Source organism: Nonomuraea sp. NPDC005692 (assembly GCF_040631115.1).
GTDB lineage: Bacteria > Actinomycetota > Actinomycetes > Streptosporangiales > Streptosporangiaceae > Nonomuraea.
The window spans coordinates 277,578-390,458 of the sequence record NZ_JBEXYU010000005.1 but is presented as its reverse complement, the minus strand read 5'-3'; the positions used below and the strand labels follow the sequence as shown (position 1 = coordinate 390,458).

Genomic DNA, 112,881 nt, shown 5'->3' with positions numbered 1-112,881 from the left:
CCGCAGCCGGCCCTGCACCGTGACCCGGCCCTGGGGCACGGCGGCGACGCCCGGATCGTCCGCCTTGGCCGTCCAGCCGCGCACGACCGGCATCAGTGTGCCGTCGTCGAGCCTGATCGGGGTGAGCACCCAGTAGCCGTGGCCGCGTGAGACGTTGCCGCCGGGGGCGTCGACGTCGGGCCGCCGGTCGGCGACCAGGAGCTGCCGGGCGGCCTCGTACGTGCCCTCGGCGGCGACCCTGCGGCCGACGGCCTCGCCCTCCATCTGCCCGCCCACCTGGGCCAGCGTGGCGACCCCCACGGGGGCCGGATCGACGGCCGCGTGCGGCCTGCCGGAGTCCTGGAACACGCCGAGCTGCCACCGGCCGAGCAGGATGAACGCGACGAGGACCCCGATCGTCAGCAGATGCAGCCCCACGACGCGGGGTGAGAGCAGGGTCCGGAGCATGCCCCAAAGCTATCCGCCGAGTGGAGTGGTCCCCTCATCAGCCCATGCCTATAGGTAGTGGCAAAGGGGTGCAAACGGACCATGTCATGGCGCTAGGCTGCTGGCCATGTCTGACCAGCATATCGATCCCGCGGGCAACACCCAGCAGTTCCGCGCCTTCGCTCAGCGCCAGGAACAGGAGGCCGCGGCGGCCCCCAAGAAGTCGCCGCTGGTGCCGATCCTCGCGGTCGCCGTGGCGATCGTGATCATCGGCGTCGCCGCCTTCCTGCTGCTCCGCTAGCACCCAACCGCATACGGTCACCCCACCCGCCCCGACGCCGTGGCGGGTCTTTGCCGTCTCCGCACAAGCCGGACATACCGGCCAGTCGGTGTGACGGGTTTCATCCGGACTGGACCGGCGGCTGACGACTGACTACATTGGACAACATGTCCAATACAGCGGACATCAAGCCGCGCCGGGTGCGTTTCTCCTGGGAGAGCACGCCGCTGCACTGGGTGCCCGGCGACCCTACGAGCACGCACGCCCTCAACGCCCTGCACCTGCTGCTACCCGCCGGGGAACGCTGGTTCGTGCACGTCTTCAAGCAGGCGCTTCCGCTCATCGCCGACGAAGGGCTCAAAGAGCGGGTCAAGGGGTTCATGGGACAGGAGGGCACCCACGCGGTCGCCCACCAGCACGTCCTCGACCATCTGAAGGAGCAGGGCCTCGACCCGGCGCCGTACGTGGACAACGTCGAGTGGCTGTTCGGGCGGCTGCTGGGCGACGGGACGGCGCCACCGGCGGCCAGGGCGTCCTGGCTGCGGGAACGGCTGGCGATGATCGCCGCGATCGAGCACTACACGGCCGTGCTGGGCCAATGGATCCTCGACGCCCGCCCGCTGGACGCGGCCGGCGCCGACCCGGTGATGATGGACCTGCTGCGCTGGCACGGCGCGGAGGAGGTCGAGCACCGCGAGGTGGCCTTCGACGTGTTCGCCCACCTCGACGGCGGCTACGCCCGCCGCGTGCGGACGATGGCGCTGGCCGGGCCGCTGCTCGTGTGGCTGCTCCACCGGGGCGCCCGCTTCCTCATGGCCAACGATCCGCTCGTCGCCGGACGCATCACCGCCAAGTGGACGCACGTCCTCCACCGGTCGAGGCAGGGCCGCGTGCCCACGCTGCGCTGCCTGGCCCTGGCCGCGCCGCGGTACCTGCGGCCCGGCTTCCATCCGAGCCAGGAGGGCGACCTGCGCCAGGCGCTGGACTACATCGCCGGCTCGCCCGCCCACGCGGAGTTCAGGAGGTTCAGTGGCTGAGCCAGGATTGGTGATCATCGGCACCGGCTTCGCCGGGATCGGCATGGCGATCAAGCTCAAGGAGGCGGGCTACCACGACTTCGTGATCCTGGAGAAGGCCGCCGACCTCGGTGGCACCTGGCGGGACAACACCTACCCCGGGTGCGCGTGCGACGTGCCGTCGCACATGTACTCCTACTCGTACGAGCTGAACCCCGGCTGGTCGCGGATGTTCGCCCCGCAGGGCGAGATCTGGGACTACGTACGCACCTGCGCGGACAAGTACGGAGTAACCCCCCACATCCGCTACAACAAGCACGTCACGTCCCTGGAGTACGACGACGACCGCCGGAACTGGACGGTCACCACGGACGACGGCGCAACCATGCGGACGAACGCCATCGTTTCCGGCATCGGCGCCCTCCATATCCCGAAATTTCCGGAAATTGTGGGGAGGGAATCCTTCGCCGGCCCCTCCTTCCACTCCGCCGAATGGGACCACTCGGTCGACCTGACCGGCAAACGCGTCGCCGTCGTCGGCACCGGCGCGTCCGCCGTCCAGTTCGTCCCCCAGCTCGCCCCCCGGGTGCGCGAGCTGACCGTCTTCCAGCGCACGCCGCCGTGGATCCATCCCAAGCCCGACTTCGCCTTCTCCCCCGCCGCCCGGCGCGTCCTGGCCCTGCCCGGCATGGCGCGGGCCCTGCGCGGGGCCGTCTACTGGGCGCTGGAGAGCCGGGCGCTCGGCTTCGCGGTGCACCCGCGCCTGATGAAGGCGCACGAGCTGCTGGCGCTCAAGCACCTGGCGGCGCAGGTGCCCGACCCCGCCCTGCGCCGCAGGCTGACGCCCGACTACACCATCGGCTGCAAGCGCGTGCTCGTCTCCAGCGACTACTACCCGGCCCTGACCAGGCCGGACGTCACCCTCGTCACCGACGGCATCGCCGAGATCCGGCCCCGCTCGATCGTGACCACGACCGGCGAGGAGCACGAGGCCGACGTGATCGTCTACGGCACCGGCTTCAAGGTCGTGGAGGCCCTCCAGGACCAGCGCATCACCGGCCGGAACGGCCTGAAGATCCAGGACGCCTGGCAGCACGGCATAGAGACCTACCACGGCATCACCACCGCGGGCTTCCCGAACCTGTTCTTCCTGCTCGGCCCGAACACCGGCCTCGGGCACAACTCGGTCGTCTTCATGATCGAGTCGCAGGTCCGCTACGTCATCGAGTGCCTGCGCCTGCTCTCCAGAAGCCAGGCCAGGGCGCTGGACGTCAGGAAGGACGCCCAGGACGCCTTCAACCGCCGGCTGCACGCGCGCCTGGACCCGCTCGTGTGGAACGCGGGCGGCTGCCGCTCCTGGTATCTGGACGAGCACGGAGTGAACCGGACGATCTGGCCGGGCTTCACCTTCGAGTACTGGGCCCGTACGCGCAAGGTGCGGCCGGAGGCGTACGAGCTCATCTACTGAGGACGGCGGGTCACCTGCGGCCCAGCGCCTTGAGCTGGACGGGGGTGAGCGCGGAGACGTTCTGGTCCACCGGCGCGTCGGCGTACTGGTGGATGGTCCAGGTCTTCCAGTCGGCGGGGGCGGTCACCTGGCCGGGGCCCTTGCCGTAGCGGGCCACCCACAGCGGGTACCGCTGGAGGCCGTGGCCGTACTCGTCGGCGAAGTTCCAGCCGCTGTAGAACAGCGGCGTGACGCCGGTCCTGGCCTGGACGTGCGCCAGCCACTTCTTGGCCCAGGCGTTGACCTCGGTCACCGACCGGCCGTCGGTCGTCTCCAGGTCGAGCGCGAGCAGGTCGCCCCTGGCGGCCGGCTGCCGGTCGACCACGGACAGGAAGTGGTCGGCCTCGGCGATCGGGTCGTTCGACGGGTGCCCGTAGTGGTAGGCGCCCCGCACCTTGCCCTTCGCGCCCAGGTCGGCCCAGTGGCGGGCGAAGGAGGCGTCCACGCGGGTGGCGCCCTCGGTGGCCTTGACGATGCCGAACGCGGCGCCGCTGGCGGCCCAGTCGTGGTCCGGCTGGTAGTGGGAGACGTCCTGGCCGTAGGTGAGGCCGTCGGCGTGGGCGGGGGCGGACGTCAGGCCGAGGCCCGACACGGCGGCGGTGGCGGCCAGCAGGGCGCTCGCGTACAGCTTCTTGGCGTTCGGCTTCACAGGGTTCCTCCTGGGGGCAGGCCGGAGCCGCCCACGGGTGTCTGTCGGGATGCCGCGACGGCGGCTGACGAGCTGCGGCCGGCGGTTCCCGCCCGGCGGCATGGCGCGTCGCGATGCCCGTTACAACCCTGTGACCTGGGCAAACATTCCCTCATGCCGGAGTCAAGCCGGCGAGTGGCGGCGGCCCACGAGGGGGCCGCCGCCGTGCGCGCTCAGCGCGGGTTCACGACCAGGGCGCTGCCGCCGCCTCGCCGTACGGGCTCGGCGACGGCCTGGACCAGGCCGTGGCCGCGCAGTTCCAGCGCCGTGGCCGCGCCGATCTCGGGGTTCAGCACGAAGCCGTGCCCCTTGGCCTCCAGCTCGGCCCGGTACTTGTCGAGGAACGCCTGCTCGGCCTGCGTCTGGGCGGTGTTGCGCTGCGTGGCCCGCGGCGCGGCGAGGGCATCGGGGAGGCTCATGCCGAATTCGTACCGGTTGACCAGGATCTGCAGCACGGTCGTGATGATCGTCGAGCCGCCCGGCGAGCCCGCGGCCAGCACCGGCCTGCCGTGGTCGAACACCAGCGTGGGCGCCATCGACGAGCGCGGCCGCTTGCCGGGGCCGGGCAGGTTGGGGTCGCCGGGGGCGGGGCCGAAGGTGAAGTCGGTCAGCTCGTTGTTGAGCAGCACGCCGCGGCCCGGCACCACGATGCCGTTGCCGCCGGTCGACTCGATGGTGAGGTTGTAGGCGACCACGTTGCCCCAGCGGTCGGCGACGACCATGTGCGTGGTCTCCGGGCCCTCGTCCGCGATCGGGGTCGCGCTGCCGGTCGGGGTGGTGCAGGCGCCGTACGTGCCGTCGGGGCTGCCCGGGGCGACCGGGCTGGTCAGGGCCCTGTCACCGATCAGGCAGGCGCGCTCCTTGGCGAACCCGTCGGACAGCAGCTCGCGCAGCGGCACGCCCGGGATGTCGCCGACGTAGGCGTTGCGGTCGGCGAAGGCCAGCCTGGACGCCTCCAGGTACTCGTGCAGGCCCACCCTGGGCAGGGCTTCCAGGATGTTGAGCGCCTCGCCGACGGTCGAACCGCCCGAGGACGGCGGGGCCATGCCGTAGACGTCCATGCCGTTGTAGGAGATCTTGGTGGGCTCGCGCAGGAGGGCGCGGTAGTCCCGCAGGTCCGACAGCTCCATCAGGCCGGGCCTGACGTTGCGGGTGCTGCCCGGGGTGACCGGCGGCTTCTTCACGGTGGCCACGATCTCCGCGCCGAGCCGGCCGCCGTACAGCCAGCCGGGGCCGCGCCGGGCCAGTTCCCGGTACGTGTTCGCCAGCTCCGGGTTCCGGAACACCGAGCCGACCGGCGGCGGGGCGCCGTTCGGGAGGTAGAGGCGGGCCGTCGAGGTGATGTCCTTGAAGCGGCCGGCGTTCGCGGCCGTCTGGTCGTGGAACGTCTGGTCCACGACGAAGCCGCGGGAGGCCACCTCGATGGCGGGCTGGAGCGCCTGGCCGAGCGAGAGCGTGCCGAACCGGCGCAGGGCCAGGTCCCAGTGCGCCAGCGTGCCGGGCACGCCCGCCGACAGGCCGCTGGTGACGCCCTCGTCGAACGGGATGCCCTCGAAGCTGGTGGCGGTCATCGCGCGCGGGGCGGTCTCGCGGCCGTCGATGGTGACGACCTTGCGCTGCCTGGCGTCGTACAACACCATGAAGCCGCCGCCGGTCAGGCCGGCCGAGTACGGCTCGGTCACCCCGAGCACGGCTCCGGCGGCCACGGCCGCGTCGACGGCGTTGCCGCCGCGTCTCAGCACGGAGATCGCGGCCTTGCTGGCGTCGAGGTCGACGGTGGCGACGGCGCCTCCGTACCCCTCGGCGACCGGGGCTTTCTGCTGGGGGCCCGCCGACGCGGGCGCGGCGGGCAGGAGTGAGATGAGGACTGCTGCTGCGGAGAAGATCACACGGCGCATGGTGTCCACGATGACCCAGCTACGCCCGTCGTGGTAGGGCCCCCTCGGACAAGGGGATGATGTCGTGCGCGCCGCCGGTGGCCTAGCGTGGTGGCGTGCGCACGAAGTCCGGTTTCGACCCTTATCTCGCCCTGATCGTGGCGGTCGCCCAGTTGGTGATCGCCCAGGGCGCGACGTGGGGCCAGCGTCTCCTCAGGGAGCAGCTCGACCCGTACGCGTACGCGTTGCTGCTGGTCGGGCCGCTGGCCATCCTCTTCCGCAGGCGGTTCCCGCTGCTGACGGTCTCCGTCGCGCTCGCCGCGATGGACCTGTTCCTCATCGGCGGCTACGCCTACGGCCCCGCCTTCCTCAGCCCCGGCGTCCTGCTGTTCCTCCTGGTCACAGGGGGCAGACGGCTGATGGCCTGGACGATGGCGACCATGACGGTGACCTCGCTGCTCAGCTACGCCTGGTGGGTGGGCAACCGCGACCTGTTCCACAGCCTGTCGATCCTCGCGTTCATCATGCTGTTCATGGTCGTGGCCGAGCTGGTCAGGATCGTCAGGGAACGCCGGGCCGAGCGCGAGCGCATCCTCGAGGAGGAGGCCAGGCGGCAGGCCAGCGAGGAGCGCCTGACCATGGCCCAGGAGCTGCACGACGTGCTCGCGCACAACATCTCGCTCATCCACGTGCAGGCCAGCACCGCGCTGCACCTCATCGACGCCAACCCCGAGCAGGCCCGCTCCGCCCTGGCCACGATCAAGACGGCGTCCAAGGAGGTGCTGGGCGAGATGCGCTCGGTGCTCAACGTGCTGCGCGAGGGCGCCCCGCGCTCCCCGACGGCCGGGCTCGACCGGCTCGACGACCTCGTCCAGCGTTCGGGGATGGAGGTCTCGCTCAGGCGGGTGGGGTCGCGGCCGCTGCCGCCGCAGGTCGAGCGGGCCGCGTACCGGATCGTGCAGGAGTCGCTCACCAACGCCGCCCGCCACGCGCCCGGCTCGCGGGTGTCGGTGCGCCTGGAGTACGGCGCCGCGGAGCTGGTCATCGTGGTCGCCGACACGGGGGCGACCAAGCCCGCCGTGCTGTCGGAGGAAGGCAGCGGCAACGGCATCCCCGGCATGCGCGAGCGCGCCTCCGCCCTGGGCGGCACGCTCGTCGCCGGCCCGTCGGACGGCGGCTTCCAGGTCGAGGCCCGTCTGCCCCTACCCGAGGAGAACCCAACGTGATCAAGGTGTTGCTCGCCGACGACCAGGCACTGGTCCGCGCGGGCTTCAAGGCCCTGCTGGACGCCCAGCCCGACATGACCGTGGTGGCCGAGGCGGCCGACGGCGCGGAGGCGGTGCGCCTGGCCGGCGAGCACGCCCCGGACGTCGTGCTGATGGACATCCGCATGCCCGGCACCGACGGCCTGACCGCCACCCGCCTGATGCCGCCCGGCCCGCACATCATCATCCTGACCACCTTCGAGCTGGACGAGTACGTCTTCGAGGCGCTGCGCGGCGGCGCGTCCGGCTTCCTGGTCAAGGACACCGAGCCGGCCGAGCTCATCCAGGCCGTGCGGGTGGTGGCGGCGGGCGAGGCGCTGCTGTCGCCGAGCGTGACCCGGCGGCTGATCGCCGAGTACGCCTCGCGCGCCAAGGAGCCGGTCGCCACCCAGGGCCTCGACCAGCTCACCGAACGCGAGCGCGAAGTGCTCTCCCTGGTCGGCACGGGCATGACCAACGACGAGATCGCCGCCAAGCTGTTCATGTCGCCGGCCACGGCCAAGACCCACGTCAGCCGGGCCATGATGAAGCTGCACGCCCGCGACCGCGCCCAGCTCGTGGTCATCGCCTACGAGTCCGGCCTGGTCAAGCCGGGGTGGCTCTGAGGGCGGACGGCCCCGCGCCGAACCACGCCCGCGCCGCCTCGGCCAGGCCGCCGGTCCCGGCCCAGGCCACGTACCCGTCGGGGCGGACGAGCAGCACGTCGGCGGGCGGCTCGGCGCACCGCGCCCGCACCACGTCGATCCAGCCGCCTTCGGGCAGCGCCGGGTCCGGCCCGTCGCCGGGGTCGCCGGGCGGCGCCGGGTCCGGCCTGTCGCGGAGGTCGAGCAGCACCGGCCTGCCGGCCCGCAGCAGCCCGGCCACCCGCTGTTCCCCCGCCGCCGTGCTCAGCTCCAGGTCGGGGAGGAACCGGCCGGCGAGCGGATGCGGGTGCTCCAGCCCCCGCGCGGGCGGGTAGCGGGTGTCGGAGCCGTGCAGGAGCGCGGCGAGCCGGCGCAGCGGCTGCTCGTGGGCGAACAGCTCGCCGAGCAGCGCGCGCAGGGCGTCGCCGTCCTCGCCTGGGGCCCGTTCCAGCGCCGCCTGGGCGCGGGTCTGGGCGAGCGCCCGCGCGGCCACCGGACGGCGCTCCTCCTCGTAGGTGTCGAGCAGCCCGGCGGGCACCCGTCCGAGCAGCACGGCGGCCAGCTTCCAGGCCAGGTTGGCCGCCTCCGTCAGGCCGACGTTGAGCGCCGACCCGCCCGCCGGGAACAGGTGGGCGGCGTCCCCGGCCAGGAACACCCGCCCGGCCCGGTAACGCTCGGCGAGCCTGGCCTGCGCGACCGTGCCGGACAGCCAGATCGGCTCGCCCAGCGGCAGGTCCCGCCCGATCACCCGGCGTACGGCCGCGTGGAAGTCGTCCGGGGTCACCGGGCCGCCGGGCAGCGTGCCGCGCTCGCGCACGCCCGCGATGAGCACGCCGGGTCGCAGCGAGGTGAGCAGCAGGCGGCCGGCCGGGGTGCGGTTCCAGCCGGGTTCCAGGCCCTCGACCCGCGGCGCCTCGAACGGGCCCTGCCCGTCCCGGGCGAAGTGGCCGAGCCGCAGCACCTCGTCGTCGGTGGTGCCGGGGAAGCCGATGCCCGCCAGGGCGCGGACGGTGCTGTGCCCGCCGTCGCAGCCGACGACGTACCGGGCGCGGGCCCGGCCGGTGGACAGCTCCAGCGTGACGCCCTCCTCGTCCTGGGCCAGCCCGAGGACCTCGTGGCCGCGCCTGATCTCGGCCCCGAGCCGTGCGGCCCGCTCGGCCAGCAGCCGTTCCAGCCGGGGCTGCTGGATCAGCAGCAGCCGCAGCGGCATGTCGTCGTGCCCGGCGAACCGCAGCGGCACCTGCCCGAACGGGAACCCCGGGGCGGGGCCGGCGAAGCCGCTGCCCTCGGCGAGGAGGCCGAGCAGGCCGCGGTGGCCGAGCAGTTCCACGATCTGCCCGGCGAGCCCGTTGGCCTTGGGCAGCTCGCTCGGTTCCGGGCGTTTGTCCAGCACGACCGGGCGTAAGCCGGCCAGCGCCAGCTCGCCCGCGAGCATGAGCCCGACCGGGCCCGCTCCCACGATCATCACGTCGTCCATGCCTGTCAGGCTAGATTGACAAAATCGTCGCTGTCAATCTAGCCTGACAACGTGGACATGGAAGAGCTGTCTCAACGCATCAGGTCGAACGACCCCGCCCTGGGCCTGCGGGCGGTGGGCGCGCTGCACCGGCTGGCCGAGCAGGTCGAGGCGGCGTCGGTGGCGGCGGCCAGGGAGCAGGGCTGGACCTGGGAACAGATCGGCGACGCGCTCGGCATGTCGCGGCAGTCCGTGCACGCCAGATACGGGAAGTGAGGATCGCCATGTTCGGCAAGGAGAAGAGCCCCTTCGCGGCCGTCGTCAGCGCGGCGCTCGACGAGGCCAGGCAGCGCGGCGACCGCCGGCTCGGCACCGAGCACCTGCTGCTCGGCCTGCTGCACGATCCCGCCGCCGAGCCGGCGCGGGCGCTCGGCGTGGACCTGGCCGGGGCGCGCGCCGCGCTCGACGAGCTCGACCGCGAGGCGCTGCGCTCGATCGGCCTCGACCTCGGCCAGGCCCCGCGCGCGACGCCCCGCCGGCACCCGCCGGTCCCCGGCACCGCGCTCACGTCGAGCGCCCGCGCGGTGGTCAACGCCGCCATCGGGGCCACCCGGCGGAAGACCAGGCCGCAGGCGCCCCGCCACCTCCTGCTCGCCCTCCTGGAGCGGGACCGCCACGACCCGGTGGCCCGGCTGATCGACCAGCTCGGGATCGACCGCGCGGCCGTCCGCGCCCGCGTCGCCTGATCGGCGACACGGGGAGAAATCCGGTTGAACCCGCGGCCGGGGCGCTGACATGGTCGAAGGATGCGGCGTACATACGATGACCTGGTCGAAGAGGCCGACACGGTGTCCGTGGCCGGCTGGGACTTCTCCTGGCTGGAGGGCCGGGCCACCGAGGAACGGCCCTCGTGGGGCTACTCCCGCCTGCTGGCCGGGCGGATGGCGGCGGCGCAGGCGGCGCTCGACGTCCAGACCGGCGGCGGCGAGATCCTGGCCGGGCTGCCCACGTTGCCGAAGGTGACGGTGGCGACCGAGTCGTGGCCGCCCAATCTGGCGCTGGCCGCCGCCCGGCTGCGCCCGCGCGGGGCGCAGGTGGTGGCCGACGACGACGAGCCGCGCCTGCCGTTCCGCGACGGCGTCTTCGACCTGGTGGTCAGCCGCCATCCGGTGGCGACCTGGTGGGCGGAGATCGCCCGGGTGCTGCGTCCCGGGGGCGCGTACTTCTCGCAGCAGGTCGGCCCGCGCAGCGTGTTCGAGCTGACCGAGTTCTTCATGGGCCCGCAGGACGGCTCGGCCCGCGACCCGCGGCAGGCCGTGGCGGAGGCGGAGGCGGCCGGGCTGGAGGTGGTCGACCTGCGGGCCGAGCGGCTGCGGATGGAGTTCCGCGACATCGGCGCGGTGATCTACTTCCTGCGCAAGGTCATCTGGATCGTGCCGGGCTTCTCGGTCGGCCGCTACGGCGACAGGCTGCGCGAGCTGCACGAGCTCATCGAGGCCGAGGGCCCGTTCGTCGCCCATTCGTCCAGGTTCCTCATCGAGGCCCGGCGGCCCGGCGCGCACCCGTCCTTCGGATGACGAGACGCGCCGGCGCGCTACCGCCTCAGGCGTACGCCGGGGCCGCCTGAGCACTCCCCCAGGCGCAGCGGCGGCGGCTCCCGGCGGGCGATTCGCCGCGCCGCCGGAAGGCGGACCCTGGAGGCAGGACGAAGGAGGAAGTCATGCATCCGCATTTCTGGCCGGTCTTCCCGGTCTTCTGGGGCCTGTTCTGGGTCGCGCTCATCGCACTCGCCGTCACGGCCCGCCGCAAGGGCTGGTGGGGGCGTCGCCCGGCGCCCGTCCCCGACCGGCCCACCGCGTCGGCGGAGCAGATCCTGGCCGAGCGGTACGCCCGCGGCGAGCTGGGCGACGACGAGTTCTTCGAGAAGATGTCCGTGCTCAAGGGCGCAACCACCTAAACATCACTTAGGGTACAAGAACTGTCACTGGCCGCATCCAGCCTGCCGCGTTACGTTTCCCCCGAAAGCATCGCGAGCGAGCGGGGAGGGCTGAGCGTGGAGTCCGTCACCCTGTTCGCCGGGGGCGTGGCAGCCGGGCTGGTGGCGGGCACCGCCTCGTGCACGGCCGCCCAGGGAGGGCTGCTCGTGGGCCTGGTCGGCCACCGTCCCGGCCGCGACCCGGCGCTGGTGGCCTGGTTCCTGGCCGGCCGGCTGGCCGCGTACACGCTGGTGGGGGCGCTGCTCGGGCTGCTCGGCTCGGCGGTCGGCCTGCCGCCGCGGGCGCGGGCCGTGCTCCTGGTCGCGGCCGGCTGCGCCGTGATCGTGTTCGCGATCCGGCTCATGCGCGGCGGGGGGCACGCGTGCGCCGAGCCCGTCCGGCCGTCCGGCTACAAGGCGCCGCTGCTGGGGGCGGCCACCGTCCTCGTGCCCTGCGGGGTGACGATCGGCATGGAGATGCTCGCCGTCTCCAGCGGCTCGCCGCTGTCGGGCGCGGCGGCCATGGCGGGGTTCGTGGTCGGCACGGCGCCGGCGTTCGCGCTGCTCGGCTACGTGCTGCGGCGGATCTCCCGCACCCGGCTGGCCAGGTTCGCGGGGGTCGTCGCCGTCGGCGCCGGGCTCTGGACCGTCGTGGCCGGTCTCAACCTGGGCGGCTGGACGAGGGAGGCCGCGCCGGCCGCCGCGGGGCCCGCCGCCCGGACCGTCACGGTCTATGCCACCCGTGAGGGCTACCGGCCCGCCGCCGTGTCCGTTCCGGCGAACGTACCGGTCGAGGTCATCTTCAAACTGGTCGATCCGGGTTGCACGGGCACCGTCACCATCGACGGGCGCGACGTGGCCCTGCCCGCCACCGTACGGCTGCCGCCCCACCGTCCCGGCTCGCTGCGTTACGTGTGCGGGATGGGGATGTATTCCGGGTTCATCAGGTTCTCCTAGGGCCGTTGTCGGCGATTACGGTTCGCGATCGTATGATCACGTGCCACTCTGTCGCCATGGCCTGGTGGCAGGGAGAGGTGGCGACGCCGGCCGTTCCGGCGCCACGGGTGGGTGACGAGCCGGAGTTGCTGGTGGCCGCGCAGCAGGGCGACGCCCAGGCGGCCCACCGGCTCGGCAAGCTCTACGCCCAGCGCGGCGACCGCGCGGCGGCCCGGCTCTGGTGGGAGCTGGCGGCCGCGGGCGGCAACGTCGACAGTGCCTACAACCTGGGCGTCTGGCACGAGAAGCACGGCAGCCTGGAGGAGGCGGTCATCTGGTACGAGACCGCCGCGTCCACCGGCGACGCGGAGGCCGCCGCCAACCTGGCCACGCTCCTGCTCGAACAGCGCGGCGACGCCGGCGCCGCGAGGGCCTGGTTCGAACGCTCGGCCCTGGCCGGGTCGCGCGCCGCGGCCCGGAGGCTGGCGCTGCTGTGCGAGGACACCGGCGAGACCGGCGTGGCCCGCGAGTGGCACCGCAGGGCGGCCGACGAGGGCGACATGGCCTCGGCCCACGACCTCGGCTTCCTGGCCTACTCCGCCGGCGAGGACGAGGAGACCGTGCGCTGGTGGGAGTACGCCGCCAGGGGCGGCCACGCCGACTCCGCCCACTGCATGGGCCTCTACCTGCACGCCAGCCGCGACCCCGAGGGCGCCGAGGCCTACTACCGGCTGGCCGCCAAGAACGAGCACCCGGGCGCCGCCTCCCGGCTCGGCGCCATCGCCCTGTCCCGCGGCGACCTGCGTACGGCCCGCGCCTGGTACGAGCGGGCGGCCGCGGCCGGACGGCTGGAGGACCAGCGCATGGCCGGGTTCGTCTGCGTGGAGCTCGGCGACACCCCGGCCGCCAGCCACTGGTTCGGCAGGGCGGCGGCGGGCGGCGACGCCGAGTCCGCCTTCAACTACGGCCTGCTGCTGATCGCCGAGTTCGGCGACCTGGCCGGCGGCCGCCACTGGTTCCGCCAGGCGGCGCAGGCGGGCCACCACGGCGCGGCGGTCGAGCTGGGCGGGCTGCTGACGGTCGCCGGCGAGCTGGGCGAGGCCGAGGAGTGGCTGGCCGACCCGCCGCCGCAGGCGTGGGCGCGCACCGCCGAGCCCGAGCTGGCCGCTCGCGCGGAGCTGGCGGCGGCGGCCACCGGCCGCAGGGGCGGCGTGCCGCTGTCGGTGCCCGACCTGACGGAGGTGCTGGGCACCTGGGACCTGGTGACCAGGCCGCTGCACGACCACTCCGACGTGATCGGCTGGCTGGTGGAGCGGAGCGGGGTGCACCGCAGCGCGGTCGAGCACCTGGCGTCGGTGCGCGGCACGCTGCTGCGCCCCGGCAGCGCGCCGTGGCCGGGCACGGGCGAGATCCAGCACGTCCTCGCCACCGCCCGCGACCTGCGGCGCCGCCTGGGAGTGTGTTAGGGGCGCGACCGCCGGCCGCGCCCCCGCGAGAGAATCAGAGAACGTCGGCGACCGGCGTGTACGCCAGCCCCAGCGCCTGGGCGACCGGCTCGTTGGTGAGCAGGCCGTCATGGGTGTTCAGACCGCCCGCGAGGCCCTGGTCGGCCTTCAGCGCGTCGCGCCAGCCCAGGTTGGCCAGCTTGACCGCGTACGGGAGCGTCGCGTTGGTCAGGGCGTAGGTGGAGGTGTTGGCCACCGAGCCGGGCATGTTGGCCACGCAGTAGAAGATCGACCCGTGCACCGTGTACGTCGGCTCGGCGTGCGTGGTCGGCCGCGAGTCCTCGAAGCAGCCGCCCTGGTCGATGGCGATGTCCACGAGCACCGAGCCCGGCTTCATCCGTGCGACCAGGTCGTTGGAGACCAGCGTCGGGGCCTTGGCCCCCGGGATCAGCACCGCGCCGATGACCAGGTCGGCCTGCAGGACCTCGCGCTCGATCGCGTACGAGGTGGACACGAGGGTCTTGAGGCGGCCCTGGTAGATGGCGTCGATCTGGCGGAGCCGGTCGATGTTGGTGTCGAGCACGGTCACGTCCGCGCCCATGCCGACGGCGATCTGGGCCGCGTTGAGGCCCGAGACGCCGCCGCCGATGACGACGACCTTGGCCGGGGCCACGCCGGGCACCCCGCCGGGCAGCACGCCCCGGCCGCCGTTGAAGCGCATGAGGTTGTAGGCGCCCACCTGCGGCGCGAGCCGGCCCGCGACCTCCGACATCGGGGCCAGCAGCGGCAGCGTGTGGCCCACCTGCACGGTCTCGTACGCGATGCCGGTCGTCCTGGCGGCGAGCAGGGCGTCGGTGCACGGACGGGAGGCGGCCAGGTGCAGGTAGGTGAACAGGATCAAACCCTCGCGCAGGCGGTGGTACTCCTCGGCGATGGGCTCCTTGACCTTCAGGACCATGTCCGCCCCGGCCCAGACGGCGTCGGCGTTGTCGAGGATCTTCGCGCCCGCGGCGAGGTACTCCTCGTCGGTGATGTGTGAGCCGAGGCCGGCACCCCGCTGGACGGTGACGTCGTGACCGTTCCGCACCAGCTCGTGAACACCGGCGGGGGTGACCGCCACACGGTATTCGTGGTTCTTGACCTCGGCAGGGACGCCGATCTTCATCGTAGGGATCCTTTCGGAGACCGGCACTTCGTCGTACCGGGTGGGGAGGGTGTTAGAGGCGCGCCCACGCTTCCGAGAGCACACCCCGCAGGATGGATCCGATCTCGTCGAACTCCCTCTGCCCCGCGATCAGCGGGGGCGCGAGCTGGATCACGGGGTCACCGCGGTCGTCCGCCCGGCAGTAGAGTCCGGCGTCGAACAGCGCCTTGGACAGGAATCCGCGCAGCAACCGCTCGGACTCCTCGGCGTTGAACGTCTCCTTGGTGGCCTTGTCCTTGACCAGCTCGATGCCCCAGAAGTAGCCCGAGCCCCGCACGTCGCCGACGATCGGCAGGTCGCGCAGGTCGTCGAGGGCGGCCTGGAAGAGGGGCTCGTTCTTGGTGACGTGGCCGAGCAGGTCCTCGCGCTCGAAGATGTCGAGGTTGGCGAGGGCCACGGCGGCCGACACGGGGTGGCCGCCGAAGGTGTAGCCGTGGGCGAACATGTTGTCGCCCTGCTTGAAGGGCTCGAACAGCCGCTCGTGCGCGATCATGGCGCCGATGGGCGAGTAGCCGCTGGTCAGGCCCTTGGCACAGGTGATGATGTCGGGCACGTAGTCGAACTTCTGGCCGCCGAACATGGTGCCGAGGCGGCCGAAGGCGCAGATGACCTCGTCGGAGACGAGCAGCACGTCGTACTCGTCGCAGATCTCGCGCAGGCGCTGGAAGTAGCCGGGGGGCGGCGGGAAGCAGCCGCCGGCGTTCTGGACGGGCTCGGCGAAGACGGCGGCCACCGTGTCGGGGCCCTCCATCTCGATGGCGCGGGCCACGCGGTCGGCCGCCCAGATGCCGTATTCCTCCGGCGACATGCCGGGGATGCCACTGATTTCGTCGGCGCGGTAGTAGTTCGTGTTCGGAACGCGCACCGAGCCGGGCACGAGAGGCTCGAACATCTGCTTGAACGCCGGGATGCCGGTGATCGACAGGGCGCCCTGCGGGGTGCCGTGGTAGGCGATCTGGCGGCTGATGACCTTGTGCTTGAGCGGCTTGCCGACGAGCTTGTAGTACTGCTTGGCCAGCTTCCACGCGGTCTCGACGGCCTCGCCGCCGCCGGTGGTGAAGAAGACCCGGTTCAGCTCGCCCGGCGCCTGCTCGGCCAGGCGGGCGGCCAGCTCGGCCGCCTTGGGGTGCGAGTAGGACCACAACGGGAAGAAGGCCAGCTCCTGCGCCTGCTTGGCGGCGGCCTCGGCCAGCTCGCCCCGCCCGTGCCCGACCTGGACCACGAACAGCCCGGCCAGGCCGTCGAGGTAACGCTTGCCGTGGATGTCGTAGATATAGGACCCCTCACCGCGCACGATGGTCGGGATCTCGTTCTCCTGGTAGGCGCTGTGCCTCGTGAAGTGCAACCACAGGTTGTCCTGCGCGGCCTTCAGGACGTCGTTTTCCGGCTGCGTCATGGTTATCTTCCCTCGTGTCGAACTCTCCACAGTGTGCATCTTCACCTGCGGTTTGCCAAGCGAATCGGTCGCAGCACTATGCAAGAAAATCGAGATCCGCAGAACCGTTGTGTAACAGCAACGAAATCCGCAGGTAGATTAACGCGCGGGTCATGCCTGTTTCCATACTGTGGAACCTTCTGTGATCCAATGAGACCAAACTGCCCAGAACGACCCCCGGGGGACCGTCCCGTGACTCCTGACCAGATCGAGAGCGCCGTCGCCGCCGCGATGCCCCGAGCCATCGAGGAGCTCAAGCGGCTCGCCGCCATCCCCTCCGTGGCCTTCCCCGGGCACCCTGAGGAGCCGGTTCTCGCCGCCGCGGCGGTGACGGAGGAGCTCGTGCGCTCGGCGGGCCTGCCGCACGTCCAGCAGGTCGCGGTCGAAGGCAGCTTCCCCGCGATCTACGGTGAGGCCCCCGCCCCTCCCGGCGCGCCCACCGTCCTGCTGTACGCGCACTACGACGTGCAGCCGGCCGGCGACCTGGCCGCCTGGCGCACGCCGCCGTTCGAGCCCACCCTGATCGACGGCAAGCTGTACGGCCGCGGCTGCGCCGACGACAAGTCGGGCATCATCTCCCACATCGCCGCGCTGCGCGCCTTCCAGGGCCGGTTCCCCGTGGGCATCAAGGTCATCATCGAGGGCCAGGAGGAGTACGCGGGCGAGCGCCTGGAGGCCTTCGTCGAGCGCAACCCCGAGCTGCTGCGGGCCGACGCCATCGTGGTCGCCGACACCGGCAACCCGCGCGTCGGCGACCCGGCGGTCACGACGTCGCTGCGCGGCATGGCGGCCTTCACCATCGAGGTGCGCACGCTGCGCGAGGCCCTGCACAGCGGCTCGTTCGGCGGCGCCGCCCCCGACGCGCTGGCCGCCCTGATGCGCATGCTGACCGCGCTGCACGACGAGAACGGCGACATCCGGGTGCCCGGCCTGCCGCGCGGCAGCTTCCTCGGCCAGGGGCCCTCGGAGGAGGAGTTCAGGAAGACCGCCGGCGTGGCGGACGGCGTCTCGCTGGTCGGCTCCGGCTCGCTGGCCGACCGGCTGTGGGCCTCGTACGCCATCACCGTCACGGGCCTCGACGTGCCGAGCGTGTCGGGCGCCGTGAACGCGGTCCAGCCGGCGGCGCGGGCCCGGGTGACCGTCCGGGTGCCTCCGTCCGGCGACCCGAAGACCACGGTCAACGCCGTGGTGGAGTTCTTGCGCCAGGTGGCGCCGTGGGGCGTGCAGGTGTCGTTCGACGACTTCACCGTCGGGTCCGGCTTCCAGGCCGACTCCGGCGGCAAGGCGCGGGCGGCGCTCAACCGGGCGATGGAGCGCGCGTTCGGCCGCCCGCCGCGCGACGTGGGCGCGGGCGGGTCGATCCCGCTGGTGAACACGCTGCTCAAGCAGTACCCGGCGGCCGAGATCCTGCTGTTCGGCGCCGAGGACGAGGACGCCGCCATCCACGCTCCCAACGAGCGGGTCGACCTCGACGAGCTGCGCCGGGTGGCCACCGCCGAGGCGCTGTTCCTCCAGGAGCTGAGCCTGCCGTCGGCACTCGGCGTCTGACCCTCACCCTGTAGGCCCCCTCGCCGCTGCGCCCCGGGCGGAAATTGCGTTGCCCTTCCTGGCCGTCGTTCGTCAGACTGCACGACGTTCCGGAATCCGTCAGGAAGGGCTGCGCATGTTGACCGACGAGCAGGTCGAGTCGTTCGTGGAGGACGGGTTCGTCCGGCTTCCCGGCGCGGTTCCCCGGGAGACGGCCGAGCAGTGCCGGGCCGAGCTGTGGGCGGCCAGCGGCTGCGATCCGGACGACCCGTCGAGCTGGACCGAGCCGGTCGTGCGGCTGGGCTGGATCGCGACCCCGTCCTTCCGCGCGGCGGCCAACACGCAGGAGCTGCACGAGGCCTACGACCAGCTCGTGGGCGCCGGGCGATGGACCGCGCCCATGGGCCTCGGCACCTTCCCGCTGCGTTTCCCCAGCGACAAGGAGCCCGGCGATGACGGCTGGCATCTGGAGGCGAGCTTCGCCGGTGACGCCGGCGAGTACCGGGTGAACCTGCGCTCGCGCGGCCGGGCCCTCCTCATGCTGTTCCTGTTCTCCGAGGTCGGCCCCGACGACGCTCCCACCCGGGTACGCGTCGGCTCACATCTGGACGTGCCCGCCCTGCTCGCCGACTCCGGGGACGAAGGGCGTGAATGGTTCCCGCTGTGCGGGGAGGCCGTGCCGCTCAGCGAGGGGCGCCGGGAGGTCACCGTCACCGGCTCCCCCGGCGACGTCTTCCTGTGCCATCCGTTCCTGATCCACTCGGCCCAGCCGCATCACGGGAGCGTGCCGCGGTTCATGGCGCAGCCGCCGCTGGTGCCGACCGGCCTGCTCGACCTCACCGGCACCGCGCCGACGCCGGTCGAACGCGCGGTCCTGAAGGGTTTGAACGGCACCGCTCCGGCTTAGGACGCCCGGCGGCGTGGCCTGATCAGAACGCCCGGCGGCGCGGGTCAGGCGTGGTGGTCCGCCAGGCGGCGGGGCCTGGTCGTGCCGCGGCAGACCAGGCGCAGGCCGGTCTCCACCAGGGCCCAGCCCAGCCGCCGTTCCCAGGCGCGGGCGACCGTCCCCGGGCGAGTCCGGTCTGTCCGGCCTGTTCGGCCTGTTCGGCTTGTCCGGCGGGGGGCCTGGGCGGCGGCGCGCAGCTCCTGCCCGCGTACTCGCTCGACAAGTAGGTATAAGTCGGGATTCATCCTGCTCTCCTCACGTCGTGAACGGGAACCCGTACAAGTGCACGGCCACGTTCTCGCGGCCCTCGGTGTCACCCGCCTCGCCGGCCGCCTTGCCGCGGGCCGTCCACTTCACGACCACGTCGTCGATCTCCTGCCTGAGGTCGCGCAACTCCCGCGCGGTCAGCGACAGCAGGAACTCCGACCCGAAGGACGAGTCCTGCCAGGCCTCGCTCCAGGCCCACTGCGCGTCGAGGTAGCCGTCGTACATCTCGGCGAGCTGGCGGGCGTGCAGGCGGGACAGGGTCTGGTGGACCACGACGCCCTCGGGGCTGTCGCGGAAGTCGGAGTTGCGGGTGGAGAAGCTCTCCGCCGACGTCCGCCACCAGCGCTCCCGCGCGTCGCCCCGGCCGCCCTCCGTCTCCTCGATGAGGCCGTGCGAGGCCAGCTTGCGCAGGTGGTAGCTGACCAGGGAGACCGCCTCGTCCACCTGCTCGGCGAGCTGCGAGGCCGTCGCGAGCTCGGCGACCTTGAGCGCGCGGTACAGCTTCATGCGCAGCGGGTGCGCCAGCGCCTTGAGCGTGCCGACGTCCTGGACGCGGGGCCGATCGTGGCTTGCCATACCTCCACGCTAGATGCGAAAGGAAAATTGCGCAATAAAAGTTGCGAGATTTTTCTGTCTCAGGCGCTCGCCATACTGCGTCCAGAAGCACCGACTTCAGGGACACCGACGATGGGAGCAAGAGCCATGAGCGAGGCACCGCGGGGCGTTTCCGGCGCGACGGCGCGGGGGTGAGGCGGATGGCGACGTTCGCGCTGATCCACGGCGGCGGCAGCTCCGCCTGGGACTGGCACCTGGTCGAGGCCGAGCTGCGCGCCCGGGGCCACCGCACGGTGGCCGTCGACCTGCCGATCGAGGACGAGTCGGCCGGCCTGGCCGACTACGCCGACACGGTGGCGCGGGCCGTCGGCGAGGCGGACGAGCTGGTCGTGGTGGCCCACTCGTGGGGCGGCTTCGTCGGCCCGCTGGTCTGCGACCGGCTGCCCGTCAAGCTGCTCGTGCTGGTCACGGCCATGATCCCGGTCCCGGGCGAGCCGCCGGGCGACTGGTGGGCCAACACCGGGTACAAGGGCGCCGACGACCTGGACACGATCGCCCAGTACATGCACGACGTCCCGGAGGAGCTGGCGGAGGAGGAGTTGTCGCGGGGGCGTCCGCAGGCGGAGAAGTCGTCCGTCGAGCCGTGGCCGGGCGCGGCATGGCCCGACGTGCCGACGAGGTTCCTGCTCTGCCGGGACGACCGGTTCTTCCCGCCCGAGTTCATGCGGCGGGTGGTGCGGGAACGGCTCGGTGTCATGCCCGACGAGATCGGGGGCAGTCACATGGTCATGCTCTCGCGCCCGAAGGAGCTGGCCGAGCGGTTCGAGGCGTATCTCACAGTGTGACGCACCGCATCACGAGGTAATCTTTTGTACTGACCAGTCAGTTCAAGAGATGGGGTTGTGGTGATCGTCGCGGAGGGCTTGTCGATCGAGGGGGTGTACCCGGCGGTCTCGCTGAAGGCGGGCCCCGGGACGCTCACGGCGGTCGCCGGGCCGGCGGGCAGCGGGCGTACGAGCCTGCTGCTCACGCTGGCCGGGCGGATGAAGCCGACGACGGGCACGCTCTCCGTCGCCGGGCACACCAGGCCGCGGGCCATCCGCAAGGCGGCGGCGCTCGCGCTGGTGGACGGCGTGACGGATCTCGACAGAGCGCTGACGGTCAAGGAGCACCTGCGGGAGCGCAGGCGCAGGCCGTACCAGGAAGTTCTGAAGCGGGCGGGGCTCGCGGCGCCGGACACGACGCCGGTGAGCGAGCTGGACCGCGAGCAGCAGGTGCGCCTCGGCGTCGCCCTGGCCCTGCTGGACGAGCCCGCGGTGATCCTCGCCGACAACGTGGACGCGGGCCTGCCCGACGACCGCGTACGGGAGCTCTGGGACCTCCTGCGCGACCTCGGCGCCGACCTCGGCACGGCCGTGGTCGCGACCTGCGTGCGCCCGCCCGCCCGCTACGACCACCTCGTGGAGCTGTGATGAAGGGCATGCTGCGGTCCCGGTTGACCCGGGCTGCGCTGGCGGCGGTGATCGTGCTGCCGCTGCTGTACGCCGGACTGTACCTGTGGTCGTTCTGGGACCCCCAGGGCAACCTCGACCGGGTCCCCGTCGCGCTGGTCATGGAGGACCGCCCGGCCACGGTCGACGGCAAGACCCTGCACGCGGGCCAGGACCTGGCCGACGAGCTGCGCGAGCGCAGGACGTTCGCCTGGCACGAGGCCACGCCCCGGCAGGCGGCCGACGGGGTCGCCGACGGCAGCTACTACCTGTCGCTCACCGTGCCCGCCGACTTCAGCGCCCGCCTGGCCTCCCCGTCCGACGACACGACGACCCCCACCCCCGCCCAGCTCGGCCTGCGCGTGGACACCGGCCGCAGCTACATCGTCGGCAGCATCTCCGACGCGGTCTTCAACGAGGTGCGCGCCGCCGCCGAGCGCACGGCCATCCACGACTACTTCGACAAGGTCTTCGTCTCGATCGGCGACATCCACGACGCCACCACCGAGGCCGCCGACGGCGCCGGCAAGCTGCACGACGGCGCGGTCAAGGCCGGCGACGGCGTCTCCCGGCTCAACTCCGGCCTCGGCACCGCCGAGAACGGCGCCCAGCAGCTCTCCGTCGGCCTGAACAGCGCCAACACCGCCACCGGCAAGCTGCGGGACGGCTCGGCCCAGGTCACCGGCGGCATCGGCAAGGCGCAGCAGGCCATCGGCGAGCTGCGCGACGGCCTGCGCAAGCTGCGCAGCGAAGGGACCTCCGAGCTGCGGAAGGGCACCAGGAAGGCGGCCGACCAGGTCCACACCCAGACGCGCGCGGTCAACCAGCTCGCCGACAAGTACGTGCCGGTGCTGAACGAGTGGGGCCCGAAGGTCGCCGACGCCGCCGAGCAGGTGGCCGACGCCGCCGACCGGCTGGCGGACGGCTCCGGCACGGGCGCCGGCGCGACCCGCGCGGCGGGCAGCGCCCGCGAGGCCGCCTCCCAGGCCCAGGCCGCGCTCGACCGCCTCGGCGCGGACGCCGACCCCGAGGTGCGCTCCCTGCTGCGCAGCGCGGCCAACGCCGCCGAACGCGCCGCCGAGCAGGCCGGCTCGGCGGGCACCGGCGGCACGGGCGGCACGGGCGGCACGGGCGGCGCCTCCGCCCTGTCCGCCCAGGCCCGCGAGCTGGCCAGGAACGCCAGGAAGATCGCGGCCGTGGCCCCGCAGATCGGCCCCAAGGTCGACCAGGTCAGGACCCAGGTGAACGCCCTGGACGACGGCCTGGCCAAGCTGGCCGCGGGCGCGGCGACCGTGGACGCGAGCCTGGCCAAGGCCGGCACCGGCGCGGGCACCCTCTACCAGGGCGCGACCAAGCTGCACGACGGCTCGGCCCAGGTCACCAGCGGCCTCGGGCAGCTCGGCGGCGGGCTGGTCAAGCTCAGCGACGGCGCGAGCACCCTGCGCACCGGGGTCGGCCGGCTGCACGACGGCGCGGGCCAGGTGGACAAGGGCATGGACCAGCTCGCCAAGGGCTCGAAGGACCTGGCGGGCGGGCTCGGCGAGGGCGCGGAGAAGATCCCCGACTACGACGCCCGGCAGCGGGCCGCGCGCGCCGACGTGATGAGCGACCCGGTGCGGCTGGCCAAGACGGTCGACAACGAGGTCCCCAACTACGGCACCGGATTCGCGCCGTTCTTCCTGCCGCTGGCGTTGTGGGTGGGCGCGATGATCACCTTCATGGTGCTCAAGCCGCTGAACCAGCGGCGGCTGGCCGGCACCCAGGGCGCGGTGCGCATCGCGCTGGCCGGCTGGCTGCCCGCGGTGGCGCTGGGCGCGGCCCAGGTCGGGGTGCTGGCGGCGGTGCTGCGCTTCGCGCTCGGCCTGGAGGCGGCGCACTGGCTCGGGGTGATCGGGCTGCTGCTGCTGGCGGGGGCCGCGTTCCTGGCGGTGGTGCAGGCGGTCAACGCGCTGCTCGGGCCGCCCGGCCGGGTGGTGGGGCTGGCGCTGCTGATGCTCCAGCTCACCTCGGCGGCGGGGACGTACCCGATCGAGACCTCGCCCGGCTTCTTCCAGACGATCTCGCCGTGGCTGCCGATGAGCTGGGTCGTCTCGGCGCTGCGCAGGCTGATCAGTGGCGGCGATCTGACCGTGGTGTGGCAGGCTTGCGGCGTGCTGTCCGCATTCCTCGTGCTCGGGCTCGCGCTGACCACCCTCGCGGTGGAGCGCGGCCGCGTCTGGTCCATGAAGCGCCTGCACCCCGAGCTGTCGCTGTGAGCAGGCAGGACACCCGGGCGAAGGTGTTCACGGCGGCGGTCGAGCTGATCGCCGAGCAGGGCTACGCGGCCACCACGGTCGACGCGATCGCCGAGCGCGCCGGGGTGGCCAAGGGCACCGTGTTCTACAACTTCGGCAGCAAGGAGGGCCTGTTCTCCGCGCTGCTGGAGCACTCGATCGAGCGGCTGGCGGGCGCGCTGGCCGCCGCCGACACCGGCGAGAGCGGTGTGGCCGCCCTCGACTCGGTCGTGCTCGGCCAGCTGCGCTTCTTCGAGGAGCACGGCCCGTTCGCCCGGGTGCTGCTGGCCGAGATGTGGCGCACCGCCTGGCAGGAGGCGGTGGCGCGGCTGCGCGAGAGCGCGCTCGGCGTGTACGCGGGCGTGCTGCGCAGGGCGGCGGCCAGCGGCGAGATCCGCGCCGACCTCGACGTGGAGACGGCGGCGACCGCCCTGTTCGGCATGGTCCTGACGGTCGCCATCGAGCGCCGCGCCCTCTACCCCGAGCGGCCGATCGAGCAGACCCACCAGACTTTGGTCGAGCTGCTCCACGGCCGCATCAGGTGAGGCGTCAGCGCACCGGCAGCTCGTAGACGCGGCGCACGCTGCTGCCCAGCTTGCCGACGTCGGCGCCGTACACGTGCAGCGACACCCCGACCTCGTCGCTGGTGTTGAGCACCATGTGGATGTCGCCGGGCGGGGCGAAGCCGCTGACCTCGCCCGGCCGGTTGTCGGCGCGCCCGATCTCCACCAGGTGGTCGCCCATGTCGCGGTAGAGCGTCTCGTGCTCGATGCCGCTGAGGATGCCGAACGTGCACCAGGACACATGGTCGTGGATCACCGTGTACTGGCCGGGACGCCACACGACGGCCACGATCGAGAACTCGTCCTGGGCGTGCAGCAGATGGGAGGAATAGCGGTCGGGCGTGCCGAGGCGTTCCTCGGGCGTGAGGATGTCCATGCCGGGCAGCCGGTCGCGCAGCACGTCGGCGACGGCGAACGCGGTCTCGCGGGCGCCGAGCTTCCTGGCCACGATCTCGGAGATGCCGGACACCAGAACGTCGAGCCCTGGCCTGGTGGTGGTCGCGACCATGTTCACGGTGTCCCCCTAGGGAAAATGTGGCAATTTGTCCTCCCTCTCTACGGTGGCCCATGGCGATCGATAGGTCCAACAGAAGTCTTCTGGCCTATTGATAGATACGATTGATGAATGCTCGATGTCGCCCGGCTCCGCGTCCTCGTCGCGGTGGCCCGCAAGGGGTCGCTCACCGCGGCCGCCAAGGAGCTCCACTATTCCCAGCCGTCCATCAGCCACCACCTGGCCCGGCTGGAGGCCGAGACCGGCGCCAAGCTCGTCCAGCGGGTGGGGCGCGGCATCCGGCTGACGGAGGCGGGCCGGCTGCTGGCCGACCGCGCGGCCGACATCATCGGCCGGATCGACGCCACGGCGGAGGAGCTGGCCGCCCACGTGGGCCTGCGCGAGGGCCGCGTGCGGCTGGCCGCCTTCCCGTCGGCGCTCGGCACGTTCATCCCGTCCGCCGTCCGCCGCCTGGCGGCCGCCCATCCCGGGCTGCGCCTGGAGCTCACCGAGACCGAGCCGCCCGAGGCCCTCAGGCTGCTGCGCGCCGGCCGGGTCGACGTCGCCGTCATGTTCCGGTACGACGACACCGCCCCCGAGGACGCCGGCCTGCACCTGATCCACCTCCTCGACGACCCCAGCTACCTGGTCTCCCCCGAGCCGGGCGGCGAGCTGGCCGACCACGCCGACTCCCCCTGGATCGCCGGCTGCGACCGCTGCCGCAGCCACCTGCTCGACATCTGCGCCAAGGCCGGGTTCGAGCCGCGCATCTCCTTCACCAGCGACGACATCGTGGCCGTGCAGGCGCTCGTGGCGGCCGGCATGGGCCTGACCGTGCTGCCCGGCCTCGCGCTCACCGCCCACCGCAACCCCGACGTCGAGGCCACCCAGGTGCCCGGCTCCACCAGGCACGTCTACGCCGCCGTCTACGGCGAGCCGCCACACCCGCCGGCCACCGGCGCCCTGCTCGAAGCGCTCGGCGCGAGCCTGCCGCCCGCCGGGGAAAGCCGTTGACGGCCTCCTTACGATGAACACATGCCGGACATCACGCATATCGCGCTGTTCTGCGTGGCCACGATGGGACTGCTGCTGGTCCCCGGCCCCGCTGTGCTCTACATCGTCACGCGCAGCGTCTCCCAGGGCCGGTCGGCCGGGTTCGTCTCGGTGCTGGGCGTGCACACCGGCTCGCTGGTCCACATCGGCGCGGCGGCCCTCGGCCTCAGCGCGCTGATCGCGGCCTCGGCGACCGCGTTCACGGTCGTCAAGTACGTGGGCGTGGCGTACCTGCTCTGGCTCGGCCTGCGCAAGCTGATGAAGCGCGGCGGGGAGTCCGAGGAGGTCGTCGAGCTACAGGTGCAGTCCAGGCGGCGGCTGTTCTGGGAGGGGTTCGTGGTCAACGTGCTCAACCCGAAGACGGCCGTGTTCTTCCTGACCTTCCTGCCGCTGTTCACCGTCCCGGCAGCGGGGCCGGTGGGACCGCAGATCCTGATGCTCGGCGGGTTGTGGCTGGTGCTGGGGATGGCCAGCGACGGCATGTACGCGCTGCTGTCGTCCACGCTGGCCGGACGGCTGCGCGGGTCCGTACGGGCGCGGCGGCGGCTCGACGTGGGCAGCGGCCTGGTGTACCTCGGGCTGGCCGCCTGGCTCACAACCGAGAAGGCATGACAAGCCGCGAAATTTCCCGCTCTTAATGCGATAGTGAGATCGATCGGGGGACGAAAAGCCGGGACGTAGCAGCTAGGCGGACCCATGGACGCGCCACCGCACCGCCTCGGCCTCGAACGAGTCGTCGAGGTCTACTCGGGGCACGACGACGTGGTCGGCGTGACCGGGACCGGCCATGTGATCGGCACGGATCTCGTGCTGACCTCGTCCCTCGTGGTGGACCCCGGGGCGCCCTGCCAGGTGCGCCCGCCCTGGTCGTCCCGGTGGGCGGCGGCCGAACAGGTCTGGCGCGGGCACGGCGCGGCGCTGCTGCGAGTGCCCGGACCGCCCTGGGCCGACGTGCCGGGCATCGGCCACGTCCGGTGGGCCGCCCTGGCCGGGGAACGCGTGCCGTGCCTGGCCATGGGGTTCCCGCAGGCGCGGCGGCGGTCGGGGTTCAGGGACGTCCGGGTGCTGTCCGGAACCGCCGCCGCCCCCACGGGCCCGGCGTCGCGGACGCTCGGCATGGACGTGCCCGGCCCGCCGCCTCCCATGGAGGTGTGGGCGGGCCTGGCCGGGGCCGCGCTGCTGGCCGATCCCGCCGGGCAGGTCGCCGCCGTCGTCACGGCCTCGGCCGCCGGGCACGCCCGTGGGCGGCTCGACTCGGTGCCCGTGGGCGTGCTGCTGGGCGACGAACGGTTCCGCGAGCTGACCGGGGCTGCGCCGGGTTCGCTGGAGGGCGTGTCCGCCGGTGACGGGCGGGTGGTCCTGTCCGGGCTGCTGTCGCCGGCGCGGGAGCCGTTGCCGTCCGACTGCCCGGACTGGCGGCTGCTGCTGCCGCGGCACGCCGTGGTGCCGTACTCCGGGCGGGACGGGCAGCTCGCCGCCCTGCGGGCCTGGGCCGGGGAGCGCGCCGAGCTGTCGGTCGCGGTGGTGACCGGGCGGAGCGGCACGGGCCGTACCCGGCTGGCCGGGGAGCTGTGCGAGGAACTGCGGGAAGCGGGCTGGGACGCCGGTTTCCTGGCCATGGACGCCGCGCTCGCCGCCCTGTCCAGGCGCGCGGCGGTGTCGCTGGAGGCGGTGCGGCCCTCACTGGTGGTCGTGGCGTCGCCGGAGCCGTCCGCTCCGCTGGTGGGCGAGCTGGTACGGCGGCTGGCCAAGCACGGGCACAACCCCCGCGTACGGGTGTTGCTGCTGGCCCGCGAGCCCGGCGAGGCGGAGTGGTGGCGGCGGCTGGACACGGCGGCGGGCGGCTGGCTGCGCCGGCTCAACACCACGACCGTGCAGCTCAACCAGCATCCGCTCACCCTGAACGAGCGCACCGAGCACGCGTTCACGGCCATGAAGGCGTTCGCGCCGAGCCGGGCCGCGCTCCCCACGCCCCCACGCCTGGACGACCCCGAGTACGGCCTGCCGCTCCGCGTCCACCTGGCGGCCCTGCTGCGGTTGCGCGGCGGCGAGTCGGAGGTGCTGCCCGCGCCCGCCGTCCCGGGGGCCCTGCCGGGCGGCGGGATCGGCGCACCGCCCTACCGGACGGCGCCCGAGCCCCGCCCGGGGACGTCCTGGAACGCCTTCCGTCCCGGCGGCCGGAGCGGGACCCGGACGCGCGCGGTGGTGACCGTCGGCGAGGAGCTGCTCAGCCGCTTCCTCGACCGCGAACGCGACCAGTGGGCCACCGTCTGGCCCGCCGGCCGCGACCAGGTGGACGAGACCACCGCCCGGCAGTCCGTCGCCCTGCTCACGCTCACCGCCCCCACCCCCGCCGAGCTGCCCGGCCTGCTGTCGGCCGTGCCCGCCCTGCACGGCGACCCGCAGGCCGCGGCGGTCGTCGCCGACTGGCTGGGACGCGTCTTCCCCGGCGTCGACCGGCTGTGCCCGCTCGGGCCGGACCTGGTGGCCGAGCAGGCGCTCGCCGAGACCGAGGACCTGGACGCGCTGGTCCTGGCCGTGCACGACCACGAGCGGCGGACGGCCGGGCACCTGGCACGCCTGCTCGACGTGCTCCGCCTGGGCGCGGAGCGGGCGGAGGTGGGGCGGGCGCTGCGTTCGCTGGTGACGTCCAGGATCGGGACGCTGGTCGCGGAGGCGGCGGCGAACCCCGCCACCCGGCTCGGCGACCTGCTCAACGCCGCGCTCACGCAGCTGCCGGCCGACCGGGCGACGATCGCGGCGGTGGCCGCGCTGCCCCGCGGACCGCAGGCGGAGCCGCGCATGGATGCGCAGGCGGATTCCCGGGCGGATTCATGGGGCGCTTCCCGGGCCGAGCCGCCGCTCGGGCTGCGGGCTCTTGAGGTGACGCTGGCCGAGCTGGCCGTACGGCACTTCCGTGCAGGTGGCAGGCGGACGGCTCTGGCGAGGGCGCTGGCCCGGTTGTCGTCCCGGTTGTCGGCCGTGGGCCGGGTGGGCGAGGCGGTGGTGGCCGCCGCCGAGGCCGTGGAGATCTTCGCGGCCGCTCCCCCGTACGAGGAGGCGGCCGGTCAGGCGGAGGCGCTGTTCGTCCTGGGGGCGTGCCTGCTGCTGGCGGGCGAGTCCGGCAGCGCGCTCAGGCCCGCCCAGGAGGCGGCGACCCGGTTCCGCATCCTGGCCGAGGACGACCCCCGGTACGCGGGACGGGCTGGGCAGGCGTACCACAACCTGGCGTGCGCGCTGCTGGACTCGGGGCGGACGGCCGAGGCGGTGGAGGCGTTCGCGGCGGCGGGCGGCACCGTCGAGATCGCCACGACCCTGACCGACATCCTCACCGCGAACACCTCTCCAGCCACCCCCACTCCCCCAGCGCCCACCACCGGACAAGCCCCGTCCCCCAGCCTCGAACAGGCCGCCACACCCGGCGCCGGACAGCCCACCATGCCCAGCGCCGGACCCTCCCCCTTGCCCCACGTCTCCAGACCGGCCACCACCCCAGACGCCGGACCGCCCGCCATTCCGGGCGTCGTCAGGCGGGCGCCCGCGCCTGTCCCGCCATTCGCTGCCCCCGACCCTGGTCCCGAGCCCGGGGCGTTGCCCGAGTTGGCCGCCTGTCTTGCCGTGGCGGCCACCGCCGCAGTGGCGGGCGCGGCGCCGACCGACAGGGATCTGGCTCAGCGGTTGTGCCTGCTGGCCAGGTGGCTCGGCGAACACGGCAGGGCGGCCGAGGCCGTCGCCCCTGCCGCAGAGGCCGTCGTACGGCTGCGCGGCCTGGCGGGCGAGGAGCCCGGCCTGCGGCTGATGCTGGCCGAGGCCGCGAGCCTGCTGGCCAGGCTCCACCGCGAGCTGGACGACCTGGACCCGGCCGAGCGGTTCGCCACCGAGGCGGTGCGGAACCTGCGCTCGTTGGTCGCGCTCGAACCCGACGAGCACCGCCCGGCCCTGACCGCCCAGCTCCTCGACCTGGGCGAACTGCTGCTGACCGACGCGCGCCCCCGCGAGGCGCTCGACCCGCTCCAGGACGCCGCGATCCTCGCCGCCGAACTGGACGAACGGCACACAGCCGCCAAGGCCCGCTCCAGGCACCTGCTCGCTCTGTGCCTGGCCGAACTCGACCGCCCCGCCGACGCCCGAGCCCACCTGGAGGCAGCGGCCGGTCTGTACGACGCCCTGAGCGCCGAAGACGCGTCCTACCGGCGACATCGGGAGGAGATCCGAGCCTGGCAGGAGTCGACGACCGGCCCCGCCGCCGCCGGAGAACCCGAACAGCCCTGGATGACAGCCCTGATCACCCCGCCACCCGACGTGGCCAGAGCCGAACGAAACCTCGCCGACCGCCGCGCCGCCCTGGAGGCCGCTGACGGGCCTGTACCCGCGAACGGGCCTGTGGGCCTGGAAGGACCGCAGGTCGCGGCAGGGCCTGGCGTCGCAGGAGAGCCGCAGGGCGCCGGTGGGCCTGCGGGCGTCAGAGAGGCACATGGCGTGAAAGGGCCACAGGTGGCAGGACGGCCTGAGGCCGCGGAAGGGCCGCAATTCCCAAACGGACCACAGACCGCGAACGGACCACAGACCGTGAACCGGCCGCAAGCCGAGCGGGTGCAAGCGTACGCCGCCGCACAGGCCGCACTGGCACGCGCCTGGGCCGAAACAGGACGCGCCCGCGACGGGCTCCTCCTCGCAACCCAGGCCGCCGACCTGCTACGACACGCGGGCGGCGCGGGCGCGGAGGGGGGTGGAGTCGGTGGGGGGATGTTGGGTGGCGCGGTCGTGGGTGGGGCGGTGGTGGGGGCGGTTGGGCGGGCGTTGGTGGGGCTGGGGCGGTATCGGGAGGCGGTGCCGTACCTTCGGGCTGCCGTCGAGGCGTGCGGGCCGCAGGCTGAGGTCAGCTTCGTGGTGCAGCAGGAGCTGGCCAAGCTGCTCACCCTGGAGGTCGTGGCGTTGGAGGCCACGGGTCGCCTGGAGGCCGCCGACGGCGAGGCGGAGCGGCTGGTCGCGGTGTGCGAGGGGCTGGTGGCCGAGCGGCTGGAGCCCCCGGTCGTGCTGGCGGGGGCGCTGCGTCTGCACGCGGGCCTCCGGCTGGCCGCCGGGAACCTGTCAGGAGCGCTCCAATCGGTCACCCGCGCGCTGGACATCCTCGTGCCCGAGCCGCCCGAGCGCACCCGTCTGCTCACCGCCACCTGCCTGGAGCTCAGCGGCCTGTGCCACGCCGACCTGGACGAACGCGACCTCGCCGCCGCCGAGCTGGCCAAGGGGATCGCCCTGATGTCCGAGGAGGGCCCGCTCACCCGGGACCTGGCCGGCGTGCACGTACGAGCGCTGGCCCGCCTGGCCCGGCTCCGCGTGACCGGTCACGGCCCGTCCGCCGGAACCGACCTGTACGCCCAGATCCTTCGGGTACGCCCGCTGCCCCACCCCGACGTGCTCACCACGGTCGTGGACGAGCTGTCCGCCCATCTGCGCGCGGCCACCCCCAGGACGGCCGCCAGGCTGCTGCCGCTGCTGACGGCGTTCGCCGAGGCGTTGGAGCGCGAGGCCCCGGTCAGCGAGAACCCGCTGCTCCACGAGCGGTTCGGCCGCTGCCTCATGCTCAGCGGCGCGACGGCGGCTCCGGCCGTACGCGTCCACAAGGGCCTGGCCGCGTTCGACGCCCGCCACCGGCACACCCTGGGCCTGGCGCTGGCCGCGCTCGGCGACGCCGACCTGACCGTCCTCGAGCAGGCCGTGGACCTGTTGTCCGAGGACGGGAGGGCGCTGGCCGAGACGCTGAACAGGTACGCGGTCAGGCTGTTGGAGGCCGGTCGGCCGGTGGAGGCGCTGGCCCACTCCGAACGCGCCGCCGACCTCTGCGACGAGCTGGACGAGCCCGCCGTCGCCGCCGTCACGTACGCCCAGCTCGGCGCGGCCCTGGCCGTTCTCGACCGTCCGCAGGCCGCGCTGGAGGCGGTGACCTGGTCGCTGGCCGAGCAGGAACGCGCCGCGGAGGCGCGGGGCGGCGAGGCCGGGCTGCTCGGCGTGCGCGCGCAGGCGATCCAGGTGCGCGGGCAGGTGCTGCGCGCGTCGGGCAGGACGCAGGAGGCGCTGGCCCACCTGGTGGAGGCCATGCGGCTGCACGTCCGGCTGGCCCGGCCCGCGGCGGCGGCCGAGGTGGCCGGGACGGTCGCCGACGACCTGCTGGCCGCCGGGCGTCCCGAGGAGGCCGCCGAGTACGCCAGGATCGCCGTCACCGGCCTTCCGCCGCGCACGCTCAGGCATGCCCTGGCCACCCAGCGCTTGGTCAGGTGCCACATGATGCTGGGCGAGGCGCGGGAGGCGGGTGCGCTGGCCGAGGAGCTGATCCGGCTGGCCAGGCGGGCGCCGGGCGAGCTGACGTACCGGGCGATCCTGGCCGATTCGCTCGCACAGAGCTCGGAGCTGCTGCCCCTGCTGCGGCCCGGCGCGGCGGCGGAGGCCGAGCAGCGGGCCCGCGAGGCCATCGCGATCTACGACGAGCTGCTGACCACGGGCATGAACGCCGAGGCGCTGCACGTCAGCCGGGCGGGCGCCGGGCTGACGCTGGCCGCCGCGCTCCGGCTGCGCGAGCAGCCGGCGGCGGCGGTGGGGCCGCTGCGCGAGGCCGTCGCCGCGCTCGAACGCCATGCCCCCGCGAACCCCCTGCTCGGCGGCGTCCTGTCCCGCGCCATGCTCATGCTGGGCGACGCGCTGATGGAGTCGGGCCGGGCGCTGGAGGCGAGCCTGGTCTTCCATCGGGGCGCCCAGGTCATTGACGACGAGCCGGCCGCCGCCGTCGCCCACGCCCGGCTCGGCTTCTGCCAGCAGGAGCTGGGCAGGGACGACGCGGCCGACACCGCCCTCCGGGTCGCGCACGGCCTGCTGCGCGGCCTCCTGACCACCGGCGGCACCGGCGCGGACGGCGCGAACCGCGGGACCGGCGAGCTCACCGAGTTGCTACGCGACGTGCTGCGCGGCCGGCTGCGGCTGCTGGAGAAGTCCGGCAGACGCGAAGAGGCGGCCCAGGTGGAAGCCGAGCTACGCACGACCTAGCCCCCGGGGCGGCGCGAGGACGCCGGGCAGGAGTGCGTTGAGGGTGGTCAGGTGGTGGCGGCCTCGGCGGTTTCCCTGGCCCAGCGGTAGTCGGCCTTGCCGGCGGGCGAGCGCACCATCTCCTTCACGAACGCGTACGAACGCGGCACCTTGTACCCCGACAACGACGCCCGGCAGTGGGCGTCCAGCTCGGCGGCGGTCACCTCGACACCGGGACGCGGCTCGACCACGGCCGCCACCCTGCTCCCCCACCGGTCGTCCGGCACGCCGGTCACCACCGCGTCGAACACCGCCGGATGGCCCTTGAGCACGGCCTCGACCTCCTCGGGGAACACCTTCTCGCCGCCGGTGTTGATGCACTGCGAGCCGCGGCCGAACACGTGCACGGTGCCGTCGGCGTCCACGGTCGCCAGGTCGCCGGTGAGCAGCCAGCGGGTGCCGTCGGGGTCGGTGACGAACGTGCGCGCCGACTTGTCCGGGTCGTTGTAGTAGCCGAACGCCACCCGCCCGGACCTGGCCACCGTCCCCATCTGCCCCGAACCTGGCGGAACGGGACGTCCCCGCTCGTCCAGGACGCTGATCCTGGCCGACGGGTTGGGCTGGTAGCGCAGCCCGGTCTCGGGCGTGGAGCCGGGCAGCGCGGAGGCGGTGTAGCCGGACTCCGTCGAGCCGAAGCTGTCCACGATCATGACGTCGGGCAGCAGGCCCTGGAGCCGGTCGCGGACCGCGCCGCTCAGGATCGCGCCGGTCGAGCTGACGACGAACAGCGACGACAGGTCGTACGTGCCCGTCTCCAGCGCCTCGGCCAGCGGCCTGGCCATGGCGTCGCCCGTGATGCTCATGGTGAGCACGCGCTCGCGCTCGACCGCCCGCCACACCTCGCCGGCCTCGAACTTGGGGACGAGCACCATCGTCCCGCCCGCCCACCAGCTGATGAAGGTGGCCATCTGCGCGGCGCCGTGCATGAGCGGCGAGGTGGCCATCATGATCATGGGGGTGGCCTTGACGGCCTCGTCTACGACCTCCTGCGGGGTGGTGCGCGGGTCGCCGTACGGGTTGCCGCCGCCGAAGGCCATGAACAGGTCCTCGACGTGCCACATCGCGCCCTTGGGCATGCCGGTGGTGCCGCCGGTGTAGATGATGTAGACGTCCTGGCCGGTGCGCGGGGCGAAGCCGCGTTCCGGCCTGCCGCGCTCCAGCGCCGCCTCGTACGGCACCGCCGAGGCGATCGACGACTCGCCGCCGACCGCGATCAGGTGCTCCAGCAGCGGCGCCTGGTGCGCGACGGCGGCCACGCGGGGGTCGAACTCGACGTCGTAGACCAGCGCGCGCAGGTCGGCGTCCTGGTAGAGGTAGAGCAGCTCGGCCTCGACGTACCGGTAGTTGACGTTGATCGGCACGGCCCGGATCTTGAGCGCGGCCAGCAGCCCGGCCAGGTACTCCACGCCGTTGTACAGGTGCAGCCCGACGTGCTGGCCCGGCCGTACGCCCAGGTCGGCGAGGTAGTGGGCGAGCCGGTTGGCCTCGGCGTCCAGCTCGGCGTAGGTGCGCCGACGGTCGCCGCAGATGACGGCGGTGCGGTCGCCGATCGCGTCGGCGAGTGCCTCGAACAGGTCCGCGTGGTTGAACTCCATCAGGGTCTCTCCCGTCCGACGATCCACATCGCGAAGAACTGGGCTCCGCCGCCGTAGGCGTGGCCGAGCGCCGTGCGGGCGCCGTCCACCTGGTGCTCGCCGGCCTGGCCGCGCACCTGGAGCGCGGCCTCGGCGAACCTGATCAGCCCCGAGGCCCCGATCGGGTTGCTCGACAGCACGCCGCCGGAGGCGTTCCACGGGATGTCGCCGTCGAGGGCCGTGGCGCCGGACTCGGTCAGCTTCCAGCCCTCGCCTTCCGCCGCGAATCCCAGGTTCTCCAGCCACATCGGCTCGTACCAGGAGAAGGGCACGTACACCTCGGCCACGTCGATCTGGCGGCGCGGGTCGGTGACGCCGGCCTGGCGGTAGACGTCGGCGGCGCAGTCCTTGCCGCCCTGGGGGCTGACGGTGTCGCGGCCGGCCCGGAAGATGGGCTCCGAGCGCATGGCGGTGCCGTGCACCCAGGCGGGGGTGCCGGTGACCTTGTGCTCGGCGGCCAGGACCATCGCGCACGCGCCGTCGCTGGACGGGCAGGTCTCCAGGTAGCGGATCGGCTCCCAGAGCATCGGCGTGGACTCGACCATCTTCTGGTCGATGCCGGGGATCCTGAGGTGGGCGTAGGGGTTCTTCAGCGCGTTGAGCCGGTCCTTGACGGCGACCAGCGTGCCGATGTGGCCGGGCGCGCCGGACCTGCGCATGTACTCGCGGATGTGCGGCGCGAAGTAGCCGCCCGCGCCGACCACGAGCGACGCGCTGAAGGGCAGGTGCGTGGACAGCGCCCAGGTGGCGTTGGACTCCGACTGCTTCTCGAAGGCCACCACCAGCACCCGATCGTGCACGCCGCCCTGGATCAGGCTCGCGCCGACCAGCGCCGTCGAGCCGCCGACGCTGCCGGCGGTGTGCACCCGCATCATCGGCTTGCCCGCCGCGCCGAGCGCGTCGGCCAGGTACGCCTCGGGCATCATCACGCCCTCGAACAGGTCGGGCGCCTTGCCGACCACGACGGCGTCGATGTCCTTGAACGTCAGCCCGGCGTCCTCCAGGGCCCGCAGCGCCGCCTCGCGGACCAGGCCCGCGATGGAGACGTCCCTGCGCTTGGTGGTGTAGTGCGTCTGCCCGACCCCGATCACCGCGCACCGGTTGCCCATGATTCACGCCTCCAGGACCGTGACGAGGTTGTGCTGCAGGCAGGGGCCGCCGGCGGCGTGCCCGACGGTGCGGCTCGCGCCGCCGTCGAGGATGCGCCGCGCGGCCTCGCCGATGCGGATGAGCCCCGTGGCCATGACGGGGTTGGCGGCGAGCGGGCCGCCGGACGGGTTGATCACCGTGTCGCCGCCCAGTTCGAGCGCCTCGCGCAGGATGAGCTCCTCGTGCGGGAACTGGGCGTGCAGCTCGGCCACCTCGACCGGGCCCTTGCCGACCCCGGCGGCCCGTGCGGCGTCGGCCGCGGAGGCCGACCGGGCCAGGTCCCGCATGCCCAGGTAGTGGGGCTCGATGCGGTGGGCGATGCCCCTGACGAACGCGGGGCGGCTGGTGAGCCGTCCGGCCAGTTCCGCCGTGGCCAGCACGATCGCCGCCGCGCCGTCCGTGACGGGAGGCACGTCCGTCTTCCTGAGGGGTTCGACCGCGATCTCCTCGCCGTCCGGTTCGGGCAGGTCGAGCGCGTACGGATTGCTCCTGCCGTCCGCCCTGGATCTGCGGACGATCTCGTCGAGCTGCTTCCTGTCCGCGTCGAGCGCGTTCGCCTGGAGTGCGGCCAGGGAGAGCTGGTCGAGGCCGAGGGGTTCCAGGTAGTAGGGGTCGAGCTGGAGGGTCATGATGGTGCGCAGGTCGCCGAGCGACGACTTGCCGAAGCCGTAGACCAGGGCGGAGTCGATGTCGCCGTGCTGGAGGCGGACCCACGCCTCGTACAGGGCCCAGGCGCCGTCCATCTCGACGTGGCTCTCGGAGACGGGCGGCCAGGCGCCGAGCGCGTCCAGGGCGCTGACGAACGAGAACGGCGCCCCGGCCAGGTAGTCGCAGCTCCCCGAGCAGGTGAAGCCGAACCTGGTCAGCCCGGTCCGCTCCTTGACCTCGCTGATCACGGGCAGGATCAGCTCGGGCTCGGTGAGCCCGGTGTCGTGGTCGGTGTGGACGGTCTGCGCGAACGCGACGATCGCGACCTCTCTCATGACAGCTCCACGTCGGGCTCGCCGGTGGGGGCGAACCAGCGGATGTTCGCCATGGACTTGCTCCGCTCCTCCTCGGGGACCCAGACGGCCCTGACCCGCATGCCCTGGCGCACCTCGTGCGCGGGTACGTCGCCGATCAGGGCGATCATGGGGATGTCGGCGTTGTCGAGCAGGATGTAGGCGGAGACGAACGGCACTTCCGGCGCGCGCGGATCCGGCAGGTTGTTGATGGCGAACGTGGTGATCGTCCCGGTGTCGGGCAGTTCGAGCGTCTCCGGGATGAGACCTCCGCACTGGGGGCAGGACATCCGGTAGGGCACGTACACCTGGTCGCACCGCTCGCAACGTCCGCCGAGGAAGACGCCACGCTCGACGCCCTCCAGGAAGACGCGAAGCGAGCCGCCCGCCTGGAGGCGGTACTCGGCCCGCACGTTGGACACGATCTTCGTGACCTCGGGCGCGAAGTGGGAGATGTCGGTGATGTGGCCCGTGGGCCGGTCGCGCCACACCGGCCAGACCCGGGAGCCCTTCGACAGCGCCTTGGGGCCGTCGGCGGCGACGGCGTGCACGAGCGCGGTGTCGGCGCCGTCCAGCAGGATCGTGGCCCAGGCGAAAGGCTGGTCGAGCGGGTGGTTCTCCAGGGGCTCGGGCACCCAGGCCCAGGAGGTCACCGTGCCGGCCGGGCCGACCTCGACGTACTCGGAGGTGACGGGGTCGCCGGTGGCGGGGTCGTATTCGAGGGGCGGCACGAGCACCTTGCCCTCTTTCGTGCGCACTCCGACGATGCGGCGGCCGCGTAACTCGGTGAGGAAGCGCCCGATCACCGGCCCGGTCGTCCGGGTGTAGCCGCCGGGGAACTCCAGGACGTGCTGGGCGACCAGCGGATCGTCAGATGGCACGGTCGTGGCCCTCCCAGTACGGTGCGCGGAGCTTGCGCTTGAGCAGCTTGCCGTTGGGCTCCCGGGGCATCTCCGCGATGAAGTCGACGCTCTTGGGCCACTTCATCCGGGCCAGGCGGCCCTCCAGCGAGGCGATCAGCTCGGCCGCGAGCTCGGGCCCCGGCGCGACGCCCGGCGCGGGCTCGACGACGGCCTTGATCTGCTCGCCCCAGTCGTCGTCCGGGATGCCGAACACGGCCACGTCCGCGACCTTGGGGTGGATCATGAGCTCGTTCTCGATCTCGGCCGGGTAGATGTTCGTCCCGCCGGAGATGATCATGTCGGCCTTGCGGTCGCAGAGGAAGAGGAAGCCGTCCTCGTCCAGGTATCCGATGTCGCCGACCGTGAAGTAGTCCTTGAGCCGGTTCGCGGCGGTCTTGGCGGGGTCGCCCTTGTACTCGAAGGGCACGCCCATCATCTTCATGTAGATCGTCCCGGGCGTGCCGGTCGGTACGGGTTCGCCCTGGTCGTCGGCGATCAGCAGCTCGCTGATCGGCCAGGCGGAGCCGACCGTGCCCGGGTGCGTCTTCCAGCCCTCGGGCGTGGCCAGGGTGCCGCCGCCCTCGGTGGCCGCGTAGTACTCGTAGATGCAGTCACCCCACCACTCGAACATCGCCCATTTGACCGGGACCGGGCAGGGGGCGGCGGCGTGGATCATCCACCTGAGCGAGGACAGGTCGTACTTGGCCCTGGTGGCCTCGGGGAGCGCGAGCAGACGCTTGAAGTGCGTGGGGACCATGTGGGAGTTGGTGACGCGGTAGCGCTCGCACAGCCGGAGCGTCTCCTCGGCGTCCCATCTGTCCATGTAGACGAGGGTGTGGCCCATGTGCAGGGCGCTGCCGCCGAACTGGGTGACGGCCGTGTGGTAGCTGGGCGAGGTGACCAGGTGCGCGTTGGGCGGTCCGGCCGTGATGCCGAACAGGCCGAGCAGGAAGGTCATCAGCTCGGCGCCGTCGTCGGGGTCGAGGCCGCTCAGCGTGCGCCTGACGCCCTTGGGCCGGCCGGTGGTGCCCGAGGTGTAGTGCATGGTGGCGCCGGCCGTGCGGCCGGGCGGCGCGGTGTCCGGTTGCCCGGCGGTCAGCTCGCTCGCCGGGCGGAAGCCGTCCTGGCCGCCGTCCCCGAGGAGGAAGCGGCGGTGCGGCTCGATCGCCTCGGCTCCCCTGGCGCCCTCCTGGAGGAAGCGGGGGTGGACGAAGAACGCCTTGGCCTCGCTGTCGGACACGATGTAGCCGATCTCCGGGCCGGTGAGGTGCCAGTTGATCGGCGTGTAGTACCAGCCGGCCTGGAGCGCGGCCAGATAGAGGACGAGGCCGTCCGCGCCGTTCGGGGCCAGGCCGCAGATTCCGTCGCCCGGCTCCAGGCCGAGCTCGCGTAACCCGTGGACGAGGCGGTTCGAACGGGCCAGGAGGTCACCCGCGCGGTGCTCCGTGCCGTCGGGGTCGACGGCCGCGATCCACTCGGGATCCGCCTGCGCCAGCCTCCAGAAACCGAGCGTGCCCATCTGATCTCCTCAGCTCAGGCGTAGCAAAACAGGAACTTGTTCTCGTTTGCTGTGGGGAGCGTATCCCGCGGGTAAAGTTCGTAGCAAGCGCTTGATTCTGTAGCTTCTGGGACTTGGGAGGCGCACATGGAGCTTCTGCCGATCAGCACCCCGCACTGCCGGGTGGAACGCGACGGCCACGTCCTGACCGTCACGATGAACCGGCCGGAGGCCCGCAACGCCCTCTCCTCGGACATGCTGATCGGGCTGGCCTCGGCGTGGGCGTACGCGTCGGCCGAGCCCTCGATCCGGGTCGCGATCCTGACCGGGGCGGAGGGCACGTTCTGCGCCGGGGCCGACCTCAAGGCCATGGGCCAACCCTCGACCGATCCAGACGTGCAAGCAAGAGCCGCCCAGATCCCGAATTTTCACTGGAAAGGGCTTTTAAGGGAGGACTTGCCGACAAAGCCGATCATCAGCGCTGTCGAGGGGTACGCGGTCGCCGGCGGCACGGAGCTGCTGGTCGGGACGGACCTGCGGGTGGTGGCGGAATCGGCCACCCTGGGGCTGTTCGAGGCCAAACGTGCGCTCTTCCCCATGGGCGGCTGCGCGGTCCGGCTGCCCCGCCAGATCCCGTACTGCCACGCCATGGACCTGCTGCTCACCGGCCGTTCCGTGACCGCCGCCGAGGCCCTGTCGATGGGGCTGGTCAACCGGGTCGTGCCGGACGGGCGGGCGCTGGCGACGGCCCGGGAGCTGGCGGCGGACATCGCCGCTTCCGGGCCGCTGGCGGTCCAGGCCATCCTGCGGACGTACCGGGACACCCTGGGCATGCCCGAGCCCGAGGCCCTGAAGGTGTCGGACGAGCTGGGCTGGCCGGTGATCGGTTCGGAGGACGCCAAGGAGGGCACCCGCGCGTTCCGCGAGAAGCGCCCGGCCCGCTATGAAGGGCACTGACCCAACCCCCCCGGCCGGAGAGACGCACGTCACATCCGTTCCTGTCACATCCCGTCCGGCTGCCCCGTCCGAGAGGTGGAAGCAGTCGACGACGACAAGGAGCGCGTCATGGAAGCCCGTCTGAACCTCTTCGAGAACCCGGTCGCGAACAAGGTCATGAAGCACCTGATCAGCACCAACAAGGTCATCATGGACTCGAGCCTCCCGCACGCCACGCAGGAGCTGGTGAAGATCCGGGCCAGCCAGATCAACGGCTGCGGCTTCTGCACCGACATGCACACCAAGGACGCCGCGCACGCCGGGGAGACCCAGATCCGGCTCAACCTGGTCGCCGCCTGGCGGGAGGCCAAGGTGTTCACCGAGGCCGAGCGGGCCGCGCTGGAGCTGACCGAACAGGGCACCCGCATCGCCGACGCCGCCGGCGGCGTCCCGGACGAGGTCTGGGCGAACGCCGCCAAGCACTACGACGAGGAGCAGCTCGCGGCGCTGGTGTGCCTGATCGCCCTGATCAACACCTTCAACCGGGTGAACGTCGCCATCCAGCAGCCCGCGGGCGACTACGTGCCCGGCATGTTCGGCTGACGGAGAGCCGGCCGAGAGCCGGCGGAGAGCCGCGGCCTGCGGGAAGGATCAGTCCCGCAGGCCGGCCAGGATCGTCGCCACCAGGTGCTCGCGGACGCCGCCGGGATCGTCCCGGCCCGGATGCCACGTGCAGGCGAGGTTGAGCGCGGCGAGCCGGCCGCTGTCCAGCACCACCCGCACGGCCCGCAGCAGGGCCGGGACGTCGGGCCCGCCGGCCGCCGGGTAACGCAGGCCGGGCAGGCGGGACGGGTCGAGGACGTCCAGGTCGAGGTTGAGCAGCAGCGGCCCAGGAGGCAGGGTCTCGGGCGTCACCTCGTCGAGGCTCGACCGGGTCACGCCCGAGGACGCCAGGTAGCCCGCCTCGGGCGGGTCGAGGTCGCGCGCGTCGACGAGCAGCACGCGGTCCTCCGGCGGCGGGCGCAGGGCCAGGCGGTCGGCCACGTCGCGGGGGCGGTAGCCGAGCAGGAAGCGCAGCGCCATGCCGCCGAGGTAGCCGGACGTGGTCGTCTCCAGCGTCTGGAGGTCGCCGTGGGCGTCGATCCAGACGATCGAGGGGTCGAGCCCGGCCCGTTGCAGGCCCGCCGCCATGCCGATCGACACCGTGCAGTCGCCGGAGACCACGACGGGCCTCTCTCCCGCCCGCACGGTCCGCTCGACGGTGGCGGCGACGGCGTCATAGAGCCGCCCGAGGCGGGACCAGACGTCCTCGCCGGGCAGCTCCACGGCGAATTCGGCGACGGGCACGCCATCGGGCAGCGGCACGTTGAGATCCGGCTGGTGCTCGTCGAGGTGGTACGGCACGTACAAGACCGACACGTCCCCACGGTAACAGCCGGGCGATCAGTCCCGGGTGATGCGGTCGAGGCGTTCCAGGGCCTCGGCGTACTCCTCCACGAGCCCGAACACCACGTCCTTCGTCGAGCGCACCTGGTTGGTGAGGCCGATGACCTGCCCGGCGGGGAACGTGGCCAGCTCCGAGGCGTCCGAGCGGCCGATCCGGCGCAGGGCGTCCGAGACCAGCATGAACTGCAGCGGCATCGGCAGCGTGCCCGGCGACTCCTGCGACTCCCACGCCTCGGTCCACTCGTTCCTGAGCAGGCGAGCGGGCTTGCCGGTCCAGCTCCGGGAGCGCACGGTGTCGCGCGAGGTGGCCTCCAGGATGCGGCGCCTGGCCACCTCTGGGGTGTCGGCCTCCTCGACGGTGAGCCAGAGGGAGCCGGTCCAGACGCCCTCCGCGCCCAGCGCCATGCCGGCCGCCATCTGCCGGCCGTTCCCGATGCCGCCCGCCGCGAGGACGGGGACGTCCACGGCGTCCACCACCTGCGGGATGAGCACCATGGTCGAGATCTCGCCGGTGTGGCCGCCGGCCTCGGTGCCCTGGGCGACGACGACGTCCACGCCGACCTCGACCTGCTTGAGCGCGTGCCGCGGGGTCGAGGCGAGGGCGGCGACCTTGACGCCGTGCCGGTGGGCGAGCTCCACGACGTCGGCCGGGGGCGGGCCGAGGGCGTTGGCCAGGAGGGCGATGGGATGGCGGAGCGCGACCTCGACCTGGGGACGCGCGGTCGCGTCGGTCCAGCCGAGCAGGACCCGGCCGGGGTCGGCGTCGGACGACAGGGGCGGCACGCCGTGCCTGCCCAGCAGGTTCTCGACGAACGCACGGTGCCCCTCGGGGATCATCGCCTGCAGGCGGCCGACCAGCTCCTCAGGGGCGAAGTCGGCGCCCTCGTAGGAGGCGGGCATGACCACGTCCACCCCGTACGGTTTGCCGTCGACGTGGTCGTCGATCCACTTGAGCTCCATTTCGAGCTCTTCCGGGGTGAAGTAGAGCGCGCCGAGCACTCCCATGCCGCCCGCGCGGCTGACCGCGGCGACCACGTCCCTGCAGTGGCTGAAGGCGAAGATCGGGAGCTCGATTCCGAACATGTCCGTGACCCGTGTCCGCATGGCCCGACGATAAGCCGCGCCACGGCTAAACTGCAACGCGTTCTACTCTAGAACCTTTTGTCGGGCGGCTTCCGGCTTGGAACGCGTTCTAGCGCGGCAGCCGGCGCCAGAGCGTCCGGGGCAGCAGGCGCAGCAGGCCGAACGCCGGGCCGAGCGCCCGCGGCACCCACACGGACGACGCGCCCTCGCGCAGCGCGCGCACGGTGGCCAGGGCCACCTGGCGGGGCGTCGAGGACAGCGGCGCCGGCGGCAGGCCCTTCGTCATCCGGCCGATCACGAAACCCGGACGGACGATCAGCACGCGGGCGCCCGACCCGTGCAGCGCGTCGCCGAGCCCCTGCGCGAACCCGTCGAGCCCGGCCTTGGCCGAGCCGTAGACGAAGTTGGCCTTGCGCACCCGGGCCCCGGCGACCGACGAGAGCACCACGAGGATGCCGTGCCCCTGCTCGCGCAGGACCCTGGCGGCGTGCAGGTCCACGGAGACGTGGCCGCCGTAGTTCACCGCGACGGCCTCGGCGGCGGCGGCCGGGTCGGCGTCGTAGTCGTCCTGGCTGCCGAGCACCCCGAACGCGGAGATCACCACGTCGAGGTCGCCCACCAGCTTCACGGCCCTGGCCAGGACGGCGGCGTGCGACCCCACGTCCAGCGCGTCGAACGGCAGGACGTGCACCTTGGCCGCGAGGTCCGCGGGCGGCGTGAGCTCGCCTCTGGCGGCCAGCACGACCCTGGTCGCGCCCAGCCCGACCAGCAGCCGGACGATCTCCAGGCCGATCTCGCTCCGCCCGCCCAGCAGCAGCACGCTGTCCACGGCCCCGAGCGCGTTCCTCACGCCGCCCTCCGCCCCGGAGCGGCGGCTGCGCGGCGGGCGTCAGAAGTGGTGGTCACAGTCGTAGTCTCCTGGACAGGTCCGAGCGGAACAGGCCCTCCGGGTCGGCCTCGTCCCTGATGCTCCGCCATCGTTCCAGTTCGGGGTACATCGCCGCCATCATGTCGGCGCGCAGCCGCGCGTCCTTGGCCAGGTACACCCGTCCTCCGGCCTGCGCGACGCGCTCGTCGAAGCCGCGCAGGAGCCCGCTCAGGCCGCGCTGACCGGCCGGGATGTCCAGGGCCAGGGTCCAGCCGGGCACGGGGAAGGACAGGAACCCGCCCGAACCAGGGCCGAAGCGCTTGAGCACGGTCAGGAACGACACCGTCCCGTGCGCCGACAACGAGCCGACGATGCCGCGCAACGTCTCCTCCGCGCCGAACGGCACCACGAACTGGTACTGCACGAAGCCGCGCGAGCCGTACATGCGGTTCCAGCCCTCGACGAAGTCGAGCGGGTGGAAGAACGGCGCGATGCCCTGCGTGATCGTCGCGCTGCGCGGCGCCCTGCGGTACCAGACCTCGTTGAACGCCCGCACGCTGAGCCCGTTGAGCAGGCCGTCCGGCACCCACGGCGGCGCGTGCAGCCGGGCACGCGGCGCGAAGACCGGCGGTTGCTCGTCCGCATCGCGCGGCGCGTGGTCGCCCCTGGTCAGGACGCTGCGGCCCATCCGGCGGCCGCGGGCCAGCAGGTCGATCCAGGCCACCGTGTAGCGGTAGCGGTCGTCGGTGCGGGTCATGACGTCGAGCGTCTCGTCCAGGTCGGCGGTGCGCCGTACGTCCACCCGCATCCGGGCCGTCTCGACGGGCACGCAGCCGAACGTCGCCTCGGCCACCACCCCGGTCAGCCCCATGCCGCCGACGGTCGCCCGGAAGAGCGGGTCGCCGGGGCGCAGCACCCTGGCGGCGCCGTCGGCGGTCACCAGGGTGAGGGAGCGGACGTGCGCGCCGAAGGAGGAGTCGCGGTGGTGGTTCTTGCCGTGCACGTCGGCCGCGACGGCCCCGCCGACCGTGACGTGCCTGGTCCCGGGGCTCACGGGCACGAACCAGCCGCGGGGCACCAGCGCCGTCATCACCTCGTGCAGGCTGACCCCGCCGGCCGCGGTCACGACGCCGGTGTGCTCGTCGAAGCTCCAGGCGTCCAGGCCGGTGCAGTCGAGGACGAGGCCGCCGGCGTTCTGGGCGGCGTCGCCGTACGAGCGGCCGAGCCCGCGGGCGACGACACCGCGGCCCGGCGCGGCCACCACCAGGTCGCGCAGCTCGGCCAGGGAGCGCGGGCGCCGCAGCACGGCGGGCGTGGGCGAGGTGCGGCCCCAGCCGGTGAGGAACGTGCTCACGCGTAGATCCCCAGCCCCACCAGGACGACCAGCGCGGCGGCGAAGACGAGGGTGGGCCGGTCGCGGATCACCAGCTCCTCGGGCTCCTCGCCGCCGCCCCGCTCGACGAGCAGGTTGTGCCGGAGCACCAGGAGCAGGAACGGGACGATGCTCAGCCCGTAGAACACGTTCTCATGCGCGTTCAGCGCCCACAGGCAGTACGTGACGATCATCGCCCCGGACGCCATGATCCGCACGTGCGTCAGGTACGCGGCCGGGTAGGCGGCGAGCGTGGCCCGCGTCCCCGACACGCCCCGCGACCGCAGCTCGGCCTCGCGCTTGCCGGCCACGAGCTGCAGCGCGGCCAGCGAGACGACCACGAGGAACCAGCCGGTCACCGGCACCCCGACGGCGACGGCGCCGGCGTAGGCCCTGATCACGTGGCATCCGGCGACCGCGATGAGGTCCACGACCTCCTGGTGCTTGAGCCAGGTCGTGTAGGCCAGGGTCAGGGCGACGTACCCGGCGACGACCGCGGGCGCCTGCCAGCCGCCGGTGAGCGCGGCGACCGCCGGCCCGAGGACCAGCAGGACGACGCCCGCCACCCGGACCGTGCGCACCGACACCGCGCCGGAGGCGACGGCCCGGCGGCGCTTGCGCGGGTGCAGCCGGTCGGCCTCCACGTCGGAGGCGTCGTTCAGCAGGTAGGAGCCGCTGGCGGCCAGGCAGAACGCGGCCAGGACGAGCAGCGCCGCGAGCAGGCGGCCCGGCTGCCCGAGCACCCCGGCCGCCATGGGGGCGGCCAGGACGAGCAGGTTCTTCAGCCACTGGCGCGGCCGGGCCGCCCTGACCAGGGCCAGCGCGGGCGCGGGCGACCAGGGCCGGGCGACCACGCCCTGGCTCATGCGGACCGGCGGCCGCGCAGGGCGAGCAGCAGGCCGCCCAGGAGCAGGACGACCCCGACCACGCCGAGCACGATCGGCAGCGTGGTCCTGATCAGGTTGATCTGGCTCTTGCCCTCGGAGGCGCTGTCGACCAGGCCCTTGACCGTGTCGTCGGTCATCTTGGCGGTGGCCACGAACGCCTTGGAGCGCTCGATGCCGTCCTGGCTCTTGAGCACCTCGTTGCGCACCTGCTCCTGCCTGACGGGCGCGCCGGTGGTGGGCTCGATCCAGTAGGTGACGGTGCCGGAGTAGAACCGGTTCAGCTGCACGTCGCCCGAGGTGCCCATGCCGAACCAGGCGGCGGGCGCGTTCAGCGTCTGCGTCCTGGTCTCGGGGACGGTCTGCTCGAACTTGTACGTGGCCAGCCCGTTGACCTGCTCCTCGCCGACGAACCTGGCGTCGAACGCCTTGCCCGCGCTGGCGTTGAAGACCTGGTAGGTCTTCTTCTCCACGTCGAACGGGAACTTGTAGATCTGGCCCTGCAGCTGCACCGGGGCCTTGTCGATGCTGGCGCCGCAGCAGTTGAGGCCGACGCCGGAGCGCTTGTCGAAGGCGCTGCGCCGCTCGCTGAAGTTGATGCCCGGCTTGCTGTTGGTGACGTCGTTGACGGCGGTGAACTCGTCCCAGACGACGCGGTCGTCGTTGGCCTCCTTCACGTCGCCGCGGGTGGTCACGATGATGTCGAGGTCGGCGGTCAGCACCTTGCCGTCCGGGATGCTGAAGTACTGGGCGCCCGTCGCGTGCAGCTTGCTGATGCTGTACTGGTCGCCCTTGGCGGCCATGAAGGCGGGCGCGACCTGGAGACGTACCAGGGGAGCCAGAACGATGAGGAATGCCCCGACGGCGATGAGGACGCTGCCAACGACGACCCGGTTCATGGACCCTCCATGTGCGCAGGTGCACTGACGCCTGTTTGGGTGGTTAAGTACTGAAACGAACTACCTACTCGCCGGTATGTTATTGCGACGAGTGACCGACGTCACCAGGGATGCGGAAACGTGACCGAAACAGGTTCTACTTCGAGCGGGGTGCCGGTGGTCTCAGGACACCAGACCTCGCTCGACGGCGTGCGCGCCGTGGCCGCCTTCGCCGTCCTGCTGTTCCACGTGTCCATGGAGGCGGGGACGGCGCTGGACCCGGGGTTCCTGGGCGGCGTGCTGTCCAGGGGCGAGATCGGCGTGCCCATCTTCTTCACGCTCTCCGGCCTGCTGCTGTACCGGCCGTGGGCGGCGGAGGTGCTGCTCGGCGACCGGGCTCCGGACACGCGGCGCTACCTGTGGAAACGCTTCTTCCGAATCATGCCGGCGTACTGGCTGGTGGTCGCCGTGGCGCTGCTGCTGTGGGGCGACGCGCACCGGGCCGACCCCTGGACGTGGGCGCAGATGTTGTTCCTCGTGCACACCTACGACATCACCCCCTGGTGGTACGGCCTCGGCCCCCAGGGGCTCGGCCAGATGTGGAGCCTCGCGGTCGAGCTGACCTTCTACCTCACGCTCCCGCTGATGGCGGCGGTGCTGCGCAGATTCGCCCTGCGCGGCGCTCCCGACCTGCGGACCAGGGGACGGCGGCTGCTCATCGGCCTGGCCGCCTTCGGCGCGCTGTCCTACGTGTACACGGTCTTCGAGTACTTCCCCGACTACCGGCCCTGGATGAACGTGTGGCTGCCGCGCTCCTGGACGTTCTTCGTGCCCGGCATGGCGCTGGCCGTGCTGACCGTCTGGGCCAGGGCCGAGGACGGCCGCGCACGGCGGCTGAGCGCCGCGCTGGCCTCCTCCTGGGGCACATTGTGGGTCATCGCGGGCCTGGCCTACCTCATCGCCGCCACGCCGCTCACCGGGCCGCGCGCGGTGGGCCTGGGCAGCATCTGGACCGCGTTCACCGAGCAGGGCCTCTACACGCTCGTCGCCTTCTGCCTGGTCGCCCCGGCCGCGCTGGCGGCCGGACGGCCCACGCGGGTGCACGAGCTGCTCGGCGGCCGGGTGATGAGCTACCTGGGCCAGATCTCCTACGGCGTCTTCCTGTGGCAGTTCGTCATCCTCTACCTCTGGTACGACTTCACCGGCCAGCGGCCGTGGACCGGCAACCTCCTGGTCAACCTGGTCGCCGTCACCGCCATCACGGTCACCATGGCCGGGCTCACCCACCGCTACGTGGAGGAGCCCGCCAGGCGGCTGATCCGCCTGGTGCCTCAGCGCGCTGCCGGGCCCGGCTCGCCGAAGGCCACCGCCCTGAGGCAGAACGCCTGACCCTGCGCACCGGCCGCGGTGATCCGCATGCCCCTGCCCGGCCCGTCGTGCGGCACGTAGAACAGCGCGCCCATGGCGCCGGTCGCGGGCAGCGTGGCCGCCCGCTGGGCCTCGCCGACCTCCACCACGACCTGCACGGGCCGCGGGCTGACGTACGACATGGCCACCACCACGCCGGGCCCGCCGAAGGACTCGACCGGGAACTCCTTGCCCGCCGGGTAACACCTGCGGCCCTTGACCGCGTCGAAGAACGGCACCACCCGCCCCACCAGGACGAGCTTGCCCGTGTCGTCCAGCACGTACGGCTCCGACGAGGGCCGCGGGTCGCGCATGCGCTCCCTGGTCTCGGCGTCGACCAGCGGCGCCAGCACGTACGAGGTCATCCGGCGCTCCCCGTTCCACGGCAGGACGATCTCCGGCGGCACCGGACGGGCGTAGATGTCGGCCTCCCCCGCCGCCGCGGCCAGCGAGGCCCTGGCGTTGTCCAGATAAGTCCTGACCCGGTCGCCGGTGAGCGTGTCGCCGAAGGTGTTGATCGAGATCAGCGACACGACGAGGAAGACGGCGGTCAGCGCGCCGCCGACGGCCGGCATGCTCGGCGGCGCCGGCCGGCGTACGGCGTCGGGCTCGTCCTCCACCGGCATGACGGCCAGCGCCAGGCAGAGCGCGAAGAGCACGGCGGCGTCGGCGACGTACCGGGTCTCGGCGCCGACCAGGTCCCAGGCGGTGGCCCGCGCGATCACGGTGGGCACCGCGTCGGCGACCACCACGTAGGCCGCCAGGATCGCCCACGCCCGCCAGGCGCGCCTGCGGTACACGCAGGTCACCACGACCAGCGCCGCGAGCACCGCCCACGCCACGGCCACGGTCACCGGGGCCGGGTCGGCCAGCCCGCCGGTCGAGGTGACGCCGCCCCAGCGCAGCGGGCCGCCGACCGCCCCCGTGGGGAAGGTCTCGCCCAGCAGCCTGCGCAGCAGCCCCGGGACCACCTCGGCCTTCGGGCCGGTCAGCGCGTCGGCCCCGGCGGTGTCCCGGCGCAGCCAGTAGAGCAGCGCGTACCCGGCCAGCAGCAGGCCGTGCGCCCACCAGACGGGCCTGCGCAGCTCGGCGAGCAGGGCGCGGCCCCACAGGCCCCGGCCGAGGTAGGCGCTGCTGACGCCGAGCACCACGAACGGGATGAACACCCCCTTGGTGGAGAAGGCCATCCCGACGGCGGTCCAGGCCAGGGCCCGCCAGCGGCCCTTGCCCTCGCGTACGTACCTGACGTGCGCGGCCAGCGCCGCGATCAGCGCGAGCTGCAGCGGCACGGCGTTGAGCGCGGCCGACCACCAGCTCATGGCGGGCACGGTGAGCGGCGCGAACGCATAGACGGTCAGCGCGGCGAGCACCGCCGCCCGGTCGCCGAACAGCCGCCGCAGCAGCACCAGGAACATGACCGAGGCGGCCCCCTGGATCGCGACGGTCACGAACGACACCAGCGCCCAGCTGTACGGCGCGACCGACGTGAGCAGCCACACCAGGCCGAGCGCGCCCGGCATGAGGTGCCCCTTGTGCACCCTCATCAGGTACTCCCAGGTCGGCCCGCTGTCGCCGGCCCCGGCCACGAAGAGGAAGTCGTCCTCGACGAAGTAGGCCTTGCTGAGCAGGCTCGCCCGGAACACCAGCGAGATCAGCACGATCAGCAGGCCCACGCCGATGACCGGCCCGGTGCGCACCGCCGGGATGGTGATCTGGAAGGGCTCGGCTCGCTTGACGTCTTCAGCCATGGACGTATCCCTCCACTGCAGTAAGCTCCGCGCCGTGGACACCGAACCGTTCCGAGCGGATCTCGGCAGATCCGTCCGGTTGCTGCGCGCCTTCCGTCTGGAGCAGAGCGACCCCGACTTCTTCTACGGCACCCTGGCCAGGGACACGGTGGCCCAGCTCGCCACCTACACCGACCTGGCCGGCGCGACCGTGGCCGACATCGGCGGCGGCCCCGGCTACTTCGCCGACGCCCTGCGCGCGGTCGGCGCGCGGCCCCTGTGCGTCGACTGCGACGCCGGTGAGATGCGCCTGCGCGACGGCGTGCCGCCCCGCGACGCCGTGCTCGGCAGCGCGCTCGACCTGCCGCTCGCCACCGGCTCGGTGGACGTGTGCTTCTCCTCCAACGTGCTGGAACACGTGCCCGACCCGCTGCGGATGGCCGACGAGATGGTCCGGGTGACCCGGCCGGGCGGCGTGGTCTACCTGTCGTACACGATCTGGTTCTCGCCCTGGGGCGGCCACGAGACCTCCCCCTGGCACTATCTCGGCGGCCACTACGCCGCCCGCCGCTACGCCCGCACCCACGGCAAGCCGCCCAAGAACGTCTACGGCGAGAGCATGTACGCCATCGGCGTGGCCAAGCCGCTGGCCTGGGCGCGCGGGCGGCGCGACGTGGAGGTCCTCGACGCGGTCCCCCGCTACCACCCACGCTGGGCCAGGCACGTCGTCCACCTACCTGGCGTCCGCGAGCTGGTCACCTGGAACCTGCTCCTCGTCCTGCGCCGCAGGTGAGCGCCGCCGCGACATCCACAGGGCGGCTCCCACGCAGCCCGCGCCGAGCAGGCCGCCGCCGATCGGCGCCACCGTGCCGAGCAGCAGGATCCAGCGCCGGTAGGCGGCCGCCGTCGCCAGGGCGGCGGCCACGTCCGGCTCGGCGGTGCGGAAGGCCGCGTCGAGGGCGGTCAGGCGGCCCCGGCCGTCCGCGGTGACCAGCGTCTCGGTCACCTCCTCCAGCGTCCTGACGGGCAGGCCGCTGACCGGTTCGACCCAGTACGTGCGCCGGATCTCGGCGTAGCGGCCGAGGCCGACGTCGCCCTTGCCGGGCAGGCCCAGCAGGCGGCGCGGCAGCGGCGGCGTCTCGCCGGGCACCAGCTGGCGCGGCGTGCGCTGGACGTAGCGGTAGGTCTCGACGCCGCGCACCCGCTCGACCCCGTCGAAGGCGGCCGTGACCGGGCGGCGCAGGCGCAGGTCGAACAGCGGGTAGTCGCGGCGCTCCGCGTTGAACGGCCAGCGGAAGGCCTGCCCGGTCTGCCGGACGGAGACGTCCTCGTCCAGGTACTCGCCACAGCAGTTCACGATCTCGCCGGTACGCCGGTCGAAGGCCAGGCGGCGCTCGTGGTAGTCCAGGCGGTGGCCGTCGCGGGTGGCCAGGGAGACCGACTCGCCCCACACCGCGCGGTCGTCGTCGCCGGCCAGCACGTCGCCGATCAGCCACCGGGTCTGGACCAGGTCGCCGGTCGTCTGCCGCATGGTCGCCGGGTCCACGTACGTGGCGGACCCGGCGGTCGCCCTGGTCATGCTCTGCTGTTCCAGGGGGGCCTTGAGCACGCGGTCGTAGACGTACAGGCGGCTCAGGGGGATGAGCGTCAGCAGGAAGGCCCCCACGGCGGCCAGCACCAACGCGAGGCTCCTTCGGCTCGGGGCGGTCACGGCCGGGGCACCGCCTGTCCCGGCGTCACGTCGCCCAGGCACAGGCCGGGCGGCACGTCGTGCACGACGATCCGGTCCGCGCCGGGCACGGCCAGCACGAAGACCCTGCCGAAGCCCGCGCGCAGCTTCATGTCGGTGGCGCGGTCGCCCATCCACAGGGTGACCGTCGTGTCGGACCGGGCCGCGTAACCCAGCCTGACCAGGGTGCCCTCGACCCGGGTGACGCGGTTGTCCAGCGGCACCTGGACGGTCCCGCCGGTCACCGGCCAGCACCGGTCGCGGGTCGTGGGCACGAGCGGGATGCCCTGCACGTCCACCGGCCGCAGCCGGCCCTGGTCGTCGAAGACCAGGCCGTCGAGCGCGGCGGGCGGCGCCTGCATCCTGGCCCTGAGCGCGGGCGTGGCCAGCGCGCCCAGCACCCGCGAGGTCAGGCTGTAGGCCCGGTACGAGTTCGGCAGCACCTCCGTCGGCACCAGCCGGTCGTAGATCACGCTGTCGGGGGCCGCCCTGGCCAGCTCGGCGCGGGCGGTCTCGATGTAGTCGTGCCGCCGCTCGGCCCCCATGTACCCGGCGAAGAGCGTCACCGTGACCAGTGACGCGCCCGCGAACAGCCCGAGCATCGCCCCGGCCGCCCCCGTCACCCGCTCCCGCGCCGGCAGCGCCCTGCGGTACGGCTCCTCCTCGCCGCGCAGCGGCAGCAGCACCAGGCCCACGACCAGCGCGAGCAGCGGGACGGCGTCGGCAACGTACCGGGTGTCGGTGCCGACGAACGAGCCCAGCAGGTGCACGCGTCCCCACAACACCGGCAGCGCGTCCGCGACGAGCAGGTAGCCCAGCAGCGTGGCCCAGGCCAGGATCGCCCGCCTGCGGTACCGGCTGGTGACCACCACCAGCGCGGCCAGGACGACGAGGGAGGCGACCACCAGCGGCAGCGGCGGCGAGGCCACCCCCCAGTCACCGCCCGCGAACCACCGCCACGGCCCGCCGAGCACGGTGGTGGCGAACGTCTTGCCCAGCAGCTCCCACAGGAAGCCCAGGGCCTGGTCGAAGATCGGCAGCGCCCCGGTGTTCGGCGCCGACAACGACCGCTGGACGTAGAGCGCGCCGAAGGCCACCAGGACGGTGACGTACATGGCCCAGGCGGCCAGGTGGCGGCGCAGCGCGGCGCGCAGGCCGCCGTGGTAGATCGCAGTGAGGGCGAACAGCAGCAGCGGCAGCGCGAACCCCTTGACGAAGCCCAGCAGCCCGACCAGCACCCACAGCGCCGCGGCCACGGCGTGCCGCAGCCGGCCCGTCCGCAGGTGATGCCAGTGCGAGGCGACCGCCATGGGCAGCGCGACCTGGAGGAACACGGTGTTGAGCCCGGCCGCCCACCAGGCGAGCGCGGGCACGGTCACCGGCGCGAGCAGGAAGACCAGCAGCGGCACCAGCGTCGCCGGCCGCCGGCCGAACACCACCCGCAGCATGCGCAGCACGCCCAGGGCGGCCAGGGCGTGCAGCGCCAGCACCGTGCCGGCCGCCCACCCCCAGTCGAAGGGGTGCAGCCGGGAGACCAGCCAGGCCACCAGGAAGCCGCCCGGCATGAACTGGCCGAAGTGGATCCGGGTCAGGTAGTCGAAGGACAGGTCGCTCTCCATCGCCCTGGCCACGAACTCGTAGTCGTCCTCCTTGAAGTACGCCTCCTGGACGACGGCCGCCTTGCCCGCCACCGCGGCGGCGATGAGCACGAGCCCGGCCAGCAGGACACCGTGGCGGCGGACCCAGCGGGCGGCACGCGCCACCGGGCCGGGAACCGTGATGACGGTCCCCGGACGCGGCTTGATCGTGTCGGTCACGGAACACTCGTCATGGTCGGGCCGCCTGCGGCGACGGTGATCGGTACGGTGGTCTGCCTGACCGGCGCGCGCCTGGCCGCCACCTCGACGAGGAGCTGCCCGAGCAGCGGCAGGCAGAGCAGTTGCGCCCACAGGCCGCCCGCGCCGAGCGCCACCGCGACCGTGGCGGCCAGGTAGAGCGCGAGCCCGCCGGGCGGCCCGAGCAGCAGGGTCCAGCGCCGCCGCCCGCGCAGGTGCTCGGCCTCCCGCAGCGGACGCGACCAGGCGCTCAGCACGAACGCCACCCCGGCCACGCCCGCCCCGGCCGGGCCGCCGACCCAGTAGCCGAGCGCCACGGCGAAGACCGCGACATGCCGGACCCGCGGCCGGGCGGCCAGGACGGGCGCCAGATGGCGTCCCGGCCGGCCCCTGCCCACCAGGGCCAGCCCGGCGACGAGCAGCGCCAGCGCCCCACCCGCGGCGAGCCCCGCCCGGTACGGCTCGTCCGGCTGGTAGGTGAGCGTCACCGTCCCGGCCGTGAACGCGGGCAGGAACCAGGCCTGCCGCCAGCCGTCGAGCCGGACCGGCTTGAGCGCCGCGGCCCCCAGCGTGGCCTTCCAGCCGGCGTTGAAGTTCTCGTTGACCACCAGGTAGGCGTCGTCCTGGACGTTCACCTGGACGACCCGCTCGCCGGCCGCCCACTTGGTGACCGGCGTGCGCCGCATGACGGTGGGCCCGGCGGCGGGGCTGCCCGGCTCGTGCCGCACGACGGCCGACTCGACCCGGTACGACTCCCCCGGCCGCACGGACAGCCGGGTCGGACCGGCCACGAGCTGGAGCCGTTCGCAGGTCTCGAAGGTCACCGGCCGGCCGGTGACCACGTCGTGCAGGGTACCGCCGGTGACGGCGGTGTGCACCTCGTTGCCGTCGATGGTGAGCGTCGGCCCGAAGCCGCACGGCAGCGTGAGCCTGAAGCCGGTCAGCGCGCCGAGCGGCCGCACGCCGGGGAAGGCCACGTCGCTGATCTCGATGGGCCGGCCGCCCGACGCCCCGAACTCCAGCGCGACCTTCCTGGCCGTCATCTCGGGGAAGCGGACGAGCCCGTCCGTGCCGACCCAGCTCTGCCGGACGCCGCCCTCCGCGCGGATCGTCACCCGGACGGGAGGGGCGCCCAAGTAGGAGTCGGGCGTGATGACGCGGATCTGCGACAGCTTCTTCTCGCGGGCCAGCTCGACGTTCAGCGTGGGCCTGGGGTCGAGCGGGTCGGCGAACCAGGCCGTCTTCGGGTCGCCGTCGAAGGCCCAGCGGCCGCCCGCCGCGCCGCTGTCCACCGCGGTGGAGGAGGCGCGCACGCTCAGGGAGTCGCCGGGCAGCGTGCTGAGGCGTTCGATCGTCGCGCGGTCGGTGACCGTGGCGCGGCCCGAGATGCCGTACGCGCCGTCCTTGCCGGTGACGAAGGCGCGGTCGAAGTCGTTGCCGTCGTCGCCCAGCACCTCGTGGCCCTTGGCGCAGCTCCAGGCGGCCGAGCCCCGGACGCAGCCGGGCACGTCGCCGGTCCTGGCGACCGCGATCGTGGCCGGCTCACCGGTGTCCTCGCGCGGGTCGGGCACGACGATCGAGCGTCCGGGCCGGACGCCGGGGATGCCGAGCTCGGTGATGCCGACCCGGCCGCCGAGGCGGTTGGCCGGTTCGTACGCGGTGGCGACGACCTTCACCCGCAGCCGCTCGACCGGCCCCTTCGGCACGGCCAGCTCCTGCGGGTCGGCCGTCGCGCGCACCTTCTGGCGCAGCGAACCGGCGCCGGTCTCCACGACGACCTCGCTGGGCGGCGGGCCGATCGGCGAGTTCTCGAACGCCACCTGGATCGTGGGGATGGTCAGCGGGTCGGCGAAGGTCACCTCCAGCCACTCGCCGACGGCGCCGTTCCAGCCGGTGGAGCGCCAGCTCGTGCGCCGGTCGCCGTCCAGGGCGGCGAAGGGCTGGTGGCCGGGCTCGCGGCTGCCCGCGGCGGCGCCGACGTCGGCCTCGGAGCTGGAGGCGGTGACGCCCGCGACGCCGGTGAGGCCCGCCGTGGAGACGTACCGCGCCCAGCCGGGGTCGAGCAGGTCGTTGGAGGGCGAGCTGCCGCGCAGGGGCTCGTCGGCGGTGAGCGTGGCGCTGGCGTTGCGGCGCAGGTCGGCGAAGGCGACCTCCCTGCGGCGCAGCGTGTCGGTCAGGATCGTGTCGTGCGCGGGCACCTTGACCACGCCCGCGTCGTCGTTGAGCAGGACGGGCCGGTCGTCGTCCAGGAGGCCCTGCTCGGCCAGGGAGAGCACGGACTCCGGCGCGCCGCCGACGCGCAGCGGGCGGGTGGCGTCCACGGTGCCGACCAGCGGCGCGGCGCCGGCCACGCGGTAGATCTCGACGGCCGGGTACGGCTGGTCCAGCCAGGCGGCGGCCCGGCCGTACTGGGCGATGCCGACGCCCGGTCCCATCCGGGCCACGAGCGAGACGCCGGGCGAGTCCTCCAGCGCCTGGTGCACCCGGACCGGCCAGGCCGTGCCGATCGTCGCCCGGTCCAGGTCGTTCCGGACCACCAGGTACGAAACCCCCATCCGGCGCAGCGTGGCGGCCAGCCCCGGCGAGCCCTTGCCGGTGGCCAGGCGGTCGTCCACGGCGGCCATGAGCCGCGAGATGCCGGCCGAGCCCCACGGCACGATCGTGTGCGTGGCCCAGCGGGCCTGCGAGAGCGCCTGCAGCGGCTCGTCCAGGGGACGGCCCCAGAGGTACTCGCCGCGTTTGGCGCCCGGCACGGCCAGCACCATGCCGTCGCCGGCGTTGCGGTTGAGCCAGGTGATGGCCTGCCGCCAGTAGTCGGGGATGGCGGTGAAGCCGCCGGCGGGGGCGAGGCCGGCGTACAGGATGGGCAGGCCCGACAGGGTCACGAGCCCGGCGGCCAGCACGGTCAGGGGCGTGCGCAGGCGCGGGCGGGCCAGTGAGAGCAGCCCGGCGAGGCCGAGCGCGACGGGCAGCCGGATCAGCGCGTCGAACTTGTGCAGGTTGCGGAAGGCGGCGAGCGGGCCGTCGAGCAGCCCGACCATGAACTGCTCGTGCGGCGTGCCGGGATGGCCGGTGGTGATGATCGCGATCCCGCACAGCAGGCTGATCAGCAGGAACGGCCGTTCGGGCAGCCGGAGCAGGGTGAGCCCGGCCAGGCCGAGCGCGGCCACGGCGGCGGTGACCACGATCAGCCAGGGGACGGTGGACTGCTGGTGGGCGTCGGGCAGCCAGGTCTGGCCGTCCACGGTCAGGAAGCTGAGCCAGCTCGACGTGCCGCGCAGCGCGTTGACCAGCGACGTCACGCCGGTCGTCGCGGTGGCGGTCTCGATGTAGGGCAGGAAGGAGAAGATGTAGCCGCCGAGCGTGAGCAGCGGGACGGCCCACCACAGCGAGGCCAGCGCGACCAGCGGCAGCCACCAGGCGATCAGCCGGCGCTTGACCGGCCCGCCGCGCCTGGTCAGCAGGTACACCATCGGCACCACGAGCACGGCCGCCTCGGCCACCGCGTTGACGCCGCCGCAGAACAGGAAGGCGAACGCCGACAGCGCGGCCGACCGGCGCGACGTCAGCTCGCCCTTGGCCCCCTTGACCAGCGGGAGCAGGATCCACGGCAGCACGGCGCTGGGCAGGAACTCCGAGGAGTTGATGCCGATGAGCGCCTGGGCGTGCGGCGCGAGCGCGTACACGAAGCCGGCCAGGACGCGGGTGTGCGGGCCGCCGACGCCGAACGCGCGGGCGAGCTGGACCACGCCGAGGAAGGCGACGCACAGCACGAGCGACATCCACAGCCGCTGGACGGCCCACGACTCCATGCCCAGCTTGAGGAAGATCGCGTAGAACGGGCCCATCGGGAACAGGTAGCCGTACGCCTGGTTCTGCAGGTGGCCGAAGTAGGCGCCGTCCCACAGGTGCAGCGCCCGGCCGAGGAAGCCCAGCGGGTTGACCGCCATGTCGAGCTTCGTCTCGGGGATGATCTTCTCGGTCGAGGTGTTGAACGCGATGGCGCCGAGCAGCAGACAGGAGGCGAGCAGCCGCAACCTGTGCCTGATCCGGGCCTCGTAGCTCTCGACGGTGGAGTCCCCGCGTTCCCCCGGGGGTCCAGGCGAGGCTTGGGTCACTGAGGGGCTCCGCCGCAATCTTGGAGTTTCGCCAGGATAAGTCCGGTCATGCTAGCCCCAGTTCGGGCCCACGTAAATTCCCCGGCCCAGGTACGGCAGGCCGCGGCCACCTCCGCCCGCCGCCGCGGGTCGGCCAGCTCCGCCAGCGCGCGGCCGGTCACCTCGGCCAGGCTCTCGCCGTCCCGGACGAGCCAGCCGGTGACGCCGTCCCGCACGGAGTCGCGCAGCCCGGCCACGTCGTAGGCCACGGTCGGCACGCCGAGCGCGGCGGCCTCGATCACGGTCAGCCCCCAGCCCTCGAACTCCGAGGCCGTCACGTTCAGCCGGGCGGCGGCCAGCAGGGCGTTCTTGCGCGGCTCGGGCAGGAAGCCGTGCAGCTCGACCCGGCCGTCCAGGCCCCGGCCGGAGATCCGCGCGGCCAGGGCGTCGTGCTCGGGACCGCGGCCCACGACGTGCACCCGCAGGCCCGGCCAGGCGTCGCCGAGCTCGGCGGCCAGGTCCACGACGCGCTCGATGCGCTTGTGGCCGATCAGGCGGCCGGCGTACACGAGGGCGGGCTCGCCCGCGGCGGCCGGCGGCTCGCTCCGCACGGGCTCGGCGCAGCCGTTCGGCACGACGGTGACCGGCGCGAGCCAGCGCAGCTTCGTGGCCAGGTCGCGCCTCGACGACTCCGAGACGGTGATCGTCAGGCAGCGACGGTAGACCAGTCGGGCCACCTCGCCCTCCACGAAGCAGCCGATCCGGGCCAGCCAGGCGGGCAGGAAGGCGTGGAACTGCCGGTCGTGGACGTGGTGCACGAGGCTGATCACGGGCGTGCGGCGGCGGACGACGAGCGGGGAGAAGAACGGGATGCCGTTCATGGTGTCGATGACGACGTCCACGCGCCGCCGGTGGATCAGCAGCCAGAGCGGGATCAGCAGGTAGACGAGGTACGGGTTGCCCATCCTGCGCAGGTCGACGCCGTCGAGCACCTCGGCGCGGCGCTGCCCGCGCTGGCGGCCGGTGACGAACACGACCGAGGCGCCCTGGGTCAGCAGGAACCGGCTGACCTGCCAGGCGTACTCCTCGGCGCCGCCGGCCGTGGACTGGTGGGGTTCGCGGAAGTTGAGCATCGCCACGCGGACGCCCGCGAGTGGCCGCTCGTCCGCCGTCGCGTCGCTCGTCCGCGGCTCGATCAGCCGTGCCGTGTCCGCCTTGCGCTCACCGGTAAAGACCACCATCACTCCTCGTCGGCGGGCATGAGGGCATGGCGGAGCCACACTCCGTGCTCGCTGTGCATGGCCCCGCGTCAAGCGGGATGGATCACCTGGTGCCGTAGTTGTAGAGCGGCTGGTTGGGCGGGGTGAGCGACGGTGAGGCCACGTTGACCACCGCGACGGAGGCTCCGACCGCCAGCAGGGCTCCTATCGCCAGGGCCACGAGAAGTCGCAACACGAAGCTCTCCCTTCCTTCCGGTGACGCGGTGTGCCGAGACTAGAACGTGTTTCGTCTTGAATCCATAACATTGGTCAAACCGTGATAAAGCAAGTTACCCTCCGGTACATCATGAAACAGCCGGTCAACGCCGCAGCAAGCGCAGCTCTTTGCCGTCGAAGACCGTTCTCCAACCGGGCGGCGCGGACGGGAACCCGTTCTCGCCCGCGGCCATGAGGAGATACCTGGCGGGCAGCTCGCCGTAGGCGCGGGCGGCCAGCAGGTCGCCGGTACGGCGGTTCAGCGGGTCCTCGCCGCGCACCCGCAGCCGGCCGCCGCCGGGCAGGCCGACCAGCAACGTGTCGTCCCAGAGCACCCGGCGCCGGAACAACTTGGTCGCCGGGTCGAGCACCACCCGGCCGCCGTTCCAGGCGAAGGCCCGGTGGGCGCCCCACGGCAGCGACACCAGCGCGCCCGGCGCGGGGTCACCGTCCACGATCCGCTGGACCGCCGTCCATTCCGCCGGGTACGTCACCGCCTCCAGCCGGCCGAACGCGCCCAGCGCGAACGTCGGCAGGGCCAGCACCGGGGCCAGCACCCCGACCAGCGCGAGCGCGCCCGACCGCAGGAGCGAGGCCAGGCCGACCGCCGTCAGCAGGGCCAGCGGAGCCAGGTGGACCTGGCCGTCGCGCAGCGGCCCGAACCCCGGCCACAGGGCGATGAGCCACTTGAGCGCCTCCCGTCCCGGCTGGAACGCGCCCAGCCCGGCGACGCAGAACCCGGCGGCCGCTGCCACCGCCAGGCCGCCCCACCAGGCGGGCCGCTCGGGGGCCGAGCGGAGGCGGGCGTAGCCGTACAGGCCGGCGAGGACCAGGAGGAGCCGGGCGGTCGCCGTCCACCACGCCTCCTGGCCCGGCAGCCCGGCCTCGGCGTTCCAGATGCCGCCGAGCGAGAGCAGGCTGCCCAGCACGCCGAAGGGCCCGTCGGCGCGGGCCGCGAACGCGTCCACGCCCGCCGGGTCGGTCACGGCGCCCGAGCCGAGCGCGGGCACCGCCCACGGCAGGCTGAACGCGACCAGCACCCCGGCGGCGACCGGCACCCTGCGCCGGGCGACGGCGATCGGCATCAGGGTGAGCCAGGACACCAGCATCGCCTGGAAGCCACCCACCGCCGCGGGCAACAACGCCACCGCCAACCGCCCGGACCGCGCGAAATCCGCCCGAAGCGTCCTCGGGCGTGCGTCCTCCCAGGTGAGCGCGCGGATCGCCCAGGGCAGCCCGGCCACGCCCAGGAGCAGGGCCCACTGGCCGAGCATGAGCCGCTGGGCGAGGTAGAGGTTCCAGGCGTAGAACGCGGCCGCCACCAGCCGGGCGAGCCTGCGCTCCGGCGGCACCAGCGCCGCCGCCCCGCTCGCGGCCAGCACGAACACGCCGACCAGGGCCGCCTTCTGCACGATCTCCACGGGCAACGCCCTGGACAGCAGCGCCACGACCAGGTCGCTGGGCACCGCCCGGGGGAAACCGCCGCGGTCGGGCCACAGGGGCGGATCGGGCACGAAGAGGAGGTCGTACCGGAGCACCAGCCCCCAGCCCAGCGCCGGGCCGAGCGCCAGCACCGCCAGCCCCAGCCCCAGCGCCGCCGGCCACCAGCGGCCCGCACGGCTTTCGCGCACCGTGACACCGCCTCTCCCTCGCGCCAGGACCGGCAATCCGGGCACAAGGGAGATTAGCCGCCGATGCCTCACATGTGTTACTTGCCGGGCTCCGGGTCCCGGGGCAGGCCGAGCATGCGCTCGCCGATGATGTTGAGCTGCACCTCGGTGGTGCCGCCGTAGATGGTCATGGCCCTGGTCGCGAGCACCGCCCGGTTCCAGTAGCCGGCGTCGCCGAGCTTCATGTCGGCGGCCACCACGGCCTGGGCGCCGAGCAGGCCGACGGCCGTCTCGGAGACGTGCTGGGCGTGCGAGGTGGACAGCAGCTTCCGTACGGACGCGTCGGCCCCCGGCTCGTTCCCGGCGAGCTGCTTGAGCGTGACCCGCAGCGACAGCGCGTTGATCGAGTGCCCCTCGCACACGACCCCGGCCACCTCCTGCTCCTCGGCCGGCGTGAGCTCGCGCCCGAGCCGGCCGATCAGCCCGAGCAGGTCGGGCACGGACGCGCCGGTGCCGCCCGATCCGGACGAGAGCGAGACGCGCTCGTTGGACAACGTGTTGCGGGCGACCTTCCAGCCGTCGCCGACCTCGCCCACGACCAGGTCGTCCGGGACGAAGACGTCGTCCAGGAAGACCTCGTTGAACAGGTTCTCGCCGGTCATCTCGGTGAGCGGCTGGACCGTGACGCCGGGCGCCTTCATGTCCACGAGGAAGTACGTGATGCCCTCGTGCTTGGTGCCCTCGGAGGAGTTACGGGCGATGCAGATGCCCCATTCGGCCACGTGGGCGACCGACGTCCAGATCTTCTGGCCGTTGAGCCGCCAGCCGCCCTCGACCTTCTCCGCCTTCATCTGCAGCGAGGCCAGGTCGGACCCGGCGCCCGGCTCGGAGAAGAGCTGGCACCAGATCATCTCGCCGCTGAGCGTCTTGGGCAGGAAACGTTCCTGCTGCTCGGACGTACCGTACACGGCGATGGACGGCACCACCCAGGCACCGATGATCATCGCGGGCAGCCTGACCTTGGCGGCCTTGAGCTCCTGGGCGATGAGCACCTGCTCCAGCGGCTTGGCTGCGCGGCCCCACGGCCTGGGCAGGTGGGGCATGACGAACCCGCGGTCGGCGAGCGCCCGCTTCTGCTCCTGGCCCTCAAGGCGGGCGATCTCGGCGATCTCCGCACGGATGCCCTCGCGCAGCTCCTCGGCGCCCTCGGGCAGGTCGATCTCCATCTCGCGGCCGACGCCCTGCAGGGCGAGCGCGGTCACCGAGGCGGCCCACTCGGCCGACGAGCCGAGCAGGGCGCGCAGGGTGAGGGCGCGCCGGTAGTAGAGGTGCACGTCGTGCTCGAAGGTGTAGCCGATGCCGCCGAACGTCTGGATCGCGTCCTTGGCGCACTGGACGGCCGCGTCGGGGGCCATCACCCCGGCGACGGCGGCGGCGTACTCCAGCTCGCGGCCCTCGGCCCTGGTGGCGTCCCAGACAGTGGCGCGGGCCTGCTCAAGGGCGACGAGCATCCGGGAGATCTTGTGCTTGATGCCCTGGAACTGGCCGATCGGGCGGCCGAACTGCTCGCGCACCTTGGCGTAGGCGGCGGCGGCCGTGACGCACCAGGACGCCAGCCCGGCGGCCTCGGCGCCGAGCAGGATCGCGGCCAGGTTGAGCACGTCGGGGCTCTCCACGCCGTCGAGCACGCGCTCGGCGGGCACGCTGACCTCAGACAGCTCCACCCTGGCCACCGGCCGGGTCAGGTCGAGCGACCGGACCGGCGTGACGGTGACGGCGGAGGCGTCGACGGCGATCCACTCCTCGCCCTCGGACGTGGTCACCGGCAGCACCAGCACGTCGGCCAGCGAGCCGGCCAGCACCGGGTCGGCCGTGCCGGACACGACCAGCGAGCCGTCGTCGGCACGGGAGCCGGTGAGCGAGCCGGACAGCGCGACGGCGCCCGTCAGCGTGCCGTCGGCGAGGGACCGGAGCAGGTCGTGCCGCTTGGAGGCGTGGATGACCGCGCCGGCCAGCACGGTCGGCACGTACGGGCCGGGGGCGAGCTTCTCGGCCAGCGCCTCGACGGCGACGGCCGCCTCCAGCAGCCCGTAGCCCGAGCCGCCGGACTCCTCGGGAAGGTGCAGGCCGAGCAGCCCCTGCTCGGCCAGGCCCGGCCAGAAGGGCGGACGTTCGTCCGACCCGGATCGCAGCAGCTCCGAGGGGATGTTCCGCTCGGCCCAGCCGCTCACCGAGTCGCGGAGCGCCTCGTGCTCCTCGCTCAATCCGATCGCCATTGCTCATCCTCCAGCCAGGTCAAAGACAGTGCCCGATGCCCAGAACCATATTCTAGAGCATGCTTCTGGCCTAGAGGGGCCTTACCTGCTGGAGGAGTGTGTTCAGATCAGCCCATCGCGCCTTGTTCTTCTCGGGGATCGAGGCCATCAGCATCGCCGGCTTGGTCTTGCCCACCTCGACGACCGTCACCATGGCCTGGGCGGTCTCCGTCTTGCCGGCCGAGACGTAGGTGACCTTGTAGCCCAGCGACCAGCCCTTGCCGACCGGCACCTTCCTGGACCCGGTCCAGGAGGTCAGCTCGGCGCCCGCCGGATACTGCGTACGCAGCGCCCAGCGGGCCGCACGGACGGCCATCTCGCGGTAGTCGGCGTCCTTGGAGGGCTTCTTCTCCGGGGCGTCGCCGGGGAACATGGCCGAGGCGATCACGGTGTGCGGCACGGCCACCTTGCCGATGCGCTGGGCGACGGTGAACGGCGCGAACGACTTGGCGTCCCAGGGCGCGGCCAGGCGGGGGTAGCTGATGCCGCTCGCCTTGTCGGAGATGATCCCGCTCACCACGGACGCCTTGCCCGGCAACGTGGGGAACGCCTTGCTCGCCGGCACCGACGGGAGCACGGCCGGCGTCTCGCTGGGGGCCGGGGAGGCGGTCGGGGTGGCGGTCGCGGCCGGCACGGGGGCGACGGAGACCGTCGTCCCTGCGGGGTCGCCGGTCGAGGGCACGTCGCCGGAGAACACGACGAAGACCAGCAGCACCGCCGTGACGGTGACGAGGATGGCGCCCACCAGATAGATCGCGCGGATGGGGATGTCCCCGATGCCGCGCTTGTGCGGCTTGGTGACGACCGGCGTCACGGGACCGGCTGGGCCCGGCTGCGGCGACCTGGGCGCTCCCGGCGGCCACACCTGCACGGGCTGATGCTGCGACGCCCTCCCCTGCCCCGCCCCTTGCACGAGCCCTTGACCCGGCCCGTACGCGCTCCCCTGGCCCGGCCCCTGTGCCTGTCCCGGCCCCTGTCGGCCGCCGCCCTGGAGCTGCTGGTTCCCGCCAGGAGACTGCGGCGGGCGGCCCTGCGGGCCGGACGGGGGCTGCGGGCGTGCCTGGGGGCCCGAGGGCGGCCCGGGGTAGGGACGCGGCTGCGGACCCGACGGCGGCTGGAGGGTCGGCGGAGCGGGCGGCGTGCGAGGCGGGCCGGACTGGGGAGCCTGAGGCGGCGCCGACCGGAGAGCCTGAGGCCCGGACGGCGGCTGCGGGCCGGACGGCGCCTGAGGGCCCGACGGCGGCTGCGGAGCGGGCTGCACCGGCTGGGACGCCCCCGGCCGCGGAGGACGCGGGATCTTGACCGTTTGCTCGGCAGGCGGCACGACGACCTTGCGGAAAGGTTGGGTGTCCTGTGCTGATCTCTCGTCGCCGACGTCCGCCATGGCCTTGAGGTTACGTCACCGAAGAGCAGGATAATTCCTCTATTCCCCCAGCAGAATCTAATTCTGTATGGTCTGCGGACATGAGGGGTTTCTACGAGATCGCAGCCGCCGACCCGGACCGTCCCGCCCTGCTCGGCGACGACGGCGCGACCTACGGCGAACTGCTCGCCCGCGCCAACAGAGCCTCCCACGGCCTGGTCGCGCGCGGCGTCCGGCCGGGCGGCGCCGTGGTGACCGTGCTGAAGAACGGGCTCGACGCCCTCACCATGATGCTGGCCACCTACCAGATCGGCGCCTACCTGGTGCCGGTCAACTGGCACTTCACCGCCGAGGAGATCGACTACATCGTCGCCGACTGCGGCGCCGACGTCGTGGTCTCCCCCGGCGCGCTCACGGTCGCCGACCTGACCGACGGCCATCCGGACACCGCCCCCGAGCACCGCCGGGCCGGCTCGATGATGCTCTACACCTCCGGCACCACGGGCCGCCCCAAGGGCGTGCGCCGCCGGCTGCTCGACCTCACGCCCGAGGACCTCTACCCCATCCTGATGCGCAAGAGCTGGCGGCACTTCGGACTGCCATCCGACGGGGTGCACCTGGTGTGCTCGCAGCTCTACCACTCGGCCCCCTACGGCCAGGCGATGATGGCGCTGCAGTTCGGCCACTCGATCGTGGCCCCGGAACGGTTCGAGGCCGCCGAGGCGCTGGCGCTGATCGAGCGGCACCGGGTGACGAACGCGTTCATGGTGCCCACGATGTTCCACCGGCTGCTCGCGGTGCCGGACCGGGAGACCTACGACCTGTCCTCTCTCACCCACCTTTACCACGGCGCCGCCCCCTGCCCGCCGGCCACCAAGCAGGCGATGATCGACTGGCTCGGTCCCGTCCTGTGGGAGTACTACGGCTCGACGGAGGCGGCGGTGGCGACGATGGTGTCGTCCCAGGAGTGGCTGGACAGGCCGGGCACGGTCGGCAGGGCCCTCGACGGGATGGCCTTCACGATCATCGGCGACGACGGCCACGAGGCGGCCCCCGGCGAGCCCGGGACGGTCTACATCGGCGGCATCAACCGCTTCGAGTACCACGGCGACCCCGGCAAGACCGCCTCGGCCATGCGCGGCGCCGCCTACACCCCGGGCGACATCGGCTACCTCGACACCGACGGCTACCTGTTCCTGCTGGACCGCAGGACCGACTTGATCATCTCGGGCGGCGTCAACATCTACCCCGCCGAGATCGAGGCCGCACTGCTCGAACATCCGTCGGTGGCCGACGTCGCGGTGATCGGCGTGCCCGACCCCGAGTGGGGGCACCAGGTCGTGGCGCTGGTCCAGCCCGCGCCGGGCGTGACGGGCGGCGCGGAGCTGACCGCGGAGCTACTGCGGCACTGCGCGCCCCGGCTGGCCAGGATGAAACACCCCCGGGTGATCGAGTACCGGAAGTCGCTGCCACGCACCCCGACGGGCAAACTCAGCAGACGCGACGTCCGGGAGGCGTATCTTTCCCGCTGAGCTGGGCAGAGACCTCCCCATGAGGGAGATCGTCGCCGGACTGGCAGCCGTCGCACTGCTCACCGCCTGCGGGCCGTCCACGTCCACCTCGACGTCCACCTCGACGGCCACCGCGAGCCCGGCCACGACCACGCCGGGCTCGCCGACCGCCTCCGAAGGGGCGCCGGGGAGCGCGCCGCAGTCGCTGGAGAGCGCGTACGAGCGGGTCATCACGGACGTCCTGCCGTCGATCGTGCAGATCAACACCAAGGTGGGCCTCGGCTCCGGCATCGTCTACGACACGGCGGGTCACATCGTCACCAACGCCCACGTCGTCGGCGAGGCGACCGAGATGAACGTCACGATCGCCACCGGCGGCGCACCCCGCCCGGCCAAGCTGGTCAAGGCGTTCGGCGCCGGCGACCTGGCGGTGATCAAGGTCGACCGGCCCGACGGCCTGCGCCCGGCCAGGTTCGGCGACTCGGGCAAGCTGCGGGTGGGCCAGATCGTCCTGGCCATGGGCAACCCGCTGGGCCTGTCGGGCAGCGTCACGAACGGGATCGTCTCGGCGCTCGGCCGTACCGTCAGCGAGCCCCAGAGCCCCGAGTCGCCGGGCGCCACGATCAGCGGCGCGATCCAGACCTCCGCCGCGATCAACCCCGGCAACAGCGGCGGCGCGCTGGTGAACCTGGCCGGCGAGGTCATCGGCATCCCGACACTCGCCGCCACCGACCCTCAGCTCGGCGGCGGGGCCGCGCCCGGCATCGGGTTCGCGATCCCGAGCAACACGGCCACCGACATCGCGGCCCAGATCGTGAAGGACGGCAAGGTCACCAACAGCCACCGGGCCGCGCTCGGCATCCGCGGCAGCACGGTCATCGGCGCCACCGGGCAGCCGAGCGGCGTGGGCGTGGCGAGCGTGGAGAAGGGCGGGGGCGCGGAGAAGGCCGGGATCCGGGCCGGTGACGTGATCCTGTCGATCAACGGCAAGAAGACCACGACCATGGCCGCGCTGGCGGAGGAGATCACCGCCTTCAAGCCCGGCGACCAGGTCAAGGTGGAGATCCTGCGGCCCAACGGCAGCACCCAGACCGTCACGGTGACGCTCGGCGAGCTCAAGGCCGAGTGACGGCCCCTCCGGGCGGGTCACCACTCAAGGCGAAACACGGCGAAATAGCTGTGCGTCACTGCCGGGCCGTGAAGACGATCTCCACGCGCCGGTTCTTCGCCCGGTTCCGTTCCACCGGCTTGCCCTCGACCAGGTTGGGCAGCTTGGGGCGCGTCTCGCCGTGTCCGGCCGCCTGGAGGGTCACGTTCCCGCCGCCGAGCAGGCTCTCCATGGCCGCGCGCACGGCCTGCGCGCGCCGCCGCGACAACGCCAGGTTGTACGCGTCGCTTCCCTGGTCGTCGGTGTGCCCCTCGATCCTGACGAGGCCGCCCGCGCCCTCCGCCTCGACCTTCGCGGCCACGTCCGCCAGCCGTTTCCTGGCCTTGGCCGTGAGCCGCCACTTGTCCAGCGCGAACAGCACGTCGCTGGTCAGCGCGACCGTCACCTCGCGGCCCTGCTTGATCTCGCTCTGCGCGCCGTCCATGGACTCGACCTCGCCGACGATGTCCTCGACCGGCAGCACCAGGTCCTCCACCCGGCCCACGGCATCGGACGGGACCGGGGCGGGCGTGGGCGTCAGGACGAGGGCCAGCGCGAGGCTAAGAGAGCGGAACATCGGTGAGCACGCCCAGCATCGGCATCTCGACGTTGACCTTCGTGACCTCCGGCGGCGGGGCGGCGAAGACCGCGTACAGCGTGCTGGACTTCCCCGCCTCCAGGAACTGGCCCTGGGTGCCGGAGCACACGCACGTGGCGTCGGCGCCGGTGCCGTTGCGGGCGACGCGGTAACGCTTGGCGTTCACCGGGTCGATCAGGGAGACGTTGGAGACGGTGAAGTCGAGCGCGCCGCCGCCCAGGCCGTTGTGCACGTTGACCTTGCCGTCGGTGGCGGTGATCGTCCAGTTGAGGGTGACGGTCCTGCCCTGGCGCTTGAGCGCGGTGATGTCGACGCGGGCCTCGCCGTACTGGCCGCCGGAGCCGACCTTGGCCGCCCGGGTGGCGATGACCACGTCCGCCTGCGGCGGCGCGGTCTGCTGAGGTGCGGTCTGCGGCGGCGCGGGGGCGGTGGTGCCCGCCTCCTTCGCGGCGGTCTGCGGCTGCCCGCCGGGCAACATGCCACACCCTGACAGGACGACGGCCGCCCCGATGAGCACGATCGTCTTTCGCATCTGCTGATCACCTTAATGCTCAGAAAAGGCCCAAGTCAGACACACTAGCCCGGATTGCTCATTTCGGGCCGGATAAACCCGATCAACCGGCCGCGGACGACTGGGTCAACCGGTAACGAGAGGGCGGGATGCCGTACCGGTCCACGAACGCCTGGCGCAGCGTCTCGGCCGTCCCGAACCCGCAACGCGCGGCGATCGCGGACATGGGCAACGAGGTCGAGGCCAGCAGATGCGCCGCCCCCTCGGTACGGGCCCGCCGCACGAACCTGCCCGGCGTCTGCCCCAGATGCTTGAGGAACAGCCGGGTCAGGTGGCGTTCGCTGACGCCCGCCGCGGCTGCCAGCGTGGCCGCGGTGAGGTCGGCGGCCAGGTTCGCGGAGATGTGCTCGACGGTCCGCCTGACCAGTCCGTCGGCGGGCGCCGGAGGGCTGACGAACATGCTCATCTGGGCCTGGTTGCCCGGCCGTTGCAGGTAGGTGACCATGCCGCGGGCCACCGTCCTGGCCAGTTCGGCGCCGTTGTCCTCCTCGACCAGGGCGAGCGTGAGGTCGAGCGCGGCGGTGACCCCCGCGGACGTGGCCACCTCGCCGTCCCGGACGAAGATCGGGGCCGGGTCCACGGTGACGCGCGGGTAGCGGGCGGCCATGTCGGCCGCCTCCCGCCAGTGAGTGGTGGCGCGCCTGCCGTCGAGCAGGCCCGCGGCGGCCAGCACGTACGCGCCGGTGCACACCGACGCGACCCGCCTGCTCTCCCGCGCCAGCCTGCGGACATGGCCGACGACCAGCGGGTTCGCGGCGGCGTCCACGTGACCGGTGCCGCCGGAGACGATGAGCGTGTCGACCGGCCCGGTGATCCGCTCCAGCGTGAGCTGGGCCTGCAGCACCAGCGCGCCGGCGGTGGTCACCGGGTGGCCGCCGGGGGTGGCCAGCCGCACCTGGTAGTACGGTGAGGCGCCGTGCCAGTTCGCGTTCTCCAGCGTCGAGGTGACGCACGCGATGTCGAGCAACTCGGCCGCCTCGTAGGCGACGACCACGACCCGCCGGCACTCCATGTCACGACTGTAGGTCCGGAAGACAAAGAACCCAAGTTTCCGGACATGTACGGCTTCGCCCCCTCCTCCCCGTCCCCCCACCCGGCCACAGTCGGAACCATGACACCGACGCCCCCTGCACCCGCCACCCCCGCTGCGACCGGACGCCGCTGGCCGAAGTTCGCCCTCCACTACGTGGAGATGATCGTCGCCATGTTCGTCGGCATGTTCGCGCTCGGCGCCCTCCAGTCGGCCGTCGGCCTGTCCGTCTCCCACGACGAGTCGCCCGAGCTCGCCTACCTGATCATGGCCGTCGACATGTCGGTGGGCATGGCCGTGTGGATGCGCTTCCGCGGCCACCGCTGGCCGCCGACGCTGGAGATGTGCGCGGCGATGTTCGTCCCGATCGTGCCGCTCTATCCGCTGCTCTGGCTCGACGTCATCGACGGCGGCGTCCTCATGCTCGTCGCGCACGTCGCGATGTTCCCGCTCATGCTGGCCGCCATGTTCCGACGCCTCGACGAGTACGCCGGCTGCCCCCACTAGCCCGGCAGCCGATCCCCCTCGGCCTCGCGCCCGCCGGGATCCCTAGGATGCCGCCATGGCACGCTTCGAGACCGTGACCCTGGTCTTCGCTCCCCCCGACGTGCTCTTCGACACGTCGCTGTCGGTCGAGACCCACACCGCGTCCATGGCCGGCTCGTCGGAACGCGCCGTCGCGGGCGTCACCACGGGCCTGCTCGGCCTCGGCGACCAGGTCACCTGGCAGGCCAGGCACTTCGGCCTCACCTGGCGGATGACCTCGACGATCAGCGCCTGGGAGCGGCCCGCGTACTTCGTGGACGAGCAGGTGTCCGGGCCGTTCCGCCACTGGCGTCACGAACACCGCTTCGAGGCGGCTCCGCAGGCGGGCGCCACCCTCATGACCGACGTCGTCGACTTCGCCGCACCCGCCGGTCCCCTGGGCCGCCTGGCCGAGCTGCTGGTCCTGCGCCGCCACATGACCCACCTCATCACCATGCGCAACCGGCACATCAAGACCACTCTCGAACGGTCCGGTTGACCGAACCCGAGCCGCCCGGCGGTCGTCCGACACAGGGGCGACGGCTGCCACGAGGAACGGAGACCGGGGTGCGCACGGACATCGGGAACGACCGCCCACCCGGCGCGGTCGCGTCGCGGCCGCTGCTGGTCCTGGCCCATCTCGCCGGCGCCTGGGCGGCGGGCTCGGTCTTCCTGCCGACGGCGTGGCTGGTGCTGGTGGCCGTGCTGTTCGCCGGCAGCGAGGCGGTGTTCCTCGCCGCCGCCGCGCTGGGCGTGGCGGCCCTGCTCGGTTACCTGGTCATCGTGATCAGGGCGACCCGCGGCGTGTCCGTCCTCGGCGCGACCCGCGGCGGCCGGCTCCTGTGGGCGCTGCTGGTGCTGGGCCTGGGCACCGCCGGCTGGGCCCTCGGATGGGTGGTGACCGACCTCGCGGGCCTCGGGGTGAGCCGCGACATGCTGCCGGCGGCCCTGCTCGGCGGGGTTCCGTACGCCCTCGTGGCCGGGACGCTGCTGCGCGGATGGCGCCACAGAGGGGTCGCGCTCGGGCTGAGCGTGGCACTGCTGGGGGCGGGCGTGGCCGTGCTGCGCCAGGAGCCGCCGGACGACCTGGCGGCGCGGCTGGCGGCGGGCGACCTGCACCGGGAGACCGCGTACGTGGTCGCCGTCCCCGGCTACCGGCCCGACGACCGGGACTACGGCGGCGGGCTGGGCGGCTCCGGCTTCACTCCGGCGGACCCGGCCTCCGTCCCACCCGACCGGTACGTCAGGATCGTCGCCCACGACCGGCTCATGCCGGGCGCGGCCGTGTGCGGCCAGCCCACCGCGCAGGACGCCGACCTGCCGACCGGGTCCTGCACGGCCGAGCCCGGCGGCCTGGTCCACCGGCAGGGCGCGGTCGAGCACGGCTACCAGGTGCGGGTGGGCCGCCGGTACGTCACGGTGGTGGGCAGCACCGCCGTCCCCCACGACCTGCTCCGGTCGGCCGCCCGGAGCCTGCGCCCGGCCACCGCCCGCGAACTGGGCGACCAGGAGCAGACCGGCGACTACTACGCGGCCCGCATCCCGGGTTACACCCCACACCTCATGGGCATCCCGCCGGGCCTGGTCTACACACCCTCCGACCACACCGGCAACGGCGGCCAGAGCGTGCACATCACGTTGTACGTCAGCCAGGCCGACGACGTCTGCTACCTCGCCGAGAAGTGCACCCCCGCCGGCTCCGGCCTCACCTACGTCCGCCGGGAGGACACGCACGGCTACGCGGTGCGCCGCGGCACGGTGACCGTCCAGGTGCTCGGCGGCCTGCGGGTGGACGCGAAGCCGCTGCGCCAGGCCGCGCTCGACGCCCGTCCGGCCACCGACGACGAGCTGCGCCGCCTCCTGCCGCCGCTGGAACCGCACACCGCCCTCGACCGCCTCCGCCGCTGGCTGCGCACGTTCTGAAAGTCTCGGACGCGCACGCCCCCGGACAGCGAAAAGCCTCCGACCCGCCGAGGTAATCGGCAGGTCGGAGGCTTTTGATCACGTGGAGGTGGCGGGAATCGAACCCGCGTCCTTCAATCCCAAGTCAGGGCTTCTCCGGGCGCAGCCTGTTGTGCTTTTCTCAGCCCCGGCGATCACACAGGCGAGTCGCCGACGGGCTCAGCCACTGTTTGATTTCCCGATCTCCCCCGTGGCCGGGTCGATCGGTTGAGCCTTCTAACGATGCCAGACACCGGGCCGAAGGCACTCCCGGGCTGACAGAGGTTTCGCTACTTAGGCAGCGAGAGCCAGGGAACCCTGGCTGACCTCAGTGCGCTTGGAATTGGCACTTATTGTTTTGCGGTCACAGGATTAACGAGGTTATGTCCGCAGTCCTCGGCCCGCTTCACCTGGCTTGCAAGATCGAAGTCGAAGCCAGTCACCCCCTGTGCAGTTGTCAACACGCCTCACGTGATCACACAGAGGCGAGCAACACTGAATCTACAGGGGACAACGCCCCCAACGCCAACTTAATTCCAGCATGGCGAAACCCCCGGGAGCGTGGCACAGCAGCACGCGCTCCCGGGGGCCGACCGGCAGGGTCGAGCCGGTCCGGACGGCAGGACTTCCCCCGAGATGAAGTCCTGATCTCATCACGGCGACTGAGTCCGCAACCCCCCGAGCGGGCCCAGTCATTCAGTAAGACGCAGGCGCCGCCCGGAATGGTTGCTCGCCGTCACAATATTTTCACGCAGAGTCACGAAGGCCCGAGAAGAAGCTGCCCGCGACGGCCGCCGCGTCGTAGTTCTTGGCCAGGACGGCGATCGCCACGTCCCCCTGCCAGCCGACGAACCAGGTCATCGGCTTGTCCTGGGTGCCCGCCGTCGCGCGCACGCCGTAGACCCTGCCCCGGCCCGCCTGGGCGGGGCTGCCGGCCGCACCGGCGCGCATCATCGCGGTCAGCGCGGTGCGCACCTTCGGGTCCATCGGGACGGGCGCCGGCTGCTTGGCCGGGACGACCTCAGCGGCCGGATCGGGCGACGTGGGCGCGGTCACGAGCACCGGCGGCCGCCAGGTGCCCGACCCCACGGCCGCCGCGACCAGCGCCATCGACAGCGGGCTGACCTCGACCGTCTGGCCCGCGATGGCCCTGGCCTTGTCGGCGTCGCTGGACAACTCGGGCATCGCCCCGCTGAACGACTTCAGCGGCAGCCGCCACGGCTCGCCGATGCCGAACGCCTTGGCGCTCGCGGCCAGGCCGCCGGCGCTGGCCCGGCGGGCCAGTGAGGCCAGCGCGGTCACGCAGCCCTTGGCGAAGTTGTCCTGGAACGTGGACGACGACGTGACCCCGGCGGTCTGGCTGGTGTGCACGAACTTGGCGCCGCCCACCGTGCGCTCGGCCGGGCAGGCCAGCCGCTGCTTGGTGCTGACGCCGCTCTTGATCAGCGCGTCGGCCGCCACGATCGAGAAGGCCGTGCCCGCCGGGAACCTGCCCGCCAGCGCGTCCTTCTCCTGGTTGAGCCCGCTGGTGCCGACCGCGAGGATCTCGCCGGTGTCGCGCTGCACGGCCACCAGCGCGCTGGTGGCCGTCTCGGCCACCGCCCGCTCGGCCGCCGCCTGGGCGCGGCTGTCGATCGTGGTCTTGACCGAGACGTTCTGGCGGCCCGGCCACTCCTGCAGCTCGGCCACCTGCCGGCCGGTCTTGAGATCGAGGGTGATCACCCTGGTCTCGGTGGAGCCGGTCAGATAGTCCTGGTAGGCCTGCTGCAGGCCGCTCTGGCCGATCGAGTCACCGGCCCGCTGGGGGCCGCCGAGCTTCTGCTCGTCCTCGGGGGTGAGCGCGCTGACCTTGCCGACGATCTGCTTGGGGGCGGCCGGGTCGATGGGCTGCGGCTGCGGGTCGGTCTGGATGCCGGAGATGCCGGCCAGCTTCGACTTCATCGACAGGTAACGCGAGCGCCCGAACGTGACCAGCGGCACGAACTTGTCGGGCGGCGAGGACCTGATCCGGCTCAGCAGCCGGTCCTGGGCGTAGCCGGTGATCGCCGACAGCTTGGCCACGACGTCCTCGGCCCGGTCGCCCAGCGCGGACGGCACCACTCCCACGACGTAGACGTAGAGCTCGTTCTGCAGGGGGTCGTCGGACCGGTCGACCACGGGCTGGCGCGGCTTGGGGTTGGTCTCGACCGCGAACCGCTGGCCCTCCTTGAGCTGCGGATGCAGCACCGACGGCGACCAGCGCACCTTCCACCTGCCGTCGACCAGGTGCAGCGGCAGCGAGCCGTCGTACGCCCAGAGCGGGGTGTTCTCCCCCAGGTCGACCTCGGCGCGGAAGTCGGCCTGGGACTCCTCGCCGTTCATGCTCACGCTCTTGATCTTGAAGCGGAACGAGGCCGCGTCGAGCTCCAGCTTGGCGTTGGCCAGGGCCTTGCCCACCTTGGCGGGGTCGCCGTCGGTGCGGCCCGCGGCCAGGGCGTAGTCCTCGGACTGCCAGCCGACGAGGAAGTCGCGCACCGCGTCGTGCGGCGAGGACTCCTCGAAGCAGCCGGTCAGCGTCATGCTCGCGACCGCCAGGGTGACGGTCGCGGCAAGGGTGCGGCGCGCGCGTGTCATCGGTTAGAGTGCCGCCGCTCTCATCGGTTGCGGTGCCGCAGGGCCCGCGCCATCTCCCGCTTGGCCTGCTGCTCGGCCAGCGACTGCCGCTTGTCCCAGTCTTTCTTGCCCCGGGCGACGGCGATCTCGATCTTGGCCCGGCCGTCCTGGAAGTACAGGACCGTAGGGATGATCGTGAGGCCGCCCTCCTTCGTCATGGCGGCCAGCTTCTCGATCTCCTTGCGGTGCAGCAGCAGCTTGCGCTTGCGGCGGGCGGCGTGGTTGGTCCACGTGCCCTGCGTGTATTCGGGGATGTGCACGTTGAGCAGCCACGCTTCGCCACCGTCGATGCTGGCGTAGCCGTCGACGAGCGAGGCGCGGCCCTCGCGGAGCGACTTCACCTCCGTGCCCTGGAGCACGAGCCCCGCCTCGAAGGTGTCCTCAAGGTGGTAGTCGTGCCGGGCCCGCTTGTTCTGGGCGATGACCTTCCGCCCGGTCTCACGTGGCATGCTTCGACCTTACCGGCGATTCCTCACACCCTGAGGTATCGGCGGAGCGTCACGAACGAGGCCAGCACACAGATCACGACGCCGATGGCCATGGTGAGCGTGATGGTCTGGGCCACCGCGTCCCAGCCGAGCTGGGCCATGCCGCTGCCGAAGTAGCCGGCGATCTCCTCGAACAGCAGGACCTTGGTCACGATCAGGATGATGGCCGCGAAGACGCCGCCGATCAGACCGGCGATCACGCCTTCCATGACGAACGGCAGCTGGATGTAGAGGTTGGAGGCGCCCACCAGGCGCATGATCCCCGTCTCCCGGCGCCGGTTGAACGCCGACAGCCGGACCGTGTTGCCGATCAGCAGCGCCGCGGCCAGCACCAGGACGATAGCGACGGCCAGCGCGTAGAAGGACAGCTTGTCGAGCAGGTCGAAGAACTTGCCGATGAGCTGCTTGTGGTCCATCACCTGGGACACGCCCGGCTGGCCCTTCACGGCGTCGATCACCGGCTGGTAGTTGTCGGGGTCGACCAGTTTCACGCGGAACGACTGCGGCATGTCCTCGACCCTGGTGGCCTGGACGAGCGTCGGGCTGGCCTGGTAGGCCGTCTTGAAGTTCTCGTACGCCGTGCTCTGGTCCTCGTAGAAGACCTCCTTGACGCCCTGGAGGCCCTCGAGACGGGCCTTCAGCGCCTTGGTCTGAGCCGGCGTGACGGCCTTGCCGTTGCACTCGGGGATCGCGGTGCCCTTGGTGCACAGGAAGACCGAGATCTCGACCTTGTCGAACCAGAAGGACTTGAGCATGGAGACCTGGGTGTTGATCAACAAGCCGACGCCCAACATCGCCATGCCGACGGCCACGGTGATGACGACCGCGATCGTCATGGTCAGGTTGCGACGGAGGCCGATCCAGACCTCGGAGAAGATGAAGTTCGCCCGCATGTTCTGTCTGCCGCTCCCTGTCAGTACGCCTGGCCGTAAACGCCACGCGACTGGTCACGGACGATTTTCCCGTCTTCCAGCTCGACGACGCGTTTGCGCATGGAGTCCACGATGGCCGCGTCGTGCGTGGCCATGACGACCGTGGTGCCAGTTCGGTTGATGCGGTCGAGCACCTTCATGATGCCGATGCTCGTCGCGGGGTCGATGTTGCCCGTGGGCTCGTCGGCCAGCAGGATCATCGGCCGGTTGACGAACGCGCGGGCCATGGCGACACGCTGCTGCTCGCCACCGGACAGCTCGTCGGGCATGCGATGGGCCTTGCCCTCCAGGCCGACCAGCTCGATGACCTCCGGCACGACCTTGCGGATGAACCGCCTGGGCTTGCCGATCACCTCTAGGGCGAACGCCACGTTCTCGTAGACGTTCTTGTTCGGGAGCAACCTGAAGTCCTGGAAGACGCAGCCGATGCGGCGGCGCAGGTGGGGCACCTTGAAGTTGGAGAGGCGGGCCAGATCCTTGCCGGCGACGTGGATCGCCCCGGAGTTGGGCCGCTCCTCCTTCAGGACCAGACGCAGGAACGTGGACTTGCCTGACCCCGAAGGGCCGACGAGGAACACGAACTCGCCCTTGTCCACGTCGACGGAGACGTGGTCGAGAGCGGGCCGGTTCTGGTTCGCGTAGACCTTGGTGACATTATCGAAATGGATCACGAGAGCATCACGGCATGCCAGTCTAGGGGTCAGGACGGAAGCGAGGGTGGCACATGCCCATTTCCCGCCGCCGACCGATCGGGGGCGCCGTCTTTACTGATGATCGACGTTCCGATTGGCCAGACGACAGTCTAGGGGGAAGACTGGCATGGAACGTCCATAACGGAAACAAAACGATTGTGCGGCTAGACTTGGGGCTGTCATGAGTTGTGAACACCTCGTATGCGCGCAGTGCGCCCACCCCGTGATCGAGGGCCGCTGCCCCCTCTGCCGAGCCAACAGGGAGCGGATGCACAATCACGGCTTCGCCGGACTGTCACCCGCTCTCGTCGCCGTCCTGCTCCTCGTGCTGCTCTTCGCGACGCTGGTGCTCAGGCACCTAGTCGGTGCCTGACTCCGCCCTGCGCATCCAGCGGATCTCCGACTCGATGAACCCGTCGAGGTCGCCGTCGAGCACCGCCGACGGGTTGCCCGCCTCCGTGCCCGTGCGCAGGTCCTTCACGATCTGGTACGGGTGCAGCACGTAGTTGCGGATCTGCGTGCCCCATGACGTGGTGGTCGCGCCACGCAGCTCCGACATCTTCTCCGCCTCCTCCTGCCGCTTGCGCTCCAGCAGCTTGGCCTGGAGCACGTTCATGGCCGAGGCGCGGTTCTGGAGCTGGGAGCGCTCGTTCTGGCAGGAGACCACGATGCCGGTCGGCAGGTGGGTGATGCGCACCGCCGAGTCGGTGGTGTTGACGCCCTGGCCGCCGGGGCCCGAGGACCGGTAGACGTCGACGCGCAGGTCGTCCTCGTTGATGTCGATGTGGTCGGTCTGCTCGACGACCGGCACGATGTCGACGCCCGCGAACGAGGTCTGGCGGCGGCCCTGGTTGTCGAACGGGCTGATGCGGACCAGCCGGTGGGTGCCGTGCTCGCCGCGCAGCGTGCCGTAGGCGTAGGGGGCCTTGATGGTGAACGTGGCCGACTTGATGCCGGCCTCCTCCGCGTAGGAGGTGTCGTAGACCTCGGTGGAGTAGCCCTTGCGCTCGGCCCACCGCAGGTACATGCGCAGCAACATCTCGGCCCAGTCGGCGGCGTCGACGCCACCGGCCTGGGAGTTGATGGTGACGAGCGCCTCGCGGGCGTCGTACTCGCCCGACAGGAGCGTGCGCACCTCGAGGGCGCCGATGTCGGTCTTGAGGGACTCCAGCTCCTTGTCGGCCTCGAGGCGCGTGTCGTCGTCGCCTTCCTCGTCCGCGAGCTCGTAGAGCACCTTCAGGTCGTCGAGACGGCGCGCGACGCCCTCGACGCGGTTGAGCTCCCCCTGGAGGTGGGAGAGCTTGCTGGTGACCTTCTGCGCCTGCTCGGGGTCGTCCCACAGGTCTGGGGCGGCAACCTGCTGCTCCAGCTCCTCGATCTGCTTGCGCATCGCGTCGAGGTCGAGCACGTCCTGGATGCTGCGGAGCGTGTTCGCGAGCTCGTTGATCTCTTCTGCCGGATCGATGCCTGCCACGTCTCCCTAGGGTACGCGACCCTCGCGTGCACGAATAACATGGCGAGGTGCGTGCATACGGTCGGGGGAAGATGCTGGCGCTCGCCGTCGGCGTGCTGGCCGCGGCGACCGCGTGCACAGGCCCTGCTCAGACGTCCCCGGCGGTGACTCAGGGAAAGGCGGGCGCCACGGGCGCGGCCAGCCCCTCGCCCACCGCGCCGCCGCCCGCCGTCACGCGTCAGGAGGCGGCCGAGGCGGTCGCCGAGATCCTGCCCACCGACGACGTGCTGCGCGTGGAGAGCCCCGTGACGGGGCGGCTCCTCCTCGGCACCGACCTGGTCCGCGACGGGCAGCTGGCGCTCACGCAGGCCGCCTTCGAGTCCACCGGCGACCGCCCGCCGCGCTACGCCTGGGGCTCGCCGACCCTCTACGTGCCCAGGTTCGCCCAGGGCGAGCGGGCGCCCTGGTTCAGCGCGCTGGCGACGCGCAACGGGCAGCCGACGCTGCTGACGTTCGCCAAGAGCGGCGACGACTGGCTGCTCAGCTCGGCCGCGCAGCTGCTGCCGGGCCAGGAGCTGCCGCGGGTGCGGCTCGACGCCGACGGCTACGCCGCGGCCCTGACGCCCGACGACAAGACCGTCACGATCAGCCCCCAGTACATGGGCCCGGTGCACGCCAGCGTGGCCGAGACCGGGTCGGCCGGGGTGACGGCGGGCCTGCTCGCCGACGGGCCGTACACGACGGAGGTGGCCAAGCAGATCGCCACCGACCGCGAGAAGGCCAAGAAGGACGGGTTCAGCTACGACTCGATCTTCAGCGCCGACAACTGGCCGGTCTACGCGCTGCGCACGGCCGACGGCGGCGCGCTGATCCAGTACTCGCTGTCGCGCAACACCTCGACCCGCACCGTCGCCAACAACACCTACATCATCCCGGTGCCACCGGAGGCGGGCTGGGCCATCTCGACCTCGTCGGTGCGCCGCAGCCTCAAGCTCACCGAGGTCCACCAGTACGCCACGGCGGTGCCCCCGCTGTCGGCCCCGGCCGCCGCCCGGGTCGTCGCCCACGACGGAGCCCTCACCCGCGCCAGCGGCGAGTGAGGGCCCCCTCGGGCGGTTCCTACGCCTCCGTGTGAGGCAGGTTGCTGGCGGCCACCAGCGTGCGGATCGCGCGCAGGGCCACCGAGAGCGTCGCCAGGTCGAAGTGGTCGCTCTCCCAGATCTCCGACAGTGTCTGGCGGGCGCGTCCCACGGCGGCCGAGTTGCCGTCGGTCCACCGGGCCAGCCGCTCCTCGGGGGGCAGGCCGGACGTGCTGTGGGCCAGCACGTCACGCGTCAGCGAGGCGTGCGCGGCGTACAGGTCGTCGCGCAGGGCCGAGCGGGCGATGGAGTTCCACCGGTTGTCCCTGGGCAGGGCGATGACGCGTTCGCGCAGGCGGGCCAGCTGCAGGCGGTCGGCCAGGTCGAAGTAGACCTCCGCCACCTCGTTCACCGGACGGCCTGTCAGGGACGCCACCTCGACCAGGTCCAGCGTCGAGTACGCGGGCACCATCGCCGCCACCCGCTCGGCCAGCTCCTGCGGCACCCCGCGGGCCACGAAGGAGTCGCGGCGCTCCTCGTACGCGGCCAGGTCGGGCCCGGTGAGCAGCTTGGGGATGTGCGCGGACAGCCCGTTGACGCCCTTCAGGAAGAAGCCGACCGACCCGGCCAGGTCGAGCGGCGGACGCCGGTTGACCAACAGCCAGCGGGTGCCGCGCTCGACCAGCTTGCGGCCCTCCAGCAGCATGGCGATCTGGGTGGCGGTGTCGACCTCGTTGTCCAGCGCCTCCACGGCCCGGTAGAAGCTCGGCAGGTCGAAGACCTCCCGAGCCACCAGGTACGCCCGCACGATGTCGGACGTGGAGGCGCCGGTCTCCTCGGCGAAGCGGAACATGAACGTGGTGCCCATGGCGTTGACCAGCTCGTTCACCACGCAGGTCGTGATGATCTCGCGCCGCAGCGGGTGGGCGTCCATGTACGTGCGGAACCGCTCGCGCAGGTCCGACGGGAAGTACGACACCAGCCACGACGCCAGGTACGGGTCGTCGGGCAGTTCGGAGCCCAGCACCTCGGCGTCGGCCACCAGCTTGGTGTAGGCCAGCAGGACCGAGAACTCCGGCGCGGTCAGCCCGAGCCTGGCCTGCCGCCGCTCGGCCAGCGTCTTGTCCGAGGGCAGGAACTCCAGCTCCCGGTTGACCAGCCCGTCGCGTTCGAGCTTGCGCAGGTAGCGGGCGTGGATGTGGAGCATGTCGACCGCCTGGGCGCGGGTCGCGTCGAGCACCACGTTCTGGGCGTGGTTGTCGCGCAGCACCAGGTCGGCGACCTCGTCGGTCATCGAGGTGAAGACCTGGTTGCGCTGCTTGTCGGTCAGCTCGCCGTCGCGCACGACCTGGTCGAGCAGGATCTTGATGTTCACCTCGTGGTCGGAGGTGTCCACCCCGGCCGAGTTGTCGATGAAGTCGGTGTTGACCAGGCCGCCGTTCAGGGCGAACTCGATGCGGGCGAGCTGGGTGAAGCCCAGGTTGCCGCCCTCGCCGATGACCTTGCACCGCAGGTCGCCGGCGTCCACGCGGAGCATGTCGTTGGCCTTGTCGCCGACGTCGGCGTGGGACTCCGAGCCGGCCTTGACGTAGGTGCCGATGCCGCCGTTCCACAGCAGGTCGACGGGGGCCCGCAGGATGGCGCTGATCAGGTCGTTGGGGGCCAGCGAGTTGACGCCCGCCTCGATGCCCAGAGCCTCGCGCATCTGCGGGGTGATCTGGATCGACTTGGCCGTACGCGGGAACACGCCGCCGCCCGCGGAGATCAGCGAGGGGTCGTAGTCGTCCCAGGAGCTGCGCGGCAGGTCGAACAGGCGCTGCCGCTCGGCGAACGACCGGGCCGCGTCGGGCGTGGGGTCGATGAAGACGTGCCGGTGGTCGAAGGCGGCCACCAGCCGGATGTGCTGGGAGAGCAGCATGCCGTTGCCGAACACGTCGCCGGACATGTCGCCGATGCCGGCCACGGTGAAGTCGGTGGTCTGCACATCGACGCCCATGGTGCGGAAGTGGTACTTGACCGACTCCCAGGCGCCGCGGGCGGTGATGCCCATGGCCTTGTGGTCGTAGCCGACCGAGCCGCCGGAGGCGAAGGCGTCGCCGAGCCAGAAGCCGTACTCCTTGGCCACGCTGTTGGCGATGTCGGAGAAGGTGGCGGTGCCCTTGTCGGCGGCGACGACGAGGTAGGTGTCGTCGCCGTCGTGCCTGACCACGTCGGCCGGCGGCACGACCTTGCCGTCGACCAGGTTGTCGGTGATGTCGAGCAGGCCGGAGATGAACATCCGGTAGCAGGCCACGCCCTCGGCCAGCACGTCCTCGCGGGTGCCGGACGCGGGCGGCTGCTTCACCACGAACCCGCCCTTGGACCCGGTGGGCACGATGACGGTGTTCTTCACCATCTGCGCCTTGACCAGGCCGAGGATCTCCGTCCTGAAGTCCTCCATGCGGTCGGACCAGCGCAGGCCGCCGCGGGCGACCTTGCCGAAGCGCAGGTGCACGCCCTCGACGCGGGGCGAGTACACGAAGATCTCGTACTTCGGCCGCGGCAGCGGCAGCACGCTGATCGCCTGCGGGTCGACCTTCAGCGAGATGTACGGCTTGCGCTGCCCGTCGACCGTCTGGAAGTAGTTGGTGCGCAGGGTCGCCTGGATCATCTCCAGGTAGGCCCGCAGGATGCGGTCCTCGTCGAGGGAGGCCACCTCGTCGAGGGCGCCCAGGATCTCCTCGTTGAGCGCCTCGACGAGGTCGACCCGCACGTCGTCGCCGCGCCTCGGGTCGAGCTTGGCCTCGAACAGGCGGACCAGCAGCCGGGCCAGCCGCACGTTGCCCAGCAGCACGCGTTCCATGTAGAGCTGGGAGAACGTGCTGCCGGCCTGCCGCAGGTACTTGGCGTAGACCCGCAGGATCTCGACCTGCTCCCAGGTCAGGCCCGCCCGCAGGATGAGGGCGTTGAAGTTGTCGGCCTGGACGCGGCCCTGCCACAGGGCGCTCAGGCCGTCCTGGAAGAGCCGCTTGAAGTCGTTCCTGTCCACCTCGCCGGAGGGGGTGTAGCGCAGGCCGAAGTCGTAGATCCAGGCGTTCTTGGTGCTCGCGTCGCCGTCCCGGTCGATCTCGTACGGCCGCTCGTCCACGACCTCGACGCCGAGCCGCTGGATCAGGGGCAGCGCCTCCGACAGGGAGATCGGCGAGCCGACCTTGTAGATCTTCAGCCGCCGCTCGCCCTCGGAGGCGTCGTACGGCTCGTACAGGTTGATCGCCACCTCCTCGCCGTCGGCGACGAGCTGCTCCAGGCGGCGCAGGTCGACCACGGCGACCTTGGGCGGGAAGTCGGCCTTGTACCCCTCGGGGAAGGCGGAGACGTACCTCCTGGCCAGCGCGGGGGCCTCCTCCTCGGAGGTCATCTCGTCGAGGGCGGTGGCCAGGTCGTCCTCCCAGGAGCGGGTGAGCGCGGCCAGGCGCGCCTCCAGCTCCTCCACGTCGACGGACGGCGCGGGCAGCTGCTTGCCCCGCTCGCCGCGCACGACGACGTGCAGCCGGGCCAGCACGGACTCGCCGATCATCGCGCTGTAGTCGAGCGACCTGCCGCCGAGCGCCTTGAGCAGCACCTCCTGCATCTTCAGCCGCACCTTGGTGGTGTAGCGGTCGCGGGGCAGGTAGATCAGGCAGGAGATGTAGCGACCGTAGTCGTCGCGCCGCAGGAACAGCTTGACCTGCTTGCGCTCGCGCAGCCGCAGCACGCCGAGCGCGATCGGCAGGAGCTGGGCGACCGAGGTCTGGAACAGCTCGTCGCGCGGGAACGTCTCCAGGATCTCGATCAGGTCCTTGCCGTCGTGGCTGTCGGGCGCGTGGCCGGCGGCGTTGAGCACCTCGGCCAGCTTGCGGCGCAGCACGGGGATCCGGGAGATCGACTCGTTGTAGGCCACGTGCGTGAGCAGGCCGAGGAAGCGGCGCTCCCCGATCACCTCGCCCTCGGGCGAGAACAGCTTGACCCCGATGTAGTCGAGGTAGGTCGCGCGGTGGACGGTGGCCCGGCTGTTGGCCTTGGTGATGATCACGAGCTGCTTCTCGCGGGCCTTGGCGCGCACCTCCGCGGGCAGCGCGGAGAAGCTGTCGGAGCCCACCTTGTCATCGCGCAGGATGCCGAGCGCGGCCCCGGGCAGGGCCTTGAGCATCTCGCCCTGGTCGGTGTGCTCCAGCCGGTACTCGCGGTAGCCGAGGAACGTGAAGTGCCCGTCGGCGAGCCAGCGCAGCAGGTCGAGGCTGTCCTCGACCTCGGCGGGCTCCAGCGGCGGCGGGTTCATGCTCAGGTCTTCCGCCGTCTGGACGGCCAGGGCCCGCATCTTCCTGAAGTCCTCGACCGCGTACCGCACGTCGGCGAGCACCCGCTGCAGGTCGGCCTCGACGCGCTTGAGCACCGCGGGGTCGGCCTGGCGGTCGATCTCGATGTGGATCCACGACTCGACCAGCATCTGGCCGGTGACGTCCTCCTGACCGCGGCCGAGCATCCGGCCCGTCATGTCGCGGCGCACCCGCATCTGGGGGTGGACCACGAGGTGGGTGCCGATGTCCTGCCTGTCGAGCTCCATGGTGACCGAGTCGACGAGGAACGGCATGTCGTCGGTGACCACCTCGACGACCGAGTGCCCCGGGTCCCAGCCGTTCTCCTCCAGCGTGGGGGTGTAGGCGCGGACCACGGCCCGGCCTTGCGGGCGTACCTCGGCGAGCTGCCGCTGGGACATCGCCGGGCCGTACACGTCGACGGGGTTGCGGTCGAGCAGGTCCTCGGGTGCGACATGGCGGTAGTAGAACCGCAGGAAGGAGAGGGCCTCCTCCGCGCTCATGTGCTCGCTGCCGACCGCGCAACTTTCCGCGGCTCTTTGCAGCAGCTCATCCTTGGCCTCGTCGAGCGGCATTTCGCTCTCACTCCTTTGTGAGGGTTTGCCATGGCTGTTCATAGCCAGGCTCTTAGTTCCCATAGCGAGGGGAAGTAGTGCAGACGCGTACGTCCGCGGAGACGGGCGACTGCCGGTCGCCTTCCTCGCCGGACCACCGATGCGGGGGAAACGGGCGCATCACCGTCGATGCCCACCGAACACCTCCCCCTGAACGCCCGGCCTGGTTCCGGGCGTGTGCCTCGCCGTACCGATATCACCCGAAAAGGGCATAGACGTCAACGTGACATCGACATGGGGGGATCATCGCCGGAGGCCGAGGGGGCGGTCTTGAGGTCGTCGAGCCGGTCCGGAAGCTCGGCCAGCTCCAGGAGCTCGGCCTGACATCGCTCGCACTGGTCGAGGTGGCGTTCGAACGCCTCGTGCTCCTCTTCGTCGAGGACACCGAGGACGTAGGCGGCCACCCCGTCGTGCATCAGCCGGCTACCCCCTTGTCCCGCAGCTGTTCGCGGAGAGCCCGGATCCCGTAGTAGAGCCGGGACTTCACCGTGCCCGGCGGTATCCCCAGAATCTCCGCCGCTTCACTTATCGTACGGTCTCGGAGGTAGGTCTGCTCAATGACTTCGCGGTGTTCGGCGGACAGGCTGCGCAGCGCGTCGGCGACGACGATCGCCGAGAGGGCGCGCTCGGAGCCGTCCGGCACCGACATCTGGTCGACTTCGGGCGGCTCGACCTCGTGAGGCCGGGCGCTCTTCCGTCGGCGTCCATCGATAACGATGCGGCGGGCCACTGTCAGCAGCCACGCCCATAAAAGGCTCGGTTCCCATTGCAGTCTTGCCGAGTTTCGCCAGGCCCTGACCAGCGTCTCCTGTACGACGTCCTCAGCCCATTGCAGATCGTTACCGGTCGATTTGCGTACGTGGCGCAGCAGAGGGCCGCCGAACTCCTGGTAGAGCACCGCGATGCGATGTTCCGCCTCGGCATCCGCACTCTCGAACCTGCCGTCGAGGTGACCTAGCACGGGGCACATCTTTACACCTTCGTTATCCGTCCGGCAGCCACTCCGATAACTCCAGTTATTTCTAACTATCTCCGGTCATGGGTGAACCCGATGGTGTAAGCCCGCGTACCTCCCACCATGCAACGGCTGACAACCATGAGAACCGGGCGCATGGCCGCGGCCATGACCGCTCTTGCCGTGGCGGCGGGCGGCCTGGTGTCCGCCGCCGTCATCGGCGTGGCGCCGGCACGGGCCGACCACTGCGACCCCGCCCAGGCGAGCCAGGACAACGCCCGCCGCCGGGGCGACCGCGCCCCCGACCAGCAGGCCCCTGACCAGCAAGCACCCGACCAGCAGGCCCCTGACCAGCAGGCGCCGGATCAGCAGGAGCCCGACCAGCAGTTCCCCGACCAGCAGGCGCCGGACCGGCAGGGGCGGGGCGGCGATCAGCAGGTGCAGGGCGGCGGGATCGTGCTGCGCGACCCGGCGCGGTCGCCGGAGCCGGAGGACTCCGGCGACGCCCTGTTCCGGCGCGACCGCTCCCCCCGCGCCCCCACGGCCGCCCCGGACGCGCCCCAGAACCCCGACCAGAACTCACAGAACCCCCAGGACCCGCAGGGCCCCCAGAATCCCCAGGACCCCCAGAACCCGCAGGACCCCGGTGACCAGTCGCAGGACCGGCGGGGCCGGCCGACCCGGACCGCCTCCCCCTCCCCCACGGCCTCCCAGGACGACGACTGCAAGGACCTCGGCCCGTTCGTCACCGACTTCGTGGACATCCGCCAGGTTCAGCCCCTGAGGCTGGACGCCGGCATCGGCAGGAACGGCTCACGCGGCACGTTCGTCGCTCAATGCGGCACCAACCGCAATGGTCACAACAACCCCGACAATTTCATCGTGGCCCCCGGCGTGAGCAACGGCGCCCACCACCTCCACGACTACGTCGGCAACCTGTCCACGGACGGCTTCTCCACCGACGAGAGCCTGGCCGCCGCCGGAACCACCTGCCGCCTAGGGGATAAATCCACTTACTTCTGGCCGGTTCTGCGCGACCGCAAAGTGGACGCGAACGTCCAGGACCCCGACGGCAACGTGGGCCGGGTGATCCGCGCCGGTACGGTGAGCCTGCAGTTCCGCGGCAACGCGACCTCCAGGGTCGTCGCGATGCCGAGGTTCCTGCGCCTGATCACCGGCGATGCCAAGGCGGGGACGAACGGCGCCGCGAACGCCCGCGCCCGCTGGAGCTGCACAGGATTCACAAATCGCATAAGTCCCGATAAATATCCGCTTTGCCCGCGCGGAAGTCAGGTTCTTCGTATTCTGGATTTCCCCAGCTGCTGGGACGGTCAGAACACCGACAGCGCCAATCACCGCACGCACGTGGTCTTCCCCGGGCAGAACGGCGCTTGTCCGCAAGGCACCAGGGCGATTCCGCAACTGCGCATGCTCCTCGCCTACACGGTTCCACAGGGTCCGTCGTTCGCCGTGGACGCGTTCCCTGAACAGAAGCACAACCCGGTCACCGACCACGCGGACTTCGCCAACGTCATGCCAGATCGGCTGATGCAGTTCGTCGTCTCGTGCATCAACCGGGGTCGCCGCTGCTGACACGTCCCCATCAGCCTTCCGAGTCGTACCCTCACCCGACCTTGGAGGGAAATAGATGCTCCACAGACGACACCCCCGGCACGCCCCCACCAAGCTGGACACAAGGAATGTCCGGCTGGGGGCGAGCGCCTCGTTGACGGCCGTCCTGTTGTCGGTGTTCGCGCTGGCCAGGACAGAACGCGGCGTCGCGCTGCTCGGCCGAGGAGTGAGTTTCCTAGAGTTCTACGCGGGCGTGTTCGCCCTGGTGCTGCTGACCGCGACGGTCGCGCTCGGCCTGCTCACCACCGAACGCGTGTTCCTGTCCCCGCCCAACCGGGTCAGGGCCCAGCTCGCGCACCGCGCCACCGCCCTCATCGGGCTCGCCTACCTGGTCACGCACATCGTCCTCATGATCGGCCTGGGACACGCGCCGCCGGGTGCGGCGGTCGTGCCGGTCGCCGGGATCTACGTGGGCTTCGGCGCGCTCGCCTTCGACCTGATGGTCGTGGCGGTGGCCACGGGGATGCTCAGGGGCCGCTTCGCCGTCCGGGGCACGCCGTGGTTGTGGCGGCTGCTGCACTCGGCCGCCTACCTGGCCTGGCCCATTGCGATCATGCACGGGCTGACGGCTGGCCGGTCGCCCGCCGGCTGGGTGGCCTGGTCGTACGTGGCGTGCCTGGCCGCGGTCGGGTCCGCGCTGATCGTGCGGGTGCTGGCCACGCTGCGCAGGCCGCCCGCCGTACCGGAGAGGGTCGAGGCGCCCGCCGTGACGGCCGGGGTGGCGGCGGACGTGCCCGTCGAGCGGCCGCGGGCGACGGCGGCGGCCACAGCGGCGGCGGTGGCCGACGCGCCGGTGAGCCTGGCCGACGCGCGGCGCAGGTACCGGGAGGCCGGATGAGCCCGCGCCGAGCGACCCCGGGGAGGCGGTCATGATCCCGCACCGGGTGCCGCGCGTGTTGCGGATGGGCCCGGCGCGGCTGACCGCCGGGCTCGACCACTGCCGGCGGCTCGACCTGCCCGCGCACCGGACGCTGCACGGCGAGCCGCGGCCGCGCGAGTTGGCCGAGCTCATCTCCATGGTGAACGAGGTCGACATGCGCGGGCGGGGCGGCGCCGCCTTCCCGTTCGCACGCAAGCTGCGGGCCGTGGCCGACGCGGCGGGCACGGGCGAGAGCGTGGTGCTGGTCAACGGCGCCGAGGGCGAGCCGGCCAGCTCCAAGGACGCCATGCTGCTCACCCGAAACCCCCACCTCGTGCTGGACGGCGCCATCCTGGCGGCGGAGGCGCTGGGCGCCCGCGAGGTGGTCGTGGCCACGGTCGAGGGCGAGGTGGCCGAGTCGTCCGTGGCGGCGGCCGTGGCCGAACGCCGGGCCGCGAACGTGTCGGGCGGTTCGGAGAGCCGCATCCCGATCCGGGTGGTCGGGCTGGCGGAGAGGTTCATCAGCGGGGAGGGCGGTGCGCTCGTCCGCGGCGTGAACGGCGAGGAGGCCATCCCGCCGGGAAGGAAGCGGCGGGCCGCGACGAGCGGCGTGGACGGGCTGCCGACCCTGCTGTCCAACACCGAGACCTACGCCCAGTTCGCGCTGCTGGCCGAGTACGGCCCGCAGAAGTACGCCGAGGTGGGCACCAGCAAGGAGCCCGGCACGATCCTGCTCACGGTGAGCGGCGGCGCGGCCAACGGCGCGGTGATCGAGGCGCCGACCGGCGTCCTGCTGGCCGACGTGCTCGCGCTGTGCGAGGCCGAGGCCGGGGACGGCGTGCTGGTCGGCGGCTACCACGGCGCGTGGCTGTCGGCCGAGGTGGCCGGGTCGGCGGTGATCTCGCGGGAGGGCATGAAGCTGGCCGGCGCCACGCTGGGCGCGGGGATCATCGTGCCGCTCGGCGAGGCCACCTGCCCGCTGGGCGAGGCGGCCAGGGTGGCCTCGTACCTGGCCGCCGAGTCGGCCGGGCAGTGCGGTCCATGCCGTCTGGGGCTGCCCGACGTGGCGCGTGCCCTGTGCGCGATCGCCGAGGGCACGGGCTCCGTCGACGCCGTGCGCCGATGCGTGCGGGCCGTCGAGCGGCGTGGCGCGTGCTTCCATCCCGACGGCACGGCCAAGTTCGTGTTGTCGGCGCTGGACGCGTTCGAGAGCGAGATCGCGCTGCACCTGGAGCACGGCTCGTGCGGCCGGCCGGTGCGCGGCGTGCTGCCGATGCCCGAGCCGGAGGTGGAGCCCGAGTACCGGCTTGAGGTGGACTGGACCCGCTGCCAGGGGCACGGCCTGTGCGCGCACCTGCTGCCGGAGTTCGTGGACCTGGACGACTACGGGTTCCCGTCGTTCCGGAACGTGCCGGGGTGGATGGTCAAGGACGCGCGGCGGGCGGTCGAGATGTGCCCGGCGCTGGCCCTGCGGATCGTCCAGACGAGCGGAGAGGCGCCGAAGCCGCCCACGTCGCCGCTGCGGCTGGTCAAGGACGGCGTGCTGCGGAAGGCTCCCGGGCTGACGCGGGTGGGGGCCACCACGAACATCTTCGGATTCGGCGGGACAGCGGGGTGATGTCGGTAGTGATGTAGTTGTGACCAACTTGTCCGGAGGGCCAGGCGTCTCATCGATCGGTTCGACACGACCGACGGGGGACGCCCATGGACCGCCGCGACTTTCTCCACCTCACCGCGCTCGCGCCGCTGGCACTCGCCGCCGACGCGAGGACGCCCGCCGCACCGGCCATCGGCGCCCGGCCGTCCGGTCCGGGTCCCCACGGCCCCGGTCCGCGCGGCGCTGAGCTGGTCGGCGCGCTCGGCGCCGGGCGGTCGGCGCCGCCGCCGGACTGGGCGCGGCTGCGCGGGCGGCTCGCCGGCACCCTGGTGCTGCCCGGCGACTCCGGGTACGACAGCGCCCGCCGCCTGGTCAACCCGGCCTACGACCGGATCACGCCGGGCGGGGTGGCCTACTGCGCGAGCCCGGCGGACGTCTCGGCGTGCCTGGCCTTCGCGCGCGCGAGCGGCGTCGCGGTCACCCCGCGCTCCGGCGGCCACTCCTACGCGGGCTGGTCCACCGGCACCGGCCTGGTCATCGACGTGTCCCGGATGAACACGGTCGCCTACGCCGCCGGACGGGCCACCATCGGGGCGGGCGCCAAGCTGGTCGACGTCTACGACAGGCTGGCCCGGCACGGCGTGAGCATCCCCGCGGGCTCGTGCCCCACGGTCGGGATCGCCGGGCTGGCGCTGGGCGGCGGCATCGGGGTGGTGTCCAGGAAGTACGGCCTGACCTGCGACACCCTGGAGTCCGTACGCGTGGTCACGGCCGACGGCCGCCTGCTGACGGCGGACGCCACCCACCACTCCGGCCTCTACTGGGCCTGCCGGGGCGGTGGCGGCGGCAACGTCGGCGTCGCGGTCTCCTTCACCTTCCGGACCCACGCCACGCGCGACCTCACCGTGTTCTTCCTGCACTGGCCGTGGTCCAGGGCCGGGGCCGCGGTGCGCGCCTGGCAGTCGTGGGCGCCGTCCGCGCCGGACGAGCTGTGGTCCTCGCTGCACCTGGCGCGCGAGGAACGCGACCTGGACGTGCTCCTCGTCGGCACGTACGAGGGTCAGAAGGCGTCACTCGACCGCCTGCTCGCCCCGCTGGTCGCGCGGGTCGGCACGCCGTCGTCGAGGTCGGTGCGGACGACGTCGTACCGGGAGGCCATGATGATCATGGCGGGATGCGCGTCACGGCCGGTGGCGCAGTGCCGCCGGCCGCGGCGGGAGGCGTTCGCCGCCAAGTCGCACCTGGCCTACGCCGAGCTCCCCGCCGACGGCGTGCGCCGCCTGGTGGACGGGGTGGCCCGCGGCGGACGGCACGCCGTGCTGCTGGACGCACTCGGCGGCGCGGTGGGCCGGGTCAAGCCGGCGGCCACGGCGTTCCCGCACCGGGCCGCGCTCTACAGCGTGCAGTACTACGCGAAGGGCACGGACCGGACATGGCTGCGCCGGCTGCACGGCGAGATGACCCCGCACTTCGGCGAGCACGCCTACGTGAACTACGTCGACCCCGACCTGACCGGCTGGCGCGGCGCCTACTACGGCCCCAACGCCGCCCGCCTGGCCGAGGTGAAGTCCACCTACGACCCCGACCGGCTGTTCCGCCTGCCGCAGGGCGTCTGACCTACTTCTCCCGCACATAGACCGGCTCGCCGATCTTCACCATGTCGAACAGCCGCTTCGAGGTGGGCAGCGGCAGGCGGACGCAGCCGTGCGACGCTGGCCGCAGCGGCACCTTCGACGAGCCGTGCATGGCGATGCCCCCGACGAAGTAGAGCGAGTCGTACATCGTGCCCAGCGGGCCTTCCGTCCAGCCAGGCGCGCGGCTGGTGACGTGGAAGTCGCCGGTCGGGGTGATCGCGTTGCCGCAGTGGCCGTTCTCGCAGTAGTTCACCCGCGCGCCCGTCGAGACGTGCGAGATGAGCGCCGGGCGGCGGTGGCGGTAGACGATGAGGAGCTGGTAGCGCAGGTTGATCTCGACCCGGTCCGCCTCGCCGCGCGGCACCAGCGGCTTCATCCGCACCGGACGGTCGAAGGCCCGCCACACCTCCGGCCCGACCGCGCCCTGGGGACGCAGGTGCCGGTGCTTCTGGAAGGCCCACACGCCGAACTTGGTCTGCTCGTCGTAGACGCCGTTGAGCCTGCCGTAGTAGTAGCCGTTCCGGTGCAGCCGCTCCTGGAGGCGTCTGACGGTCTCGCCGCGGTCGCCCGGCCGCAGCACGATCCCCCCGCCGGGCACCGCCTTGTCCGCCTTGACCGCCCGGTCGACACTTTCTGGTCGGTCCACCCTTTCTGACCGGTCCACCCTGTCTGGCCGGTCCACCCTGTCTGGCCGGTACGCCCTGTCTTCTATGTCAACCGTGTCCGCCGCGTCCGCCCTGTACGGCCTGTCCGGCCTGTCCGCCACCGCGGGCGTGTCCGCCCTGTCAGCCTTGTCCGGCGTGTCCGCCACGGCGGGCGTACCGGCCAGGAGGGGAAGCCCACCACATCCGAGAGCGGCGAAAACAACCGCTCTCCGAATCTTTGTGATCATAGGTCAACGCCTACCCAGATCGCCGACAATTCACGACAATGGCAAATCCCACTAAAAACAGGCATATCGCTTTTGCTCGACGACACGGTCAAAGCTTTAGCAAGCGTCGACCGAGGCGAGATATCCACGAAATCGACGCAACGAAGAAAAGGCGGATGCGCCATGGACGCATCCGCCTTCTCTCCAGAGGCCGGGGAGCGAGCTGCGCGTTCACCCGCCCGGCCTCTGTTCACCCCTCCGAACAGCCCCAACCTTAGCCAAGGCGACACCGGGAACGCACACCGTTCCGCAAAACCTTTCCCGGATTCCTCGGGGTAGGGCAAAAAAACGAGTCGCGTGCGCGGGGGTAAAGCTGGAAGTATGCCGGAATATGCGTAACTGGCCGCTCTTTGAGCTCTCCATCACCACGCCGCGGCTGGAACTGCGGCACCCCACCCTCGACGACCTCGACGAACTGGCCGACCGGGCGGCCGAGGGCGTCCACGAGGCCGGTTTCATGCCGTTCATGTTCCCGTGGTCCGAGGCGGCCCCGGCCGAGCGGGCCCGCCGTACGGTGCAGTACCACTTCCGGAGCTGGGCCGGGTTCACCGCCGACGACTGGTCGCTGGAGCTGGTCGTGGTGCACGAGGGCCAGGTCGTCGGCACCCAGGGCGTCAGCGCGACCAGTTTCCCCGTCGCCCGCGAAATCAGGACGGGCTCCTGGCTGGGCCGGCGGTTCCAGGGCCGCGGCATCGGCACGGAGATGCGCAGGGCCGTCCTGCACCTCGCCTTCGCCGGGCTCGGCGCGCGGCACGCCGTGACGGAGGCGTTCGAGGACAACCACGCCTCGCTGGCGGTGACCAGGAAGCTCGGCTACCGCGAGGACGGCGTCACCGTCCACGCGCGCAAGGGCGAGCCGGTCGTCACCCGGCGTTTCCGCATGGCCCGCGAGGACTGGTCGCCGTCCCCCGACGTCGAGATCCGCAACCTCGACGCCTGCCTGCCCCTGTTCGGCCTGGAGCCCTGAGCCCCGCCACCTCCGTCCAGCGCCGTCACGGCCTGAAGTGCCGCAACACCTCCGGATTGGCCATGGCGTCGAGGTTGGCCGCCTCCTCGACGGGCGTGCCGAGCAGGATCTTGCGTACCGGCACCTCCAGCTTCTTGCCGGACAACGTCCGGGGGATGCCGGGCACGACGCGGATCTCGTTCGGCACGTGCCGGGGCGACAGCTCCTGGCGCAGCGCCGCGCACAGGGCGCGTTCGAGCTGCTCGCCGAACTCGGCGCCCTCGGCGAGCGTGACGTAGAGCAGCAGGCTGCCCTCCTGTCCGAGCTGCCCGGTGTCGATCACGAGACTGTCGGCGATCTCCTCGAACCGCTCCACGACCCGGTAGAACTCGCTGGTGCCCATGCGCACGCCGCCCCGGTTGAGCGTGGAGTCGGAGCGGCCGTAGATGACGCAGCTGCCGTCCTCGTTGACCTTGATCCAGTCGCCGTGCCGCCACACGCCCGGGTAGACGTCGAAGTAGCTGTCGAAGTAGCGCCGTCCGTCGGGGTCGTTCCAGAACATCACCGGCATCGAGGGCATCGGCCGGGTCAGCACCAGCTCGCCCACCTCGCCGACCACCGGCTCGCCCTTGGGGTCGTACGACTCCACCTTGGCCCCCAGTGACCGGCACGGGATGATCCCCGCCCTGATCGGGTGGAGCATCGTGGCCCCGACGAACCCGGTGCACACGTCGGTGCCGCCGGAGAACGACCCGATCGGCGTGCCGGGCAGCTCGGCGGCGACCCAGGCGAAGCCCTCGGGCGGCAGCGGCGAGCCGGTCGAGCCGATGCCGCGCAGCCGCTCCAGCCCGTCGGGGTGGAGCCCGGCCTTGAGCGAGGCCATGATGTACGGCGCCCCCACCCCGAAGTACGTCACCTTCTCCGAGGCGGCGATCCGCCAGAGCGCGGCGGGCGAGGGATGTGTGGCCGAGCCGTCGTAGAGCACCGGCGTGGCCCCCACCAGCAGGGCGCCGACGAGGTAGTTCCACATCATCCAGCCCGTGGTGGTGTACCAGAAGAACACATCGCCCTCGCCCAGGTCCTGGTGGAAGGCGAGCGACTTGAGGTGTTCGAGCAGCACGCCGCCGTGCCCGTGCACGATCGGCTTGGGCAGCCCGGTCGTGCCGCTGGAGTAGAGGATCCACAGCGGATGGCCGAACGGCACCCGTTCGAACTCCAGCGGCCCCGCCTCGGCCCGCAGCCCCTCCCAGCCGATGACCTCGCCGTGCGGCACCGAACGGGCGTGCCCGGCGGCCGGCCCGGCCTCCTGGGGCGCCCGGCCCTCGCCGGCCGCCGACAGGTAGGGGATCCACACCGTGGCGCGCAGCGTGGGCAGCTCGGCGGCGATCTCGTGCACGGCGTCGGAACGGTCGTAGGTCTTGCCGTTGTAGTGGTAGCCGTCGACCGCGATGAGCACCTTGGGCTCGATCTGCCGGAACCGGTCGACGATGCTCGGCACCCCGAAGTCGGGCGAGCCGGCCGACCAGACGGCGCCGAGCGAGGCCGTGGCGAGGAAGGCGATCAGGGCCTGCGGGATGTTCGGCAGGTAGCCGGCCACGCGGTCGCCCCTGGTGACGCCGAGCCTGGCCAGACCGGCGCGGACGCGGGCCACCTCGTCGCGCAGCTCGGCGTAGGTCAGCTCCTGGCGGGCGCCGTCCTCGGAGACGAAGACCAGGGCGGTGCCCTCGGTGCGCCGCAACGCGTTCTCGGCGTAGTTGACCTCGGCGCCGGTGAACCAGGTCGCCCCGGGCATCTCCCCCGACAAGACCGGCCCGTCGCCGCGCTCCCCGATGACGTCGAAGTAGTCCCAGACCGACGTCCAGAACTCCTCAGGACGGTCGACGGACCACTGCCACACCTCCTCGTAGCTCGCGCCGGACCGCCCCAGCCACTCCAGGTAGCGGGTCAGCTTGGCGGCGGACACGACCTCGTCGGTCGGTTCCCAGAGAAGCGCACCTTCAGCAACCATGTGCCCCATCCTGTCGCCCGTCAGGTGGAAAGTCATACCTGACCTCCCCCATAACTTGCTACCTCCGTAGGTGGTCCACCGCCATACGGGCGGCGGTGCCGATCACCGCGTCGGCGCGCGGCTGGATGACCGCCGTGCTGAACGAACGGGTGAACACCGCCACCGCGTACCGGCCGCCGTCGGGGTACTCGACCACGCCGACCTCGGTGCGCAGCGTCGGCAGCGACCCGGTCTTGCCGCCGACCTCGACGTCGTCGTACGGAAAACCCGAGGCCAGCCGGTGTGGCCACACCTGCATGTTGAGCACGCCGCGCATCCAGGAGCACGACTGCGGCGAGGCGGCCTCGTCCCGCCAGATCATGGAGAGCAGGCGGGTCATCTCGCGCGGGGTGCTGCGGTTCGTGTGCGCCGGGTCGAGCGCCCGCATGCGGGAGATGTCGTCGGGATCCAGGTACGGCCACCCGTGGCCGGTGTCCAGCTCCATGGTCTCGTACAGGTCGCGGCCGCTCTGCAGCAGCCGGGTGCCGCCGAGGCCGAAGGCGTCCAGCATGGCGTTGACCGCGTCCATGCCCACCCGGTCGAGCAGCACGTCGGCGGAGGTGTTGTCGCTCACCGCCATCATCAGGTACGCCAGGTCGCGCAGCGACATAGTCACGTCGTCGAGCATGGCCGACAGGCCCGTCGGCCCCGAGACCCGCTGGCCGGACGTCACGGTCGTCGGGGCCGTCGCGTCCAGCCGCCCGGCGTCGGCCTGCCGGCAGAACTCGACCAGCAGCGGCAGCTTGTACACCGACGCCAGGGGCATCGGCTCGTCGGCGCCGTGGCCGGACTCCCGCCCGGAGTCGATGTCGCAGGCGTGCAGCCAGCCCGTCACCCCGGCCATCCGGAACAGCGCCGCGTAGTCGGGATCGCTCATGCCAGCATCCCCGGCCTCCGGCTGATCCGCCGCGCGGGCGCGGCGCCCTCGTCGGTCATCCCGGCGCTCTCCTTCAACGTGCGTACGGCGACGTCCGAGAACTCGGCGACCCAGTCCTTCTTCGGGCCTGTCGCGGCGTGCCAGGCCGTGGAGACCCGGTACGCGATCGGCGAGCCTAGCAGCGGCCGCCAGGCCAGCCCAGGGACGTCCGCCTTGGGCCCGAACGCCACCGCCTGGCCCGCGAGCACCAGGCCGAGCCCGGCGCCCTGGTGCACCTGGCCGGGCACGTACCCGTGCCGGCGGCACTCGGCCAGCGTCTCGGCGTGCCAGCCCGGCTCGCCCTCCTTGGGCGGCATCAGCAGCTCACGCCCGGCCAGGTCGGTCAGGTGCACCTCGCCGGCCTCGGCCAGCGGGTCGTCCCCGGCCAGCAGCACGCCCAGGGGCTGCACGAGCACCTGGCCGAAGTCCAGGCCGGGGGCGGCGACCGGATGGCGGACGAGCCCGACGTCGATCGTGCCCTCGGCCAGGGCGGACACCTGGTCGGCCGTCCAGATCTCGACGGGGACGAGCCGTACGTCCGGATTGACCGCGCGGAAGCCGGCGACCAGGGCGGCGATCACGGAGGCGGCCAGGTCGGGCGGTACCCCGATCTTGAGCACGCCGCCGTCGCCGCGGCGGGCCAGCTCGCGCAGCCGCTCGACCCTGGAGACGATCTCGCGGGACTCGCCGAGCAGCAGCCGTCCGGCCTCGGTCAGGCGTACCTGCCGGGCGGAGCGGTCGAACAACTGCACGCCGAGCTCCTCCTCCAGACGTTTGATGCGCTGGCTGAGCGGCGGCTGCGCCATGCCGAGGCGGATCGCGGCGTTCCCGAAGTGCAGTTCCTCCGCCACGACGACGAAGTAGCGGAGATGCCGGACCAAGTCCATGACCAGCCACTATATCCAGATTTATATCTTTACAGTCCTCATATCAATATTGGACGACACTCCTCCGCCTCTGGTGTCCTCGGGCCATGGCATCACAAACGGGGACACTGTACGGGCGCGCCCGGCCGGAGGGACCACGTCGCGGACGGCGGCGCAGGTGGCCGCTGGTCCTGACCGTCCTTGTCGTGCTGATCGTGGCGGCGGGGGCCACGATCTGGCTGTTGCGCACGAAGGGCTCACCCGAGCAGACGACCGACGAATACCTCTCGGCCTGGTCCGCCCAGGATTATGCGAAGATGCGCGGGCTCGTCGCCGACCCGCCCACCGACTTCGAGGCCTGGCACCGGCGTTTCCGCGCCGACCTCAAGGTCGAGCACGCCACCTTCTCCCGCTCCCGGTCGACCGGCCCCTTCGCCGACAACGGCCCGGACGACGACGGCTACCTGGGCTTCAACGTCAGCCTGACCGGCCCCCGGGACTGGAAGTACAGCAGCCGGCTCAAGCTGGTCGAGCGGGACGGCGCGTGGAAGGTCGCCTGGACCCCGGCCGCCATCCACCCCAAGCTCAAGAAGGACCTCTCGCTGCGCCTGGTCGCCCTGAAGCGCGAGTCCACCAGCGTCCTGGCCGCCGACGGCACCGAGATCAGCGGCGCGGACGCCCCCGGATCGGTGCAGCAACTGGTCGAGGGCATCAAGCAGACCTACCCCGACCGTTTCAACCTGGGCGGCGACTCGATCATCGGCCTCTACAAGGGCGACGAACTGGTCGAGACGCTGGCCAAGCCGGGCGGCACCAAGCCGTTCAACACCACGATCGACCTGAAGGTGCACGCGGCGGGGGCCGCGGCGCTGGAAGGCGTCACCAAGCCGGCCTCGCTGGTGGCGCTGCGCGCCTCGACCGCCGAGATCCTGGCCGTGGTCAACAAGCCCGGCGGCTTCAACCGGGCGCTGCTCGGCAAGTACCCGCCCGGCTCGACGTTCAAGGTCGTGACGGCCTCGGCGCTGGTCGCGGACGGGGTCGAGCCCGGCAGGACGGTCACCTGCCCGGCCGAGAAGAACATCGGCGGCTTCCCCTTCCACAACGCCGGCTTCAAGGACTACGGCACGCTCTCCTTCCAGGACGCCTTCGCGCACTCGTGCAACACGACGTTCGGCGAGATGAGCGTGGCCGAGCTGAACGGCGGCAGGCTGGCCGAGGTGGCCAGGAGCTTCGGCTTCGGCACCCCGATCAAGCCGGGCGTGCCCGCCGTGCGGGCCGAGTTCCCCGACCCCAAGGACGACACCGACCTCGCCTCGGCCTCCATCGGCCAGGGCCGGGTGCTGGCCAGCCCGCTCAACATGGCCTCCGTCGCCGCCGCCATCGCCTCGGGCGCCTGGATCCCGCCGCGGATCGTGTCCAGGGAGCTGGTCCCCGACGACCGCCCGCGCCCGCTGGAGCGGGGCGTGGTGTCGGCGCTGCGCAAGCTCATGCCCGCCGTCGTCACGGACGGCACCGCCAAGGGCGCGCACTTCCCGGCGGGCACCGCGGGCAAGACCGGAACGGCCGAGTACGGCTCGGGCAAGGAGCCGCCCGCGCACTCGTGGTTCATCGGCTACAAGGGGGACGTGGCGTTCGCGGTGATCGTGGAGGGCGGCGGCGCCGGCTCGGCCGTGGCGGCCCCCGTCGCCGCCCGCTTCCTCGCCGCCCTGCCCTGACGCCCTGCCCGGACCACCTGCCCTGACGCGCCGCACGAAGGCGCGCGTCAGCCGGGCGGGACCGAGGGGGGTCAGCCGGCCTTGCGGTCCAGCGGGGAGGTCAGGCCGGCCACCGCGGCCACCACCTCCGAGGCGTCCGACAGGTCGGGCAGCACCAGGTCGGCGCCCGCCTCGCGCAGTTCGGCGGCCGTCGACCGCCCGGATGCGACCCCGATCATGGCGGCCCCGCCGATCCTGGCGGCCTGCACGTCGCGCGTGGAGTCGCCGATCACCACCGTGTTGGCCGCCGTGAACGGCGTGCCCAGCCGCTGCTTGGCCCTTCCCTGCGCGACCTGCAACAGCGTCGCCTTGGGGTAGACCTCCTCGCCGTAGCCGCCGAGCTCGAAGTCGACGTACCTGTCCAGCCCGAACGCCTTGAGCTTGTGCACGGCGTTGCCCTTGATCGTGCCGGTCAGCACCGACTGCACGACGCCGTCGAGCCGGGCCACCGACTTCAGCGCGTCCTTGGCCCCCGGCATCATCCGGCCCTCCTTGGCCAGCCGGCCGCGCCGGTCGGCGAAGGCGAGGGCGAGGGCGGCAAGGAACCTGGGCAGGTGGTCGTCCTGCGCCGGGATGCCGTTGACGGCCAGCGTCTCGAAGACGATCTCGGAGTCGGGACGGCCGAGCGGCGGCACGAGCTTGACCAGCGGCCGGCCGGTCACGGCGCGGAACGCCTCGGCGTAGGCGTCCCGGGTCACGATGGCGACGTCGACCAGGGTGAGGTCGACGTTCCAGAGCACAAGGCGGTTGATGGCGGCCTCCTGAGGGGTTCCCGGCAAGGGTACGGCTCCGGCCCGGCCGGAGGCTGCCCTCCGGCGGATCCGGTATGTCCCCTCAGGCGTACTGGAGCGCCTGGGCGAGCGTGTCCACCACGGGCAGGCCGGTGCCCTCCAGCTCGGCCCGCGTGGTCATGCCGCCGGTGTAGAGCACCGCCCGCGCCCCCACGTGCCGCGCGGCGAGCCCGTCGTCGACGCTGTCGCCGATCACCAGGATCTCGCCGGGGTCGAGGTCGAGGGCCTGGATGTGCGCCGTCATGTGCACGGCCTTCTCGCCGCCCGTGGTGCCGACCAGCCCGTCGATCCGGGTGAAGTGCCGGGTGATGCCGAACGACTCGACGATCGGCACCAGATGGGCGTGGGGGGCCATCGAGCACAGCGACTGGGTGCCGGCCCAGCCGCCGAGCACCACCTCGGCGTCGGGGGCCAGCCCGCAGGCGGCGCTGAGCCTGAAGTAGTGCTCGTGGAACCCGTCGTCCAGCAGCTCCCACTCCCCCTCGGCCAGCGGCCTGCCGAGCAGCCGCTCGTAGGCGACCCAGATGGGACGGGTGTAGACCGCACGGAACCCGTCGGCGGTCAGCTCAGGCAGCGCGTACGGCTTGAACAGGGCGTTGGTGGCACCGACGACGGCCTCGACGTCGTGGAAGAGCGTCCCGTTCCAATCCCAGATGATGTGTTTTGTCATGTCCCGGCAAGCTTATTCGACAGGTGTGACGATCCTATGAACCCAGCAGGTCCGGGATCTCCTGGGTGGCGTACCACATGAGCTCGTGGGCCTCGGCGCCGTCGACCGTGAAGCGGGCGTCGTCGTCGCCGTCGTCGGCGGCGGGCAGCGCCTCGACGGCGGCCTCGATGTCGCCGACGGCGTCGTGGTCGTCGACGTGCACCGCGGCCACCTTCGCCATCGGGACCACCGCGGCCAGCCGCACGCGGGCCCGCTCCTCCAGGTCGACGCCGGCCGAGACCGAGCCGTCGGGCACCTCGGCGGCGACCACCACCCGCCGGTGCGCGGCGGCCACGCCGTCGGCGCGGTCGGCGGCCAGCATGCGCAGCGAGGCGCGGGCCGCCTCGGTCAGCGCGACGTACTCCAGTTCCTCGGTGTCGCCCGAGGCGTACCACTCGGTCAGCGCGGGGGTCACCGCGTAACCGGTCAGGGGGGCCGGACCCAGCTCCCCCGCCTCGACCGCGCGGGCGAGGGCGGGGAGGGTGCACGGCAGATAGACGCGCATCACGAACCTTTCCGAAATCGCAAGGGCACCATCATGCCCGTCGCAGCGTGAGCCGGAGTACGGTCTCCAACTCTGTGAGGGTCGTGTCGGCGTCGCGGTGGTGGATGCCGGTGATGCCGAGTGCGCGGGCGGCCAGGATGTTGGCCTCGATGTCGTCGATGAACACGCACTGCTCGCCGGGCAGTCCGACCTGGTCGAGGGCGTGGCGGAAGATGCGTTCCTCGGGCTTGCGCATGCCGACCTCGCCGGAGATCACGACCGCGTCGAAGAGGCCGTCCCATTCGTGGCGGGGGTAGGTGTTCGACCAGGAGTTAGACAACAAACACGTCTTAACACCATTTTTCCGTACGTCGCGGAGCATGTCGTACATGGCGTCAACCCGTTCGAAGCCCGCGAACATGCGCTCCAGCAGCCCCTCGGCCACCGGCGGCACGCCGTCCACGGTGAGCAGCCGCGCGGCCAGGTCGCGCTCGAAGGCCGGGCCGTCGAGCTCGCCGCGTTCGAGCGCGTGCACGACGTTCTGCCCCTCGCCGCCCCGGTAGGCGTGGTCGACCAGCTCGCGCATCACCGAGCGGTAGTGCTCGGCGTCGATCCGGTCGGCCGCGAGCCACCGGGCGATGGAGTCGGTCAGGCTGGTCGTGAGCACGCCACCCCAGTCGATGAGCACCCCTGCGACCACGACCGCCTCCTCGCTCGAATCCGGTTCTAGGATAGAACCCCACGGAATCGGCTTTTGCCCGGCCCAGCTCTTTATTTACGGATAAATCCCCTTGAACGGCCGACGCGATTCGGCCATGGCCGTCCTAACCCGCGGCCCGCACCTTGGCGGCCAGCCTGCGGTGCTCGGGCGAGCGCAGCACGCCGGCCGCCTCCTGCGCCGACGCGACGGGCGCCGCGGCCAGCAGGCCCCTCTTCTGCTTGAGCCTGAGCAGCCGGACGACCGACTGGTCGAGGCGGTCCTCGGAGATGCGCCCCGACTTCACCGCCGCCAGCACCGCCTGGTACGCCTTGCCCAGGTCGTACGGCATGAGCAGCAGGTCGGCCCCGGCCAGCACCGCGCGCACCGCCACCTCGCCGTCGCCGTACTTCTTGCGCACGCCCTCCATGTTGAGCGCGTCGGTGGAGATCACGCCCTTGAAGCCGAGCTTCTGCCGCAGCAGGCCGGTCAGGATGGGCTTGGACAACGTCGCCGGGTCGCCCGAGGGGTCGAGCTTGGGGAAGACGATGTGGGCGCTCATCACGGCGTCGACCCCGGCGCCGACGGCGGCCCTGAACGGCGGCGCGTCGATCCTCTCCCACTGGGCCATGGTGTGCTTGATCACCGGCAGGCCGGTGTGGCTGTCGACGGAGGTGTCGCCGTGGCCGGGGAAGTGTTTGGCCGTGGCCGCCACCTTGGCGTCGCCGAAGCCCTTGACCGCCGCCGCGACCATCTTCGCCACCGCGGACGGGTCGTTGCCGTAGGCCCGCCGGCCGATGACCGGGTTCCGCGGGTTGACGTTGACGTCGGCGACGGGCGCGAAGTCGAGGTTGACCCCGAGCGCCCGCAGCTCCTCGCCGGTCGCCCTGGCCACGGCCCTGGACATCGCCGGGTCCTTCGTGGCGCCGATCTCGGCCGCGCCCGGGAAGTCGGTCATCAGCGCGGACATGCGGGAGACCAGGCCGTTCTCCTGGTCGGTGCCGACCAGCAGCGGGACCTTCTTGGACGCCTCCTGCAGGCCGTTGGTGAGCTGGACGACCTGGGCCGTGGACCTGACGTTCGCCGGGAAGAGGATCACGCCGCCCAGGTGGTAGCGGGCGATCACCTTGGCCGGGGTCTGGGCGCCGTAGCGGGCCTGGTTCTCGCCGGAGACGGTGTCGGCGGCGGTGCCGTACAGGACGGGCATGAAGAGCTGGCCGACCTTCTCCTCCAGCGTCATCCGCCGCAGGGCCCGCAGCACCGGGTCGGACGCGGCCTGGGGCGGGCTCTGTGGTGTCGTGCTGCCCGCGGGGGTGGCGGGGGTGGCCCCGTCGCCTGCCGGGGCCGCGCTCGCCGGGGCGCCACCGCCGCCACCGCACGCGGTCAGCGCCAACACCAGGAGCCCTGCGGGGCCGATCCGTCTGAACATGCCTTCCAAGGTATCCATGCCGCGGCCCGTACGAGCCCGGCGACCCGAAAACGGCCCGTTCACACCCCCAGCGCCGCGAGCCCCGGCAGGTGGGTGCGCGCGACCGCGCGCGCGTTCGCCGCCGTGACCTGGGCCCGCGCGTTGCGCGCGGCCAGCCGGCACTGCTCCAGCGTGTGCGCGGCCAGCGCCGCCCGTACGGCCCCCAGCGCCCCCGCCCCCATCGACAGCGTGGTCGCCCCCAGCCCGACCAGCACGCACGCCAGAGCCGGGTCGGCGGCCGCCTCACCGCAGATGCCCACCGGCTTGCCGTGGCCGCAGGACATGGCGATCAGGTCGAGCAGCGCCGGCTGCCACGGGTCCTGGAACCCGCTCACCGTGCCGAGCTGGCGGTCGGCGGCGAAGGCGTACTGGGCCAGGTCGTTGGTGCCGAGCGAGACGAAGTCCACCACCCCGGCCAGCTGCCCGGCCCGCAGCGCCGCCGACGGGATCTCGATCATGACGCCCACCTTGGACAACCCGCGCGCCCGGCAGGCGTCGGCGAACCACCTGGCCTCCTCGGCCGTGGCCACCATGGGCGCCATCACCAGCAGCTCGGCCGGCGCGTCCTCGGCCGCCGCCGCCAGCGCGCGCAACTGCGCGTCCATCACCTCGGGGAAGCGCCTGAACAGGCGCAGCCCGCGCTCTCCCAGCGCCGGGTTCGGCTCGGCGGGGGCGGGCAGGAACCGCAGCGGCTTGTCGGCGCCCGCGTCGAGCGTGCGCACGACCACGGTGGCGCCGGGCACGGCCTCCAGCGCCGCCCGGTAGGCCCGCTGCTGCTCCTCGACGGCCGGGGCCTCGGCCCTGTCGAGGAAGAGGAACTCGGTCCGGTAGAGCCCGACGCCCTCCGCCCCGGCGGCCAGCGCCTCCTCCAGCTCGGCGGGGCCGGCGACGTTGGCCAGCAGCGGCACCGCGTGCCCGTCAGCGGTCCGGCCCGGCCCCTTGGCCGCGCCGATCGCCGCCTGCTTCGCCGCCGCCGCGTCCCGCGCCCCGGCCACGTGGTCGTCGGACGGCTCCAGGCTCACCTCGCCCGTCGTGCCGTCCACCAGGACCGGGACGCCGGCGGGGATGCCGGTCGCCCCTGGGCAGGCGACCACGGCGGGCACGCCCATCGCCCGTGCCATGATCGCGGTGTGGCTCGTGGGCCCGCCCTGCTCGGTGACGAACCCGGCCACGTCCCGCCTGGACAGCAGCGCCGTGTCGGCGGGCGCCAGATCGGCCGCGACCAGCACGTACGGCACCTCGGGAGCGACCGGCAGACCCGGCATCGGGTGCCCGGTCAGCAGGGCGATCACCCGGTCCCTGATGTCGTCGAGGTCGGCGGCCCGCTCGCCCAGGTAGCCGCCGGCCCCGGTGAGCACGTCCCGGTACTTCGTGAACGCCTCGAAGACCGCCCGGGGAGCGGCCAGGCCCCGGTCGATGAGGGTCCTGACCTTCACCACCAGACCGGGGTCCTCGGCCATCAGCGCCTGGGCCTTGAGGATCTCCTCGGCCTCGCCGCCCGCCTGGTTGCCGCGGGCCTCAAGCTCGCCCGCGACCTGTGAGAGCGCGGCCGAGGCCCGCTCCTTCTCCTGTTCCGCCTCACCGGTGTAGGTGCTGCCCTCGGGGGGTTCGGGCACAGAGGCGGTCAGAACGTACGCGGGGCCGTGCCCGATTCCCGGGCTGACCCCAACCCCCCGCAGGTTCATGGCGCTCCGGCGATCGTGGCCAGTTCGTCCAGGATCTCCTCGGAGCCGTCGCCCTCCGCCCGGATCACGACGGTCTCGCCCTGCCGGACGTCGAGCGCCATGATGGCGAGGATGCTCTTGCCGTTGACCGGGGCCCCGCCGCCGCTGGCCTTGGCGACGCTGATGTCCATCGGGGCCAGCTGGGCCCGTTTCACGAACGTCGCCGCGGGACGGGCGTGCAGACCCACCTCCGCCGCGACCGTGACCTTGCGCTCACCCATGAGCCTCTCCTTCTGTACCCGGTCCAGACCAGCTGGACCCTTGCGTGAATGGCGGCCGGCCGCTCGGGGTCGGGCCGGGCGCCGGCATGGCTGGGGGCACGCCTATTGTGACGTCTTCTGCCGGTACGACCGTGCCGATGAGCCGCCGTACGCCGATCTGGGGGACCGCGCCGACGGTGTCTACATCCATGTGAACAGCTCGTCCCCCACGTGCACCGCCCCCTGGACGATGCCGGTCACCGACTCCGAGAGGGCGTCCAGGGCCACGACGGGGCAGACCGGGGACCGTCCGCCGGCCTCGACGACGGACGGGTCCCACGCCACGACGGGCTGCCCCGCGCTGACCCGGTCGCCCTCGGCCGCCAGCAGCTGGAACCCCTTCCCCTTCAGCTGGACCGTGTCGATGCCCAGGTGCACCAGCACGCCCCTGCCGTCGTCCCCCACGATGACGTAGGCATGCGGATGCAGTTTCATAATTTTTCCCGCTATGGGGGCTACGGCCTTGCCGGGCCCCCGCAGCGGGTCGATCGCCGTTCCCGGTCCCACCATGCCCGCGGAGAAGACCGGATCGGGCACGGCGGCCAACCCCACAGCCGCCCCCTCGACCGGGGCGAGAACAGTCGTCATGGTCTCGCCCTTAGCCGATGATGTCCTCGATGTCGCTGGCGATCGTGTCCGCCTCGGGCCCCACGACGACCTGGACCACGTTGCCCGCGGCCATCACGCCGTGCGCCCCGGCCGCCTTGAGGGCGGCCTGGTCGACCTTGGACGCGTCGTGCACTTCGGTGCGCAACCGGGTGATGCAGGGCTCGATCTCGATGATGTTGTCGGCACCGCCGAGACCGGCGATGATCGCATTCACATCCGCCGCCATCCGGTCCTCCCTCGTTCCAACTCCGTGACCAGGCTAAACGAGGTGCCCCGCTCAGTCCGTCTGCGTGACCTTGTTGAGGCCGCGCGGCGAGTCGGGGTCGATGCCGAGACGGCGGGCCAGCGCTTCGGTGAGGAGCTGGCCGGGGATGATCAGGCCCATCGGCGCCACCCATTCGGGCAGGTCGGGGCCGTTCAGCGCGGCCGTGCCGGCCTGCGCGAGCGCGTCGCCGCCGCCGATCGTGTACGCCGCCGCGCCCGCCGCCACGACCCGCTCGGCCAGGGCCACCGTGCCGGACAGCGTGGGGCTGTTCTCGGCGGCCACCAGCAGCGCCGGGGTGTCGGCGTCGACCACGGCGATCGGGCCGTGCAGCAGGTCGGCGTAGGACAGGCCCATGGCGTGCAGGTAGCAGGCCTCCTTGAGCTTGAGCGCGGTCTCCAGGGCCGTGGAGAAGGCGAGCCCGCGTCCGGAGACGACCACGCCCGGCTTGTCCAGCAGCCCCTCGACGACCGCGTCCAGGTCGCCCGGCTCGGCGATCAGCTTCTCGACCGCGTCGGGCACCCGCCGCAGGTCCTCGGCGTTCACGTCGGCGCCCAGGCCCAGCGCCAGCACGGCCAGCGCGGCGAGCTGCGTGGTGTAGGTCTTGGTCGCCGGGACGGCCTTCTCCTCGCCGGCCAGCGTGCACAGCGCGACATCGGCCGCCTGGGCCAGCGGGCTGTCCTCGCCGCCGTTGGTGATGCCGACCGTCTTCGCGCCGCAGTCCTTGGCCCAGGCCAGGGTCTCGACGATCTCCTCCGTACGGCCCGACTGGGAGATCGCGACGGCCAGCACGCCGTCGAGGTCGAGCTTGCGCCGGTAGGTCGTCGCGATGGACGGCGCGGCCAGCGCGCCCATCCGGCCCGCGTGGGACTCGACCAGGTAGCGGCCGTAGACTGCGGCGTTGTCGGAGGTTCCACGCGCGATGAACAGCAGCTGGCGAGTCTGCTCGCCCACCGCCTTCACCTCGCCCACCCTGGGGAGCAGGGCGTCGAGCGTGGCCCGCAGCGCTTCCGGCTGCTCGGCGATCTCACTGCGCATCTTGGTGGTCATCCTGAGCTCATCCCTCGATTCATACGGTGTCGGACTTGACCGTCTTTCGCGACATGTGGTCTAGTCCGGACTAGACCAGTACGAACCATAGCCCATGGCCACCAAACAAGAAATCTGCCCATAGACTGCCGCACCACCAGATCCAGATTTCTTCTTTGCCGATCGAGGGGAGGATCCGTGGCGCACATCGATCCGGATAGCCCGGTGCCCAAGTACTTCCAGCTTCGCGAGATCCTGCTGGACCTCATTGACAGCAACGAGCTCAGCATCGGCGCGGCCATCCCGTCCGAGCGGGAGCTCTGCCAGCGGTTCGGTCTGTCCAGGATGACCGTACGGCAGGCCGTCGACCACCTGGTCTCCGAGGGCCGCCTGCACCGCGTGCCGGGCAAGGGCACGTTCGTGGCCAGGCCCAAGATCGAGCTGGCGCTGCAGCTCACGTCCTTCACCGACGACATGAGGGCGCGCGGGATGATCCCGGGTTCGCGCGACCTCGACCGCCGCATCGTGCGGGCCAGCGCTCACCTGGCCAAGGAGCTGGGGATCCAGCCGGGTGAGGAAGTGCACTTCATCGAACGCCTGCGCACGGCCGACGGCGAGCCGCTGTCCATCGAACGGGCACACATCCCGGTCAAGCTCGCTCCCGACCTGGCCGATTACGACCTGTCGGACAAATCGCTGTACGAGCTGCTGGAGAGCCGCTACGGGCTGGTCATGGACGCCGGCGAGCTCACCATCGACGGCGGCATCGCCGACCCGAGCGACGCCGACCTGCTGAAGCTGCCGCGCGGCGGCGCCGTGCTGCTGCTCCAGCGCAGGTCCTTCTCCGGCGGCGTCTGCGCGGAGCTCGGCGTGTCCACCTACCGCGCTGACCGCTATCAGCTGCGGACCATCCTCGAAATGCCCGTTAGACGGGGCTAAGGCCACTCCGCCGGGCCCGGACGGCCTGCCCGGCGGACGCCTGACTCCCACCCCCCGGAGGAACGCCCGGTGAACGAGACCACCGCCGCCGCCCGGCCTTCGCCGTTCGCACGCGTGATGAACGTGCTCCAGCGGCTGGGCCGCTCGCTGATGCTGCCCATCGCGGCCCTGCCCGCGGCCGCGCTGCTCTTCCGGTTCGGGCAGCCCGACATGCTGGGCTCCAACGGCCCGGCCCCCGGCGGCCTGGCCGACGTGCCCGGGTTCGCGTGGATGAGCCAGGTCGCCGAGGTGCTGGCCGCGGCCGGGGACGCGCTGTTCCAGAACCTGCCGCTGCTGTTCGCGGTGGGCGTGGCCATCGGCTTCGCCCGCAAGGCCGACGGCACCACGGCGCTCGCCGCCGTCGTCGGCTACCTGGTGTTCGACCGGGTGTCCAAGGTGATGTTCTTCGGCTCCGACATCCGCGACACCGTGGCCATCCGCCAGGTCCAGGACCAGGGCATCAAAGAGGTCATCAACTACGGCATGCAGAACCCCACCAAGGTGCTCGGCGGCATCGTGATGGGCCTGGTCACCGCGCTGCTGTGGCAGCGCTTCCACCGCATCAAGCTGCCGCCGTGGCTGGCCTTCTTCGGCGGACGCCGGTTCGTGCCGATCATCACCTCCATCGTCGCGCTGCTCCTCGGCGTGCTGTTCGGCTGGCTCTGGCCGGTCCTCGGCGAGTGGATCCGGCACGCCGGCGAGGCGCTGGCCGCCATCGGCCCGATCGGCACCGGCATCTACGGCCTGATCAACCGCCTGCTCATCCCGCTCGGCCTGCACCACTTCGTGAACTCGGTCGTCTGGTACGTCGTGCCGCAGTGCGAGGTGGGCGGTCACGTGCTGGGCGGCGACTGGAACTGCTACTTCGGCGGTGCCCCGCACTCCGGACAGTTCATGGCCGGCTTCTTCCCCGTCATGATGTTCGCCCTGCCCGCCGCCGCCCTGGCCATGTGGCGGGCCGCGCCGCCGCACCGCCGGGCCACGGTGGGCGGCATCATGCTCTCGGCCGGGCTGGCCTCGTTCGTCACCGGCATCACCGAGCCGATCGAGTTCGCGTTCATCTTCGTCGCGCCCGCGCTGCTGGTCGCGCACGCCGTCCTGACCGGCCTGGCGATGGCGCTCACCACGCTCATCGGCGGGCAGCTCGGCTTCGGCTTCTCCGCGGGCCTGCTCGACATGCTGCTGAACGTCAGCAAGTCCAACACCCAGAACCTGCCCGGCATCCTGCTGCTCGGCGTGATCTACGGCGTCGTGTACTACGTCGTGTTCACCTTCCTCATCCGCAGGTTCGACATCATGACGCCGGGCCGGGAACCCGAGCCCGACCTCGACTCCGGCGAGACCTAGCGCCCGTTTTCCGCCACGCCCGCCGTGGTAGGAACCTGGCATTCCCCCGCTGACGGACCACCGAGCGGGGGTGAGGACCATGGGCGCGTCGCCCTGGTCGGCGACGTTCGCGGTGCTGCAGCGTATCGGCCGCTCGCTCATGATGCCCATCGCCGTGCTGCCCGCCGCCGGCCTGCTCTTCCGCTTCGGCCAGGACGACCTGCTCGGCAAGGACGGCCTCGGCGGCCTCCTGCCCTGGATGCTGCCCGTCGCCAACGTCCTGGCCGCGGCCGGCGGCGCCCTGTTCGACAACCTGCCCGTCCTGTTCGCGATCGGCGTCGCGATCGGCTTCGCGCGCAAGTCGGACGGCTCCACCGCCCTCGCCGCCCTGGTCGGCTACCTGGTGTTCGACCGCGTCAGCCGCACGCTCTTCTACGACGCGGGCCACGGCGCGGTCTACCACAAGGTCGTCGTCACCACCCCTCAGGGGCCGATGCTCAACCTCGGCGCCCAGAACCCCACCGGCGTGCTCGGCGGCATCGTCATCGGCATCACCGCGGCGCTGCTCTGGCAGCGCTTCTACCGGCTGAAACCGCCCCCGTGGCTGGCCTTCTTCGGCGGCCGCCGCTCGGTCCCGATCATCACCGCCGTCGCCGCCCTGGTGCTCGGCGTCGTGTTCGGGCTGGTCTGGCGTCCGGTGGGCGACTGGCTGTCCAGCGTGGGCGACTGGCTCTCGGCCCACGGCACCGCGGGCACCGGCATCTACGGCGTGGCCAACCGCCTGCTGATCCCCGTCGGCCTGCACCACTTCCTCAACACCATCGTCTGGTTCACCCTGCCCGAGTGCCACGCCGGCGTGAACGGCGCCACCCGGAACGCCGCCGGCGACCTGAACTGCTACTTCGCCGGCGAGCAGGGCGCCGGCATCTTCATGACCGGCTTCTTCCCCGTCATGATGTTCGGGCTGCTCGGGGCCGCCATCGCCATGTGGCGGGCGGCTCCGCCGGAACGCCGCAAGTCCGTGGGCGGCATCATGTTGTCAGCGGGGCTGACGGCATTCATCACCGGCATAACCGAGCCACTGGAATTCGCCTTCATTTTCGTGGCGCCGGTGCTTTTCGTGGTGCACGCCCTGCTGACCGGGCTGTCGATGGCCCTGATGGCGGAATTGGGCGCGCGGCTCGGCTTCACCTTCTCCGGCGGGGCCATAGACATGCTGCTGAACGCCAGCAAATCGAACACCCACCGGCTCGGGCTGATCATCGGCTTCGGGCTGCTGTATTTCGTTCTCTATTATCTGATCTTCGCGTTCCTGATCCGCCGCCTGAACATCCCCACCCCCGGCCACGAACCCCCCGCCCCGCCGGCTCCCTAGTCAGCCCGGCGCGAAACGACGAAGCCCCCGCCCCCTGCTCGCGCAGGGAGACGGGGGCCCGCTCAGGCTCGCCTCAGCGTGTCAGACGGCGTTCTTCGGGTCGCCGTGGCAACGCTTGTACTTCTTGCCCGACCCGCAGGGGCAGGGCGCGTTGCGCTCGACGTTCCCGTACGCGGCCCGCTCGGCCGACGTGGTGCGCACCCGGGTGTGCTCGACGTCGCCCTGCTCGCCGGGGGCGGAGTACTCGAGCTCGGTCGGGCGCTGCGGCGCGCGCAGGGCGGTGGAGATGATCGACCGCGTCTCGGTGACCGCGGCGTCCTCCTCCTCGACGATCGGGTTCTCCTGCACCTCGACCTCGAGGTTGAACAGGAAGCCGACGGAGTCCTCCTTGATGCCCTCCAGCATCGCGGAGAACATCTCGAAGCCCTCGCGCTGGTACTCGATCTGCGGGTCCTTCTGCGCGTAGGCCCGCATGCCGATGCCCTCGCGCAGGTAGTCCATCTCGTAGAGGTGCTCGCGCCACTTGCGGTCGAGCACCGACAGGATGACCTGGCGCTCGAAGTTGCGCGTGGCCTCCGCCCCGAGCTGCTCCTCGCGCCTGGCGTACGCCTCCAGGGCGTCGGCCTTGATCTTCTCGGAGATGAACTCGGCGGTCAGCTCCTCGCGGCTGCCGGCCTCCTCGACGAGGTTGTCGATCGTGACCGTGACCGGGTAGAGATCGCCGAACGCCTTCCACAGCCTGTCGAGGTCCCACTCCTCGGCGAAGCCCTCGGAGGTGGCGCCCGCGACGTAGCCGTCGATCACGTCGCCGACGAAGCCGCGCACCTGCTCGTGCAGGTCGGCGCCCTCCAGCACGCGGCGGCGCTCGGAGTAGATCACCTTGCGCTGCCGGTTCATGACCTCGTCGTACTTCAGAACTTCCTTGCGGATCTCGAAGTTCTGCTGCTCGACCTGGTGCTGGGCGGAGGCGATGGCCTTGGAGACGATGCCCGACTCGATCGGCTGGTCGTCGGGGATGCTCAGCCTGTTCATGATCATCTCGACCCTGGCCGCGTTGAACAGGCGCATGAGGTCGTCGCCGAGCGAGAGGTAGAAGCGCGACTCACCGGGGTCGCCCTGACGGCCGGAACGGCCGCGGAGCTGGTTGTCGATGCGGCGCGACTCGTGGCGCTCGGTGCCCAGCACGTAGAGGCCGCCGAGCTGGGTGACCTCGTCGTGCTCGGCCTTGACGGCCGCCCTGGCCTTCTCCAGCGCCTCGGGGTAGGCCTTCTCGTACTCCTCCGGCGTCTCGACCGGGTCGAGGCCGCGCTGGCGCAGCTCGAGGTCGGCGCGGAACTCGGAGTTGCCGCCGAGCATGATGTCGGTGCCTCGACCGGCCATGTTCGTGGCGACGGTGACGGCGCCCTTGCGGCCCGCCTCGGCGACGATCGCGGCCTCACGCGCGTGGTTCTTCGCGTTGAGCACCTCGTGCACCACGCCGCGGCGCTTGAGCGCCTTGGACAGCCGCTCGGACTTCTCCACCGAGGTCGTGCCGACGAGGACCGGCTGCCCGGCGTCGTGGCGCTCCTTGATGTCCTCGACCACCGCGTTGAACTTGGCGTCCTCGGTCTTGTAGACCACGTCGGGCTGGTCCTTGCGGACCATCGGCCGGTTGGTCGGGATCGGGACCACGCCGAGCTTGTACGTCTGGTGGAACTCGTTGGCCTCGGTGACCGCCGTACCGGTCATGCCGGACAGCTTGGCGTAGAGGCGGAAGTAGTTCTGGAGGGTGACCGTGGCGAGAGTCTGGTTCTCGTCCTTGATCTTCACGCCTTCCTTGGCCTCGATGGCCTGGTGCATGCCCTCGTTGTAGCGCCGGCCGTGCAGCACGCGGCCGGTGAACTCGTCGACGATGAGCACCTCGCCGTCGGCGACGATGTAGTCCTTGTCCTTCTTGAACAGCTCTTTCGCCTTGAGCGCGTTGTTCAGGAAGCCGACCAGGTGGGTGTGCTCGGGCTTGTAGAGGTTGTCGATGCCGAGCCAGTCCTCGACCTTCTCGACGCCGGCCTCCAGGACGCCGACCGTGCGCTTCTTCTCGTCGACGATGTAGTCGCCGGTGCTCTCCTCGCCCGGGTTCTTCGCCTCGACGCCCTTGCGCAGCCTGGGAACGATCTTGGCGAACTCGCTGTACCACTTGCCCGACTGCTCGCCGGGACCGGAGATGATCAGCGGCGTGCGGGCCTCGTCGATGAGGATCGAGTCGACCTCGTCGACGATGGCGTAGTGGTGGCCGCGCTGGACGCACTCCTCCAGCGACCACGCCATGTTGTCGCGGAGGTAGTCGAAGCCGAACTCGTTGTTGGTGCCGTACGTGATGTCCGCTTCGTACTGCTTGCGCCGCTCGTCCGGCGCCTGGCCGGAGAGGATCATGCCGACTTCCATGCCCAGGAACCGGTAGACGCGGCCCATGTTCTCGGCGCCGACCTTGACCAGGTAGTCGTTGACGGTGATGACGTGGACGCCGTTGCCCGCCAGCGCGTTGAGGTAAGCCGGCAGCGTACAGGTCAGGGTCTTGCCCTCACCCGTCTTCATTTCGGAGATGTTGCCCATGTGCAGGTTGGCCCCGCCCATGATCTGCACGTCGAAGTGCCGCTGGCCGAGCACGCGGCGGGCCGCCTCGCGCACGGTCGCGAACGCCTCGGGAAGCAGATCGTCGAGGCTCTCGCCGTCGGCGTAACGCTGCTTGAACTCGTCGGTCAGCGCGCGCAACTCCGCGTCGGACAGGCTCGTGAAGTCGTCCTCGATGGAGTTGACCTGATCGGCGATCCGCTTGAGCTTGCGCAGAGTCTTGCCTTCGCCGGCACGTAGGATCTTGTCGAGAATGGCTGCCACTTTATGTAAAGCTCCTCGCAGGTCTACCCCGGCGGCGCCGCCAGGAGGAGAGGCCGAGACAAACTTCCCCGGTTGCCATCGTAGGCGGTTCCGCAACCAGACACAGCCACCGTGACGACGAGGGCGCCGGACACGTCTGGGAGAATGGGGCCAAGGCAGAGGGTATGCCGGTTGAGCGCCGGTTCGCACCAATAGCGGGATATCCGGCAAAGGAAGGATTTAGTCATGGTTGAGGGGAAGAAGTCCGAGCACACGGAGAATCTCGGTAACCACGGCGGGCGCGCCTCCTCGTGGCTGGCCGTGACTGTCATGGTGGTGGGCACCATCGTGGCCGGCTTCGGGCTGACGGCCGACAACTGGACGCTGGTCTGGGTCGGCGCCGGCGTGTTCGTCGTCGGCGGCATCCTCGCCCTCGTCTTCGACATCTTCACGGACGTGGTGATCGACGCGCCCCGCGTCGGCATGCGCGCCGAAGACCACCGCTGACCCACCCGGCACACGGCGGGCCCCGGCGAACCGGGCGCCCGCCGTTCCCATGCCCGGCCCGCTCCTGACTCTTTGTTCTCGGCATCCAATTCCCCAACCCCAGTACATCGGCGTGTCGCCCCCTCTCCACCCCGCCTACCCCTGCCCAGCCTGCCGGCCTGCCCCGGCCCTCGCTCAGCCCGGCTTGCCCACCTACCCCTTCCCCTCGCCCGACCTGGCCTGCTTCCGTACGCCTGGCCCTCGCTCCGCCCCGGCCTGTTCCTGACGCCGCGCTCAGCGTGTCGCTCGGGGCCCGTTCCGCGTCCGGGGTGTGCCGGGGGCGGGCCGATTCTGTCGGTGGGCGCCGCTAAATTCCTCCCATGGATAGCTCTACCGTCCCCCAAAGCCGTCCGGGGTTCGCCGCATGACGAACGTGACCGACCTGACCGCCGACGAGGCGCGCCGGGTCATCCTGCGTGCCCAGGGGCTCATCGGCGCCGACGCGCGCAAGGCCGGGGTGCGCGGCATGCTTCGCCGGCTCGG

General features: G+C 72.0%; 96 protein-coding genes and 1 other RNA gene (2 of these 97 running past the window's edge). 41 read left to right on the top strand and 56 right to left on the bottom strand.

All coding sequences use genetic code 11. The annotated features are described in order from the left end of the window. Nucleotides 1-447: the 5' portion of an SURF1 family protein gene (locus tag ABZ459_RS14830; protein WP_357970490.1), read on the bottom strand. Its footprint begins 336 nt before the window's first position; 447 of the gene's 783 nt are visible here — the first part of the coding sequence; its start codon is at nt 445-447; the stop codon falls past the left edge of the window. 106 nt (nt 448-553) lie between these two features. Here ABZ459_RS14830 and ABZ459_RS14825 point away from each other — a divergent pair, with 106 nt between their 5' ends. The 3 genes from ABZ459_RS14825 (at nt 554) to ABZ459_RS14815 (ending at nt 3,190) form a co-directional block, all read left to right on the top strand. After that, complete coding sequence (locus ABZ459_RS14825; RefSeq protein WP_357970489.1) at nt 554-727, top strand: hypothetical protein; 174 nt, start codon at nt 554-556, stop codon at nt 725-727. 146 nt (nt 728-873) lie between these two features. Beyond that, nucleotides 874-1,743: a metal-dependent hydrolase gene (locus tag ABZ459_RS14820; RefSeq protein ID WP_357970487.1), complete on the top strand. Its 870-nt coding sequence runs from the start codon at nt 874-876 to the stop codon at nt 1,741-1,743. Continuing rightward, nucleotides 1,736-3,190, top strand: coding sequence for an NAD(P)/FAD-dependent oxidoreductase (locus ABZ459_RS14815; RefSeq protein ID WP_357970484.1), 1,455 nt, complete (start codon nt 1,736-1,738; stop codon nt 3,188-3,190). Before ABZ459_RS14820 ends, ABZ459_RS14815 begins: the two co-directional genes overlap by 8 nt. Nucleotides 3,191-3,200: 10 nt before the next feature. On the opposite strand, the gene ABZ459_RS14810 is transcribed toward ABZ459_RS14815, so the two are convergent. Further along, entirely contained in the window at nt 3,201-3,878 is a 678-nt protein-coding gene (locus ABZ459_RS14810; protein WP_357970481.1) for a GH25 family lysozyme, read from the bottom strand. A gap of 212 nt (nt 3,879-4,090) precedes the next feature. After that, nucleotides 4,091-5,815 carry a gamma-glutamyltransferase family protein gene (locus ABZ459_RS14805; protein WP_357970478.1) on the bottom strand — a complete coding sequence of 575 codons (1,725 nt, stop codon included), beginning with the start codon at nt 5,813-5,815 and terminating at the stop codon, nt 4,091-4,093. A 95-nt stretch (nt 5,816-5,910) separates the two neighbouring features. Between ABZ459_RS14805 and ABZ459_RS14800 the strand changes: the two genes are divergently transcribed. Continuing rightward, nucleotides 5,911-7,020 carry a sensor histidine kinase gene (locus ABZ459_RS14800; RefSeq protein WP_357970475.1) on the top strand — a complete coding sequence of 370 codons (1,110 nt, stop codon included), beginning with the start codon at nt 5,911-5,913 and terminating at the stop codon, nt 7,018-7,020. After that, nucleotides 7,017-7,664: a response regulator transcription factor gene (locus tag ABZ459_RS14795; RefSeq protein WP_352349443.1), complete on the top strand. Its 648-nt coding sequence runs from the start codon at nt 7,017-7,019 to the stop codon at nt 7,662-7,664. The genes ABZ459_RS14800 and ABZ459_RS14795 overlap by 4 nt, the downstream gene beginning before the upstream one ends. On the opposite strand, the gene ABZ459_RS14790 is transcribed toward ABZ459_RS14795, so the two are convergent. Beyond that, on the bottom strand, nt 7,645-9,159 hold the full coding sequence (locus ABZ459_RS14790; protein ID WP_357970472.1) for an FAD-dependent monooxygenase: 1,515 nt from the start codon (nt 9,157-9,159) through the stop codon (nt 7,645-7,647). The genes ABZ459_RS14795 and ABZ459_RS14790 overlap by 20 nt on opposite strands. A gap of 57 nt (nt 9,160-9,216) precedes the next feature. Between ABZ459_RS14790 and ABZ459_RS14785 the strand changes: the two genes are divergently transcribed. The 6 genes from ABZ459_RS14785 to ABZ459_RS14760 all read left to right on the top strand — a co-directional run bounded on the left by ABZ459_RS14785 (nt 9,217) and on the right by ABZ459_RS14760 (nt 13,515). Further along, nucleotides 9,217-9,414 carry a helix-turn-helix domain-containing protein gene (locus tag ABZ459_RS14785; protein ID WP_352326953.1) on the top strand — a complete coding sequence of 66 codons (198 nt, stop codon included), beginning with the start codon at nt 9,217-9,219 and terminating at the stop codon, nt 9,412-9,414. 8 nt (nt 9,415-9,422) lie between these two features. Further along, the gene (locus tag ABZ459_RS14780; protein WP_357970469.1) at nt 9,423-9,884 is read left to right on the top strand and encodes a Clp protease N-terminal domain-containing protein; all 462 of its coding nucleotides are present in this window, start codon (nt 9,423-9,425) and stop codon (nt 9,882-9,884) included. Between the two features lie 60 nt (nt 9,885-9,944). Continuing rightward, nucleotides 9,945-10,715 carry a class I SAM-dependent methyltransferase gene (locus ABZ459_RS14775; RefSeq protein ID WP_357970467.1) on the top strand — a complete coding sequence of 257 codons (771 nt, stop codon included), beginning with the start codon at nt 9,945-9,947 and terminating at the stop codon, nt 10,713-10,715. Nucleotides 10,716-10,858: 143 nt separating this feature from the next. Beyond that, complete coding sequence (locus ABZ459_RS14770) at nt 10,859-11,095, top strand: SHOCT domain-containing protein (protein ID WP_357970465.1); 237 nt, start codon at nt 10,859-10,861, stop codon at nt 11,093-11,095. A 96-nt stretch (nt 11,096-11,191) separates the two neighbouring features. After that, complete coding sequence (locus tag ABZ459_RS14765) at nt 11,192-12,070, top strand: sulfite exporter TauE/SafE family protein (protein WP_357970462.1); 879 nt, start codon at nt 11,192-11,194, stop codon at nt 12,068-12,070. A gap of 56 nt (nt 12,071-12,126) precedes the next feature. Continuing rightward, a complete protein-coding gene (locus tag ABZ459_RS14760) occupies nt 12,127-13,515 on the top strand; it encodes a tetratricopeptide repeat protein (protein WP_357970459.1) in 1,389 nt (462 codons plus the stop codon). A gap of 34 nt (nt 13,516-13,549) precedes the next feature. Here ABZ459_RS14760 and ald read toward each other — a convergent pair whose 3' ends face one another. Both ald and ABZ459_RS14750 read right to left on the bottom strand, forming a co-directional pair. Continuing rightward, the gene (gene ald, locus ABZ459_RS14755; protein WP_357970457.1) at nt 13,550-14,659 is read right to left on the bottom strand and encodes an alanine dehydrogenase; all 1,110 of its coding nucleotides are present in this window, start codon (nt 14,657-14,659) and stop codon (nt 13,550-13,552) included. A gap of 52 nt (nt 14,660-14,711) precedes the next feature. Further along, on the bottom strand, nt 14,712-16,094 hold the full coding sequence (locus ABZ459_RS14750; protein WP_357970454.1) for an aspartate aminotransferase family protein: 1,383 nt from the start codon (nt 16,092-16,094) through the stop codon (nt 14,712-14,714). Between the two features lie 231 nt (nt 16,095-16,325). Here ABZ459_RS14750 and ABZ459_RS14745 point away from each other — a divergent pair, with 231 nt between their 5' ends. Both ABZ459_RS14745 and ABZ459_RS14740 read left to right on the top strand, forming a co-directional pair. Next, complete coding sequence (locus ABZ459_RS14745) at nt 16,326-17,681, top strand: dipeptidase (protein WP_357970452.1); 1,356 nt, start codon at nt 16,326-16,328, stop codon at nt 17,679-17,681. Between the two features lie 115 nt (nt 17,682-17,796). After that, nucleotides 17,797-18,567: a phytanoyl-CoA dioxygenase family protein gene (locus ABZ459_RS14740; protein WP_357970449.1), complete on the top strand. Its 771-nt coding sequence runs from the start codon at nt 17,797-17,799 to the stop codon at nt 18,565-18,567. Between the two features lie 44 nt (nt 18,568-18,611). On the opposite strand, the gene ABZ459_RS14735 is transcribed toward ABZ459_RS14740, so the two are convergent. Continuing rightward, entirely contained in the window at nt 18,612-18,851 is a 240-nt protein-coding gene (locus tag ABZ459_RS14735; RefSeq protein WP_357970446.1) for a hypothetical protein, read from the bottom strand. Nucleotides 18,852-18,861: 10 nt separating this feature from the next. Continuing rightward, nucleotides 18,862-19,449, bottom strand: a complete 588-nt coding sequence (locus ABZ459_RS14730) for a helix-turn-helix domain-containing protein (protein ID WP_357970443.1) — start codon at nt 19,447-19,449, stop codon at nt 18,862-18,864. Between the two features lie 179 nt (nt 19,450-19,628). Between ABZ459_RS14730 and ABZ459_RS14725 the strand changes: the two genes are divergently transcribed. The 4 genes from ABZ459_RS14725 to ABZ459_RS14710 are packed head-to-tail and all read left to right on the top strand — an operon-like array spanning nt 19,629 to nt 23,736. Then, a complete protein-coding gene (locus ABZ459_RS14725; RefSeq protein WP_357970440.1) occupies nt 19,629-20,273 on the top strand; it encodes an alpha/beta hydrolase in 645 nt (214 codons plus the stop codon). A gap of 60 nt (nt 20,274-20,333) precedes the next feature. Then, nucleotides 20,334-20,900: an ATP-binding cassette domain-containing protein gene (locus tag ABZ459_RS14720; protein WP_357970438.1), complete on the top strand. Its 567-nt coding sequence runs from the start codon at nt 20,334-20,336 to the stop codon at nt 20,898-20,900. Then, the gene (locus ABZ459_RS14715; protein WP_357970435.1) at nt 20,900-23,173 is read left to right on the top strand and encodes a YhgE/Pip domain-containing protein; all 2,274 of its coding nucleotides are present in this window, start codon (nt 20,900-20,902) and stop codon (nt 23,171-23,173) included. Before ABZ459_RS14720 ends, ABZ459_RS14715 begins: the two co-directional genes overlap by 1 nt. After that, entirely contained in the window at nt 23,170-23,736 is a 567-nt protein-coding gene (locus ABZ459_RS14710) for a TetR/AcrR family transcriptional regulator (RefSeq protein WP_352349411.1), read from the top strand. Before ABZ459_RS14715 ends, ABZ459_RS14710 begins: the two co-directional genes overlap by 4 nt. Nucleotides 23,737-23,740: 4 nt before the next feature. On the opposite strand, the gene ABZ459_RS14705 is transcribed toward ABZ459_RS14710, so the two are convergent. Continuing rightward, on the bottom strand, nt 23,741-24,262 hold the full coding sequence (locus ABZ459_RS14705) for a cysteine dioxygenase family protein (protein ID WP_357970674.1): 522 nt from the start codon (nt 24,260-24,262) through the stop codon (nt 23,741-23,743). Between the two features lie 117 nt (nt 24,263-24,379). Between ABZ459_RS14705 and ABZ459_RS14700 the strand changes: the two genes are divergently transcribed. The 3 genes from ABZ459_RS14700 (at nt 24,380) to ABZ459_RS14690 (ending at nt 32,338) form a co-directional block, all read left to right on the top strand. After that, nucleotides 24,380-25,261: a LysR family transcriptional regulator gene (locus ABZ459_RS14700; RefSeq protein ID WP_357970431.1), complete on the top strand. Its 882-nt coding sequence runs from the start codon at nt 24,380-24,382 to the stop codon at nt 25,259-25,261. Nucleotides 25,262-25,282: 21 nt separating this feature from the next. Beyond that, a complete protein-coding gene (locus ABZ459_RS14695; RefSeq protein WP_357970429.1) occupies nt 25,283-25,912 on the top strand; it encodes a LysE family translocator in 630 nt (209 codons plus the stop codon). Between the two features lie 84 nt (nt 25,913-25,996). Then, complete coding sequence (locus tag ABZ459_RS14690) at nt 25,997-32,338, top strand: hypothetical protein (RefSeq protein ID WP_357970426.1); 6,342 nt, start codon at nt 25,997-25,999, stop codon at nt 32,336-32,338. A gap of 47 nt (nt 32,339-32,385) precedes the next feature. Here the strand turns inward: ABZ459_RS14690 and ABZ459_RS14685 are convergent, their stop codons facing one another. Genes ABZ459_RS14685 through ABZ459_RS14665 form a run of 5 tightly spaced genes read right to left on the bottom strand, consistent with a single transcriptional unit; the run spans nt 32,386 to nt 38,582 of the window. Next, entirely contained in the window at nt 32,386-33,972 is a 1,587-nt protein-coding gene (locus ABZ459_RS14685) for an acyl-CoA synthetase (RefSeq protein ID WP_357970423.1), read from the bottom strand. Further along, nucleotides 33,972-35,120: a thiolase domain-containing protein gene (locus tag ABZ459_RS14680; RefSeq protein ID WP_357970420.1), complete on the bottom strand. Its 1,149-nt coding sequence runs from the start codon at nt 35,118-35,120 to the stop codon at nt 33,972-33,974. The genes ABZ459_RS14685 and ABZ459_RS14680 overlap by 1 nt, the downstream gene beginning before the upstream one ends. 3 nt (nt 35,121-35,123) lie before the next feature. Then, nucleotides 35,124-36,143 (bottom strand): thiolase domain-containing protein, encoded by a 1,020-nt coding sequence (locus ABZ459_RS14675; RefSeq protein ID WP_357970418.1) that lies wholly within the window; start codon nt 36,141-36,143, stop codon nt 35,124-35,126. Beyond that, nucleotides 36,140-37,042, bottom strand: a complete 903-nt coding sequence (locus tag ABZ459_RS14670; protein ID WP_357970415.1) for an OB-fold domain-containing protein — start codon at nt 37,040-37,042, stop codon at nt 36,140-36,142. The genes ABZ459_RS14675 and ABZ459_RS14670 overlap by 4 nt, the downstream gene beginning before the upstream one ends. Continuing rightward, nucleotides 37,032-38,582 (bottom strand): acyl-CoA synthetase, encoded by a 1,551-nt coding sequence (locus ABZ459_RS14665; RefSeq protein WP_357970412.1) that lies wholly within the window; start codon nt 38,580-38,582, stop codon nt 37,032-37,034. The genes ABZ459_RS14670 and ABZ459_RS14665 overlap by 11 nt, the downstream gene beginning before the upstream one ends. Nucleotides 38,583-38,708: 126 nt before the next feature. On the opposite strand from ABZ459_RS14665, the gene ABZ459_RS14660 reads away from it, so the two are divergent. Together ABZ459_RS14660 and ABZ459_RS14655 are read left to right on the top strand one after the other, a co-directional pair. Further along, the gene (locus ABZ459_RS14660; RefSeq protein ID WP_357970409.1) at nt 38,709-39,518 is read left to right on the top strand and encodes a crotonase/enoyl-CoA hydratase family protein; all 810 of its coding nucleotides are present in this window, start codon (nt 38,709-38,711) and stop codon (nt 39,516-39,518) included. 108 nt (nt 39,519-39,626) lie between these two features. Next, on the top strand, nt 39,627-40,100 hold the full coding sequence (locus ABZ459_RS14655) for a carboxymuconolactone decarboxylase family protein (RefSeq protein WP_357970407.1): 474 nt from the start codon (nt 39,627-39,629) through the stop codon (nt 40,098-40,100). A gap of 48 nt (nt 40,101-40,148) precedes the next feature. On the opposite strand, the gene ABZ459_RS14650 is transcribed toward ABZ459_RS14655, so the two are convergent. The 6 genes from ABZ459_RS14650 to ABZ459_RS14625 form a co-directional block, all read right to left on the bottom strand. After that, nucleotides 40,149-40,916, bottom strand: coding sequence for an arginase family protein (locus ABZ459_RS14650; RefSeq protein ID WP_357970405.1), 768 nt, complete (start codon nt 40,914-40,916; stop codon nt 40,149-40,151). Nucleotides 40,917-40,940: 24 nt separating this feature from the next. Beyond that, a complete protein-coding gene (locus tag ABZ459_RS14645) occupies nt 40,941-42,047 on the bottom strand; it encodes a nitronate monooxygenase family protein (RefSeq protein ID WP_357970402.1) in 1,107 nt (368 codons plus the stop codon). Between the two features lie 88 nt (nt 42,048-42,135). Further along, the gene (locus tag ABZ459_RS14640) at nt 42,136-42,876 is read right to left on the bottom strand and encodes an SDR family NAD(P)-dependent oxidoreductase (RefSeq protein WP_357970399.1); all 741 of its coding nucleotides are present in this window, start codon (nt 42,874-42,876) and stop codon (nt 42,136-42,138) included. A 52-nt stretch (nt 42,877-42,928) separates the two neighbouring features. Then, complete coding sequence (locus ABZ459_RS14635; protein ID WP_357970396.1) at nt 42,929-44,248, bottom strand: FAD-binding oxidoreductase; 1,320 nt, start codon at nt 44,246-44,248, stop codon at nt 42,929-42,931. Continuing rightward, nucleotides 44,245-45,132 (bottom strand): decaprenyl-phosphate phosphoribosyltransferase, encoded by an 888-nt coding sequence (locus tag ABZ459_RS14630; protein ID WP_357970394.1) that lies wholly within the window; start codon nt 45,130-45,132, stop codon nt 44,245-44,247. The genes ABZ459_RS14635 and ABZ459_RS14630 overlap by 4 nt, the downstream gene beginning before the upstream one ends. Beyond that, nucleotides 45,129-46,049 carry a DUF3068 domain-containing protein gene (locus ABZ459_RS14625; protein WP_357970392.1) on the bottom strand — a complete coding sequence of 307 codons (921 nt, stop codon included), beginning with the start codon at nt 46,047-46,049 and terminating at the stop codon, nt 45,129-45,131. Before ABZ459_RS14625 ends, ABZ459_RS14630 begins: the two co-directional genes overlap by 4 nt. Before the next feature lie 120 nt (nt 46,050-46,169). Between ABZ459_RS14625 and ABZ459_RS14620 the strand changes: the two genes are divergently transcribed. After that, a complete protein-coding gene (locus ABZ459_RS14620) occupies nt 46,170-47,417 on the top strand; it encodes an acyltransferase (protein WP_357970389.1) in 1,248 nt (415 codons plus the stop codon). Here the strand turns inward: ABZ459_RS14620 and ABZ459_RS14615 are convergent. After that, nucleotides 47,360-49,183 (bottom strand): hypothetical protein, encoded by a 1,824-nt coding sequence (locus ABZ459_RS14615; RefSeq protein WP_357970386.1) that lies wholly within the window; start codon nt 49,181-49,183, stop codon nt 47,360-47,362. The genes ABZ459_RS14620 and ABZ459_RS14615 overlap by 58 nt on opposite strands. A 34-nt stretch (nt 49,184-49,217) precedes the next feature. Here ABZ459_RS14615 and ABZ459_RS14610 point away from each other — a divergent pair, with 34 nt between their 5' ends. After that, nucleotides 49,218-49,955, top strand: a complete 738-nt coding sequence (locus ABZ459_RS14610) for a methyltransferase domain-containing protein (protein ID WP_357970384.1) — start codon at nt 49,218-49,220, stop codon at nt 49,953-49,955. On the opposite strand, the gene ABZ459_RS14605 is transcribed toward ABZ459_RS14610, so the two are convergent. The 8 genes from ABZ459_RS14605 to ABZ459_RS14570 form a co-directional block, all read right to left on the bottom strand. Beyond that, the gene (locus ABZ459_RS14605) at nt 49,896-50,840 is read right to left on the bottom strand and encodes a DUF3068 domain-containing protein (protein WP_357970672.1); all 945 of its coding nucleotides are present in this window, start codon (nt 50,838-50,840) and stop codon (nt 49,896-49,898) included. The two genes, ABZ459_RS14610 and ABZ459_RS14605, sit on opposite strands and share 60 nt — an antisense overlap. Before the next feature lie 29 nt (nt 50,841-50,869). Next, nucleotides 50,870-52,708, bottom strand: a complete 1,839-nt coding sequence (locus ABZ459_RS14600; protein ID WP_357970382.1) for a hypothetical protein — start codon at nt 52,706-52,708, stop codon at nt 50,870-50,872. Then, the gene (locus tag ABZ459_RS14595; protein WP_357970381.1) at nt 52,705-56,844 is read right to left on the bottom strand and encodes an alpha-(1->3)-arabinofuranosyltransferase family protein; all 4,140 of its coding nucleotides are present in this window, start codon (nt 56,842-56,844) and stop codon (nt 52,705-52,707) included. Before ABZ459_RS14595 ends, ABZ459_RS14600 begins: the two co-directional genes overlap by 4 nt. Beyond that, nucleotides 56,841-58,064 carry a glycosyltransferase family 4 protein gene (locus tag ABZ459_RS14590; protein ID WP_357970378.1) on the bottom strand — a complete coding sequence of 408 codons (1,224 nt, stop codon included), beginning with the start codon at nt 58,062-58,064 and terminating at the stop codon, nt 56,841-56,843. The genes ABZ459_RS14595 and ABZ459_RS14590 overlap by 4 nt, the downstream gene beginning before the upstream one ends. 82 nt (nt 58,065-58,146) lie before the next feature. Next, the gene (locus ABZ459_RS14585; protein WP_260477562.1) at nt 58,147-58,278 is read right to left on the bottom strand and encodes a hypothetical protein; all 132 of its coding nucleotides are present in this window, start codon (nt 58,276-58,278) and stop codon (nt 58,147-58,149) included. A gap of 124 nt (nt 58,279-58,402) precedes the next feature. Continuing rightward, nucleotides 58,403-59,929, bottom strand: a complete 1,527-nt coding sequence (locus tag ABZ459_RS14580) for a hypothetical protein (protein ID WP_357970376.1) — start codon at nt 59,927-59,929, stop codon at nt 58,403-58,405. 77 nt (nt 59,930-60,006) lie between these two features. Continuing rightward, on the bottom strand, nt 60,007-62,184 hold the full coding sequence (locus tag ABZ459_RS14575) for an acyl-CoA dehydrogenase (protein ID WP_357970374.1): 2,178 nt from the start codon (nt 62,182-62,184) through the stop codon (nt 60,007-60,009). Between the two features lie 70 nt (nt 62,185-62,254). After that, nucleotides 62,255-63,094 (bottom strand): hypothetical protein, encoded by an 840-nt coding sequence (locus tag ABZ459_RS14570; protein WP_357970371.1) that lies wholly within the window; start codon nt 63,092-63,094, stop codon nt 62,255-62,257. Nucleotides 63,095-63,687: 593 nt separating this feature from the next. On the opposite strand from ABZ459_RS14570, the gene ABZ459_RS14565 reads away from it, so the two are divergent. After that, nucleotides 63,688-65,118: an AMP-binding protein gene (locus ABZ459_RS14565; RefSeq protein ID WP_357970369.1), complete on the top strand. Its 1,431-nt coding sequence runs from the start codon at nt 63,688-63,690 to the stop codon at nt 65,116-65,118. A 19-nt stretch (nt 65,119-65,137) separates the two neighbouring features. Continuing rightward, a complete protein-coding gene (locus ABZ459_RS14560) occupies nt 65,138-66,226 on the top strand; it encodes a trypsin-like peptidase domain-containing protein (protein ID WP_357970367.1) in 1,089 nt (362 codons plus the stop codon). A gap of 55 nt (nt 66,227-66,281) precedes the next feature. On the opposite strand, the gene ABZ459_RS14555 is transcribed toward ABZ459_RS14560, so the two are convergent. The 3 genes from ABZ459_RS14555 to ABZ459_RS14545 form a co-directional block, all read right to left on the bottom strand. After that, nucleotides 66,282-66,821, bottom strand: coding sequence for an OmpA family protein (locus ABZ459_RS14555; protein WP_357970365.1), 540 nt, complete (start codon nt 66,819-66,821; stop codon nt 66,282-66,284). Then, nucleotides 66,805-67,374, bottom strand: coding sequence for a lipoprotein (locus ABZ459_RS14550; RefSeq protein ID WP_357970363.1), 570 nt, complete (start codon nt 67,372-67,374; stop codon nt 66,805-66,807). The genes ABZ459_RS14555 and ABZ459_RS14550 overlap by 17 nt, the downstream gene beginning before the upstream one ends. Nucleotides 67,375-67,456: 82 nt before the next feature. After that, nucleotides 67,457-68,425: a helix-turn-helix domain-containing protein gene (locus tag ABZ459_RS14545; protein WP_357970361.1), complete on the bottom strand. Its 969-nt coding sequence runs from the start codon at nt 68,423-68,425 to the stop codon at nt 67,457-67,459. Nucleotides 68,426-68,524: 99 nt separating this feature from the next. On the opposite strand from ABZ459_RS14545, the gene ABZ459_RS14540 reads away from it, so the two are divergent. The 3 genes from ABZ459_RS14540 (at nt 68,525) to ABZ459_RS14530 (ending at nt 70,891) form a co-directional block, all read left to right on the top strand. Continuing rightward, nucleotides 68,525-68,950 (top strand): hypothetical protein, encoded by a 426-nt coding sequence (locus ABZ459_RS14540; RefSeq protein WP_357970360.1) that lies wholly within the window; start codon nt 68,525-68,527, stop codon nt 68,948-68,950. A gap of 55 nt (nt 68,951-69,005) precedes the next feature. Further along, nucleotides 69,006-69,467 (top strand): SRPBCC family protein, encoded by a 462-nt coding sequence (locus ABZ459_RS14535; protein ID WP_357970358.1) that lies wholly within the window; start codon nt 69,006-69,008, stop codon nt 69,465-69,467. Between the two features lie 68 nt (nt 69,468-69,535). Next, complete coding sequence (locus ABZ459_RS14530; RefSeq protein WP_357970356.1) at nt 69,536-70,891, top strand: hypothetical protein; 1,356 nt, start codon at nt 69,536-69,538, stop codon at nt 70,889-70,891. Between the two features lie 80 nt (nt 70,892-70,971). Here the strand turns inward: ABZ459_RS14530 and ssrA are convergent. The 6 genes from ssrA to prfB all read right to left on the bottom strand — a co-directional run bounded on the left by ssrA (nt 70,972) and on the right by prfB (nt 77,147). Beyond that, nucleotides 70,972-71,356, bottom strand: a transfer-messenger RNA (tmRNA) gene (ssrA, locus tag ABZ459_RS14525). Nucleotides 71,357-71,656: 300 nt separating this feature from the next. Continuing rightward, a complete protein-coding gene (locus ABZ459_RS14520) occupies nt 71,657-73,522 on the bottom strand; it encodes a penicillin-binding transpeptidase domain-containing protein (RefSeq protein ID WP_357970353.1) in 1,866 nt (621 codons plus the stop codon). 20 nt (nt 73,523-73,542) lie between these two features. Further along, complete coding sequence (smpB, locus tag ABZ459_RS14515) at nt 73,543-74,010, bottom strand: SsrA-binding protein SmpB (protein ID WP_357970350.1); 468 nt, start codon at nt 74,008-74,010, stop codon at nt 73,543-73,545. A gap of 23 nt (nt 74,011-74,033) precedes the next feature. After that, nucleotides 74,034-74,942, bottom strand: coding sequence for a permease-like cell division protein FtsX (gene ftsX / locus ABZ459_RS14510; protein ID WP_357970347.1), 909 nt, complete (start codon nt 74,940-74,942; stop codon nt 74,034-74,036). Between the two features lie 20 nt (nt 74,943-74,962). After that, nucleotides 74,963-75,652: a cell division ATP-binding protein FtsE gene (ftsE, locus tag ABZ459_RS14505; protein WP_020541427.1), complete on the bottom strand. Its 690-nt coding sequence runs from the start codon at nt 75,650-75,652 to the stop codon at nt 74,963-74,965. A gap of 379 nt (nt 75,653-76,031) precedes the next feature. Next, on the bottom strand, nt 76,032-77,147 hold the full coding sequence (gene prfB / locus ABZ459_RS14500) for a peptide chain release factor 2 (protein WP_357970344.1): 1,116 nt from the start codon (nt 77,145-77,147) through the stop codon (nt 76,032-76,034). 47 nt (nt 77,148-77,194) lie between these two features. Here prfB and ABZ459_RS14495 point away from each other — a divergent pair, with 47 nt between their 5' ends. Continuing rightward, the gene (locus ABZ459_RS14495; RefSeq protein WP_357970342.1) at nt 77,195-78,226 is read left to right on the top strand and encodes a hypothetical protein; all 1,032 of its coding nucleotides are present in this window, start codon (nt 77,195-77,197) and stop codon (nt 78,224-78,226) included. Between the two features lie 19 nt (nt 78,227-78,245). Here the strand turns inward: ABZ459_RS14495 and ABZ459_RS14490 are convergent, their stop codons facing one another. The 3 genes from ABZ459_RS14490 to ABZ459_RS14480 all read right to left on the bottom strand — a co-directional run bounded on the left by ABZ459_RS14490 (nt 78,246) and on the right by ABZ459_RS14480 (nt 84,123). After that, nucleotides 78,246-83,114 (bottom strand): NAD-glutamate dehydrogenase, encoded by a 4,869-nt coding sequence (locus ABZ459_RS14490; RefSeq protein WP_357970340.1) that lies wholly within the window; start codon nt 83,112-83,114, stop codon nt 78,246-78,248. A 257-nt stretch (nt 83,115-83,371) separates the two neighbouring features. Next, on the bottom strand, nt 83,372-83,569 hold the full coding sequence (locus ABZ459_RS14485; RefSeq protein WP_357970337.1) for a zf-HC2 domain-containing protein: 198 nt from the start codon (nt 83,567-83,569) through the stop codon (nt 83,372-83,374). Further along, nucleotides 83,569-84,123, bottom strand: a complete 555-nt coding sequence (locus ABZ459_RS14480) for a sigma-70 family RNA polymerase sigma factor (protein WP_352321706.1) — start codon at nt 84,121-84,123, stop codon at nt 83,569-83,571. Before ABZ459_RS14480 ends, ABZ459_RS14485 begins: the two co-directional genes overlap by 1 nt. 153 nt (nt 84,124-84,276) lie before the next feature. On the opposite strand from ABZ459_RS14480, the gene ABZ459_RS14475 reads away from it, so the two are divergent. From ABZ459_RS14475 to ABZ459_RS14460, 4 genes are all read left to right on the top strand, one after another. Beyond that, nucleotides 84,277-85,701: a DUF1996 domain-containing protein gene (locus ABZ459_RS14475; RefSeq protein ID WP_357970334.1), complete on the top strand. Its 1,425-nt coding sequence runs from the start codon at nt 84,277-84,279 to the stop codon at nt 85,699-85,701. Nucleotides 85,702-85,756: 55 nt separating this feature from the next. Further along, nucleotides 85,757-86,578, top strand: a complete 822-nt coding sequence (locus ABZ459_RS14470) for a hypothetical protein (RefSeq protein ID WP_357970331.1) — start codon at nt 85,757-85,759, stop codon at nt 86,576-86,578. Nucleotides 86,579-86,609: 31 nt separating this feature from the next. After that, nucleotides 86,610-88,217: an NADH-ubiquinone oxidoreductase-F iron-sulfur binding region domain-containing protein gene (locus ABZ459_RS14465; RefSeq protein WP_357970328.1), complete on the top strand. Its 1,608-nt coding sequence runs from the start codon at nt 86,610-86,612 to the stop codon at nt 88,215-88,217. A gap of 86 nt (nt 88,218-88,303) precedes the next feature. Then, nucleotides 88,304-89,812: an FAD-binding oxidoreductase gene (locus tag ABZ459_RS14460; protein WP_357970326.1), complete on the top strand. Its 1,509-nt coding sequence runs from the start codon at nt 88,304-88,306 to the stop codon at nt 89,810-89,812. A gap of 1 nt (nt 89,813) precedes the next feature. On the opposite strand, the gene ABZ459_RS14455 is transcribed toward ABZ459_RS14460, so the two are convergent. Further along, complete coding sequence (locus tag ABZ459_RS14455; protein WP_357970323.1) at nt 89,814-90,476, bottom strand: L,D-transpeptidase family protein; 663 nt, start codon at nt 90,474-90,476, stop codon at nt 89,814-89,816. A gap of 616 nt (nt 90,477-91,092) precedes the next feature. Between ABZ459_RS14455 and ABZ459_RS14450 the strand changes: the two genes are divergently transcribed. After that, nucleotides 91,093-91,728 (top strand): GNAT family protein, encoded by a 636-nt coding sequence (locus ABZ459_RS14450; RefSeq protein WP_357970320.1) that lies wholly within the window; start codon nt 91,093-91,095, stop codon nt 91,726-91,728. 25 nt (nt 91,729-91,753) lie between these two features. Here ABZ459_RS14450 and ABZ459_RS14445 read toward each other — a convergent pair whose 3' ends face one another. The 3 genes from ABZ459_RS14445 to ABZ459_RS14435 are packed head-to-tail and all read right to left on the bottom strand — an operon-like array spanning nt 91,754 to nt 95,557. Then, nucleotides 91,754-93,715, bottom strand: coding sequence for an acetoacetate--CoA ligase (locus ABZ459_RS14445; protein ID WP_357970317.1), 1,962 nt, complete (start codon nt 93,713-93,715; stop codon nt 91,754-91,756). Nucleotides 93,716-93,773: 58 nt separating this feature from the next. Next, on the bottom strand, nt 93,774-94,631 hold the full coding sequence (locus ABZ459_RS14440) for a serine hydrolase (RefSeq protein ID WP_357970314.1): 858 nt from the start codon (nt 94,629-94,631) through the stop codon (nt 93,774-93,776). Continuing rightward, entirely contained in the window at nt 94,628-95,557 is a 930-nt protein-coding gene (locus ABZ459_RS14435) for a LysR substrate-binding domain-containing protein (RefSeq protein WP_357970312.1), read from the bottom strand. The genes ABZ459_RS14440 and ABZ459_RS14435 overlap by 4 nt, the downstream gene beginning before the upstream one ends. A gap of 86 nt (nt 95,558-95,643) precedes the next feature. Between ABZ459_RS14435 and ABZ459_RS14430 the strand changes: the two genes are divergently transcribed. Further along, entirely contained in the window at nt 95,644-97,251 is a 1,608-nt protein-coding gene (locus ABZ459_RS14430; protein WP_357970310.1) for a penicillin-binding transpeptidase domain-containing protein, read from the top strand. Between the two features lie 71 nt (nt 97,252-97,322). Here ABZ459_RS14430 and ABZ459_RS14425 read toward each other — a convergent pair whose 3' ends face one another. The 10 genes from ABZ459_RS14425 to ABZ459_RS14380 form a co-directional block, all read right to left on the bottom strand. After that, the gene (locus tag ABZ459_RS14425) at nt 97,323-98,030 is read right to left on the bottom strand and encodes a haloacid dehalogenase-like hydrolase (protein ID WP_357970307.1); all 708 of its coding nucleotides are present in this window, start codon (nt 98,028-98,030) and stop codon (nt 97,323-97,325) included. Nucleotides 98,031-98,124: 94 nt separating this feature from the next. Beyond that, complete coding sequence (locus tag ABZ459_RS14420; RefSeq protein WP_352321686.1) at nt 98,125-98,751, bottom strand: HAD hydrolase-like protein; 627 nt, start codon at nt 98,749-98,751, stop codon at nt 98,125-98,127. 34 nt (nt 98,752-98,785) lie between these two features. Next, nucleotides 98,786-99,295 (bottom strand): hypothetical protein, encoded by a 510-nt coding sequence (locus ABZ459_RS14415; protein WP_357970305.1) that lies wholly within the window; start codon nt 99,293-99,295, stop codon nt 98,786-98,788. Between the two features lie 31 nt (nt 99,296-99,326). Further along, nucleotides 99,327-99,974 carry an HAD family phosphatase gene (locus tag ABZ459_RS14410; protein WP_357970302.1) on the bottom strand — a complete coding sequence of 216 codons (648 nt, stop codon included), beginning with the start codon at nt 99,972-99,974 and terminating at the stop codon, nt 99,327-99,329. A 124-nt stretch (nt 99,975-100,098) separates the two neighbouring features. Beyond that, nucleotides 100,099-101,400 (bottom strand): glycoside hydrolase family 3 protein, encoded by a 1,302-nt coding sequence (locus ABZ459_RS14405; RefSeq protein WP_357970299.1) that lies wholly within the window; start codon nt 101,398-101,400, stop codon nt 100,099-100,101. Nucleotides 101,401-101,459: 59 nt separating this feature from the next. Further along, the gene (gene ptsP, locus ABZ459_RS14400) at nt 101,460-103,124 is read right to left on the bottom strand and encodes a phosphoenolpyruvate--protein phosphotransferase (RefSeq protein WP_357970297.1); all 1,665 of its coding nucleotides are present in this window, start codon (nt 103,122-103,124) and stop codon (nt 101,460-101,462) included. Further along, nucleotides 103,121-103,384: an HPr family phosphocarrier protein gene (locus tag ABZ459_RS14395; protein WP_357970294.1), complete on the bottom strand. Its 264-nt coding sequence runs from the start codon at nt 103,382-103,384 to the stop codon at nt 103,121-103,123. Before ABZ459_RS14395 ends, ptsP begins: the two co-directional genes overlap by 4 nt. A gap of 180 nt (nt 103,385-103,564) precedes the next feature. Beyond that, nucleotides 103,565-104,011, bottom strand: coding sequence for a PTS glucose transporter subunit IIA (locus tag ABZ459_RS14390; RefSeq protein WP_357970292.1), 447 nt, complete (start codon nt 104,009-104,011; stop codon nt 103,565-103,567). A gap of 10 nt (nt 104,012-104,021) precedes the next feature. Next, a complete protein-coding gene (locus ABZ459_RS14385; protein ID WP_352349299.1) occupies nt 104,022-104,258 on the bottom strand; it encodes a PTS glucose/sucrose transporter subunit IIB in 237 nt (78 codons plus the stop codon). A gap of 51 nt (nt 104,259-104,309) precedes the next feature. Continuing rightward, nucleotides 104,310-105,344 (bottom strand): SIS domain-containing protein, encoded by a 1,035-nt coding sequence (locus tag ABZ459_RS14380; protein WP_357970290.1) that lies wholly within the window; start codon nt 105,342-105,344, stop codon nt 104,310-104,312. Nucleotides 105,345-105,521: 177 nt separating this feature from the next. Here ABZ459_RS14380 and ABZ459_RS14375 point away from each other — a divergent pair, with 177 nt between their 5' ends. The 3 genes from ABZ459_RS14375 to ABZ459_RS14365 all read left to right on the top strand — a co-directional run bounded on the left by ABZ459_RS14375 (nt 105,522) and on the right by ABZ459_RS14365 (nt 109,002). After that, nucleotides 105,522-106,262, top strand: coding sequence for a GntR family transcriptional regulator (locus ABZ459_RS14375; protein WP_357703032.1), 741 nt, complete (start codon nt 105,522-105,524; stop codon nt 106,260-106,262). Between the two features lie 69 nt (nt 106,263-106,331). Next, entirely contained in the window at nt 106,332-107,648 is a 1,317-nt protein-coding gene (locus ABZ459_RS14370) for a PTS transporter subunit EIIC (protein ID WP_357970288.1), read from the top strand. A 79-nt stretch (nt 107,649-107,727) separates the two neighbouring features. Then, on the top strand, nt 107,728-109,002 hold the full coding sequence (locus ABZ459_RS14365) for a PTS transporter subunit EIIC (RefSeq protein WP_357970286.1): 1,275 nt from the start codon (nt 107,728-107,730) through the stop codon (nt 109,000-109,002). A gap of 81 nt (nt 109,003-109,083) precedes the next feature. On the opposite strand, the gene secA is transcribed toward ABZ459_RS14365, so the two are convergent. Further along, the gene (gene secA, locus ABZ459_RS14360; RefSeq protein ID WP_357970284.1) at nt 109,084-111,873 is read right to left on the bottom strand and encodes a preprotein translocase subunit SecA; all 2,790 of its coding nucleotides are present in this window, start codon (nt 111,871-111,873) and stop codon (nt 109,084-109,086) included. A 225-nt stretch (nt 111,874-112,098) separates the two neighbouring features. Between secA and ABZ459_RS14355 the strand changes: the two genes are divergently transcribed. Further along, on the top strand, nt 112,099-112,359 hold the full coding sequence (locus ABZ459_RS14355; RefSeq protein ID WP_357970282.1) for an HGxxPAAW family protein: 261 nt from the start codon (nt 112,099-112,101) through the stop codon (nt 112,357-112,359). 403 nt (nt 112,360-112,762) lie between these two features. Beyond that, nucleotides 112,763-112,881, top strand: partial view of a crosslink repair DNA glycosylase YcaQ family protein gene (locus tag ABZ459_RS14350; RefSeq protein WP_357970280.1) — the beginning only. 1,075 nt of this gene lie beyond the right edge of the window; only the first 119 of its 1,194 coding nucleotides appear in the window; the start codon lies at nt 112,763-112,765; its stop codon lies off the right edge, out of view.

What these genes read in the sequence shown, in the direction of transcription:
- ABZ459_RS14695 (WP_357970429.1), top strand. Translation starts at nt 25,283, where the DNA reads ATGCCGGACATCACGCATATCGCGCTGTTCTGCGTGGCCACGATGGGA.
- ABZ459_RS14465 (WP_357970328.1), top strand. Translation starts at nt 86,610, where the DNA reads ATGATCCCGCACCGGGTGCCGCGCGTGTTGCGGATGGGCCCGGCGCGG.
- ABZ459_RS14395 (WP_357970294.1), bottom strand. Translation starts at nt 103,384, where the DNA reads ATGGGTGAGCGCAAGGTCACGGTCGCGGCGGAGGTGGGTCTGCACGCC.
- ABZ459_RS14450 (WP_357970320.1), top strand. Translation starts at nt 91,093, where the DNA reads ATGCGTAACTGGCCGCTCTTTGAGCTCTCCATCACCACGCCGCGGCTG.
- ABZ459_RS14825 (WP_357970489.1), top strand. Translation starts at nt 554, where the DNA reads ATGTCTGACCAGCATATCGATCCCGCGGGCAACACCCAGCAGTTCCGC.
- ABZ459_RS14820 (WP_357970487.1), top strand. Translation starts at nt 874, where the DNA reads ATGTCCAATACAGCGGACATCAAGCCGCGCCGGGTGCGTTTCTCCTGG.
- ABZ459_RS14380 (WP_357970290.1), bottom strand. Translation starts at nt 105,344, where the DNA reads ATGACCACCAAGATGCGCAGTGAGATCGCCGAGCAGCCGGAAGCGCTG.
- ABZ459_RS14480 (WP_352321706.1), bottom strand. Translation starts at nt 84,123, where the DNA reads ATGTGCCCCGTGCTAGGTCACCTCGACGGCAGGTTCGAGAGTGCGGAT.
- ABZ459_RS14660 (WP_357970409.1), top strand. Translation starts at nt 38,709, where the DNA reads ATGGAGCTTCTGCCGATCAGCACCCCGCACTGCCGGGTGGAACGCGAC.
- ABZ459_RS14645 (WP_357970402.1), bottom strand. Translation starts at nt 42,047, where the DNA reads ATGCGGACACGGGTCACGGACATGTTCGGAATCGAGCTCCCGATCTTC.
- ABZ459_RS14730 (WP_357970443.1), bottom strand. Translation starts at nt 19,449, where the DNA reads ATGGCAAGCCACGATCGGCCCCGCGTCCAGGACGTCGGCACGCTCAAG.
- ABZ459_RS14560 (WP_357970367.1), top strand. Translation starts at nt 65,138, where the DNA reads ATGAGGGAGATCGTCGCCGGACTGGCAGCCGTCGCACTGCTCACCGCC.
- ABZ459_RS14490 (WP_357970340.1), bottom strand. Translation starts at nt 83,114, where the DNA reads ATGCCGCTCGACGAGGCCAAGGATGAGCTGCTGCAAAGAGCCGCGGAA.
- ABZ459_RS14445 (WP_357970317.1), bottom strand. Translation starts at nt 93,715, where the DNA reads ATGGTTGCTGAAGGTGCGCTTCTCTGGGAACCGACCGACGAGGTCGTG.
- ABZ459_RS14550 (WP_357970363.1), bottom strand. Translation starts at nt 67,374, where the DNA reads ATGCGAAAGACGATCGTGCTCATCGGGGCGGCCGTCGTCCTGTCAGGG.
- ABZ459_RS14665 (WP_357970412.1), bottom strand. Translation starts at nt 38,582, where the DNA reads ATGGGCACGCTCGGTTTCTGGAGGCTGGCGCAGGCGGATCCCGAGTGG.
- ftsX (WP_357970347.1), bottom strand. Translation starts at nt 74,942, where the DNA reads ATGCGGGCGAACTTCATCTTCTCCGAGGTCTGGATCGGCCTCCGTCGC.
- ABZ459_RS14625 (WP_357970392.1), bottom strand. Translation starts at nt 46,049, where the DNA reads ATGAACCGGGTCGTCGTTGGCAGCGTCCTCATCGCCGTCGGGGCATTC.
- ABZ459_RS14520 (WP_357970353.1), bottom strand. Translation starts at nt 73,522, where the DNA reads ATGACACGCGCGCGCCGCACCCTTGCCGCGACCGTCACCCTGGCGGTC.
- ABZ459_RS14415 (WP_357970305.1), bottom strand. Translation starts at nt 99,295, where the DNA reads ATGCGCGTCTATCTGCCGTGCACCCTCCCCGCCCTCGCCCGCGCGGTC.
- ABZ459_RS14385 (WP_352349299.1), bottom strand. Translation starts at nt 104,258, where the DNA reads ATGGCGGCGGATGTGAATGCGATCATCGCCGGTCTCGGCGGTGCCGAC.
- ABZ459_RS14790 (WP_357970472.1), bottom strand. Translation starts at nt 9,159, where the DNA reads ATGGACGACGTGATGATCGTGGGAGCGGGCCCGGTCGGGCTCATGCTC.
- ABZ459_RS14750 (WP_357970454.1), bottom strand. Translation starts at nt 16,094, where the DNA reads ATGACGCAGCCGGAAAACGACGTCCTGAAGGCCGCGCAGGACAACCTG.
- ABZ459_RS14535 (WP_357970358.1), top strand. Translation starts at nt 69,006, where the DNA reads ATGGCACGCTTCGAGACCGTGACCCTGGTCTTCGCTCCCCCCGACGTG.
- ABZ459_RS14685 (WP_357970423.1), bottom strand. Translation starts at nt 33,972, where the DNA reads ATGGAGTTCAACCACGCGGACCTGTTCGAGGCACTCGCCGACGCGATC.
- ABZ459_RS14475 (WP_357970334.1), top strand. Translation starts at nt 84,277, where the DNA reads ATGACCGCTCTTGCCGTGGCGGCGGGCGGCCTGGTGTCCGCCGCCGTC.
- ABZ459_RS14735 (WP_357970446.1), bottom strand. Translation starts at nt 18,851, where the DNA reads ATGAATCCCGACTTATACCTACTTGTCGAGCGAGTACGCGGGCAGGAG.
- ABZ459_RS14590 (WP_357970378.1), bottom strand. Translation starts at nt 58,064, where the DNA reads ATGGTGGTCTTTACCGGTGAGCGCAAGGCGGACACGGCACGGCTGATC.
- ABZ459_RS14555 (WP_357970365.1), bottom strand. Translation starts at nt 66,821, where the DNA reads ATGTTCCGCTCTCTTAGCCTCGCGCTGGCCCTCGTCCTGACGCCCACG.
- ABZ459_RS14775 (WP_357970467.1), top strand. Translation starts at nt 9,945, where the DNA reads ATGCGGCGTACATACGATGACCTGGTCGAAGAGGCCGACACGGTGTCC.
- ABZ459_RS14675 (WP_357970418.1), bottom strand. Translation starts at nt 36,143, where the DNA reads ATGAGAGAGGTCGCGATCGTCGCGTTCGCGCAGACCGTCCACACCGAC.
- ABZ459_RS14680 (WP_357970420.1), bottom strand. Translation starts at nt 35,120, where the DNA reads ATGGGCAACCGGTGCGCGGTGATCGGGGTCGGGCAGACGCACTACACC.
- ABZ459_RS14780 (WP_357970469.1), top strand. Translation starts at nt 9,423, where the DNA reads ATGTTCGGCAAGGAGAAGAGCCCCTTCGCGGCCGTCGTCAGCGCGGCG.
- ABZ459_RS14460 (WP_357970326.1), top strand. Translation starts at nt 88,304, where the DNA reads ATGGACCGCCGCGACTTTCTCCACCTCACCGCGCTCGCGCCGCTGGCA.
- ABZ459_RS14690 (WP_357970426.1), top strand. Translation starts at nt 25,997, where the DNA reads ATGGACGCGCCACCGCACCGCCTCGGCCTCGAACGAGTCGTCGAGGTC.
- ABZ459_RS14365 (WP_357970286.1), top strand. Translation starts at nt 107,728, where the DNA reads ATGGGCGCGTCGCCCTGGTCGGCGACGTTCGCGGTGCTGCAGCGTATC.
- ABZ459_RS14770 (WP_357970465.1), top strand. Translation starts at nt 10,859, where the DNA reads ATGCATCCGCATTTCTGGCCGGTCTTCCCGGTCTTCTGGGGCCTGTTC.
- ABZ459_RS14725 (WP_357970440.1), top strand. Translation starts at nt 19,629, where the DNA reads ATGGCGACGTTCGCGCTGATCCACGGCGGCGGCAGCTCCGCCTGGGAC.
- ABZ459_RS14420 (WP_352321686.1), bottom strand. Translation starts at nt 98,751, where the DNA reads ATGACAAAACACATCATCTGGGATTGGAACGGGACGCTCTTCCACGAC.
- ptsP (WP_357970297.1), bottom strand. Translation starts at nt 103,124, where the DNA reads ATGAACCTGCGGGGGGTTGGGGTCAGCCCGGGAATCGGGCACGGCCCC.
- ABZ459_RS14715 (WP_357970435.1), top strand. Translation starts at nt 20,900, where the DNA reads ATGAAGGGCATGCTGCGGTCCCGGTTGACCCGGGCTGCGCTGGCGGCG.
- ABZ459_RS14700 (WP_357970431.1), top strand. Translation starts at nt 24,380, where the DNA reads ATGCTCGATGTCGCCCGGCTCCGCGTCCTCGTCGCGGTGGCCCGCAAG.
- ABZ459_RS14540 (WP_357970360.1), top strand. Translation starts at nt 68,525, where the DNA reads ATGACACCGACGCCCCCTGCACCCGCCACCCCCGCTGCGACCGGACGC.
- ABZ459_RS14785 (WP_352326953.1), top strand. Translation starts at nt 9,217, where the DNA reads ATGGAAGAGCTGTCTCAACGCATCAGGTCGAACGACCCCGCCCTGGGC.
- ABZ459_RS14485 (WP_357970337.1), bottom strand. Translation starts at nt 83,569, where the DNA reads ATGCACGACGGGGTGGCCGCCTACGTCCTCGGTGTCCTCGACGAAGAG.
- ald (WP_357970457.1), bottom strand. Translation starts at nt 14,659, where the DNA reads ATGAAGATCGGCGTCCCTGCCGAGGTCAAGAACCACGAATACCGTGTG.
- ABZ459_RS14630 (WP_357970394.1), bottom strand. Translation starts at nt 45,132, where the DNA reads ATGAGCCAGGGCGTGGTCGCCCGGCCCTGGTCGCCCGCGCCCGCGCTG.
- ABZ459_RS14760 (WP_357970459.1), top strand. Translation starts at nt 12,127, where the DNA reads ATGGCCTGGTGGCAGGGAGAGGTGGCGACGCCGGCCGTTCCGGCGCCA.
- ABZ459_RS14575 (WP_357970374.1), bottom strand. Translation starts at nt 62,184, where the DNA reads ATGGCGATCGGATTGAGCGAGGAGCACGAGGCGCTCCGCGACTCGGTG.
- ABZ459_RS14435 (WP_357970312.1), bottom strand. Translation starts at nt 95,557, where the DNA reads ATGGACTTGGTCCGGCATCTCCGCTACTTCGTCGTCGTGGCGGAGGAA.
- ABZ459_RS14390 (WP_357970292.1), bottom strand. Translation starts at nt 104,011, where the DNA reads ATGACGACTGTTCTCGCCCCGGTCGAGGGGGCGGCTGTGGGGTTGGCC.
- ABZ459_RS14430 (WP_357970310.1), top strand. Translation starts at nt 95,644, where the DNA reads ATGGCATCACAAACGGGGACACTGTACGGGCGCGCCCGGCCGGAGGGA.
- ABZ459_RS14740 (WP_357970449.1), top strand. Translation starts at nt 17,797, where the DNA reads ATGTTGACCGACGAGCAGGTCGAGTCGTTCGTGGAGGACGGGTTCGTC.
- ABZ459_RS14470 (WP_357970331.1), top strand. Translation starts at nt 85,757, where the DNA reads ATGCTCCACAGACGACACCCCCGGCACGCCCCCACCAAGCTGGACACA.
- ABZ459_RS14615 (WP_357970386.1), bottom strand. Translation starts at nt 49,183, where the DNA reads ATGGCTGAAGACGTCAAGCGAGCCGAGCCCTTCCAGATCACCATCCCG.
- ABZ459_RS14655 (WP_357970407.1), top strand. Translation starts at nt 39,627, where the DNA reads ATGGAAGCCCGTCTGAACCTCTTCGAGAACCCGGTCGCGAACAAGGTC.
- ABZ459_RS14405 (WP_357970299.1), bottom strand. Translation starts at nt 101,400, where the DNA reads ATGTTCAGACGGATCGGCCCCGCAGGGCTCCTGGTGTTGGCGCTGACC.
- ABZ459_RS14705 (WP_357970674.1), bottom strand. Translation starts at nt 24,262, where the DNA reads ATGGTCGCGACCACCACCAGGCCAGGGCTCGACGTTCTGGTGTCCGGC.
- ABZ459_RS14545 (WP_357970361.1), bottom strand. Translation starts at nt 68,425, where the DNA reads ATGGAGTGCCGGCGGGTCGTGGTCGTCGCCTACGAGGCGGCCGAGTTG.
- ABZ459_RS14805 (WP_357970478.1), bottom strand. Translation starts at nt 5,815, where the DNA reads ATGCGCCGTGTGATCTTCTCCGCAGCAGCAGTCCTCATCTCACTCCTG.
- ABZ459_RS14440 (WP_357970314.1), bottom strand. Translation starts at nt 94,631, where the DNA reads ATGAGCGATCCCGACTACGCGGCGCTGTTCCGGATGGCCGGGGTGACG.
- ABZ459_RS14355 (WP_357970282.1), top strand. Translation starts at nt 112,099, where the DNA reads ATGGTTGAGGGGAAGAAGTCCGAGCACACGGAGAATCTCGGTAACCAC.
- smpB (WP_357970350.1), bottom strand. Translation starts at nt 74,010, where the DNA reads ATGCCACGTGAGACCGGGCGGAAGGTCATCGCCCAGAACAAGCGGGCC.
- ABZ459_RS14565 (WP_357970369.1), top strand. Translation starts at nt 63,688, where the DNA reads ATGAGGGGTTTCTACGAGATCGCAGCCGCCGACCCGGACCGTCCCGCC.